The organism is Streptomyces sp. NBC_00448 (assembly GCF_036014115.1).
GTDB lineage: Bacteria > Actinomycetota > Actinomycetes > Streptomycetales > Streptomycetaceae > Actinacidiphila.
Genome location: NZ_CP107913.1, coordinates 915,895 through 1,031,237, shown reverse-complemented (window position 1 = coordinate 1,031,237; position 115,343 = coordinate 915,895). Strand labels below are relative to the sequence as shown.

General features: G+C 73.7%; 87 protein-coding genes and 5 pseudogenes (2 of these 92 only partly in view). 51 read left to right on the top strand and 41 right to left on the bottom strand.

The annotated features are described in order from the left end of the window. The 5 genes in view from iolC to OG370_RS04390 are tightly spaced (each overlapping or abutting the next) and all read left to right on the top strand, a layout consistent with a single transcriptional unit that may run on beyond the window. A protein-coding gene (gene iolC / locus OG370_RS04410) for a 5-dehydro-2-deoxygluconokinase (RefSeq protein WP_328460786.1) crosses the window boundary here: on the top strand, positions 1 to 81 show its 3' end. The gene continues 909 nt to the left of window position 1, outside the view; the window shows 81 of its 990 coding nt (coding positions 910-990); the start codon falls outside the window, past its left edge; its stop codon occupies positions 79 to 81. Beyond that, a complete protein-coding gene (locus OG370_RS04405) occupies positions 81 to 959 on the top strand; it encodes a Cgl0159 family (beta/alpha)8-fold protein (protein WP_328460784.1) in 879 nt (292 codons plus the stop codon). The genes iolC and OG370_RS04405 overlap by 1 nt, the downstream gene beginning before the upstream one ends. Beyond that, positions 956 to 1,909: a 5-deoxy-glucuronate isomerase gene (gene iolB, locus OG370_RS04400; protein WP_328460782.1), complete on the top strand. Its 954-nt coding sequence runs from the start codon at positions 956 to 958 to the stop codon at positions 1,907 to 1,909. Before OG370_RS04405 ends, iolB begins: the two co-directional genes overlap by 4 nt. Next, the gene (gene iolD, locus OG370_RS04395) at positions 1,906 to 3,966 is read left to right on the top strand and encodes a 3D-(3,5/4)-trihydroxycyclohexane-1,2-dione acylhydrolase (decyclizing) (protein ID WP_328460780.1); all 2,061 of its coding nucleotides are present in this window, start codon (positions 1,906 to 1,908) and stop codon (positions 3,964 to 3,966) included. The genes iolB and iolD overlap by 4 nt, the downstream gene beginning before the upstream one ends. After that, positions 3,963 to 5,462 (top strand): CoA-acylating methylmalonate-semialdehyde dehydrogenase, encoded by a 1,500-nt coding sequence (locus OG370_RS04390; RefSeq protein ID WP_328460778.1) that lies wholly within the window; start codon positions 3,963 to 3,965, stop codon positions 5,460 to 5,462. Before iolD ends, OG370_RS04390 begins: the two co-directional genes overlap by 4 nt. 78 nt (positions 5,463 to 5,540) lie before the next feature. Here OG370_RS04390 and hypE read toward each other — a convergent pair whose 3' ends face one another. The 16 genes and pseudogenes from hypE to OG370_RS04315 all read right to left on the bottom strand — a co-directional run bounded on the left by hypE (position 5,541) and on the right by OG370_RS04315 (position 21,870). After that, complete coding sequence (gene hypE / locus OG370_RS04385) at positions 5,541 to 6,530, bottom strand: hydrogenase expression/formation protein HypE (protein ID WP_328473776.1); 990 nt, start codon at positions 6,528 to 6,530, stop codon at positions 5,541 to 5,543. Positions 6,531 to 6,717: 187 nt separating this feature from the next. Further along, the gene (gene hypD / locus OG370_RS04380) at positions 6,718 to 7,842 is read right to left on the bottom strand and encodes a hydrogenase formation protein HypD (protein ID WP_328460776.1); all 1,125 of its coding nucleotides are present in this window, start codon (positions 7,840 to 7,842) and stop codon (positions 6,718 to 6,720) included. 194 nt (positions 7,843 to 8,036) lie between these two features. Then, positions 8,037 to 8,315: pseudogene (locus OG370_RS04375) on the bottom strand (HypC/HybG/HupF family hydrogenase formation chaperone); the annotation flags it as partial. 135 nt (positions 8,316 to 8,450) lie between these two features. After that, the gene (hypF, locus tag OG370_RS04370; protein ID WP_328460774.1) at positions 8,451 to 10,811 is read right to left on the bottom strand and encodes a carbamoyltransferase HypF; all 2,361 of its coding nucleotides are present in this window, start codon (positions 10,809 to 10,811) and stop codon (positions 8,451 to 8,453) included. Next, the gene (gene hypB, locus OG370_RS04365; RefSeq protein WP_328460772.1) at positions 10,808 to 11,635 is read right to left on the bottom strand and encodes a hydrogenase nickel incorporation protein HypB; all 828 of its coding nucleotides are present in this window, start codon (positions 11,633 to 11,635) and stop codon (positions 10,808 to 10,810) included. The genes hypF and hypB overlap by 4 nt, the downstream gene beginning before the upstream one ends. 3 nt (positions 11,636 to 11,638) lie before the next feature. Then, the gene (locus OG370_RS04360) at positions 11,639 to 12,040 is read right to left on the bottom strand and encodes a hydrogenase maturation nickel metallochaperone HypA/HybF (RefSeq protein ID WP_328460770.1); all 402 of its coding nucleotides are present in this window, start codon (positions 12,038 to 12,040) and stop codon (positions 11,639 to 11,641) included. Between the two features lie 183 nt (positions 12,041 to 12,223). Next, entirely contained in the window at positions 12,224 to 12,328 is a 105-nt protein-coding gene (locus OG370_RS41425; RefSeq protein WP_402452137.1) for a DUF6893 family small protein, read from the bottom strand. Beyond that, positions 12,322 to 12,951, bottom strand: coding sequence for a hydrogenase maturation protease (locus OG370_RS04355; RefSeq protein WP_328460768.1), 630 nt, complete (start codon positions 12,949 to 12,951; stop codon positions 12,322 to 12,324). Before OG370_RS04355 ends, OG370_RS41425 begins: the two co-directional genes overlap by 7 nt. Continuing rightward, positions 12,948 to 14,417, bottom strand: a complete 1,470-nt coding sequence (locus OG370_RS04350; protein WP_328460766.1) for a hypothetical protein — start codon at positions 14,415 to 14,417, stop codon at positions 12,948 to 12,950. The genes OG370_RS04355 and OG370_RS04350 overlap by 4 nt, the downstream gene beginning before the upstream one ends. Continuing rightward, on the bottom strand, positions 14,414 to 15,139 hold the full coding sequence (locus tag OG370_RS04345; protein WP_328460764.1) for a DUF6084 family protein: 726 nt from the start codon (positions 15,137 to 15,139) through the stop codon (positions 14,414 to 14,416). Before OG370_RS04345 ends, OG370_RS04350 begins: the two co-directional genes overlap by 4 nt. Beyond that, on the bottom strand, positions 15,136 to 15,825 hold the full coding sequence (locus tag OG370_RS04340; RefSeq protein ID WP_443060844.1) for a DUF5947 family protein: 690 nt from the start codon (positions 15,823 to 15,825) through the stop codon (positions 15,136 to 15,138). The genes OG370_RS04345 and OG370_RS04340 overlap by 4 nt, the downstream gene beginning before the upstream one ends. 77 nt (positions 15,826 to 15,902) lie before the next feature. After that, a complete protein-coding gene (locus OG370_RS04335; RefSeq protein ID WP_328460762.1) occupies positions 15,903 to 16,451 on the bottom strand; it encodes a hypothetical protein in 549 nt (182 codons plus the stop codon). Next, positions 16,448 to 18,235 (bottom strand): nickel-dependent hydrogenase large subunit, encoded by a 1,788-nt coding sequence (locus OG370_RS04330; protein WP_328460760.1) that lies wholly within the window; start codon positions 18,233 to 18,235, stop codon positions 16,448 to 16,450. Before OG370_RS04330 ends, OG370_RS04335 begins: the two co-directional genes overlap by 4 nt. A gap of 139 nt (positions 18,236 to 18,374) precedes the next feature. Then, the gene (locus tag OG370_RS04325; RefSeq protein WP_328460758.1) at positions 18,375 to 19,460 is read right to left on the bottom strand and encodes a hydrogenase expression protein HypE; all 1,086 of its coding nucleotides are present in this window, start codon (positions 19,458 to 19,460) and stop codon (positions 18,375 to 18,377) included. Between the two features lie 697 nt (positions 19,461 to 20,157). Further along, positions 20,158 to 20,766 carry a MerR family transcriptional regulator gene (locus OG370_RS41420; RefSeq protein ID WP_443060612.1) on the bottom strand — a complete coding sequence of 203 codons (609 nt, stop codon included), beginning with the start codon at positions 20,764 to 20,766 and terminating at the stop codon, positions 20,158 to 20,160. Between the two features lie 66 nt (positions 20,767 to 20,832). Continuing rightward, a complete protein-coding gene (locus tag OG370_RS04315) occupies positions 20,833 to 21,870 on the bottom strand; it encodes an MDR family NADP-dependent oxidoreductase (protein WP_328460756.1) in 1,038 nt (345 codons plus the stop codon). A 336-nt stretch (positions 21,871 to 22,206) separates the two neighbouring features. On the opposite strand from OG370_RS04315, the gene OG370_RS04310 reads away from it, so the two are divergent. Continuing rightward, entirely contained in the window at positions 22,207 to 22,890 is a 684-nt protein-coding gene (locus OG370_RS04310) for a helix-turn-helix domain-containing protein (protein ID WP_328460754.1), read from the top strand. 100 nt (positions 22,891 to 22,990) lie between these two features. Beyond that, the gene (locus OG370_RS04305) at positions 22,991 to 23,890 is read left to right on the top strand and encodes a universal stress protein (RefSeq protein WP_328460752.1); all 900 of its coding nucleotides are present in this window, start codon (positions 22,991 to 22,993) and stop codon (positions 23,888 to 23,890) included. A 39-nt stretch (positions 23,891 to 23,929) separates the two neighbouring features. On the opposite strand, the gene OG370_RS04300 is transcribed toward OG370_RS04305, so the two are convergent. After that, positions 23,930 to 24,211, bottom strand: coding sequence for a glutaredoxin domain-containing protein (locus OG370_RS04300; RefSeq protein WP_328460750.1), 282 nt, complete (start codon positions 24,209 to 24,211; stop codon positions 23,930 to 23,932). Between the two features lie 145 nt (positions 24,212 to 24,356). On the opposite strand from OG370_RS04300, the gene OG370_RS04295 reads away from it, so the two are divergent. Next, positions 24,357 to 24,542: a CsbD family protein gene (locus OG370_RS04295; protein WP_328460748.1), complete on the top strand. Its 186-nt coding sequence runs from the start codon at positions 24,357 to 24,359 to the stop codon at positions 24,540 to 24,542. Between the two features lie 197 nt (positions 24,543 to 24,739). After that, positions 24,740 to 25,186, top strand: a complete 447-nt coding sequence (locus OG370_RS04290; protein ID WP_328460746.1) for a GNAT family N-acetyltransferase — start codon at positions 24,740 to 24,742, stop codon at positions 25,184 to 25,186. A gap of 164 nt (positions 25,187 to 25,350) precedes the next feature. On the opposite strand, the gene OG370_RS04285 is transcribed toward OG370_RS04290, so the two are convergent. Next, on the bottom strand, positions 25,351 to 26,145 hold the full coding sequence (locus tag OG370_RS04285; RefSeq protein ID WP_328460744.1) for a transglycosylase SLT domain-containing protein: 795 nt from the start codon (positions 26,143 to 26,145) through the stop codon (positions 25,351 to 25,353). A gap of 613 nt (positions 26,146 to 26,758) precedes the next feature. Between OG370_RS04285 and OG370_RS04280 the strand changes: the two genes are divergently transcribed. Then, positions 26,759 to 27,742, top strand: coding sequence for an LLM class flavin-dependent oxidoreductase (locus OG370_RS04280; protein ID WP_328460743.1), 984 nt, complete (start codon positions 26,759 to 26,761; stop codon positions 27,740 to 27,742). Between the two features lie 47 nt (positions 27,743 to 27,789). Here the strand turns inward: OG370_RS04280 and bla are convergent, their stop codons facing one another. The 6 genes from bla to OG370_RS04250 form a co-directional block, all read right to left on the bottom strand. Further along, on the bottom strand, positions 27,790 to 28,740 hold the full coding sequence (gene bla, locus OG370_RS04275; protein WP_328460741.1) for a class A beta-lactamase: 951 nt from the start codon (positions 28,738 to 28,740) through the stop codon (positions 27,790 to 27,792). Between the two features lie 63 nt (positions 28,741 to 28,803). Continuing rightward, complete coding sequence (lysA, locus tag OG370_RS04270) at positions 28,804 to 30,183, bottom strand: diaminopimelate decarboxylase (RefSeq protein WP_328460739.1); 1,380 nt, start codon at positions 30,181 to 30,183, stop codon at positions 28,804 to 28,806. 11 nt (positions 30,184 to 30,194) lie between these two features. After that, positions 30,195 to 30,611: an SAV_915 family protein gene (locus OG370_RS04265; RefSeq protein ID WP_328460737.1), complete on the bottom strand. Its 417-nt coding sequence runs from the start codon at positions 30,609 to 30,611 to the stop codon at positions 30,195 to 30,197. Between the two features lie 334 nt (positions 30,612 to 30,945). Further along, positions 30,946 to 31,986 (bottom strand): YihY/virulence factor BrkB family protein, encoded by a 1,041-nt coding sequence (locus tag OG370_RS04260; RefSeq protein ID WP_328460735.1) that lies wholly within the window; start codon positions 31,984 to 31,986, stop codon positions 30,946 to 30,948. Positions 31,987 to 32,083: 97 nt separating this feature from the next. After that, the gene (locus OG370_RS04255) at positions 32,084 to 32,437 is read right to left on the bottom strand and encodes a hypothetical protein (protein WP_328460733.1); all 354 of its coding nucleotides are present in this window, start codon (positions 32,435 to 32,437) and stop codon (positions 32,084 to 32,086) included. Then, positions 32,434 to 34,788 (bottom strand): FdhF/YdeP family oxidoreductase, encoded by a 2,355-nt coding sequence (locus tag OG370_RS04250; protein ID WP_328460731.1) that lies wholly within the window; start codon positions 34,786 to 34,788, stop codon positions 32,434 to 32,436. The genes OG370_RS04255 and OG370_RS04250 overlap by 4 nt, the downstream gene beginning before the upstream one ends. A gap of 362 nt (positions 34,789 to 35,150) precedes the next feature. Here OG370_RS04250 and OG370_RS04245 point away from each other — a divergent pair, with 362 nt between their 5' ends. The 4 genes from OG370_RS04245 to OG370_RS04230 all read left to right on the top strand — a co-directional run bounded on the left by OG370_RS04245 (position 35,151) and on the right by OG370_RS04230 (position 39,389). Further along, positions 35,151 to 36,110, top strand: coding sequence for a Clp protease N-terminal domain-containing protein (locus OG370_RS04245; protein ID WP_328460729.1), 960 nt, complete (start codon positions 35,151 to 35,153; stop codon positions 36,108 to 36,110). Positions 36,111 to 36,128: 18 nt separating this feature from the next. After that, the gene (locus OG370_RS04240; protein ID WP_328460727.1) at positions 36,129 to 36,344 is read left to right on the top strand and encodes a hypothetical protein; all 216 of its coding nucleotides are present in this window, start codon (positions 36,129 to 36,131) and stop codon (positions 36,342 to 36,344) included. Positions 36,345 to 36,752: 408 nt separating this feature from the next. Continuing rightward, positions 36,753 to 38,570: an RICIN domain-containing protein gene (locus OG370_RS04235; protein WP_328460724.1), complete on the top strand. Its 1,818-nt coding sequence runs from the start codon at positions 36,753 to 36,755 to the stop codon at positions 38,568 to 38,570. Between the two features lie 87 nt (positions 38,571 to 38,657). Then, positions 38,658 to 39,389, top strand: coding sequence for a hypothetical protein (locus OG370_RS04230; RefSeq protein ID WP_328460722.1), 732 nt, complete (start codon positions 38,658 to 38,660; stop codon positions 39,387 to 39,389). A gap of 73 nt (positions 39,390 to 39,462) precedes the next feature. Here OG370_RS04230 and OG370_RS04225 read toward each other — a convergent pair whose 3' ends face one another. Both OG370_RS04225 and OG370_RS04220 read right to left on the bottom strand, forming a co-directional pair. Continuing rightward, positions 39,463 to 41,496 carry an NPCBM/NEW2 domain-containing protein gene (locus OG370_RS04225; RefSeq protein WP_328460720.1) on the bottom strand — a complete coding sequence of 678 codons (2,034 nt, stop codon included), beginning with the start codon at positions 41,494 to 41,496 and terminating at the stop codon, positions 39,463 to 39,465. A gap of 340 nt (positions 41,497 to 41,836) precedes the next feature. Next, positions 41,837 to 43,009 carry a UDP-N-acetylglucosamine--N-acetylmuramyl-(pentapeptide) pyrophosphoryl-undecaprenol N-acetylglucosamine transferase gene (locus OG370_RS04220; protein WP_328473770.1) on the bottom strand — a complete coding sequence of 391 codons (1,173 nt, stop codon included), beginning with the start codon at positions 43,007 to 43,009 and terminating at the stop codon, positions 41,837 to 41,839. Positions 43,010 to 43,151: 142 nt separating this feature from the next. On the opposite strand from OG370_RS04220, the gene OG370_RS04215 reads away from it, so the two are divergent. Continuing rightward, positions 43,152 to 43,601, top strand: coding sequence for a hypothetical protein (locus OG370_RS04215; protein ID WP_328460718.1), 450 nt, complete (start codon positions 43,152 to 43,154; stop codon positions 43,599 to 43,601). On the opposite strand, the gene OG370_RS04210 is transcribed toward OG370_RS04215, so the two are convergent. Beyond that, positions 43,598 to 45,970, bottom strand: a complete 2,373-nt coding sequence (locus OG370_RS04210) for a right-handed parallel beta-helix repeat-containing protein (protein ID WP_328460716.1) — start codon at positions 45,968 to 45,970, stop codon at positions 43,598 to 43,600. The two genes, OG370_RS04215 and OG370_RS04210, sit on opposite strands and share 4 nt — an antisense overlap. A 448-nt stretch (positions 45,971 to 46,418) precedes the next feature. Between OG370_RS04210 and OG370_RS41415 the strand changes: the two are divergent. The 3 genes and pseudogenes from OG370_RS41415 to OG370_RS04195 all read left to right on the top strand — a co-directional run. Continuing rightward, positions 46,419 to 46,979: pseudogene (locus OG370_RS41415) on the top strand (MFS transporter); the annotation flags it as partial. A gap of 133 nt (positions 46,980 to 47,112) precedes the next feature. After that, positions 47,113 to 47,661 (top strand): annotated as a pseudogene (locus OG370_RS04200) (aldehyde dehydrogenase family protein); the annotation flags it as partial. A gap of 122 nt (positions 47,662 to 47,783) precedes the next feature. After that, positions 47,784 to 48,593 (top strand): FadR/GntR family transcriptional regulator, encoded by an 810-nt coding sequence (locus OG370_RS04195; RefSeq protein WP_328460712.1) that lies wholly within the window; start codon positions 47,784 to 47,786, stop codon positions 48,591 to 48,593. A gap of 85 nt (positions 48,594 to 48,678) precedes the next feature. Here OG370_RS04195 and OG370_RS04190 read toward each other — a convergent pair whose 3' ends face one another. Next, positions 48,679 to 50,439: an IclR family transcriptional regulator domain-containing protein gene (locus tag OG370_RS04190; protein ID WP_328460710.1), complete on the bottom strand. Its 1,761-nt coding sequence runs from the start codon at positions 50,437 to 50,439 to the stop codon at positions 48,679 to 48,681. Positions 50,440 to 50,678: 239 nt separating this feature from the next. On the opposite strand from OG370_RS04190, the gene OG370_RS04185 reads away from it, so the two are divergent. The 13 genes and pseudogenes from OG370_RS04185 to OG370_RS04125 all read left to right on the top strand — a co-directional run bounded on the left by OG370_RS04185 (position 50,679) and on the right by OG370_RS04125 (position 62,495). Further along, positions 50,679 to 51,449, top strand: a complete 771-nt coding sequence (locus tag OG370_RS04185) for a CoA transferase subunit A (protein ID WP_328460704.1) — start codon at positions 50,679 to 50,681, stop codon at positions 51,447 to 51,449. Further along, entirely contained in the window at positions 51,449 to 52,096 is a 648-nt protein-coding gene (locus OG370_RS04180; RefSeq protein WP_328460702.1) for a CoA transferase subunit B, read from the top strand. The genes OG370_RS04185 and OG370_RS04180 overlap by 1 nt, the downstream gene beginning before the upstream one ends. Continuing rightward, positions 52,093 to 53,307: a thiolase family protein gene (locus OG370_RS04175; RefSeq protein ID WP_328460700.1), complete on the top strand. Its 1,215-nt coding sequence runs from the start codon at positions 52,093 to 52,095 to the stop codon at positions 53,305 to 53,307. The genes OG370_RS04180 and OG370_RS04175 overlap by 4 nt, the downstream gene beginning before the upstream one ends. Positions 53,308 to 53,318: 11 nt before the next feature. Beyond that, a complete protein-coding gene (gene pcaH, locus OG370_RS04170; protein ID WP_328460698.1) occupies positions 53,319 to 54,191 on the top strand; it encodes a protocatechuate 3,4-dioxygenase subunit beta in 873 nt (290 codons plus the stop codon). Beyond that, positions 54,191 to 54,772 (top strand): protocatechuate 3,4-dioxygenase subunit alpha, encoded by a 582-nt coding sequence (pcaG, locus tag OG370_RS04165; protein ID WP_328460696.1) that lies wholly within the window; start codon positions 54,191 to 54,193, stop codon positions 54,770 to 54,772. The genes pcaH and pcaG overlap by 1 nt, the downstream gene beginning before the upstream one ends. Before the next feature lie 82 nt (positions 54,773 to 54,854). Then, positions 54,855 to 56,252: a 3-carboxy-cis,cis-muconate cycloisomerase gene (pcaB, locus tag OG370_RS04160; protein WP_328473768.1), complete on the top strand. Its 1,398-nt coding sequence runs from the start codon at positions 54,855 to 54,857 to the stop codon at positions 56,250 to 56,252. Between the two features lie 473 nt (positions 56,253 to 56,725). After that, positions 56,726 to 56,914: pseudogene (locus tag OG370_RS04155) on the top strand (threonine synthase); the annotation flags it as partial. A gap of 185 nt (positions 56,915 to 57,099) precedes the next feature. Next, a complete protein-coding gene (gene pcaDC, locus OG370_RS04150) occupies positions 57,100 to 58,302 on the top strand; it encodes a bifunctional 3-oxoadipate enol-lactonase/4-carboxymuconolactone decarboxylase PcaDC (protein WP_328460694.1) in 1,203 nt (400 codons plus the stop codon). 5 nt (positions 58,303 to 58,307) lie between these two features. Then, complete coding sequence (locus tag OG370_RS04145) at positions 58,308 to 59,495, top strand: 4-hydroxybenzoate 3-monooxygenase (RefSeq protein ID WP_328460692.1); 1,188 nt, start codon at positions 58,308 to 58,310, stop codon at positions 59,493 to 59,495. Positions 59,496 to 59,892: 397 nt separating this feature from the next. Further along, on the top strand, positions 59,893 to 60,741 hold the full coding sequence (locus OG370_RS04140; protein ID WP_328460690.1) for a hypothetical protein: 849 nt from the start codon (positions 59,893 to 59,895) through the stop codon (positions 60,739 to 60,741). 350 nt (positions 60,742 to 61,091) lie between these two features. Next, positions 61,092 to 61,406 (top strand): hypothetical protein, encoded by a 315-nt coding sequence (locus OG370_RS04135; protein ID WP_328460688.1) that lies wholly within the window; start codon positions 61,092 to 61,094, stop codon positions 61,404 to 61,406. Next, positions 61,307 to 61,933 carry a fumarylacetoacetate hydrolase family protein gene (locus OG370_RS04130; protein WP_328460686.1) on the top strand — a complete coding sequence of 209 codons (627 nt, stop codon included), beginning with the start codon at positions 61,307 to 61,309 and terminating at the stop codon, positions 61,931 to 61,933. Before OG370_RS04135 ends, OG370_RS04130 begins: the two co-directional genes overlap by 100 nt. Positions 61,934 to 62,063: 130 nt before the next feature. Further along, on the top strand, positions 62,064 to 62,495 hold the full coding sequence (locus tag OG370_RS04125; RefSeq protein ID WP_328460684.1) for a GlcG/HbpS family heme-binding protein: 432 nt from the start codon (positions 62,064 to 62,066) through the stop codon (positions 62,493 to 62,495). A 138-nt stretch (positions 62,496 to 62,633) separates the two neighbouring features. Here OG370_RS04125 and meaB read toward each other — a convergent pair whose 3' ends face one another. The 6 genes from meaB to OG370_RS04095 all read right to left on the bottom strand — a co-directional run bounded on the left by meaB (position 62,634) and on the right by OG370_RS04095 (position 70,976). Next, positions 62,634 to 63,644 (bottom strand): methylmalonyl Co-A mutase-associated GTPase MeaB, encoded by a 1,011-nt coding sequence (gene meaB, locus OG370_RS04120; RefSeq protein ID WP_328460682.1) that lies wholly within the window; start codon positions 63,642 to 63,644, stop codon positions 62,634 to 62,636. Positions 63,645 to 63,651: 7 nt separating this feature from the next. Continuing rightward, positions 63,652 to 65,910: a methylmalonyl-CoA mutase gene (gene scpA, locus OG370_RS04115; protein WP_328473766.1), complete on the bottom strand. Its 2,259-nt coding sequence runs from the start codon at positions 65,908 to 65,910 to the stop codon at positions 63,652 to 63,654. Further along, positions 65,910 to 67,799 (bottom strand): methylmalonyl-CoA mutase family protein, encoded by a 1,890-nt coding sequence (locus tag OG370_RS04110; protein ID WP_328460680.1) that lies wholly within the window; start codon positions 67,797 to 67,799, stop codon positions 65,910 to 65,912. Before OG370_RS04110 ends, scpA begins: the two co-directional genes overlap by 1 nt. A 400-nt stretch (positions 67,800 to 68,199) precedes the next feature. Further along, a complete protein-coding gene (locus tag OG370_RS04105; RefSeq protein WP_328460678.1) occupies positions 68,200 to 69,060 on the bottom strand; it encodes a M55 family metallopeptidase in 861 nt (286 codons plus the stop codon). A gap of 163 nt (positions 69,061 to 69,223) precedes the next feature. Continuing rightward, positions 69,224 to 69,892, bottom strand: coding sequence for a GntR family transcriptional regulator (locus OG370_RS04100; RefSeq protein ID WP_328460676.1), 669 nt, complete (start codon positions 69,890 to 69,892; stop codon positions 69,224 to 69,226). Between the two features lie 133 nt (positions 69,893 to 70,025). After that, entirely contained in the window at positions 70,026 to 70,976 is a 951-nt protein-coding gene (locus OG370_RS04095; RefSeq protein ID WP_328460674.1) for a catechol 2,3-dioxygenase, read from the bottom strand. 404 nt (positions 70,977 to 71,380) lie between these two features. Here OG370_RS04095 and OG370_RS04090 point away from each other — a divergent pair, with 404 nt between their 5' ends. Continuing rightward, positions 71,381 to 73,000: an MFS transporter gene (locus tag OG370_RS04090; protein WP_328460672.1), complete on the top strand. Its 1,620-nt coding sequence runs from the start codon at positions 71,381 to 71,383 to the stop codon at positions 72,998 to 73,000. Here the strand turns inward: OG370_RS04090 and OG370_RS04085 are convergent. Both OG370_RS04085 and OG370_RS04080 read right to left on the bottom strand, forming a co-directional pair. Continuing rightward, a complete protein-coding gene (locus tag OG370_RS04085; RefSeq protein WP_328460671.1) occupies positions 72,997 to 73,863 on the bottom strand; it encodes an alpha/beta hydrolase in 867 nt (288 codons plus the stop codon). The genes OG370_RS04090 and OG370_RS04085 overlap by 4 nt on opposite strands. A gap of 176 nt (positions 73,864 to 74,039) precedes the next feature. Beyond that, positions 74,040 to 76,229: a hypothetical protein gene (locus tag OG370_RS04080; RefSeq protein WP_328460669.1), complete on the bottom strand. Its 2,190-nt coding sequence runs from the start codon at positions 76,227 to 76,229 to the stop codon at positions 74,040 to 74,042. 198 nt (positions 76,230 to 76,427) lie between these two features. Between OG370_RS04080 and OG370_RS04075 the strand changes: the two genes are divergently transcribed. The 3 genes from OG370_RS04075 to OG370_RS04065 all read left to right on the top strand — a co-directional run bounded on the left by OG370_RS04075 (position 76,428) and on the right by OG370_RS04065 (position 81,915). After that, a complete protein-coding gene (locus tag OG370_RS04075; RefSeq protein WP_328460667.1) occupies positions 76,428 to 77,453 on the top strand; it encodes a LacI family DNA-binding transcriptional regulator in 1,026 nt (341 codons plus the stop codon). 149 nt (positions 77,454 to 77,602) lie between these two features. After that, positions 77,603 to 80,767: a glycoside hydrolase family 2 TIM barrel-domain containing protein gene (locus OG370_RS04070; RefSeq protein ID WP_328460665.1), complete on the top strand. Its 3,165-nt coding sequence runs from the start codon at positions 77,603 to 77,605 to the stop codon at positions 80,765 to 80,767. Between the two features lie 137 nt (positions 80,768 to 80,904). Beyond that, positions 80,905 to 81,915 carry a LacI family DNA-binding transcriptional regulator gene (locus OG370_RS04065; RefSeq protein WP_328460663.1) on the top strand — a complete coding sequence of 337 codons (1,011 nt, stop codon included), beginning with the start codon at positions 80,905 to 80,907 and terminating at the stop codon, positions 81,913 to 81,915. 57 nt (positions 81,916 to 81,972) lie between these two features. On the opposite strand, the gene OG370_RS04060 is transcribed toward OG370_RS04065, so the two are convergent. Further along, positions 81,973 to 82,740: a dienelactone hydrolase family protein gene (locus OG370_RS04060; RefSeq protein ID WP_328460661.1), complete on the bottom strand. Its 768-nt coding sequence runs from the start codon at positions 82,738 to 82,740 to the stop codon at positions 81,973 to 81,975. Between the two features lie 502 nt (positions 82,741 to 83,242). Here OG370_RS04060 and OG370_RS04055 point away from each other — a divergent pair. Beyond that, positions 83,243 to 85,177 carry an ABC transporter ATP-binding protein gene (locus OG370_RS04055; protein ID WP_328460659.1) on the top strand — a complete coding sequence of 645 codons (1,935 nt, stop codon included), beginning with the start codon at positions 83,243 to 83,245 and terminating at the stop codon, positions 85,175 to 85,177. Continuing rightward, on the top strand, positions 85,177 to 87,195 hold the full coding sequence (locus tag OG370_RS04050; RefSeq protein WP_328460657.1) for an ABC transporter ATP-binding protein: 2,019 nt from the start codon (positions 85,177 to 85,179) through the stop codon (positions 87,193 to 87,195). The genes OG370_RS04055 and OG370_RS04050 overlap by 1 nt, the downstream gene beginning before the upstream one ends. Here OG370_RS04050 and OG370_RS04045 read toward each other — a convergent pair. Further along, on the bottom strand, positions 87,078 to 88,001 hold the full coding sequence (locus OG370_RS04045; protein WP_328460655.1) for an SMP-30/gluconolactonase/LRE family protein: 924 nt from the start codon (positions 87,999 to 88,001) through the stop codon (positions 87,078 to 87,080). The genes OG370_RS04050 and OG370_RS04045 overlap by 118 nt on opposite strands. 346 nt (positions 88,002 to 88,347) lie before the next feature. On the opposite strand from OG370_RS04045, the gene OG370_RS04040 reads away from it, so the two are divergent. The 10 genes from OG370_RS04040 to OG370_RS03995 all read left to right on the top strand — a co-directional run bounded on the left by OG370_RS04040 (position 88,348) and on the right by OG370_RS03995 (position 104,894). Beyond that, the gene (locus tag OG370_RS04040) at positions 88,348 to 90,336 is read left to right on the top strand and encodes an alpha-galactosidase (RefSeq protein ID WP_328460653.1); all 1,989 of its coding nucleotides are present in this window, start codon (positions 88,348 to 88,350) and stop codon (positions 90,334 to 90,336) included. Between the two features lie 33 nt (positions 90,337 to 90,369). After that, the gene (locus OG370_RS04035) at positions 90,370 to 93,273 is read left to right on the top strand and encodes a sugar-binding protein (RefSeq protein ID WP_328460651.1); all 2,904 of its coding nucleotides are present in this window, start codon (positions 90,370 to 90,372) and stop codon (positions 93,271 to 93,273) included. Positions 93,274 to 93,358: 85 nt separating this feature from the next. Continuing rightward, entirely contained in the window at positions 93,359 to 94,660 is a 1,302-nt protein-coding gene (locus OG370_RS04030; protein ID WP_328460649.1) for an enolase C-terminal domain-like protein, read from the top strand. A gap of 58 nt (positions 94,661 to 94,718) precedes the next feature. Next, on the top strand, positions 94,719 to 96,065 hold the full coding sequence (locus tag OG370_RS04025; RefSeq protein WP_328460647.1) for an ABC transporter substrate-binding protein: 1,347 nt from the start codon (positions 94,719 to 94,721) through the stop codon (positions 96,063 to 96,065). Positions 96,066 to 96,103: 38 nt separating this feature from the next. Beyond that, positions 96,104 to 97,003 carry a carbohydrate ABC transporter permease gene (locus OG370_RS04020; RefSeq protein ID WP_328460646.1) on the top strand — a complete coding sequence of 300 codons (900 nt, stop codon included), beginning with the start codon at positions 96,104 to 96,106 and terminating at the stop codon, positions 97,001 to 97,003. After that, the gene (locus tag OG370_RS04015) at positions 97,000 to 97,956 is read left to right on the top strand and encodes a carbohydrate ABC transporter permease (protein ID WP_328460644.1); all 957 of its coding nucleotides are present in this window, start codon (positions 97,000 to 97,002) and stop codon (positions 97,954 to 97,956) included. Before OG370_RS04020 ends, OG370_RS04015 begins: the two co-directional genes overlap by 4 nt. Continuing rightward, positions 97,953 to 102,008, top strand: a complete 4,056-nt coding sequence (locus OG370_RS04010; RefSeq protein ID WP_328460642.1) for a fibronectin type III domain-containing protein — start codon at positions 97,953 to 97,955, stop codon at positions 102,006 to 102,008. The genes OG370_RS04015 and OG370_RS04010 overlap by 4 nt, the downstream gene beginning before the upstream one ends. Next, positions 102,002 to 102,922, top strand: a complete 921-nt coding sequence (locus OG370_RS04005; protein WP_328460640.1) for an NAD-dependent epimerase/dehydratase family protein — start codon at positions 102,002 to 102,004, stop codon at positions 102,920 to 102,922. Before OG370_RS04010 ends, OG370_RS04005 begins: the two co-directional genes overlap by 7 nt. Before the next feature lie 101 nt (positions 102,923 to 103,023). After that, the gene (locus OG370_RS04000; RefSeq protein WP_328460638.1) at positions 103,024 to 103,857 is read left to right on the top strand and encodes an SDR family NAD(P)-dependent oxidoreductase; all 834 of its coding nucleotides are present in this window, start codon (positions 103,024 to 103,026) and stop codon (positions 103,855 to 103,857) included. 11 nt (positions 103,858 to 103,868) lie between these two features. Then, on the top strand, positions 103,869 to 104,894 hold the full coding sequence (locus OG370_RS03995; protein ID WP_328460636.1) for a mannonate dehydratase: 1,026 nt from the start codon (positions 103,869 to 103,871) through the stop codon (positions 104,892 to 104,894). Positions 104,895 to 104,948: 54 nt separating this feature from the next. Here the strand turns inward: OG370_RS03995 and OG370_RS03990 are convergent, their stop codons facing one another. Then, on the bottom strand, positions 104,949 to 108,821 hold the full coding sequence (locus OG370_RS03990; protein WP_328460634.1) for a glycosyl hydrolase: 3,873 nt from the start codon (positions 108,819 to 108,821) through the stop codon (positions 104,949 to 104,951). Positions 108,822 to 109,550: 729 nt separating this feature from the next. Here OG370_RS03990 and OG370_RS03985 point away from each other — a divergent pair. Further along, complete coding sequence (locus OG370_RS03985; RefSeq protein WP_328460632.1) at positions 109,551 to 110,045, top strand: inorganic diphosphatase; 495 nt, start codon at positions 109,551 to 109,553, stop codon at positions 110,043 to 110,045. Between the two features lie 54 nt (positions 110,046 to 110,099). Beyond that, a pseudogene (gene eno, locus OG370_RS03980) lies at positions 110,100 to 111,355 on the top strand (phosphopyruvate hydratase). Positions 111,356 to 111,581: 226 nt separating this feature from the next. Here eno and OG370_RS03975 read toward each other — a convergent pair. Both OG370_RS03975 and OG370_RS03970 read right to left on the bottom strand, forming a co-directional pair. After that, positions 111,582 to 112,469, bottom strand: a complete 888-nt coding sequence (locus OG370_RS03975; RefSeq protein WP_328460630.1) for an alpha/beta fold hydrolase — start codon at positions 112,467 to 112,469, stop codon at positions 111,582 to 111,584. 155 nt (positions 112,470 to 112,624) lie between these two features. Beyond that, positions 112,625 to 113,026 (bottom strand): MerR family transcriptional regulator, encoded by a 402-nt coding sequence (locus OG370_RS03970; RefSeq protein WP_328460628.1) that lies wholly within the window; start codon positions 113,024 to 113,026, stop codon positions 112,625 to 112,627. A 575-nt stretch (positions 113,027 to 113,601) separates the two neighbouring features. On the opposite strand from OG370_RS03970, the gene OG370_RS03965 reads away from it, so the two are divergent. Further along, a complete protein-coding gene (locus OG370_RS03965; protein ID WP_328460626.1) occupies positions 113,602 to 115,083 on the top strand; it encodes a SulP family inorganic anion transporter in 1,482 nt (493 codons plus the stop codon). Between the two features lie 151 nt (positions 115,084 to 115,234). Further along, positions 115,235 to 115,343: the 5' portion of a S53 family peptidase gene (locus OG370_RS03960; RefSeq protein WP_328460624.1), read on the top strand. 1,913 nt of this gene lie beyond the right edge of the window; only the first 109 of its 2,022 coding nucleotides appear in the window; its start codon is at positions 115,235 to 115,237; its stop codon lies beyond the right edge, outside the window.

Genomic DNA, 115,343 nt, shown 5'->3' with positions numbered 1-115,343 from the left:
TGCTCCACCGCCATGCCCACGACCGCCGAGGTGGAGGACGCCCTCGCCTCCCGGGCGCGCCCTTCCGAAAGGACGCCTTGATGCACGCCGCACAGCTGACCGAGATCCGGGCCCGCGAGCCCGAACGCATCGGGCACGCGTGGCAGAAGCGCTCCCGGCGCCCCCTGCTCGGCACGGACGGCCGGCTGCTCATCGTGGCCGCCGACCACAGTGCCCGCGGCGCCTTGGGCGTGCGCGACGACGGCCTGGCCATGGCCAGCCGCAGCGACATGCTGGACCGCCTCACCACCGCGCTGTCCCGCCCCGGCGTGGACGGCGTCCTCAGCACCCCCGACCTGCTCGACGACCTGCTGCTCATGGGCGCCCTGGAGGACAAGGTCGTCATCGGCTCGATGAACCGCGGCGGCCTGCAAGGCGCCGCCTTCGAGTTCGACGACCGCTTCACCGCCTACACCCCGCGGGCCATCGCCGAACAGGGCCTGGACGGTGGCAAGACCCTCACCCGGATCTGCCTCGGCGAGCCCGCCACCGTGGCCACGCTGGAGGCGACCGCGGCCGCCGTCACCGAACTGGCGTCCCTCGGCCTGATGGCCATGGTCGAACCGTTCCTGTCGGTCCGTGAGGGAAGCCGCACCCGCAACCTGCTCGACCCCGACAGCGTCATGCGCTCCATCCACATAGCCAGTGGGCTCGGCGCGACCAGCGCCCGCACCTGGCTGAAGCTGCCGGTCGTCGACGAACTCGAACGGGTCCTGGACGCGACCACGCTGCCGACCCTCCTGCTCGGCGGCGACCCGGTGGGCGACCCGCAGGACACCTACGCCTCCTGGCAGGACGCCCTGCGCCTGCCGCAGGTCCGCGGCCTCGTCGTCGGGCGCGCCCTGCTCTACCCGCCGGACGGCGACGTGGCCGCCGCCGTGGACATCGCGGCCGAACTCACCCACGGGAGTGGCCGATGACCGACGAGAACCGCTGGGTGCTGCCCCGCGGCACGGCCGGCGCCGACGGCTGGGAACTGGCCGTCACCGCCGCCCACCCGGGCTGGCAGCACACCGCCCTGCGGGTGGCCGACCTGACCGGGACGGACAGCCGTACGGTCGAGGCCGGCCCCTGGGAGCACATCGTCGTACCGCTGTCCGGCGGCGTCCACGTCACCGCGCACGCTCCGGACGGCCAGGTGCACGAGGCCGAACTCGACGGCCGAGCGGACGTCTTCGCCGGTCCCACCGACGTCGCCTACGTGCCCGCGGGCAGCCGGATCACGGTCCGGGCGGGCGGCGGTGGCGCGGCCCGCGTCGCCGTCGCCGGCGCCCTCGCGCCCGGCGGCGGGTCGCGCGCCTTCCGCCGTATCCCCGCCGCCGACGTACCTGTCGAGCGGCGCGGCGCCGGCAGCGCCTCGCGGGAGGTCCGCAACTTCGGCACCCCCGCGGTGCTGGAGGCCGAGGCGATCATCGCCTGCGAGGTCGTCACCCCGGCGGGCAACTGGAGTTCGTGGCCGCCGCACAAGCACGACGCCGAACGCCCGGGCGAGGAGACCGCCCTGGAGGAGATCTACTACTTCGAGACCCGGTCCGTCGACGACCGCTGCACCGACCCGGTCGGCTACCAGCGGGTGCACGCCTCGGCGGCCGACCGGCCGATCGACGTGCTGGCCGAAGTGCGCACCGGTGACGTCGTCCTGGTGCCCTACGGCTGGCACGGCCCGTCGGCGGCGGCGCCCGACGCCCACCTGTACTACCTGAACGTCATGGCGGGCCCCGGTCCCGAGCGGGCCTGGCTGATCTGCGACGACCCGGCCCACGCGCGGGTACGCGAGACCTGGGCGGACCAGCCGTTCGACCCGCGGCTCCCGCTGGCTCTCCCGGCGACGGAGCCGCCGACACCTCCAGCAGCAGGGAAGGCGCGATGAGTACGGAGCAGGAAGCGACGACGGTGCGGCTGACGGTCGCCCAGGCGACGACCCGGTTCCTCGCCGCCCAGTGGACGGAGCGGGACGGCGTGCGGCGCCGGTTCTTCGCCGGCGTCTTCGGGATCTTCGGCCACGGCAACGTCGCCGGCCTCGGGCAGGCGCTGCTCCAGATGGAGCGGGAGTCCGGCGGCCACTCGCCGCTGCCCTACGTCCTCGCCCGCAACGAGCAGGCGATGGTGCACACCTCGGTCGGCTACGCGCGGCACAAGGACCGCCTGCAGAGCTGGGCCTGCACCGCCTCGATCGGCCCCGGCTCCACCAACATGCTGACCGGCGCGGCCCTGGCGACGATCAACCGCGTCCCGGTGCTGCTGCTGCCCTCCGACACCTTCGCCACCCGGGTCAGCGCGCCCGTCCTCCAGGAGCTGGAGCAGCCGTACGCGGCCGACGTCAGCGTCAACGACGCCTTCCGCCCGCTGTCCCGGTTCTTCGACCGGGTGAGCCGGCCCGAGCAACTGCCGGCCGCGCTGCTCGGCGCGATGCGGGTGCTCACCGACCCCGCCGACACCGGCGCCGCGACGATCTCCCTGCCGCAGGACGTCCAGGCCGAGGCGTACGACTGGCCGTTGGAGCTGTTCGCCCCGCGCACCTGGCACATCGCACGCCCGCCGGCCGAGGCCGCGCTGGTCGCGGCGGCGGCCGACCTGGTGCGCGGCGCCCGGCGGCCGATGGTCGTGGCCGGCGGCGGCGTCCACTACTCCGGCGCGGAGGAGGCGCTGGCCGCCTTCACCGAGGCGACCGGCATCCCCGTCGGCGAGACGCAGGCCGGCAAGGGCTCCCTGCCGCACGGCCACCCGCGGCTGATGGGCGCGGTCGGCTCGACCGGCACCACGGCCGCGAACGCGCTGGCCGCCGGCGCCGACCTGGTGATCGGGGTCGGCACCCGCTGGAGCGACTTCACCACCGCCTCCCGCACCGCCTTCCAGCAGGCCGGCGTGCGGTTCGTGAACATCAACGTGGCCCGACCCGACGCGGTCAAGCACGCGGGCCTGGCCGTCACGGCCGACGCGCGCGAGGCGCTGACCGCGCTGACCGAAGCCCTCGCCGGCCACCGCGTCCCGGACTCCTACGAGCAGGAGCAGGCCGCCTTGTGGGCGGCGTGGGACGCGGAGGTCGAGGCCGCCTACCACCCGGACCCGGCCGTGACCGACCGCCTCGCCGAGGGCGTCCTCACCCAGAGCACCGTGCTGGGCCGCGTCAACGAACTGTCCGACCCGCGCGACGTGGTGCTGTGCGCGGCCGGCTCCATGCCCGGCGACCTGCACAAGCTGTGGCGGGTCCGGGACCGCAAGGGCTACCACGTCGAGTACGGCTACTCCTGCATGGGCTACGAGATCCCCGGTGCGATCGGGGTGCGGCTGGCCGACAGCACCCGGGACGTCTTCGCGATGGTCGGCGACGGCGGCTACCTGATGATGCCGACCGAACTGGCCACCGCCGTCCAGGAACGCGTCAAGATCATCGTGGTCCTCGTGCAGAACAACGGCTTCCACTCCATCGGTTCGCTGTCGGAGTCGCTCGGCTCGCAGCGGTTCGGCACCCAGTACCGCTACCGCGGCGCCGGAGGCGGCCTCGACGGCGCCCACCTGCCGACCGACCTCGCCGCCAACGCCCGCAGCCTCGGCGCCCACGTCATCGAGGTGCACTCCGAGGCCGGGCTGGAGGCCGCCATCGCGGCGGCCAAGGCATGGCCGGCCGACGGCGGTCCCGTCGTCATCCACGTCGAGACCGACCCGCTGGTGCCGGCGCCCGACAGCGCGAGCTGGTGGGACGTGCCGGTCAGCGAGGTCTCGACCCTCGACTCCACCCAGCAGGCGCACCGCGCGTACGTCCGCCACAAGGAGGACCAACGCACGCTCCTCGCCCCGGGCGACGCCACCCCGGCCGCCGACGCCGGCAGCCACCGCGACGACCCCCACGAAGGAGACGCCGCCGGGAACCGACCGGCCGCGACGTCCCGCCCGCACCCCGCACCCCCCGGAAGGAGCCAGCCGTGAGCGACCCGCGGCGCATCACCCACCTCATCGACGGACGCCCGTGGCAGGGCACCGCCGAACGGACCGGCCCGGTCTTCAACCCGGCCACCGGCGAGCAGTCCGGCACCGTCGACCTGGCCTCGGCCGAACTCGTCGGCGCCGCCGTCACCTCCGCCAAGACCGCCTGGCAGCAGTGGCGTTCGACGTCCCTGGCCAAGCGGACCCAGGTGCTCTTCGCCTTCCGCCAGCTCCTGCACGAGCGCAAGGAGGAGATCGCCGCGCTGGTGACCGCCGAGCACGGCAAGGTCCTGGCCGACGCGGTCGGGGAGGTCACCCGCGGCCTGGAGGTGGCCGAGTTCGCCTGCGGCATACCGCACCTGCTCAAGGGCGGCTTCACCGAGAACGCCTCCACCGCGGTCGACGTGCACTCCGTCCGGCAGCCGCTCGGCGTCGTCGCGGTGATCTCGCCGTTCAACTTCCCCGTGATGGTGCCGATGTGGTTCGTGCCCCTCGCGATCGCCTGCGGCAACGCGGTGGTGCTCAAGCCGAGCGAGAAGGACCCGAGCGCGACGCTCGCGATGGCGGCGCTGTGGCAGGAGGCCGGCCTGCCCGACGGCGTGCTCCAGGTCGTCTGCGGCGACAAGGAGGCCGTGGACGCGCTGCTCACCCACGAGGACGTCGCGGCGGTCTCCTTCGTCGGCTCGACGCCCGTCGCGCGGTACGTCTACGAGACGGGCACCGCCCACGGCAAGCGCGTCCAGGCGCTCGGCGGGGCGAAGAACCACATGCTGGTCCTCCCCGACGCCGACCTCGACCTGGCCGCGGACGCCGCCGTCAACGCCGGGTTCGGCTCCGCCGGCGAGCGCTGCATGGCCGTCTCCGCGCTGGTCGCCGTCGAACCGGTCGCCGACGAGCTGGTGGCCAAGATCACCGAACGGATGGGCGGGCTGCGCACGGGCGACGGCACCCGGGGCTGCGACATGGGTCCCCTGGTCACCCGGCAGCACCGCGACAAGGTCGCCTCCTACGTCACCGCGGGAGTCGAGGCCGGCGCGAAGCTCGTCGTGGACGGCAGCACGGGTGAGTTCGACGCCGACGGCGACGGCTTCTTCCTGGCACCGACCCTCTTCGACCACGTCCGCCCGGGCATGCCCGTCTACGACGACGAGATCTTCGGCCCGGTGCTGTCCGTGGTCCGCGTCGCCTCCTACGACGAGGGCCTGCGCCTGATCAACGCCAACCCCTACGGCAACGGCACCTCGATCTTCACCAACGACGGCGGCGCCGCCCGGCGCTTCCAGTACGAGGTGGAGGTCGGCATGGTCGGCGTCAACGTGCCGATCCCCGTCCCGGTGTCGTACTTCTCCTTCGGGGGCTGGAAGAACAGCCTCTTCGGCGACACACACGCCCACGGCACCGAGGGCGTGCACTTCTTCACACGCGGCAAGGTCATCACCTCCCGCTGGCTGGACCCGAGCCACGGCGGCATCAACCTGGGCTTCCCCCAGAACGACTGACCGCCCGGCAGACCGGCGCGGTCCCTCATCCGCTCCCGCGGGCGAGGGACCGCGCCGGCCCGGCGTCGAGGCGTACCGTCAGCAGATCCGCGGCAGTTGCTCGCCGATCGGCAGGTCGACGACCCGGGTGCCGCCGAGGCCGGTCCGCGCCACCACCATCCCGGGGTGGTCGGCCACCGCCTCGCCGATCACGCACGCCCCGGCGCCCAGCGGATGCGCCCGCATCGCCGCGAGGACCGCCTCGGCGTGCTCGCGCGGCACGAAAGCGACCAACTTGCCCTCGTTGGCCACGTACCAGGGGTCGAGGCCCAGAATCGCGCACGCGTTGGCGACCTCCGCGGGCACCGGAACCGCCCGCTCCTGGACCACCACACCGGTGCCGCTCGCCGCCGCGATCTCGTTGAGGGAGGCGGCCAGCCCGCCCCTGGTGGGGTCGCGCAGCACATGCAGATCAGGGGTGACCGCGAGCATGGCGTCGACCAGCCCGCCGAGCGGCGCGCAGTCGCTCTCGATCGACACGCCGAACTCCAGGCCCTCCCGCACGCTCATGATCGCCACGCCGTGCACGCCGACCGGGCCGCTGACGATCACCACGTCGCCGGGCACCACCCGGTCCGGCCGCAGGTCCACCCCGGCCGGGATGAGCCCGATCCCCGCGGTGTTGATGTAGACGCCGTCGCCGTGCCCGGCCTCCACCACCTTGGTGTCCCCGGTGGCGACCTCCACGCCCGCCGCCCGCGCCGCCGCGCCCATCGCCTGCGCGATCCGCGCGAGGACGGGCATCTCGACGCCCTCCTCCAGGATGAACCCGCAGGACAGGTACGCCGCCCGCGCGCCGCTCATCGCCAGGTCGTTGACGGTGCCGTTGACCGCGAGGTCGCCGATGCAGCCGCCGGGGAAGAACAGCGGCCGCACCACGAACGAGTCGGTGGAGAACGCCAGCCGGGCACCGCCGAGCGACACCGCCGCCGCGTCGCCGAGCTGCGCCAGCACCGGGCCGCCGAACGCGGGCGCGAAGACGTGCTCGACGAGTTCCGCCGACATCGCGCCGCCCCCGCCGTGCCCCATCACCACCCGCGGCTGGTCGCGCAGCTGCGCCGGACAGGTCCACGACAGCAGGTCGAGAACGGGGGGTTCGCCGGTCGCGCTGCCGGCGGTGGTCGTGTGTACGGCGGCCGTGGTGGTTCCCGCGGTCGCGCCGCTGTCCGGTGCGGTCGGCTCCGGCACGGACGGGGTGGCCCGCTCTCGGGTGGTCTCAGGCAACGGGGCTCGCCTCCATGCGTGCCGGGGCGGTGTCGAGCCGCCGGTAGAGGTAGTACGCCGCACACGCGCCCTCGCTGGAGACCATCGTGGCGCCCAGCGGATTGCGCGGGGTGCAGGTGGTGCCGAACGCCTCGCACTCGTGCGGCTTGATCAGGCCCTGCAACACCTCGCCGGCCCGGCAGGCGGCCGGCTCCACGGTGCGGATGCCGCTCACGGCGAAGCGGTGCTCGGCGTCGAACTCCCGGTAGCGCGGCGACAGGCGCCACCCGCTGTCCGGGATCACCCCGATCCCGCGCCACGCCCGGTCGCCGACCTCGAAGACGTCCGCGAGCATCGCCTGCGCGGCCGGGTTGCCCTCGTCGCGCACGGCGCGCGGGTAGGCGTTCTCCACCCGGTGCTCGCCGCGTTCGAGCTGCGCCACGGTGCGGCGGACGCCCTCCAGGATGTCCAGCGGCTCGAACCCGGTGACCACGATGGGCACGTGGTGCCGCTCGGCGAGCTCCGGGTACTCCGCGGTGCCCATCACGCTGCACACGTGCCCGGCGGCGAGGAAGCCCTGCACCCGGCAGTCGGGCGAGCGCATGATCGCCTCGATCGCGGGGGGCACCCGCACATGCGACACCAGCATGCTGAAGTTGCGGATGCCGAGCTTGCGGGCCTGGTACACCGTCATCGCGTTCGGCGGCGCGGTCGTCTCGAAGCCGATGCCGAAGAACACCACCTCCTGCCGCGGGTTCTGCCGGGCGATCTTCAGCGCGTCGAGCGGCGAGTACACCACCCGCACGTCGCCGCCCTCGCTGCGCACCCGGAACAGGTCCCGGTCGGTGCCGGGCACCCGCAGCATGTCGCCGAACGAGCAGAAGATCACCCCGGGGCGTGCCGCGATCTCCAGTGCCTTGTCGATCACCTCCAGCGGGGTGACACACACCGGGCAGCCCGGTCCATGGATCAACTCGATCTCGCTGGGCAGCAGCTGGTCGATGCCGTGCCGGATGATGGTGTGCGTCTGGCCGCCGCAGACCTCCATCAGCGCCCACGGCCTGGTCACGGTGGCCGCGATGTCGTCGAGCAGGCGGCGGGCCAGCTCGGGGTCCTGGAACTCCTCGATGTACTTCACTGCTGCCGCGCCTCCCGCGGTGCCGGCCGCCCGTCGGCGTGGCCGGCGGTGTCATGGCCGCTGCCTTGCTGGTGCGAGCCGGTCGGTACGGGCACGCCGCTCGGTGCGGGTGCCGCGTGTGCGCTGGGCGTGCTGGATGTGCCGGATACGCCGGAAGAGCTGGCCACGCCCGGTTCGGCGTCCTCGTCGGCCCACGGCGGGGCGCCGCCGCCCGCGGCCGCCTCCCACGGGTCGCCGAACTCCTCCTGGAGCAGCCCGAGCGTGGCGAACAGCTCCAGCGTCTGCTTCGCGGACTCCTCGTCCAGGCGTTGCAGCGCGAAACCGACGTGCACGATGGCGTACTCGCCGACCTGGAGGTCCGGCAGGTACTCCAAGCACACCTCCTTGACCACGCCGCCGAAGTCGACACTGGCCATCCGGGTGCCGTCCCGGTCCTCGATCTCCAGCACTCTGCCGGGTACCGCCAGGCACATGGGGCTTCTCCTCGCTCAAGGGGGTTCGGTCGGTGGGGAGTTCGGTGAGTCAGGGGAATGCGGTGAGTTCGGTGGGATTGGTGCTTCGACCGGTCCGGGGCCGCGGTGCCGTACGGCGTGTTCGGCCCGCGGCCGTCACGGGGAGGCCGCCACCCGCGCGGCCACCATCAGCTGGCCGAGCGCCAACCCACCGTCGTTGGGCGGTACCTGATGGTGTCTCAGCACGGTGAAGCCGTCCGCGCGCAGCGCCGCGGCACACGCCGACGACAGCAGCACGTTCGCGAACACCCCGCCGGTCAGCGCGACCGTCGTCAGGCCGTGCCGCTCGCGGGCGGCCGCGCACCAGGCGGCCACCAGGCCGGCCACCGCCCGGTGGAAGCGGGCCGCGACGAACGCCGCCGGGCTGCCGGCGCGCACGTCGGCGGCGACCGCGGCGAGCAACGGCCCCGGGTCCGCGACCAGTTCGGCGCCCGCACCCGGATCGCTCTCCGGCCGCAGCGCGAACGCGTACCCGGGCCCGTCGTCGGCCAGGGGCGCGCCCGTGGCCGCGCCCTCCAACTCGACGGCGGCCTGCGCCTCGTAGCCGGCCAGATGGCACACCCCGGCCAGCGAGGCCACCGCGTCGAAGAGCCGGCCCATGCTGGACGTCGGCACGCAGTTCAACCCCAACTCCAACTGCCGTTCCAGCAGCCGCAGTTCGTCAATCGGGCAGGCCGCCGTGCACGGCAGGTCGTCGTCCCAGGGCAGCCCGGCGGCCCGCAGGTGGGCCAGCGCCATCCGGTACGGGCGCCGGACCGTCGCGTCGCCGCCCGGCAGCGGGACGTAGCCGAGCCGCCCGAAGCGGCGGTGGCCGTCGTAGTCGGCGAGCAGCACCTCCCCGCCCCACACCGCGCCGTCGTCGCCGTACCCGGTCCCGTCGAAGGCCACCCCGATCACCGGCCGGGTGCCGTCCAAGCGGTGCTCGGCCATCGCGGCCGCGACATGCGCGTGGTGGTGCTGCACACGTACCAACGGCCTTGCTCCGGCGGCACGTTCGGCCCACTGCCCGGAGCGGTAGCGCGGATGCCGGTCGGCGGCCAGCAGTTCGGGCCGCACCGACGTGATCGACTCCAACTGTCCCTGCGCCCGGACGAAGGCGCGCTGCGTGGCGAGGTCGTCCATGTCGCCGATGTGCGCCGACAGCCACGCCTTGCGGCCCTCGCCGAGGCAGAACGCGTTCTTCAGATCCCCGCCGACGGCCAGCGCGGGCCGCACCGGCACCGGCAGCGCGACCGGCAGCGGGGCGTACCCGCGCGATCGCCGCAGCACCACCGGTTCCCCGTCGCACACCCGCACCACCGAGTCGTCGCACGGCACCTGGATCGGCCGGTCGTGGGTCAACCACGCGTCGGCCAGCGCCGCCAGCCGCTCCCGCGCCTCGGCGTCGCCGGTGACGATCGGCTCCCCGGACACGTTGCCGCTGGTCATCACCAGCAGCCGGGGGCCCGGCGGATCACCCGGCAGCCCCAGCAGCAGATGGTGCAGCGGCGTGTACGGGAGCATCACGCCCAGGTCGGGGCTTCCGGGCGCCACGTCGTCGCAGACCGGCACGCCCGGCCGCCGCCGCAGCAACACCACGGGCCGCAGCGGCCCGGTGAGCAGTTCGGCCTCCAACGCCCCTACGTGCGCCAGCGGTTCGACGCCGGCCAGGTCCCGGGCCATCACCGCGAACGGCTTGCGGCCGCGCGCCTTGCGGGACCGCAGCAGCGCCACCGCGCCCGGGTTCGCCGCGTCGCACGCCAGGTGGTAGCCGCCCAGCCCCTTCACGGCCAGGATCGCCCCGGCGGCCAGCAGCGCACGGGCCTCGGCCACCGGGTCCGCCCCGCCCGACCGGCCCGTCCGGCGGATCAGCCGCAGCCGCGGCCCGCAGTCGTGGCAGGCCACCGGCTGGGCGTGGAAGCGCCGGTCGGCCGGGTCGGTGTACTGCGCCCGGCACGCCCCGCACATCGGGAAACCCGCCATCGTGGTGTGCGCGCGGTCGTACGGCAGGCCGGTGACCACGGTGAAGCGCGGCCCGCAGTTGGTGCAGACGATGAACGGGTGGCGGTATCTGCGGTCGGCGGGGTCGGCCAGTTCGGCCAGGCACTCCGCGCAGGTCGCGATGTCCGGGGAGACCAGGGTGCGGGCCGCGCCGCCGTCCCGGGACGCGGTGATCGCGAACCCGGGCCGGCCGGTCACCGCCAGCGCGCACTGCTCGACGGACTCCACCGCGGCCAGCGGCGGCGCCTCGGCCGCGACCCGCGCGCAGAACGCCGCGACGTCCGCGGCCGGGCCCTCCACCTCCGCGACGACGCCCTCGCCGGTGTTCGTGACGTGGCCGGCCAGCCCCAGCCGGCCCGCCAGCGCGTAGACGAAGGGGCGGAAGCCGACGCCCTGCACGACCCCGCGGACCGTGACCCGGCGGCGGACCACCGGATCGGCCGCCGCCACGGTGCCGTCGGCCGTGGGGGCGGTCATGACCGGGGCCCGCCCGCGGGCTGCGGCCGGCCGGCGGCGGGCGCGAGCGAGCCGAGCGGGTCGCCGTGTTCGTGGGGGTCGCCGTGTTCGTGCGGCTGCGCCGCCTCGTCGTCGCCGTGGTGGTGGCCCGGCAGCGGCTGGGACGCCATGACCGGCGCGTGCACGGGGGCGCCGCCGGCCGCCGCCAGCGCGCGGTCCAGCAGGGCGCCGACGCCGCTGCCGGTGCGGGCGGCGGTCAGCACCACCTCGACCCCCGGGTTGACCTGCTGGACGTTCGCCCGGAACGCGGCCTCGTCGAAGCCGACCGCGTCGGCGATGTCGGTCTTGGTGACGATCACCAGATGCGCGAGCCCGAACGCCGTCGGGTACTTCAGCGGCTTGTCCTCGCCCTCGGTGACGGACGCGAGCACCACCCGCAGCGTCTCCCCGAGGTCGTAGGACGCCGGGCAGACGAGGTTGCCGACGTTCTCCACGAACAGCAGCCGGGTGCCGTCGGGCAGCCAGCCGTCGAGATGGCCGCCGAGCATCCGCGCCTCCAGGTGGCACAGCCCGTCGGTGAGCACCTGCTTGACCGGGGCGCCCGAACGGGCCAGCCGCAGCGCGTCGTTCTCCGTCGCGAGATCCGCGGTGAGCGCGGCGACCGGCACCGCGCGCTCCCGGGCCAGCGCCAACTCCGCCTCCAGCAGCGCGGTCTTGCCGCTGCCGGGGCTGGACAGCAGGTTGACCACGGTGGTGCCGCGGACCGCGAGATCGGCCCGCAACCGCTGCGCGCAGCCGTCGTTCTTGGCGAGTACCGCCTGCTGGAGGTCGATCGCACGGCACATGGTTCAGCGCTCCTCAAGGTGGGGCCGGTGTACGCGGCCCGCGGCGGCGGGTGCCGGCGGGTCGTCCCACCGCACCCCGGCGATCAGCAGTTCGCGCCCGGCCAGCAGTTCGGCGGCCGGCGTGCCACAGGCCGGGCAGCACAGGTCCGGCGGCATCCCGACCGGCCACTGGTCCCCGCACGGCGCGCAGCGGGCCCGGCCGGCCACCGATTCGGTCTCCAGCCGCGCGCCCTCCAGGACCGTGCCGGAACAGGCGAGTTCGAAGCAGAACTGGAGCGAGTCCGGTACGACGCCCGCGAGTTCGCCCACCCGCAGCCGTACGGTCCTGACGGCGGTGGCGCCGGCGGCGAGCGCGGCGTCCTCCACCTGGCCGACGACCGCCAGCGCGATGGACATCTCGTGCATCGTCCTCTTCCCGTCCGGCGGTTCACGGTTCACGGTCGCGGTTCACGAATGACGGTGCGCGGTGCACGTCGTGGGGTGCGCCGCCGGCTTCATTACACGGCGGCGGCCCGGCGGCGCGGTATCGGCGCGCCGCCGGGCCGCCGCGCAAGGACTCGTTCGGTCCAGAGCGCCGTCAACTGCGGTTCACATCGCGCGCATCCGCAGGTAGCGGCGGATGTCGGGCAGGTTCACCGCGAGCAGCGCGCCGAAGGCGGCCGCGGTGCCGGCAAGGGTGATCTTCATCAACATGGTGATGTCTTCCTCTCCTGGATGGCCCCCTGGTCAAGCGATGGGTCCCTCGGTGGGTCATGCGGTGCGGTGTGCGGCCGGTGCGCCGCGTCGTGCCCCGGTGCGGCGCCGCTCTCGTCGAGCAGCCGGCGCACCAGGCGTACGGCCTCGGGTACGGCCGCCTCGACGGGAGGGCTGAGCCCGATGCCCTCCTCGACGTCCGCGGGCTCGCAGCCGACGACGAGGATGCGGCGGGGCGGGGTGCCGCCGGTGCCCGCGCACAGGGTGCCCAGCAGGGCGAGCACCGCGTCCGGGGACATGCGGTGCCCGTCGAGGGGCACCGGCACCGCCTCCGTCCCGGCGGCGCCCGGGCCGCCGCCGGGAAGGCCCGCCTCGATCAGGTAGACGGTGCCGGGCACCCCGCCCCGGGCGGTGGCGTCCACGAGCACGAACGTGTCGTATCCGTCGAGGAGTTGGTACGCCAGGTGGACCCCGCGCACGCCGACGTCGACGGCCTCCACGTGGTCGGGCAGCGGCCCCTCGGCGGTCAGCCGGCGTACGGTCTCCACGCCGAAGCCGTCGTCGCCGAGGAAGATGTTCCCGACCCCGGCGACCAGGGTGCGGGACGTGCGGGCGGTGCTCACGCGTCCTCCAGCGGGGTGACCTCGTCGGGCTGGAAGTACAGGAACCGGCCCTGCTCGCGCCGGATGTCGGCGCCCGGGTCGCCCTCGACGGTGACGGCCAGGTGCACGCCGCCGTCGACGTCGTGCAGCACCGCCTCCACGTGGGCGTCGCAGCCGAGCAGGAAGAGGTCCTGGGCATCGGAGCGGCGAAGCCCCGGGCGCAGCCGCACCCGGCTGCCCGCGCCCACGTCCTTGCCGTCGATCACCACGCGGTCGGTGGCCGGGTCCACGGTGCGGTCGCTCTCCGGGTCCCACCAGGGCTTGCCCGGGTCCATCAGGGCGTCCAGCGAGTCCGGCGAGATGTCCAGGTCGGAGGCCAGGTCGGAGGGCGTGCCGGACGGCGTGGCGGGCCGGGAGGGGGCGGGCGGGCCGGTGATCTCGCGCAGCGACCGCACCGCGCCGTGCAGCCGCTCCAGCACCTCCGGCGGCATCGTGTCGGCGAGGTCGATCACCTCGGCGGCGCGTGCGTCCGTGCCGCGCGCCTCCCGCTTCTCCTGCTCGGTCAGGGCGGAGGTGCGCAACGCCAGGATCTCGTCGATCTCCAGCGCGTCGTAGAGCGCGCCGGGGCTCTCGGGGGCGATGGCCGGGTGGTCCTCCAGGATGATCGGGGCGGACAGCACCACGTCCCGGCCCCCGTCGGCGCCGGCCAGCACCGGCCAGGTGCGCAGGTTCGCGCACCGCGCGGTGGCCTCCTTCGCCCACTCCGGCGGGTCGGCCATCGACAGGAACGACCCCGCGCTCAGGCCGAGCACCAGGTGCGCGGAGACCAGCGCGTGCGGCAGCGCCTCCGCCCGGTCCGCGCCCTGCGGCCCGGGCGCCCAGCCGCCGGTGTTCTCCACCACCGCGGTCAGCCGCCGGACCGCGTACGGCCCGGGCAGGTCCTCCGCGGCCAACCGGACCACCCCGCGCACCTCTTCGCGGCGGCGCAGCAGCAGCCCGACATGCCGCCCGGCCTGGTCGCGGACGTCCTCGGTCTCCTCGCGCGCCGGACGGGAGAAGGCGAACTCCCTTTCCTCGCCGCCGAGTTCGCTCACCGGCACGCTGAACTGGACGCGCTCCTCCACGCCTTCGTCCCAGGGCGTCAACACCCGGTCGGGCAGATCGAGTCGGGGGACCGTCGCATAGGACCCGTCGACGCGGAGTTCCTGGACCACCCGGCGCTGCGCGTGCAGGAACCGCAGTTCCACCAGCAGCGCCGCCTCCGCCCGGGGTTCCATCAGGCACTGGGTGCGCTGGAAGGCGTGCTCGCCGCTGTCGGCTCCCCAGGCGGGCGGCACCAGGACGCCGAACTGCCAGCGCAGCCGGTTCTTCGCCGCCGAGGCGCGGTACGGGTACAGGACGTAGCCCTCGAAGAGCACGGCGTCGGCGACCTTGCGGGCCGCGGCGAAGCGGCTGTCGAAGTCGGCCGGGGGAGCGGAGACGGTCACGTGGCGGTCCTGTCGGGGGAGGGCGGGGCCGGCTCGGCCGGGGTGAACGGGGCGAACGCGGAGGGGCGGGGCAGGTCCGGGCGGGCCCCCTCGGCGGGCCGGTCGGCGGCGAGCAGCGCCCGTACCGTCGCGTCCCAGGACGGCAGTGCCCGCTCGGAGCGGTAGGCGAGCAGGGCGTCCATCGTGTCGCGGGGCAGCCTCAGCCAGCCGCAGCCGGGGAAGTGCTGCTCGACCATCGCCCGCCACACCGCGACCGGCATCCGGAAAGGCGCCTCGCGGTCCCACGGCACCGGCTCCACCTGGTAGCCGCCGGGCCCGGTGAACGCGGTGCCGGAGAAGAGCATCAGCAGCGGCACCTCGCCCTCCTGAAGGGCGTGGAAGTACCGCGTCGCCGCGATGTCCAGGTCGTACGTGCACGGCACCGGCAGGTCGACCTCCGTCTCGCCGGTGAAGCCGGGCACCATCAGCGAGACCTGCGCGAACTGCACCGGCAGCATGCTGCCGCCCCACCGGGACCGCTCGCCGAACAGGTCGGCCAGGCCCTCCGCCTCCGCGTCCGCGTAGCCGCGGCGGGCGGGTTCGATCCGGATCTGGCAGCGCAACGCCATCGCGTGCACCCGCACGCCAGGCGTCGCGGTCAGCCGCAGCCGGTAGACCAGGGTGGGCCCGGCGGCGTACGGGTCGGCGCGCACCGCCTCGCACGAGAACGAGAACTCCGTCACGGCCGCACGCCCCCGGCCGCCGCCCCGGACCCCGGTACGGTCCCCGTTCCCGGCGCGTCCTCCGGTTCGGGCCGTCCCTCCGCGGGCACCGGCCTGGCCCGGCGGGCGACCTCGGCGAAGAACCGCTCCAGGTCCGCGCGCGCCTCCGCGCCCCCGTCGAAGCCCTGCCAGCGCAGCCGCATCCGCCCGACCAGCTCGTAGCAGATGTCGATCGGCACCAGGAAGCACGCGTACCGGCCCTCGGCCCGGCGCACCAGCAGCGCCTCCACGTCGGGTTCGAGCACCTGCGCCAGCCGGCTGCCGGCCAGCACGTCCTGCCAGGTGTCCGGGTCCAGCTCGCTCTCGGTCGCGCCGGCCGGGCTCGGGTACTGCGCCACCAGCCGGTCCAGCGCGGCGTTCCGGAAGAAGAACGCCACCCCGACCGGGATCTGCAGCCGCTCCCAGACGCCGTCGTCCCACACGTGCCCGGGGTCGGCGAGGTACCGGTCGGGTACGGCCCGGAACCGGCCGCCGGCCGCGCCCCGGCTGTCGAAGAGCAGCGCGCACGCCACGCACGCGCAGGCCAGCGCCCGCTTCTCGGTGTCGACCAGGTGCCGGTGGGCGCCCGGCGCCACGTCCACCCCGCACAGCTCGCACCGCTCCGGCCGCTCCCGCTCGGCCCGGGCGGCCGCGGCGAACCGCCGCAGCCCGGTCAGCAGGGGGCCGGAGCCGGTGCCGGAGCCGAGGCCGGGAACCGTGCCCGGGCCCTGGCCGGTCGGTGCGCTCACGACGCCCCCGCCGCTTGCGGCCGCCGGGTGATCTGGAGCAGCACCGGCTCGGCCGCGCCGCCGGGCGACTCGACCTCCACCGCGCGGACCTCGCTCGTGAAGCACGCCAGCGCGTCCTCGACCGACGTACGCAGCGCGTCGCCGTCGTCGCCACCGCCACACCCGCAGCCGCCGGACTCGGCGGCCCGCACCCGCAGCACCCCGGTCGCCGCGTCGAAGCCGATCAGCTCCACCGGCTTGCCCGGCACCCCCGCCAGCGCGCGGGCGATCCGCTCCTCCAGCGGCTCCGGGTGCAGGTCGTGCAGCACGAGCATCGCCGACACCGGCTCGTCGCGCAGCAGCCGCTCCAGCGCCTTCGGCTCGGTCTGCCCGAGCAGCGCCAGCACCCGGGCGAGCCCGGCGCCGTAGAAGTCCATCAGCGCCCGCACAAGCTCCTCGGCCGCCGCGCACGCCGCCCGGTCGCCGGACGCGGCCAGCTTGTCGAGCACCTCCTCGACCCGCCGCCCGGCCAGTTCGGCGTCGGGCGGCGCCACCGCCGCGGTCATCCGCCCATCCCGCTCAGCCCGGTCGGCACGTGCATCTGCTCGACGGTCTTGCCGCCGCCGACGTACATGTGCACCCCGCACGGCAGGCACGGGTCGAAGCTGCGCACCGCCCGCATGATGTCGATGCCCTTGAAGTTCTCCGGAGAGTTCTCCTCGAAGATCGGCGTGTTCTGCACCGCGTCCTCGTACGGGCCCGGCGTGCCGTACGTGTCACGGGTGCTGGCGTTCCACGGGGTCGGCGGGTACGGGTGGTAGTTGGCGATCTTGCCGTCGCGGATCACCATGTGGTGCGACAGCACACCGCGCACCGCCTCGGTGAAGCCGCAGCCCAGACCCTCGTCCGGCACCTCGAACTTCTCCCAGGTCTGGCTGCGCCCGGCCCGCACCTCGGCCAGGCCCTTCTCCGCGAAGTGCAGCGCGACCGCGGCGGCGTACGCCTGGAAGTAGGTGCGGGCGCGGTTGCGCTCCAGCGCGTTGGACCACTTCGGGATCTTCCACTCGAAGCTCGTCTCCGGCTTCGTCATGGTCCGCGGCAGGTTGATCTTCACGCTGTGGCCGGTCGCCTGCACGTAGCCGATGTCGACCAGGCCGGACAGCGCCGTGGACCACAGCCGGGCGATCGGGCCGCCGCCGGTGTCCAGCGCCAGGTGTTCCTTGCCGTCGAACCAGCGCGGCGACATCACCCAGCTGTACTTGTCGTCGAAGTTGCGCTTCTGCGGCTGCGGGATGGTGTGCTGGTTCCACGGGTGCCGCGGGTCGACGGGGTTGCCGAGCGGGTCGTGCGTGACGAACTGCTCCTTGCCCGCCCAGTCCTCGTAGTACGAACTGCCCAGCAGGATGCGGATGCCGAGGTTGATCTCGGTGAGGTCGTTGGTGACGAGCTTGCCGTCCACGATCACGCCCGGGGTGACGAACATCCGCCGGCCCCAGTCGGTCATGTTGCGGTAGGTGAAGTCGCAGTACTCGGGGTCGTTGAGCGCGCCCCAGCAGCCGAGCAGCACCCGGCGCCGGCCGACCTCCTCGTAGCCGGGCAGCGCCTCGTAGAAGAAGTCGAACAGGTCGTCGTGGAGCGGCACCACGCGCTTCATGAACTCGACGTAGCGCATCAGGCGGCTGAGGTAGTCGGTGAACAGCTGCACCGACGCGACGGTGCCGACACCGCCCGGGTAGAGCGTGGAGGGGTGCACATGGCGCCCCTCCATCAGGCAGAACATCTCCCGCGTGTAGCGGCTGACCTGGAGCGCCTCGCGGTAGAACTCGCCCTCGATCGGGTTGAGCGAGCGCATGATGTCCGCGATCGTCTTGTAGCCGTGCTCGCCGGCGTGCGGCGCCTCGGTGCGCTCGGCCAGCTCCAGCACGCCCGGGTTGGTCTCGCGGACCATCCGCTCGCAGTAGTCGACCCCGACCAGGTTCTCCTGGAAGATGTTGTGGTCGAACATGTACTCCGCGGACTCGCCGAGGTTGATGATCCACTCGGCCAGGTGCGGGGGCTTCACGCCGTACGCCATGTTCTGCGCGTACACCGAGCAGGTCGCGTGGTTGTCGCCGCAGATCCCGCAGATCCGGCTGGTGATGAAGTGCGCGTCGCGCGGGTCCTTGCCGCGCATGAAGACGCTGTAGCCGCGGAAGACCGACGAGGTGCTGTAGCACTCGGCGACCTTCTTCTGCTTGAAGTCGATCTTCGTGTGGATGCCCAGGCTGCCCACGATCCGGGTGATCGGGTCCCAGGCCATCTCCACCAGACCGCTGCCGTCGCCGGCCGCCTTCGTCGTCGGTGAACTCATCGTCTCTGCCGTGCCCTTCGTCGTGCGAGTCGTTCAGGGGAGTCGGGGGAACTGGGGGAGCTGGGTGAGCTGCGGGAGCCGGAGCCGGAGCCGGGGGTGCGCGGCGGCCGGCCACCGGCCGCCGCGGGCCGGGCGCCGGTCACCACGGCGGGCGGTAGCCCGTGGTCAACTCCGCCTCGGGGTGCCGCCACTTGGGCTCCTGGTCCACGGTGTGCAGGGTCACCGAGCGCAGCCTGCGGATCACCGAGCCGTACACGCCGCTGAGCGTGCTGGAGACCTTGCCGCCGGGCGGCTCGTCCATGAAGGGCATGAACTTGTCCGGGAAGCCGGGCATCGTGCAGGCGATGCAGATGCCGCCGACGTTCGGGCAGCCGCCGACGCCGTTGATCCAGCCGCGCTTGGGCACGTTGCACTTCACCACCGGACCCCAGCAGCCCAGCTTCACCAGGCACTTGGGGGAGTCGTACGTCGCGGCGAACTGCCCCTGCTCGTAGTAGCCGGCCCGGTCGCAGCCCTCGTGCACGGTCGCGCCGAAGAGCCAGGCGGGCCGCAGCTGGTCGTCCAGCGGGATCATCGGGGCCGAGCCGGCCGCCTGGTGCAGCAGGTACACCAGCGTCTCGGAGAAGTTGTCCGGCTGGATCGGGCAGCCGGGCACGCACACGATCGGGATGCCCGCGTGCGACTTCCAGTCCCAGCCCAGGTAGTCCGGCACGCCCATCGCGCCGGTCGGGTTGCCGGCCATGGCGTGGATGCCGCCGTAGGTGGCGCAGGTGCCGATCGCCACCACGGCCAGGGCCTTCGGGGCGAGCCGGTCGATCCACTCGCTGGTGGTGATCGGCTGGCCGGTCTCCGGGTCGTCGCCGAAGCCGCTCCAGTAGCCCTCGGCCTTGATCGACTCGTTCGGGATCGAGCCCTCGACGACCAGCACGAACGGGTCGATCTCGCCGCGCTCGCCCTTGAAGAACCACTCGATGAAGGTGTCGGCGCCGCCGACCGGGCCGCACTCGAAGTCGATCAGCGGCCAGTGCACCTGGATCTTGGGCAGGCCCGGCAGCACGCTGAGGGCGATCTCCTCGATGCTCGGCTGGGTGGCGGCGGTCAGCGAGACCGAGTCGCCGTCGCAACTGAGCCCCGCGTTGATCCAGAGGATGTGGATCGGTGACTCGTCGCCGGCCGGGTCACTGTCCTGCGAGGTGCCGGCCGGGGCCGGCGACGGTGCGCTCATGGGATTTCCTCCTGCGGGAGGTACGGACGGAACATCGCATGTCAGACACCACCCTGCGGTGTGCCGGAGGGCCACGGGCGATCAGGCGCAGCCATTACGGTGGCGCCCCGGAAAGCCGTCGGCGGCCGGTGGCAGGGTGCGCACCGGTCCTCCTCGGAGCGCGACCCGGCACGGCGTGCCGGACGCGTCACCCGCTCACCCGAGATCCTCCGCCCGACCGCACGCGGCGCCCGTCCGCCGCCGCCGCGCTGTCACACGAAAGCGGACCCGCGAACAGGACCACTTGGCGGGCATGAGGGTGTACGGCCGTGGCCGGCCGAGGAGTTGGGGTCGCCGGCCGGCCGCGGAAGGCGTACGGGACGCGGCGCGTGCGGGCGGGCGGGCGGGTACGAGGCGCGGGGGCCGTACGGGCGCGGGCGGGCGCGGAAGGTGTGCGGCTCGCGCGTGGTGCCGGGTCCGTACGGCGCTCTGCGGGCGTGGCGTGGCGCGGTTCGGGTGCGGGAGCCGCCCGGCTCAGGGGCGGGGCCGTACGGGCAAAGGCGGGCGCGGGCGGGCGCGGAAGGTGTGCGGCTCGCGCGACGGCGGGTCCGTACGGCGCTCTGCGGGCGCGGCGCGGCGCGGCTCGGGTGCGGGAGCCGCCCGGCTCAGGGGCGGGGCGCGGCCTCGGAGGGAGCCGCCCGGCTCGGACGGAGGGCCGTCAGGCGTCGGCGTCCGAGGGCTCCCCGGCGAGCCGCAGGGTCAGCCGTTCGCGCAACTGCGTGAGGCGGTCGATCTCCGCGTCGAGCGCCGCGAGCCTGCGGGCGACCACGCCGCCCGGCTCCGGGACGCAGCGCGGCGCGGGCCGGTCCACCAGCTGGTGCAGCCGGGGCGCCAGCCCGCGCAGGTCCGCCACCGTGAAGCCCGCCGCCAGCAGGTCGCGGATCAGCCGCACCCGGGCGACGTCGCCGGGCCCGTACTGCCGCTGCCCCGACGCCGTACGGCCCGGCGCCGGCAGCAGGCCGCGCTGCTCGTAGAAGCGCAGCGCCCGCGGTGTGGTGCCGGCCGCGGCCGCCGCGTCCCCGATCCGCAGCAGGGCGGGCTCGCCAGGCCGCCGGCCGTCGACGCCGGCCGGGCCGCCCTGGGCGGGGACCGGGTGCGCGGCGGCCTCGACGGCGACCGCGCTTCCGGTCCGGGCGCGGCGGCGCGGGTCCGCGAGCCCGGGCGGCGGCGCGGAGCCGCCGGTCCGCCCGGCGGCCCCGGACCGCGGCTCGACCGTCGTTTCCGCGCCGCCCGCGTACGAGAGCGCGGGAATCCGCCCGGTGCGCATGCGTGACCTCCTGTCCGCCGGGGAGCCGCCCACCGCGGCCCGCCCCCGACCTGCCCCAGCCCTGCCTCAGACGTCCACGACCACCGTGCCGAAATGGCGGCCGCGTACCAAGTCCTCCAACGCCTGGGGCGCCCGTTCGATGCCCGCGACCCGGGTGTGCGGGAAGTCGATGCCGCCCGAGCGCAGCCACGCGCCGAAGCGGGCGGTCCACTCCGGGGCCACGTCCAGGTGCTCCATGCCGGCGTAGCCGCGCACCGACACGCCTCGCAGGATCAGCCGGTAGCTGTCGATGACGGTGGGCGCGGCACCGCCGTCGCCGTCCGCGTCCAGCTGCCCCGACAGGGCCCCGACCAGCGCGAACCGCGCCCCCTTGCGGGCGACGTCCACGGCCGCCGTGAGCTGCTCCCCGCCCACGTTGTCGAGCAGGACGTCCACCCCGTCCGGCGCCGCCTCCGCCAGCCGCTGCGCGAAGGACCCGGGGCCGGCGCCGCGCAGCACCGCCGCGTCGTAGCCCAGCTCGGCGACCAGCCGCTCGGCCTTCTCCGCCGAGCCGGTGGTGCCGATCACCCGCCCGGCGCCCAGCTGCCGCGCGATCTGCCCGGCCAGCGTGCCCACCGCCCCCGCCGCCCCGGTGACCAGCACGGTGTCGCCGGCGCGCACCTCGCCGAGCCGGGTCAGCGCCCCGTAGGCGGTGGAGCCCTGGTTGAGGTACTGGACCGGCTCGGGCAGCGCGCCGTCCTGGTCCAGCCGTACGCACTGGTCCGCGGGCAGCACAGCGTACTCGCGCCAGCCGAGCATGTGCAGCACCGGGGTGCCCGGCCGCAGCGCGCTGCCGTCCGGCGCCGTCACCACCTCCGCGACCGCCGGGCCGAAGAGCGTGTCCCCGGCCCGTAGCGGCGGCATCGGCGTGTCCTGGACCGCGCCGCCCATCAGGGTGCGCAGCGCGGCGAAGACCACGAAGTGGCGGTTGCGCACCAGCACCTCGCCCGGCCCCGGCCGCGGCACCGGCCCCTCCGCCACCGTGAAGTGCCGCGCCTCGGGCAGCCCCTTCGGCACCTCCGCCAACCGCACCTCGCGCGCACCGCCGCCTGCTGCCGTTGCCATCGCCTGATCCTCTCCGTCGTGCTTCGTCCGTGCTTTGTCGTGCTTGCCGGTCCGTCGTCGCGCCCGGTGGGGCCGCCTGGGGGCCGCCGTGCGTCGCTGCGCCGGTACGCCGCCTGCGTCGTGGTGATCGCACGAATCCAACGAGCGCGCCGGAACGCTAACCCCTGACCCGCACGTCAAGGTCAAGCCGCGCGGATTCCCCCGTATGGCGCAAGCCGGGCAAGTGGTCCAGGCTGGTAGTGAGCCCTGGCGCCGGCGTGGCAGGTCCGGGCAAGAGCCGCGGGTGCGGTCCTCCCTCCTGCCGCGCGCCCGTCCCGGCCGGAGGGAGGACCTGGCATGTATGACAACGCCGATCCCGTGACACAGCCCGATCCGCGGGTCCTCGCCCGCCGTGTGGCCGAGCGCCGGCTCCAGTTGGGGCTGAGCGAGGGCGCCCTGGCGACGCAGGCGGGCATGGCGCCGCGCTACCTCCAGCACCTGCTGAGCGCCGGGGTGGACTTCGATCCGGGCGGCTTCGTCCGGATCGCGGGCGCGCTCCACCTGTCCTACGACGACCTGCTCGAAGGGCGCACCGGCGGGCCGCCCGGGCAGGGCGAACCGGCCGCGCACCCGGCCCTGCTCCACCTCACCGAGCTCGAGTGCTGGGACCGGCTCGGCAGCCGTGGTGTGGGCCGGATCGCGCTGCCGGTCGAGCCGAGCCCGGGCGTCTTCCCGGTCAACTACGCGATCGACGCGCAGCCGGCCGACACCCGGTCGATCGTCTACCGCACGGAGCCCGGCAGCGCCGCCGCCCCCGCCGCGGGCGCCGCCGTCTCCTTCGAGGTGGACCGGGTGGACGACCACGTCAGCCAGGGCTGGAGCGTCCTGGTCACCGGCATCGCCGAGCACATCGACGACCCGGTCGTGGCGCACCGCCTCGACGAGCGCCACCCCGCGGAGTCGTGGGCCGGCGACCACCTGCCGCTGTGGGTGCGGATACGCCCGGACCACGTCAGCGGACGGCGGATCGGCACGCTGTGACCCGCCGTCCTCCGGCGCGCCCGAGCCGCCGCGCACCCATGTCCCCTGCCGCGCCGGGTAGGCGAGGGGAGAGAAGGTCGCGCTGAAGGAGGCGGACACGATGCGCCGTACGGTCGCCGTCGGAGTCGACGGCTCCCCCGAGAGTCTGGCCGCCGCGCACTGGGCGGCCCGCGAGGCCGTACGGCGGCGGGTGCCGCTGCGGCTGGTGAACGCCGCAGCCCCGCCGCCCGGCCTGGCCGCCCCCGCCGACCCGCACCCGGCTCCGGTGAACGAGGACTGGTCGCCCTACACCGCCGCCGCCGACCTGCGGCGCGCCCATCCCGCAGCCGAGATCACCGTCGAGCAGGTGGTCGGGCAGGCGCTGCCGGTGCTGTTCGCCGCCGCCGACGAGGCGGCACTGCTGGTGCTGGGCTCGCGCGCGGTGAGCGCCACCGCCGGGTTCCTGCTCGGCTCGGTCCCGCTCACCGTCGTCGGGCAGGCGCCGGTGCCGGTGGTGCTGGTCAGGGCAGAGGGGACGGGCGGGGCATCCGGAGCAGGCGAGGAGTCCGAGGTTTCCGGGTCGGGCGACGGCGGCGGCGACGTCGTGCTCGGCCTGGACCTGGCCCGGCCCAGCGACCACGTCCTGGGGTTCGCCTTCGACGCCGCCGCGCGCCGCTCCGCCACCCTCCGCGTCGTGCACGGCTGGAACGCGCCCCTGCCGTACGGCCTCGGCGCGGCGAACTCCGACCCCGACGCCCGCGCCGCCCTCCAGGCCCACGAGACCGGGGCGCTCGCCGACGCGCTGGCGCCGTGGCGCGAGAAGTACCCGCGCGTCCACGTCATCGGCGAGACCATCGTCGGCGCCGCCGACCGCCACCTGCTCGGCGCCTCGGCGGACGCCGCCCTGCTGGTCATCGGCCGCCGCCCGCGCGGCACCCGGCTGTCGGCCCACCTCGGCTCGACGTCCCACTCGGTGCTGCACCACGCCGTGGTCCCGGTCGCGGTGGTCCCGCACGAGTGAGCGCGGGACCGGGAAGGACGGCGGGGGCCGCGGCGGGGGTCAGCGCCCTTCGGCCAGCAGATGCGGCGCGTGCTCGGCGACGGCCGCGAGCACCTGCTTGCGTGATGGGTTGACCATCGCGTGCCCGGCGACCGTCACCGTCGGCACCGTCTCGTTACCGTCGGCGACCAGTCGTACGAACGCGGCCGCGTCCGGGTCGCGCCAGATGTTCACCGTCCGGTACCGCAGCCGGGTGAAGCGCAGTTGCGTCAGCAGCTTGAGGCAGAAGACGCAGGTGGGCTGGTGGTAGACGACAACGCCGTCGTCGGGATACTCGGCCATGCCGGAAGCCTAGAGGCACCACTCGGTGCGGGTGGCCGTCTCTGCCAACCGGTGACGGGTCCCCGGTAACGCGTCGTTCGCGTCGCCGCCGCGCATACCGGCACGCAACCCGGGCACGCGACCTGCGACGACGAAGGAGTGATCCATGAGTGACAGCGACAAGGCCAAGGCGAAGTCCGACCAGGTCAAGGGCAAGGTGAAGGAATCCGTCGGGCAGGCGGTCGGCGACGAGGAACTCGAAGCCCAGGGCCGGGGCGACCAGGCCAAGGGAGACGTGCGACAGGCGGGCGAGAAGCTCAAGGACGCGGTGAAGCACATCGGCAAGGACTGAGCCTGCCCGTCCCGCCGCGGCGCCCCCGCCCCCACGCCAGGGAGCGGGGGCGCGGGCGTGTGTACGTGTGTACGTATGCCGCACGGGACGCACGCCGGAGCCGGAGCCGGAGCCGGAGCCGGAGCCGGAGCCGGAGGCGGGGAGCGGTGCGGAAAATCGCTGCTCGGATCGGGTACGCGGCTGGCATGCTCAGGGCCATGGCCTTCCGTACCGCGATCGCGCGCGACCTCCCTGACCTGCTGGCTCTTCTGATAGGGGAGGAGGGCGTTGTGGACCCGGGCGGCGTCGAGGTCTCCGACGCCCACGAGCGGGCCTTCGCGGCGATCGAGACCGACGACCGCAACGAGATCGCGGTGCTCGAAGGGGACGACGGGGCGGTGCTCGGCTGCCTCCAGCTCACCTACGTCCCCGGACTGACCCGGGGCGGCCAGGAGCGCGCGCTGATCGAGGCGGTACGCATCCGCGCCGACCTGCGGGGCGCCGGGCTCGGCCGTGAACTGCTGACCTGGGCGATCGAGCGGGCGCGCGCCCGCGGCTGCGGCCTCGTCCAGCTGACCAGCCACGCGCGGCGCGCCGACGCCCACCGCTTCTACGAGTCGCTCGGGTTCGTCCGCAGCCACCACGGGTTCAAGCGAGAGCTGTGACCGCGGCCCGCGCTCCCACGGGCGGCCCGGCGCCCGGCGCGCGGGCAGCTCGAAGGGCGGCGGACCCGGTGGGGTCCGCCGCCCTTCGGAGCGTGCGTGCGTGGAGCGAGCGTGATGCGCGTGCCTGTCGGCGTCGGCGCGTCATCGTCGGTACTGCGTCATCGTCAGTACGCGGAGTTCACGTTGTCCATGGAGCCGTACTTGTCGGCCGCGTAGTTGCAGGCCGCGGTGATGTTGGCGACCGGGTTGTAGATGTTCCAGGACGTGCCGGACACGTGGTAGGCGTTGAAGGTCGGGTTGATCACCTGCAGCAGGCCCTTCGAGGGGATGCCGTTGCGGGCGTTGATGTCCCACAGGTTGATCGCCTTCGGGTTACCGCTCGACTCGCGTATGACGTTGCGGTGGATGCCCTCGTACGTGCCGGGGATGCCCTTCTTGTGCATGATGTCCAGCGACTGGCGAATCCAGCCGTCCAGGTTGTTGGCGTAGGTCTTCGCGGCAGGCTTCGCCTTCGCGGCGGCGGCCTTCTTCGCGGCGGCCTTCTTCGCTGCGGCCTTCTTCGCTGCGGCCTTCTGCGCGGTCGCCTTCTCGGCGGCTGCCTTCTTCACGGCTGCGGCCTTGGCGGCCGCTGCCTTCTGCGCGGTGTCGGTCGCGCTCTTGTCGGCGACCGGGACCAGGTTGACCTTCTGCTGCGCGGCGGCCGGCACGGCCTTCTGCGGGGCGAGGCTGGACAGGGCACTGATCTGCTTCACCGGCTGACCGGCGGAGACGCTGAACCCGGTGGTGGCGTCGCTCGCCGCGGTCGCCGCTCCAGCCCCGGCGGTCGCTTCCACGCCCACGACTGCGAGCAGGACCGCGGCTGCGGCAGTGGTGCCGGCAGCAGTGATCTTGTGCTGCTTCGACAGCCGGTTGAACGAGGAGACGCCGGGGAGCTTCTTGGTGACCGTGGAGAACTGCATTGCGGGTTTACCTCTTCCGTTGGGGACCAGTGAATTGTTAGAGGTCCCGGATTCAACGGTCAAAGGCCCCATCTACGGACAATTCCGTAGTTGGGTTCGGTGCGGGAAAGGCGATCGCGCGTATCCGCATGACGCCGCCGTCGCGTGGCCGGGTCGGGTACTACCGCGCTTAGTTTGTGACCTGGGCCATGCCGAGGGGATCACACAGGAGGCACCCAGCAATCACGGGAGGTACCCGGATATGCGCGCACGGTGAAGAATTCCGGCCCCTTTTCCGGCGGTCGCCCATTACCCGGAGAAACGGCGTTCCGCGCCGCCGTAACAGGGGCTCGGCCCCCGAAGCGCCACCTTCACCGGGCGGGTGCGCGGCGGCCTCGGAGGCCGGGCTCACGGCGGTGGCGAGGGCGCGCCGGCCGGCTCCCCGGCTCCCCTGCTCCCCGGCCGAAGAGGGCCGTTCTTCCGGTTTCGCCGACGCCGGGCGCGGTGGCCTGGGGCGTTGCGCGGACCGCGAGACGCGTTGCGAAACGATCATTGGACACGGGGCGTGTGCTCTCTCCAGGGTGGGAAGCGTCGGCCGGCGAGGCCGCCGCCGGGACTGTGAGGAAGGATCGCCATGGGCGACGAGAGCACCGAGAGCACGGAGCGCGCCGGGACCGAGGGGGAGACCGCGGGGGCGGGCGGGCGCGCCGGCCTGGTCGCCGCGGTGCGCGCGGCGCTCGGACCGGTCGGCGCGGTGCTCCCGGTGTCGTTCACCGGCCTGCCGCCCATCGACGTCCAGCGCGCGGGCGCCGGGCGGCTGGAGCAGGCCGGATACCGCACCGCGTGGACCAACGAGGTGGTCGGCGGCAAGGACGCCCTGGTCCAGGCGTCGATGCTGCTCGCCGCCACCCGGGAGCTGGTGCTCGGCACGAGCATCGCGAACATCTGGGCCCGGTCGCCGCAGACCCTGCACGCGGCCGCGTCCCAACTGGCCGAGGCGTACCCCGGGCGGTTCGTGCTCGGCGTCGGGGGCGGCTACCCGCAGCAGGCGGAGGCCGCCGGCCGCGCCTTCGGCAGCCCGCTGGCCACGATGCGTGACTACCTCGACCGGATGGACGGCCCGACCCAGCCGCCCGCGCCCGCCGCGGACTACCTCCGGATCGTCGGCGCGAACGGGCCGAAGATGCTGGCCCTGGCCGGTGAGGCGTCCGACGGGGCGTTGCCGGTCGGGGTGCCGCCGCAGTACACGGCGTACACCCGGCAGCTGCTCGGCCCGGACAAGCTGCTGGTCGTCGGGATGACCGTGGTGCCGGACCAGGACCGGGAGCGGGCGCGGACGGGGGCCCGGGAGATGGCGGCGGCCCTGCTCGCCCGGCCCTCCTTCGCGGCGATCGCCGCCCAGATCGGCCTCGCGGGACCCGGCGACCGGGAGCCGGACGACGAACTGGTCGACGCGCTCGTCGGCCACGGCGACCCCGACGCGATCGCGGCCACCGCCCGCCGCCACCTCGCCGCCGGCGCGGACCACGTGGTGCTCATGCTCCAGCCCGGCGGGGAGTTCACGGACGGCGTCGCGGCACTGGAGGAGCTGGCGCCGGCCCTGACGGCCCTCGACTGACCCCTGGCGCCCCGGGGCGGTGAGGGCGCGGGGGAGCCGGACGTGGTCTAGCGCCCCAGCGCGGTGAGGGCGGCGGTGGTGGCGTTCGCGATCAGCGGGTCGGCGGACTCGGCGTCGGGGGTGCCGCGGTCGGTCAGCACGCTGATGACGACGGGCGCGCCGTGCGGGGGCCAGAGGACCGCGATGTCGTTGCGGGTGCCGTAGTCCCCGCTGCCCGTCTTGTCGGCGACCTTCCACCCCGAGGGCGCCCCGGCCCGCACGTACGGGCCGCCGGTGGTGTTGCGCACCATCAGGTCGGTGAGCAGCGCGCGGCGGCCGGTCGGCAGCGCGCCGCCGAGCAGCAGGGACCGCAGATCCGTGCCGAGCGCACGGGCGGTGCTGGTGTCGCGGGTGTCCCCGGGCACGGCGTCGTTGAGCGCCGGCTCGGGCCGGTCGACATGGGTGACCGCGTCCCCCATGGCGCGTACCGCCTCCTGCAGCCCGGCGGGGCCGCCGAGCCGGTCGAGCATCAGGTTCTCCGCGGTGTTGTCGCTGTACCGCAGCGCGGCCGCCATGATCGCCCGCAGCGTCATGCCCCTGCCCTGCCCGGCGTGCTTCGACGTGATCGGCGAGTACGGCACCAGGGCCGACGACGGGTACGTGACCACGCGGTCGAGTTCGGCGTCGCCGGCCCGCTTCAGCAGTGTCCCGGCGGCGAGCACCTTGATCGTCGAGCAGTGCGCGAACCGCCGGTCCGCCTGGTACGCGACGCTGCGGCCCGACCCGGTGTCGAGCGCGTACAGGCCGAGGTGGGCGTGGAAGCGGCGCTCCAGCTCCGCGAACGACCGGCGCGCTCCGGCCTCCTGCGCGTCGCCCGCGGAGGAGGTCGCGGCGCCCGAGGGGGCCGCGTGTGCCGCCCGCGGGGTGCCGCCGCTTCCGTCGCCGCACCCCGCGAGGAGCGCGGCGACCGCGGCGAGCACGCCCGCCGCCCGCCAGGTCCGGTGATCCGTGTCGCGCATGCCCACCACTGTGGTCGGGCGCGGGGGCCGGGTCAAAGACGTCACGGCCCCCGCGCCCCCGTGTCACAGCCCGACGTCCCGCAGGCTCATGTCGGCCAGCGACTCCCGGCGTACGAGCACCCGCGCCGCGCCGTCCCTGACCGCGATCACCGGCGGGCGGCCGACCAGGTTGTAGTCCGAGGCCATGGAGAGGTGGTAGGCGCCGGCGGCGGGCACCGCGACGAGGTCGCCCGGGCGGACGTCGCCGGGCAGCGGCACCCGATCGGCGAGGATGTCGCCCGCCTCGCAGTGCCGGCCCACCACCGTGGCCGGGGCCGGCGCCGCGGTGGCGCGGCGCCCGACGAGCCGGGGCGCGTACCGCACCCCGTACAGCGCCGGCCGGGGGTTGTCGCCCATGCCGCCGTCGACGGCCACGAAGGTGCGGCCCGGGGTCCGTTTGACCGACAGCACCCGGTAGACGGCCACCCCGGCCGGGCCGACGATGGCGCGCCCGGGTTCCAGGGTGAGGCGGGGGACGGGCAGCCCCGCCCGCGCGCAGCCGGCCGCGAGTTCGGTACGGACCCGGTCGGCCAGGGCGCGTGGGTCGAGCGGCTGCTCGCCGGGGCGGTAGGCGATGGCGTGGCCGCCGCCGATGTCCAGCCGGCCCAGTTCCAGGCCGTGCCGCCGGTGTATCCGCGCCATCAGCCCGACCATCCGGCGGACCGCGGCGACGTACGGGCCGGCCGCGGGGATCTGCGAGCCGATGTGGCAGTGCAGGCCGACGAGTTCGAGGCGCGGCCGGCCGACGATCCGTTCGACGGCGTGCTGCGCGGAGCCGTCCGTGATCGACAGGCCGAACTTCTGGTCGTCCGTGCCGGTGCGGACCGCGGGGTGGCCGCCGGCCTGGACGCCCGGCGCGACCCGCACCATGACCTGCTGCCGGTCGGTGGGCGGCACGATGGCGGCCAGCCGGGCGATCTCGGACATGCCGTCGAGGACGATCAGCCCGACGCCGAGGCGGACGGCGGTGTGCAGGTCCTCCGGGCTCTTGGCGTTGCCGTGCAGCACGATCCGCTCGGCGGGGACGCCCGCGGCGAAGGCCAGGCCGAGTTCGCCGGCCGAGCACACGTCGAGTCCCAGGCCCTCCTCCGTCACCCACCGGGCGACGGCGCGGCACAGGAACGCCTTCGCCGCGTAGAGGATGTCGGCGTCGGGGAAGGCCGCGCGGTAGGCGCGGCAGCGGTCGCGGACCTCGGCCTCGTCGAGGACGTAGAGCGGGGTGCCGAACCGGTCGGCGGCCTCGACGAGGGAGACCCCGCCGACCGTGATGTCACGATCGCCGCTGCCTTCGTCGCCGGTGCCTTCGCCGCTGGTGGCGGACAGGCGGGTGGAGGCGGGCCACACCGCGGGCGCGGGGGCGCCGGCGGGCGCCGCGGACAGGGTGGCCGGGGGAGAGGCGTGCATGCGGTGCCCCCTCAGCCGATCGCCCGCAGGGCACCGAGGTGCCGCGGGTCCCAGTCGCGCGCCGAGGGCGCGGGAGCGGGCGCGAGCGTGGGAGCAAGTGTGGGCGTGGGCGTGGGTGTCGCGGCCGGGGCATGGGCCGCCGGGGCCGGTGCCGAGAACCGCGGGTCGACGGTCAGGGCCGCGACGCCCAGCGGTTCGGCGAGCGCCCGCAGCGCCGGCGCGGAGAGCCTGATCCAGCTCTGCCCGGCGCCCAGCGCGGCCGACAGCCGCTCCGGGGAGGTGAAGCCGACCGAGGTGCGGGTGCCCAGCGGGGTCCGGAAGAACCGCGCGGTGCAGCCTCCGGGTCCCGGCCGGACGGGGACGAAGAGAGGTCCGGCCGGGAAGGGTTCGCAGGGCTCGGGGTCATCCGGGTGCAAGGTCGCGGCCACAGTTGCCTCCAGGTGCAGTGCGTCGATCGCGTCCGGGCGACGTGCCGTGGACGCCTCGTCGACGCTATGCCCGCCGGCCCGGCGGAACCCCGCCCGCTGACGCGGACTTGACGCCGCGGGCCGCGCCCCTGACGCGACGCTGACGGACCCCCGCGGATCGGACGCGCACCACGTCCCCGCCGGCTCGGGCCGGGGCCGGGCCCCCTCCTCACACGGTCCGGGCGCGGCTTCGACGCCTACGGTCGCAGGCGGTGCCGGATGCCGTCGGCCCTGCCGCGCGGGGCAGCCGTTGCCATGTCGCGGACCCGGTCCGGAACCGCGCGCCGCGGCGCCGTCAGAGCGCGTCGCTGTGGAGCTTGTGGGCGCTGCGCAGCGGCATGTACGGCTCCTGGCCGGCGGGGTGGCCGTCCGCGATGGCGCGCTGCCGGTCGAGTTCGGCGTTGATCTCGGCGCCCAGCAGGATCGCGAGGTTGGACAGCCACAGCCAGACCAGGAAGGTGATGACGGCCCCCAGGCTGCCGTAGACGCGGTCGTAGGAGGCGAAGTGGGCGGCGTACAGCTCGAAGCCGACCGAGGCGACCACCCACACCACGACCGCGACGAGGCCGCCCAGGGTGCCCCAGCGGAAGCGCTGCCGGGCGTTGGGGGCCGCCCAGTACAGCAGCGCGAAGAGCAGGCTGAGCAGGGCCAGCGCCAGGGGCCACCTGCCCCACTGCCACACCGCCGTGGTGGTGTGGCCCGCGCCGAGGTCGGTGCCGACGCGGCCGGCCAGCCTGCCGCTGAGGACGGCCAGCGCGGCGAACACCGCCATCAGCACCAGCACCAGCACGGTGAGGCCGAGCCGCAGCGGGAGGAGGAACGTCAGCGGGCGGCCCTCGGGGACGTCGTAGACGGCGTTCATCGCGCGGATGAACGCGGCGGTGTAGCCGGACGCCGACCACAGCATGGTGAGCAGTCCTACGGTGCCCGCGGCGACGTGCTGCTGCTGGAGGTGGGTGAGCGCGTGGGTGAGCAGGTCGCGGGCGGGGCCGGGGGCGAGGTGGCGGACGTCGCGGATGAGGAGGTTCGTCGCGGAGGGGCCGATCTCGCCGAGCACGGCGATGAACACCAGCAGCGCCGGCACGAGGGACAGCACCGCGTAGTAGGTCATCGCGGCGGCGCGGTCGCCGAGGTTGTCCTCCCGCAGCTCGCCCAGCACCCGGCCCAGCGCCTCCCGCCGGCTGCGGACGTCCAGACCGGTCCGCCCCGACAGGGTCGCCCGTTCCCACAGAGCCGCCCACCGGCCCGGTTCGGCGACTTCCGCAACTTCGGCGACTTCGGCGACTTCCGCCGGCTCGGCGTCCAGGCCGGGCCGGTCCCCCCACGACGAGGTCATGAAACGTGCGCTGCCTTCCTCGCGGTCCCCCCGGCAACGCGCGCGCCAGGACTCCGGGCCGGGCATCCGCACCCGCGAAGTCCCGTTGTCCGGGCGCTCAGACCAGGCGGCAGGGGACTTCCAGGTCCTCCGAGAGGTAGTGGATGGCGCAGACCCGATGGTAGCCGTCGGCGATCACCAGCGGCTGCCCGCGGATCAGCAGTACCGGTGACAGCTTCTCGCCGGTGACCGCCTTCTTCATGTCGTGCGCGACATGCGGGTTCACCGCCGGCAGCAGCTCCAGGCCCGAGGCGCGCAGGATGTCCTTCGCCTTCTTGGAGGTGGTGGTGGCCGCTTGGAGCCGCCGCACGGCCTCCTGGGCCTGCGCGGGCGTGACGAGCAGTTCGAGGAAGTCGACGGCCGCCGGGAAGTCGTGCTCCTCCGGGTCGTTCTTCCAGACCGGATCGGTCATCGTACGGGCTCCGTTCGCGCGTGGCGGTCGATGGTGACCTTGAGGTGCTTCATGATCGGCTGGTCGCTCTGGGTGCTGTGGTCACCGATCGCGCACAGCACGTTCATCTCGGGCATGTAGCCCGCCGCGCAGCCGCGCGGGATGTCGTACGGGATGGCCAGGTAGCCGTCGAGACGGCGGGTGGAGCCGTCCTTGGCGGTGCTGACGATGTCGACCGGGTCGAACTCGGCGAGGCCGCGCTCGCGCATGTCGTCCCGGTTCATGAAGACCAGCGTGCGCAGGTTCCTGATACCCCGGTAGCGGTCGTCGTCGGAGTAGATCGTGGTGTTCCACTGGTCGTGGGAGCGCAGGGTGCCCAGCGCCAGGGTGCCGGGCGCGGGCCGGACGTCGGGCAGCGGTGCGGCCGAGAACTCCGCGCGCCCCGACTCGGTGAGGAAGACCAGCTCCCGGGCGGGCTGCTTGATCCGGAAGCCCAGCGGCAGCCGCACCCGGCGGTTGAAGTCCTCGAAGCCGTCGAGGACTTGGGCCATGGTGTCGCGCACCCGGTCGTAGTCCTCGACGTACCACTCCCACGCGGTGGCGCTGTCCGGCAGAGCGGCGCGGGCCAGGCCGGCGACGATGGCGGACTCGGAGAGCAGGTGCGGCGACGCGGGGCGCTTCATGCCGACCGACAGGTGCACCATGCTCATCGAGTCCTCGACCGACGTGCTCTGCACGCCGCCGGCCTGGTGGTCCTTCTCGGTACGGCCCAGGCACGGCAGGATCAGTGCCTGGCGGCCGTGCACCAGGTGGCTGCGGTTCAGCTTGGTGCTGACCTGGACGGTGAGGTCGCAGCCGCGCAACCCCGCGAAGGTGTACGGGGTGTCGGGCGCGGCCAGGGCGAAGTTGCCGCCCATGCCGACGAAGACCTTGACGTCGCCGCGGTGCATCGCCTCGATGGTGCGGACGGTGTCCAGGCCGTGTGCGCGGGGCGGCTGGATGCCGCAGGCCGCGGCGAGGCGGTCCAGGAACTCGTCGGTGGGGCGGTGGTCGATGCCGCAGGTCCGGTTGCCCTGCACGTTGCTGTGCCCGCGCACCGGCGAGGGCCCGGCGCCCTCCCGCCCCAGGTTCCCGCGCAGCAGGAGGAGGTTGACGATCTCCCGGACGGTGTCTACGCCGTGTTCGTGCTGGGTGACGCCGAGGCACCAGCTGAAGATGCTGCGGTCGGCGTCGCGGTAGACCTGGGCCGCCTTGAGGATGTCGGCGCGCGACAGGCCGCACTGCTCCTCGATCTGGTCCCAGGGGGTCGCCTCGCACAGCGCCCGGTACTCCTCGAAGCCGGTGGTGTGGCGGTCGATGAACTCCGAGTCCAGCGCCTTGGGATCGGACCCGGACTGGGCGAACACCGCCTTGGCCATGCCGCGCAGCAGCGCCATGTCGCCGCCGATGCGCGGCTGGAGGTTCAGGGTGCTGGTCCGGGTGGACTTCATCAGGGCCATGTCCGTGAACTCGTGCGGCACGATGGTGCGAGTGGCGGCCCCCTCCACCAGGGGGTTGATGTGCACGACCTGCGCGCCGCGGCGGTAGGCGTCGGCGAGGGCGGTGAGCATCCGGGGCGCGTTGGAGGCGGCGTTGACGCCCATGATGAACAGCGCGTCCGCGGCCTCCCAGTCCTTCAGGTCCGCGGTTCCCTTGCTGGTGCCCAGCGCGGCCTGCAGCGCGCGGCCGCTGGCCTCGTGGCACATGTTGGAGCAGTCCGGCAGGTTGTTGGTGCCCAGCTCGCGGGCCATCAACTGGTAGAGGAAGGTGGCTTCGTTGCCGAGCCGGCCCGAGGTGTAGTACGCGGCCTGGTTCGGGTCGTCCAACTCCCGCACGGTGCGGCCGAACAGCTCGAAGGCGTCCTTCCAGTGGATCGGGACGTAGTGGTCCGACGCGGGGTCGTAGACCATCGGCTCGGTCAGCCGGCCCTGGTCCTCCAGCGCGAAGTCGCTCCACCGCGACAGCTCCGTCACCGAGTGCGCGGCGAAGAACTCGCGGCCCACCCGCTTGCGGGTCATCTCCCAGGTGACGTGCTTGATGCCGTTCTCGCAGATGTCCAGGTGCAGGCCCTTGACGTCGTCGGGCCAGGCACAGCCGGGACAGTCGAAGCCGCCGTTCTCGTGGTTCATCCGCATGATCGCGCGCGGGCCGTCCACCAGTTCCCGATCGCGCATCAGGACGCGGCTGACGCTGCGGGCCGCGCCCCAGCCGGCGGCCGGGTGGTGGTAGGGGCGGAACGTCGGCGGGTCCTTGGGCGCGGCCCCCACCCGGGGTTCCGGCTGTGGGTCCTCGCCGCCCGCGCCGGCGTCGTTGGAGGGGCTCACGGGGCTCATGGCTGGCATCCTTCCGCCGTCGCGGGCGTCGCAGATCCTCGCCGGGCGCGGCACGGAGTCGTGCCGGGCGCGGCCGGTTCCCGGCGCATTGCACGAAGTTATGCGCGGCCGGCCGTCCACGCCAGGTGACCCGCCACGCGAGTGCGGAGCGTATCCGCGTCCCGCGTTTGCGGGCGGCGCCGATCGGGTGTACCCGGATTCCTTACTTACGCCGAATGGAGTGGGCACGGCGCAATTCCCCTCGGCGTCAGGCATTTTCCCTACGCCGTACGGCAGGGGGGTGGCTCCCGTGTTCCGCCCGGCTTGCGGGCGGCCGGGTATCGCGTTTCAGTGAGGAGTGTCCCTCCATTGGAGGAGTAGCCATGTCGATGTCGTTCGGTCCGGGATTCGGCTCGTCCGATCCCTTCAGCGATCTGCTGAACCGCTTCTTCGGGATGTCGCCCGGCTCGTCGCCGCCGGCGGTGCAGCGGGTCCCGATCGGGAGGCTGCCGAGCGAGTCCGCCCGCGAACTGATCAACTCGGCCGCGCGCAGGGCCGAGGAGGACGACGCCGCGGACCTCGACACCGAGCACCTGCTGCGGGCGGCCACCAAGGTCGATCCGGCGCGGAGCCTGGTCGCCCAGGCGGGGACGGACCCCGACACGCTCGCCCGCAAGATCGCCGAGGCGCTGCCCCGCGGCACCGGCGAGCCGGCCGCCGAACCCGGACTCACCCCGGCTGCCAAGCGCATCCTCAGCGCCGCCTACGCGCACGCGCAGGCGGCCGGGGTGTCCTGCATCGGCCCCGAGCACATCCTCGGCGCGCTGCTGGACGACGCCGACTCCGACGCGGTGCGGCTGCTGCGCTCGCTCGCGTTCGACGTGGACCGGCTGCGCACCGCCTCGGACCGGGCGGCGGGCAGCGCGCAGCCGCCCGCCGGCGGCGGGAAGCCGGCCACGACGCTCGACGAGTACGGGCGGGACCTGACCCATGAGGCCAAGGCGGGCAAGCTCGACCCGGTGGTGGGCCGGGCCGAGGAGATCGAGCAGACCGTGGAGATCCTCTCCCGGCGCTCCAAGAACAACCCCGTCCTGATCAGCGAGCCCGACGTCGGCACGACCGCCCTGGTCGCGCACGGGCACCAGTCGGAGTTCGGCGCCCGCCCGCTGCGGCGCACGATCCAGGCGGAACTCGACAACCGGATCGCGTCCCTGCTGCTCGGCGGCGAGGCGGACCCGGGCGACACCATCGTCGCCGACGTCGAGGACAACTCACTGCACTGCACGGTCCGCCCGAAGCCGGCCGACGCCGGCGACGGCACCGCGGACGACAACGCATCCTGAGAGCGGGGCGAGGCCACCATGGCGCATCACCACAAGTCGAACAAGGCCGTCGAGGGGAACCCGGAGACCGGCCACGGGCGCGGCATGCCCGAACGGCCCGACGAGGCGGAACTCCAGGAGCAGACCGAGGAGGACCGGCGGGAGGTGGGTCTGCCCGCGGACCCCGGCGCCGCACGCACGCGGCCGGAGGAACCCGAGGAGTCCGAGGAGCCTGGGGAGCCCGGTTCCGGCTGACCGGATCGAGTGGAGTACCGGCCGCCCCGGCGGCCTCGGTGGCCCGGCGCGCACACCAGCGCGCCGGGCCACCGGCCGTGCCCGTGGTCGCACGCTCGGGTGTTATCGATGCCAATCACGTTGCCGGGCGCGGTCGTCGGCCGGGCGCGGGCGCCGGGGCCGCGCCATCGCGCGCGCCCGCCGACCGGCGGCGAACGTGGGGGAACGTCGTCAAGTCCCTTGAGCGGCAAGCCGATCGCGGGGGAGCGCAGGCCGCGGGGCCGTAACTTCTGTGTACTCGTGGGGCGGCAGCTCTAGTGTTATCGATGCCAACGGACTAGGGTTCCGGGCAACTTCGCGCACGCCCGCCGTCCGCGCGCGGCCGTCCAGGCCCGCCCGACGGCCCACCCCCCGAGACGAAGGACTGGCATGGCACACCCCCGAAAAAGACTGGCCGTGGCGCTGCTGGCCGCGGCCATGGCCGTGGTCGGCGCCGGCGCGTCAGCCGCCTCGACGGCGACGGCGGCTCCGGCGGCCACCACCGGCTACACGGTCTCCGTCGGGTCGAAGGGCACCTTCGCCTACCCCACCGACACCCCGGCCAGTTCGTACATCGACAAGGACGGCACCTACTACTTCCAGCAGTCCGACGGCGAGTACGGCCCGACCGGGCCGCGGTACTGGGACTTCTTCACCGGCACCGATCTGGAGACCGCGACCCGCTCCAGCGCGATCAGCGACGCGGTGAACCCGGCCAACCCGCAGGACCGCAACAACGACACCACCTGGCGCTGCGACAACAGCCCCACCGGCAAGACGGCCACCAACGCCCCGGCCGGCTCCGGCTACACCCAGCGCAACTTCTGCGACCTGGTGGGCACATGGGTCGACCCGGACACCGGCAACTGGTACGGGCTGGTGCACAACGAGTTCACCCCGCAGCCCTTCGGCGACGGCATCCACTACGACGCGATCGACTACGCGGAGTCCACCGACCAGGGCAGGACGTGGACCATCAAGGGCCACGCGCTGACCTCGCCGTACAGCACCACCCGCGGCGACACCACGGCGTTCCCGCAGCAGAGCTACTACTACGGCGACGGTGACCAGCGGCTGTTCGTCGACACCGCCTCGGGGTACTTCTACGTCTACTACGGCTCCCGCGCGGTGGACAAGAACGGCGGCTGGAAGGCGTTCTACGAGCACGTGGCCCGCGCCCCGATCTCGGCGAAGATGGCGCCCGACTCCTGGCAGAAGTGGTACGACGGCTCCTGGTCGCAGCCCGGCACGGGCGGCAAGGAGAGCAACATCGTGCCGGTCAGCTCGCCCGGTGACACCGGCTACACGGCCCCGTCGGCGGAGTACGACCCGGCCACCCCCGGCACCGTCGAGCAGCAGGTCGCGGCCGGCACCGCGCCGCCCACCTCACCGCTGTTCGTGATGGACGTCTCCTACGACGCCTACCTCGGCCTCTACATCGGCGAGCCGCAGGCGGTCGACCAGAGCGGGAACGCGCCCCAGCAGTTCTACGCCACCGCCGACCTGGCCACGCAGAAGTGGACCCTGCTCGGCGACACCGGCGGGTACACCACCGCGTCGTGGTACCGCTGGATGCTGGACAGCGCCAACAAGACCAGCTCCACCATCGTCGGCAAGACCTTCCGCGCGTACTGCTCCATCGCCTGCGCGGACGGCTCCGACGGGCAGTACGCCGATGTGACGATCGACGCGGCCAAGTCCGCCGCGGCCCCGGTCGTCTCGAACCGGGCCTACACGATCGCGAGCGGCGCCGGACGGGTGCTCACCCAGTCCCGCGGCGCGCACGCCGCCACCGCTCGGCCCGCCGCGGCCCGATCGGCCGCGCAGGCATGGAAGTTCACCGCGAACGGCGACGGCTCCTACCGGATCACCAACGCCGCCACCGGCCAGGCGCTCGGCGTCTCCACCACCTCCACGGCCACCCGCGCCTGGGGGACCAAGCCGACCGTCACCCCGCTCGGCGCCGGCGGACCCACCGTCGGGCAGCAGTGGTTCGTCATCCCCGGCACGTCCGCCCACGGGGCGAAGACCGGCACCTTCCGGCTGGTCAACCGGTACAGCGGCCTGGTACTCGGACTGTCCGCCGACCCCCGGCGCGGCACCGAGACCACCCCGGCCCGCAGTTGGACCGACCACACCGGTAGCGCCGTCGGCGGCAACCGGAGTGCCGCGGAGCAGACCCTCACGCTGACCGCGGCCCGCCGGTAGCACATCAGCACACCCACCCCACCCCCCACCCAGACAAGGGGAACAGACATGGCATCGACAGCGACGACTCTTCGCCGGTGCGCCTTAGTGGGCGCCGCGGCAGCGATGGTGATGGCGGTACCGCAGATGGCGTCGGCCTCGGTCGGCGGCGGCAACGTGGCGGTGAGCTGGTCGATCCCGGGCACCCCCGCGTCCGGGCTGACCAACATCACCTTCCCGTTCACGGTCAACCCCGCGACCGCCCACCAGTCAGGCACCTACTTCGCGCAGCAGTTCGGCTTCACCAACGCCCCCGACGTCGGCTACACCGGCCTGCAGCCGCGTGCCGACAGCGGCGGCCACGAGCGGCTGCACGGCGTCTTCTCCAGCTTCAACGCCGGCACCACCACGTCGGACCCGAACTGCAGCGACGGAGCCGACGGCGGCGCGGGTGTCAGCTGCGCCGTCGAGTTCGACGGGGTGTACGGCCACGAGTACGCGCTCAAGGTGGTCAAGTCCGGCTCCGACACCTGGACCGGGACCGCCACCGACACGGTCACCGGCGTGTCCACGCACATCGGCTCGTACACCCTGCCGGCCGGCAGCGGGAACCTGCAGGGCTCCCAGGGCGGGTTCGTCGAGTACTACGCCGGCATTCCCAGCTGCGCGCAGATGCCCAGGACCGACGCCGTGTTCGGTGGTCCGACCACCACCGACGCGGGCGGTCTGGGCGGCACGTCCAGGGCCGACTACGAGTACAGCGACTGCGTCGGGGAGTCCGGCTACCAGGCCGCCGACGACGGCTCCGGCACGCACATCACCCGCGGCTTCGTCTCGTAGCCGAGCGGTTCCGGAAAAGCCCTGTGGCGGCGACGCGTGAACGCGTCGCCGCCACAGGCGTGCTGAGGGCCGGTCAGGAGCAGGTGACCTGGGCGTCGGCCCAGTCCGCGTGGTCGCTGTCGTTGCCGTCGCCGCCGTCGGTGACGATCAGCTGGACCTGCTGGGCGCCGGTGACGTCGGCGCTGAGCGGCTTGGGTCCGTCGGAGTTCTTCAGCACTCCGCTGTCGGCGACCTGCTTGCCGTCGGCGTTCACCTCGAACTCGACGGTGCCCTTGCCGTTCTTCTCGTCGTCGACGCCGACGGTCGCGGTGACCTTGGAGCAGCCGCCGCCGAGGTAGTAGGTGACGGTGCTCGGCGCGTTGGTGCCCAGTCCCTTGGCGAAGACGGTGCCGCCGATGGTGATCGGGTTGCCGTCGCCGGCCGCGGTCTCACCGTTGCTCTCGTCCTTCTCGACCGGCCCCCACCCGTTGGTGGCGGTGACCCAGTCCAGGTCGCTGAGGTAGCTGGTGCCGGATGGCGGCGGCACCTCGACGGTGACGCTGCCCGCCAGGGGCACGGTGACCTGCTTGCGGCCGAGCGGCTGGTCGTAACTGACCGTGCCGGACAGGGTGTAGGAGCCCGGCTTGGTCCCGGCCGGCACGGTGACCTTCCACGGCGTGCTGAACGTACGGCCCTTGGGCAGCAGCAGGCCGCGGGTGGCGCCGGCGGCCTTCACCGTCCAGCCGGCCGGGCCGTTGAGGGTGACGCCGACCCCGGTGGCGGGCAGCGCGCCGAGGTTGGTGGCGTAGCTGTCGACCGTCGCGCTCTTGCCGGGCTCGATGTGGTCGGGCGCGTGGGAGACGCCGGTGTCGAGCAGCGCCGGGTCGAGCAGGGCGGCCGCGCCGGCGGTGGCGCTGCCGCTCACCCGCAGCAGCACGGTGCCGTGCGCGGGCACGGTCGCGGCCAGGGTGCCGGCGCTGTCGTAGTCGGTGTGGCTCCACAGGTCGCGCACGGCGTAACTGCCGCGCTGCGGCAGGCCGGCGGCCTTGGCGGTGGTGGAGATGTGCTGGGCGGCGTCGGAGGAGTTGAACAGGGCCACGGCCCGGTCGCCGTTCGCCAGCTTCTTGCTCAGGACGTACGCGCCGCCGCTGGAGGAGACCACGGTGGCCGCCGAGCCCAACGGGTCCTGGTTGAGCGCGATGACGTCCTTGTTGCCGAGGATCGCCAGCGTCTCCGGGGTGGCCTTGCGCAGGTCGGTGCCGATGAGCAGCGGCGAGTCCATGACCGACCACAGCGAGAAGTGGCTGCGGTACTCCGTGTCGGTCATCCCGCCGTTGCCGACCTCCAGCATGTCCGGGTCGTTCCAGTGACCCGGTCCCGAGTCGGCGCCCAGCGGCATGTTCGCCTTGGCGATGTTGAGCATGCTCGACCAGGAGTCGTTGATGTCGCCCGTGGTGCGCCAGGAGTTGCCGACGTCGCCGGCCCACTCCCACGGGTTCTGGTCGCCCCACTCGCACAGCGAGTAGACGATCGGGCGGCCGGTCGCCTTGAGCGCGTCGCGCATCGCGGTGTAGCGCTTGACGTAGTCGGCGCGGGTGCCGTCGCTCTGGTTGTTGCAGTTGTCGTACTTGAGGTAGTCCACGCCCCAGTCCGCGAACGACTGCGCGTCGGTGGTCTCGTGGCCGAGGCTGCCCGGGTATCCGGCGCAGGTGGCGGTGCCGGCGTCCTCGTAGATGCCGAGCTTGAGGCCCTTGGAGTGCACGTAGTCGGCGGTGCCCTTGATCCCGTCGGGGAACTTCGCCGGGTCCGGGACGAGCCGTCCGTCGGCGTCGCGGGTGTGCGTCTGCCAGCAGTCGTCGATGTTGACGTAGGTGTAGCCGTCGTCCTTCAGCCCGGAGCTGACCAGGTAGTCGGCGGTCTGCTCGATGAGCTGCTCGCTGACGTTGCAGCCGAAGGCGTTCCAGTCGTTGAAGCCCATCGGCGGCGTCAGCGCGAGGCCGTTGTCGAGTGCGGAGGCGGGCGCCGCGGCGACGGCCACTTCCGCGGTCACGGCCACGGCACCGAGGCCGCCTGCCCACAGCGCGCCGGCGGTCGCACAGGCGATCAGCCTGCGGACGGATCTTGGCATAGAAGTTCCTCTGCTCGCGGTGTCGATGAACCGAACTGAACAGGACCGACCCGGTCGGCCCTTTGAGCGTGCGCAATTGTGCCGATCGTCCGGCTGACGACGGCTGTTGCGCAGACAATTCAACGTAATGAAACAGAGTCGAGCATTTTCTTTCGCGGCCACACCGTAGGAGCCGTGACGCGGCTTTGACAAGAGCCGTGCAGCGGGCAATCAACGCGGCTCCGGCGCGGCGCGGGTGGCGCGCGGGCCGGAAAAACGTAAGGGCCCGGGGAGCACCCGGGCCCGTACGTCGTACGCCTTACGCTGTCTGCCTTAGGTCATATGCCTTACCTGCGTGCCGTCACGAGGACGCCGCCGCGACGGAGAGCAGCACGTCCACGAGGCGGTCCGCCGCGTCGGGACGGCCGTGGGCGCGGGCGCGTTCGGCCATCGCGGCGCGGCGCGCGGGGTCGGTCAGCAGCGGGCCGGCCGCGCCCAGCAGGCGGTCGGCGGTGACCTCGCCGATGAGCGCGACGGCGGCGCCGGACTCCTCCAAGTGCCGTGCGTTGTGCGCCTGTTCATTGCCCGCGGAGGTGGCGAGCGGGATGAAGACGGCCGGCTTGCCGAGGGCGGTCAGCTCCGCGAGGGTGCCGGCGCCGCTGCGGGAGACCACGAGGTCGGCGAGCGCGAGGACGTCGGGGAGTTCGGGGCCGACGAAACCCGTCAGGTGGTAGCGGGCCGTCAACTGCGGGTGCAGCGAGGCCACATGGCGGCGCAGGTCGTCCACGTTGGCCGGGCCGCACTGGTGGATGACGTTCGCCCGCTCCAGCAGCCAGGGCAGCGCGTCGCGCACCACGTCGTTGATCTGCTGCGAGCCCTGCGCGCCGCCGGTGACGTACACCGTGGGCAGGCGCCGGTCGAAGCCGTACAGGTTCAGCGCGTCGATCGCCTTGTCCGGGTGGCCGGAGAGCACCTCGGGGCGGATCGGGTTGCCGGTCACCACCGCGAGGGGGCGCAACTGCTCGGGCAGCAGGGCGAGCGAGGAGTCGGAGGACAGCGCGATCCGGGCGGCGGAGCCGGCCAGTTTGCGGTTGGCCAGGCCCAGCCGCACCGTCTGCTCGTGCAGCACCAGCGGGCGCTTGCACATGCGCGTGGCCAGGCCCGCGGGCACCGCGACGTAGCCGCCGGTGGCGAGCACCACGTCCGGCCGGAACCCGGAGACGATCTTCCGGGCCTGCGCGACACCGAGCGGCACCCGGGCCATGTCCCGCATGTTGGCCGGCGACGCCATCTTCAGCGGGTTGCTGGAGCGGCGGATCTTGCCGGTGACGACCGTGTTGAACGCGATGCCCTCGGCCGGGGCGACCCGCGCCTCCAGCCCCTCCTCGGTGCCGATCCACAGGACGTCGAGCGATCCGCCGCCGGCCGCCAGCCGGGCCTGGAGGGTACGGATCGCGGTGAGCGCGGGATACGTGTGTCCACCGGTGCCGCCTCCGGTGACGATCAGCCGGAAGGAGGACGGGACGGGTGGCATGGCAGAGGCATTGTTCACGCGCGCACACTATCGACTGCGGGCACGCCACGGGCGCCACGGTACGGGCGGGCGGCACGGTACGGGGACGGCGTGCGCGCGTGCGGGCCCCCTTCCGTCCCCCGGCGGCATTACGCTGCCCGGCATGGAAGCGACGCTGATCCTCAACTACCCGGCCCCGATACCGGCCGGACACGAGATCGAGGTGACCGAGTTCGCCGACACGCGGCCGGAGAAGAAGCGCAACAGGTGGTACCCGGCGTGGGACCAGCCCTTCCGGCACCCGGTGATCCTCGACGTCACGACCGGCATCCGGTACATGAACCACATGCACGTCCACCGCGGGGACAACGGCGGCAACAGCTTCGCCCCGAACGACTACCCGCTCGAACCCCGCGCGGACCTCCCGGTCACGCGCGTCTACCGGGCCCGGGTGAAGGCGTGCGCGGTGGTGATGGTGGAAGGGCTCGACCAGCAGCACACGAAGCTCGTCGTCGACGTGCTCGGCCCGGCGGTCCCGGGCGGCCCGGGCGCGAGTGGCCCGAGTGGCGCGGGCGGCCCGAGGGATGAGCCGGAGGACCGCCGCCCCTACTAGCCGGGCTCGCTCTCCCGCTGCTCCTCCTGCTCCTGTTGCCGTGACGGCGGCGGCCAGGGCAGGTCGGCGGGGTCCAGGTGGGTCAGCTCGTCGAGGGTCGGGGCGCCCACTGCGGACAGGCGCTCGGCCTGGTTCTCCATCATCGACTCGAACAGGTTGCGCGCGTCGCGGGCGTTACCGGGGGCGTCCCCGCCGGCCTGCCGCTCGAAGTACGCGAGCAGGTGCCGTCGCACGGCGTCGTCGAGGACGTACCGGGCCCGGGAGGCGGTGAGTTCGACGATGCGCAGCAGCTCGGCCGGGGAGTAGGGCGGGAACTCGATGGTGCGCGAGAAGCGCGAGCTCAGCCCGGGGTTGGCGGCCAGGAACTGCCCCATCTCCGCGGTGTAGCCGGCGACGATCACCACCACGTCGTCTCGGTGGTCCTCCATCAGCTTGACCAGCTCGTCGATGGCCTCCTGCCCGAAGTCGGAGTTGGCGCCGAAGGTGCGCGCCAGGGCGTACGCCTCGTCGATGAACAGCACGCGGCCGCGGGCCGCCAGGAACGCCTCGCGGGTCTTCGGCCCGGTGTGCCCGAGGTACTTGCCGACGAGGTCGCTGCGGACCACCTCGTGGACGGCGCCGTCGGCGAGCACGCCGAGCGAGGCGAGGACGCGGCCGTAGAGGCGGGCGACCGTGGTCTTGCCGGTGCCGGGCGGCCCGGAGAAGACGAGGTGGCGGCTGAGCGGCGGGGTCGGCAGGCCGACGGCGCGCCGCCGCTCGGCCAGCCGGATGATGTTCACCTGGGTGCGCACCTGGCGCTTCACCGGTGCGAGGCCGATGAGTTCGGCGAGCTCGGCCATCGGGTCGCCGGGGTCGCCGGGGCCGGCGGTACGGGCGGGGCCGCCCGGCTCGCCGGTGTCGCCGGAGCCGGCTGCGGCCGCGGGCCTGCCCGCGGCCCCCACAGCCCCCGCCGCCCCCGGCAGCAGAGGGCGCCCGCCCGCGGTGGAGCCGATGACCTCCTGCACGCAGTCGTCCTCGACGGCCAGGTCCCCGCCCGCGTTGCCGGTCAGGACGCTGTCGCGCAGCGTCAGCCGGGCCGTCCCGGTGCCCCGCACGCCCGCCGCGGCGCCGTCGCGCACCGTCAGTTCCGCCGCGTCGAGACGGGCCGACCCGGACAGCAGGACACCGGTGCCGCCGGCGCCCGTGACCTCGCAGTTCCGGGCGGTCAGCCGCGCGTCGCCCGCCAGCGCGACGCCCTCGCGGCGCGGTCCTTCGACGGTGGTGCCGGTGAGCTCCAGCAGCGCCCGGCCCTTCGGCGCGTCCACGCCCTGCCCGCAGCCGGTCAGCAGGCCGTCGGTGATCCGCGCGGACATCGCCTGCCCGACCCGTACGCCCACGTCGGCGCCGGACAGCCGCAGGCCGGTGACCTCGCCGCGCCCCTCCTCCAGCCACAGGCCGATCTCGCCTCCCTGGATCAGCAGGTGACGTGCCGTCAGGACGCCTCCACCGCCGAGGTACAGGCCGTAGCGGACCGCGCCGCGGCTCTCGCAGTCCGTCGCCTCGACCCTGCTGCGGGTGTTCACGGTCAGGGCGCTGACCCGGGCGTCGGCCACCGTCACGCGGGAGAGTTCCACGGTGCTGCCGTCGGTCGCCCACACCCCGCGCTCGCACCGTTCGATCGTGCAGCCGCCGATCTCGGCCCGCGACTGCTGCATCACGTCCACCCCGGACTTGTGGGCGTCGCGTACGACGGTGTCGGTCATGGTGAGCCGGGAGTCGTCGGACACGGCCACCGCCGCGCTGCCGGTGCCGGTCAGGGTGCAGCCGCTGATCCGCACGGTGGCGCTGTCCGCGCGGACGCCGTGGCCCGAGGGGTCGGTGATCGCCCCGCCGGAGATCCGCAGCGAGCCGCCCTCCTTGACCCACACGCCGTTCGTCCGGGAGGCCAGCAGCTCGCAGTCCTTCAGTACCCCCGACACCCCCGTGAGGTACACCGGTCCGGAACGCGCCGTCGACGCGCGCATCGTCACGCCGGTGCCGTGCTCGGCCCGCAGGCTCGCGCCGGTCTTCCCCAGCCCGCGCAGTTCGCAGTTCTCGACGGTCAGGCTGCCGCCGTGGCAGTGCAGCACGGTGCCGGCGTAGTTGGTCAGCGACAGGCCGCGGAAGACCACCGTGCCGGAGCAGGTGGCGGTGGTGCCCTCCGCCGCCACGATGCTGACCGGTCCGCCGACCGCCTCGAACTCGACGTCCCCGGCGACGGTCAGCGCCTCCTGGTACGTCCCGGTCTCGATCAGCACCGACAGCGGGCGATTGCGGGCCCCTTCGAGCGCGGCGCCGATCGATCGGTAGGCGCCGCGCTTGGAGCGCGAGACGTGGACGGTGGCCGGCATGGCGCTCTTCTCGGATGACCCGAGCAGAGCAGATGCCCTTCGGGACCCCTCCCGGCCGCGGCACGAGGCGCGGGAGGGCGCCGCAGCCCGGCGTGACGCGGCGGGATCTGTGCCGGAGATGAGAAGTGCGCGGAAGCGTGCAGGAATCCTTGACGCCTACCTACCTAGAAGCTAGCTTCCTTGGCCATGGCCCGGGTCGCTCGGCCGGGTCCACGACGGGATGCAGAGGACTGTTCAGCGTCAGGGCGTCGCCGCACGCGGACAGGCGGCGCGCCAGTTCACGTCCGTCCACGCCAGTTCACGTCAACTCACCTCCATGTCATCTCCCTTCACTCACGGCGATGCGTGAAAACCCTCGGAACGCGGTGCCCGCGCCTGGCTGACAGCCGAATGCCGACCGGCGGCCGTACGCGTCGAGCCAAGGAACGAACCGAAAGGACAAGAGCCGATGGCAACGACGGCATCAGCGATGACCGCGACAGGGCAACCCGACCCCGGACGGTGGCGGGTCCTGTCGATAGGTCTCGTCGGCGCGTTCATGGTCATGTTCGACACGAGCATGATGAACGCGATCCTCCCGACCATGCAGACCGCCCTGCACATGTCGCCGACCCAGGTGACCTGGGCGACCGCCGGATTCTCGCTGGCCGGCGCGGTGACCCTGGTGCCCGCCGGGCGGCTGGGCGACGACTTCGGCCGGCGGCGGATGTTCGTCATCGGCATGGTGCTCTTCCTGCTGGCCTCGCTGTCCTGCGCGCTGGCACCGAACGGCAGTTGGCTGGTCGGTTCCCGCTTCGCCATGGGGGTGGCCGGCAGCATCGTGATCCCGCAGGTCATCGGGCTGATGCAGCAGATGTTCAGCGGCAAGGGCCGCAGCAAGGCGTTCGGCGTGTACGCCGCGATCGTGGCCATGTCCACCGCGTGGGGTCCGCTGATCGCGGGGCAGACCGTCGACGGCTTCGGCCACCACGACGGATGGCGCTACGTCTTCCTGCTGGGCATGCCGATCAGCCTGGTCGCCCTCGTCCTCGGCTACCGGCGGCTGCCGCAGACCCCGCACAAGGGCGCGGGCCACGGCCGGGTCGACCTCGGCGGGATGGCGCTGCTGGGCCTGGCGCTCGTCGCGATCGTGCTGCCGCACCGAGCGGCTGGTGGCGAAGGCCGAGCAACTGCCGGTCGGGGACCCGGCCAAGGACCCGGTCGCGCTGGGCCCGGTGATCGACGCGGGCCAGCGCGACAAGATCCACCGGATGGTGCGGGCGAGCGTCGAGGGCGGAGCCGCGGTGGCGGCCGGCGGCACCTACGAGGACCTCTTCTACCGCCCGACGGTCCTGACCGGCGTCACGGACTCCTCGCCCGCCTACGCCGAGGAGGTCTTCGGCCCGGTCGCGCCCATCCGCGTCTTCGGGGACGTGGACGAGGCGGTGTCCCTGGCGACGGACGGCCCCTACGGGTTGTCGCTGGGCATCCTCACCCGCGACGTGATGCGCGGCCTGGCCCTGGCCGAGCGCATCCCCACCGGCCTGGTCCACATCAACGACCAGACCGTCAACGACGAGGCGGTCGCGCCCTTCGGCGGCGTCGCGGGCTCCGGCACCGGCGCCCGGTTCGGGGGCGCGGCCAACATCGACGCGTTCACCGAGACGCGGTGGATCACGCTGCGGGGCGACGCGGCGCGGTACCCCTTCTGAGCCGGCCGCCGAAAGGGCCCGGCGGGAGCGGGACTTGACCGCCGGGCCACCCGCGGGGCGATGTGCCCTGTTAGCCTTGACATCAAGCTCACAGGATGATTGGCGCCGCGGAGAGGCCAAGGATGACCATGAACCAGCCCGGCAAGATCTACCGGAAGCGGGTCGCCGACCAGATCCTGGAAGACCTCCGCGGGCAGATCCTCAGCGGGGCGCTGCCGCACGGCGCGAAACTCCCGTCCGAGCGCGACCTCGCCGCGCAGTACGGCGTCAGCGGCCCGACCATCCGCGAGGCGATCCGGGTGCTCACGGCGATGGGCCTGGTCTCGTCCAGGAACGGCAGCGGCAGCACCGTGACGGCGCAGAGCGACACGCTCATCGCCGTGTCCATCGCGGCGGTCGTGCAGTTCGGCAACATGAACGCCCGCGACGTCTTCGGGCTGCTCGCCGTGCTCAACACCTACGCGGTCCGGCTCGCGGCCGAGCGCGCCACCGACGAGGAGGTCGCCCGGCTGCGGGAAGCCGCCGAGCGCGCGGCGGACCTGGACGCCGACAGCGTCGAGGAGGCGGCGGCCAAGCTCAAGAACTACTTCCACGCGCTGGCCGAACTCTCCCACCACCCGCTGCTGATCTCGCTGTGCCGCTTCATCACCGAGGTGCAGATCGGGCTGGCCGTCGAGATGTCGGGCGGGAAGCTCGAACGGATCGCGGGCACGCTGCACCGGGCCAGGATGGACATCGTGGAGGCGGTGGAGCGGCGCGACGCGGACGCCGCGGCGGAGCTGGTGGAGGAGTACCACCAGCGGGTGGTGGACCGTATCCAGAAGTCCCGGCGCGGCGACGAGATGACCTCCTCCGACCCGCGGTTCTCCCAGCTGATGGCGTCCTTGCTGACCAGCGGCGCGGCGCTCGGCGGGGAGCCGGAGGAGAGGTGACCCGCGGGCGGATCGGGGGCGGACCGCTGCCTCGGGCGTGAGCCCTCGTTCCCGCGCGTGAGCCCTCGTTCCCGCGCGTGAGCCCTCACTCCCGGGCGAGCCGCCCGTAGCGCCCGGCGACGCGCAGGTCTGCCGTGATCCGCTCCGCCGCCTGCCGCAGCGGCGGCAGCAGGTCGGTCCTGGCCTGCTCGGCGCTGCCGCCGGCGGCGTGCATGGAGACGTTCACCGCGGCCACGACGCGCCCGGCGCGGTCGTGCACGGGTACCGCGATCGACCGCAGGCCCTCCTCCAACTCCTCGTCCACGAGCGCGTACCGGTCCCGTGCGACCAGGTCGAGGACGGTCGCGAGCCGGTCCGCCGAGGTGACGGTGTGCCGGGTGAGCGGCTTGAGGTCCGCGCCCGCCAGCCGCCGCGCCCGCTCGGCCGCGGGCAGCCCGGACAGCAGCACCCGGCCCATCGAGGTGTCGTACGCGGGGAAGCGGGTGCCGACCGTGATGTTGACGCTCATGATCCGCACCGTGGGGACGCGGGCGACGTACTGGATGTCGTCGCCGGACAGGACGGCCATCGACGCGGACTCGCGGACCTGCTCGACGAGCGCGACCAGGTGCGGCTGGGCGATCTGGGGGAGGGCGAGGTGGGACAGGTGCGCGAAGCCCAGTTCCAGGACGCGCGGGGTCGGCCGGAAGAGCCGTCCGTCGTGGGCGACGTAGCCGAGGTGCTCCAGGGTGATCAGTGAGCGCCGGGCGGTGGCCCGGGCCAGGCCGGTGGCCTCGGCGACGGCGGTCAGCGGCAGCGCGGCGCGGGGGCCGCGGTCGAAGGCGGTCAGTACGGTGAGCCCGCGCGCCAGGGACTCCACGAACTCCGGGCCCAGTTCCTGCTTGGAGGCGCGGGTCCAGGCGGCCGGGGCCGGGCTGTAGGGGGCCGGGCCGTCCGGCGGGGGAGCGGCGGGCGCGGCAGGTCCGCCGCGAACGGCCTGTTCGGCCGGTTCGGCGGGCCCACCCGCCTCGGCACCTTCGCCGGCCTCGGCCGTACCGGACAGCGCGGCCTCCATCGCGGCGACCGTCGTACGCAACCGGGGCAGCACCGCCTCGCCCAGCGACCGCGCGCTGTGCCGGCTGGTGTGGCTGACCACGCTCACGGCGCACACCGCGCGGCCGCTCCCGTCCCGTACCGGCATCGCGATCGCGACCAGGCCGGGCTCGATCAGCTGGTCGTCCACCGACCAGCCCTGCCGGAAAGCGTCGGCGGCGCGCCGGTCGAAGGAACCGGCCGCGTCGGCGCCGGGGTACGGCGGCACCGCGGGGAAGCGGCTGCCGGCCGGGTCGGCGGCGCGGCCCCGGCGCCACCGCTCCCAGTCCGCGCCGGTCCACTCGGCGGCGAACAGCGCGCCCGGCGCGCCGCACTCCGCGGGGAGCAGGTCGCCGATCCGGAAGACCAGCGACATGGCCCGGCGCCGGGTGGCCTGGGCGACGAAGCGCACCCCGTCCCGGTCGGGGACGGCGAGGGACACCGACTCGTCGAGCCGGTCGGCGAGGGCGTCGGCGAGCGGGCCGAGCCGGTCCGGCAGCCCGCAGGCCGACAGGTAGGCGTTGCCCAGTTCCATCAGGCGCGGGACGAGGACCGCGTCCCGGCCCTCGACACGCAGGTATCCGGTCCTGGCGAGGGTGCTGACCACCCGGTCGACGGTGGAGCGGGCCAGGCCGGTGTCCCGGACCAGGTCGCCCACCGAGCGCCGACCGTCGGCCGCGCCGAGCACGCGGAGCACCGCGAGCCCGCGGATCAGCGGGCCGACGGCCTCCGCGGGTGGCGGAGCCGGCTCGGCGGTGGCGGTGGGACGGGGCATCTGCAGGCTCCACGGGGAGGTCGGGACGGGGGTCGGGACGGTACGGGCGGGACGGGTGCCGGGGGGAGTTCGCGGCGCGGGTCTCCTGGCACGAGGCCGCACAAAGCCGCACCAAGCCGGACCGGACCGCACCAAGCCGCGCCAAGCCGTTGACAGGGCGGACCCTTCGGATCACACTCGGGCGTCAAATTGGATGAACTTAAGTTCACCTGGCGAACAGGCTACTGGGGAGCGCGCGGATGGACAAGGTGGTCGCCTCGGCCGACGAGGCCGTGTCCGACGTCGAGGACGGAGCGTCGCTCGCGGTCGGCGGCTTCGGTCTCAGCGGCGTCCCGAACACGCTGATCGCGGCCGTGCACGCCAAGGGCGTCGGCGGCCTGAGCGTGGTGTCCAACAACTGCGGCGCCATGGACTCCGGCCTCGCCGTACTGCTCGCCGCCGGCCGGATCACCGCCGTCACCGCCAGCTACATCGGCGGCAACAAGGAGTTCGCCCGCCAGTACCTCGGCGGCGAGCTGGAGTTGGAGCTGATCCCGCAGGGCACGCTCGCCGAGCGGCTGCGCGCCGGCGGCTGCGGCATACCCGCCTTCTTCACCCCGGCCGGCGTCGGCACCCAGGTCGCCGACGGCGGCCTGCCCTGGCGCTACGACGGCCACGGCGGCGTCGCGCTGGCCTCCCCGCCCAAGGAGGTGCGCGAGTTCGACGGCACCGCCTACGTCCTGGAGCGCGCCATCATCACCGACTTCGCCCTCGTCCGGGCCGCCAAGGGCGACCGGCACGGCAACCTGGTCTTCAACAAGTCCAGCCGCAACTTCAACCCGCTCGCCGCCATGGCCGGCCGGATCACCGTCGCCGAGGTCGAGGAGCTGGTCGAACCCGGCGAGATCGACCCGGACCACGTCCATCTGCCCGGCATCTTCGTCCAGCGCGTGGTGGCGCTCACCCGCGCGCAGGCCGCCGACAAGAAGATCGAGAAGGTCACCGTCACGCCCGGGCAGGTGCGGGTCTGATGCCGTGGACGCGAGACGAGATGGCCGCCCGGGCCGCCCGGGAGCTGCGCGACGGCGAGTACGTCAACCTCGGCATCGGCCTGCCCACCCTGATCCCCAACCACCTCCCCGACGGCGTCCACGTGGTGCTGGAGTCGGAGAACGGCATCCTCGGCACCGGGCCGTTCCCGTACGAGGACGAGCTGGACCCCGACCTGATCAACGCCGGCAAGGAGACGGTGACGGTGCTGCCCGGCGCCTCCTTCTTCGACTCGGCGCTGTCCTTCGGCATGATCCGCGGCGGCCACATCGACGCCGCGGTGCTCGGTGCCATGCAGGTCTCCGTGACCGGCGACCTCGCCAACTGGGCCATCCCCGGCAAGCTGGTCACCGGCATCGGCGGCGCCATGGACCTGGTGCACGGCGCCCGCCGGGTCATCGTCACCATGACCCACACCGCCAGGGACGGCAGCCCCAAGATCCTGGACCGCTGCGCACTGCCGCTCACCGGCCGGGCCTGCGTCGACCGGATCATCACCGACCTGGGCGTCCTGGACGTCACCGACGACGGCCTGCTGCTGGTCGAGACCGCGCCCGGCGCCACCGTCGAGGAGATCGAGCGGAAGACGGCCGCCGCGATCCGGATCGCCGAAGGGATCACCCGATGAGCACCCTCCCGCGTGACGTCTACGTCGTGGACGCCGTCCGCACCCCCGTCGGCCGGTACGGCGGCGCGCTGGCGGCGGTCCGCCCCGACGACCTGGCCGCGCACGCCATCCGCGAACTGCTGGCGCGCACCCCCGCACTCGACCCGGCCCTGATCGGCGACGTCTACCTCGGCAACGCCAACGGCGCGGGCGAGGAGAACCGCAACGTCGGCCGGATGGCCGGGCTGCTGGCCGGGCTCCCGGTCACCGTCCCCGGCGTCACCGTCAACCGGCTGTGCGCCTCCGGCCTCGAAGCCGTCGTCCAGGCCGCCCGCGCCGTCGCGCTCGGCGCCCTGTCCATCGCGGTGGCCGGCGGCGTGGAGTCGATGAGCCGCGCGCCCTACGTCCTGCCGAAGAGCGACCGGCCCTTCCCCGCGGCCCACACCGAGCTGTACTCCACCACCCTCGGCTGGCGCATGGTCAACCCGCGGATGGACCCGCAGTGGACGGTGCCGCTCGGCGAGAGCGCCGAACTGATCGCCGACAAGCACGAGATCAGCCGCGAGGAGCAGGACGCGTTCGCCCTCGCCTCCCACCGCAAGGCCACCCGGGCCGGGCAGCAGGGCCTGTTCGACGACGAGACGGTCCCGGTGCCCGTACCGCGGCGCAAGGGCGCACCGGTCGTCGTCGACCGCGACGAGTCCGTGCGGGCGGACGCCTCGGCGGAGGCGATGGCCGCGCTCACGCCGTCCTTCCGCGCCGAGGACGGCACCGTCACCGCCGGCAACGCCTCCCCGCTCGACGACGGCGCCGCCGCCCTGCTCCTCGTCGCCGAGGACGGGCTCAAGGCCACCGGCCGCGAGCCGCTCGCCCGTATCCGCGCCACCGGCGTCTCCGCCGTGGCGCCGCACTACTTCGGCCTCGCCCCCGTCGAAGCGGTCAACCGCGCGCTGGCCCGCGCCGGCCGGACCTTCGACGACCTCACCACGCTGGAGCTCAACGAAGCCTTCGCCGCCCAGGTGCTCGGCTGCGTCGCCGAATGGCCCGCGTTGGACCCGGCGATCCTCAACCCGCGCGGTGGCGCCCTCGCGATCGGCCACCCGCTGGGCGCCTCGGGCGCCCGGCTCGCCGGGTCCGTCGCCCACCAGTTGAAGGCGGCGGGCTCCGGCACCGGCGTGGCCGCCCTCTGTATCGGCGTCGGCCAGGGCCTCGCCCTCGTCCTGGAAAGGTAGGAGCGTCCCGCATGCCCACCCCGCCCACCTCCCTCACCCCGTCCGGTCCGTCCGCCCCGCCCGCGCCCGGCGCGGTTCCCCCCGGGTCCGCCCCGCCGACCCCGCCGACCCCGCCCAACCCCCTCACGCAGCACGACATCAGCGCCGAAATAGCCGCCGAGCAGCAGGCGTACGCGACCCGCCGCGCGGCCGGCGCCCCCGCCGAGCACCACCCCGACCGCGGCTACGCCCCCTACCGCAGCAGCGCCCTGCGCCACCCCCGGCAGCCGCTCGTCTCCGTGGGCGGCGACCCCGAGGCCGTCGAGCTGACCGGCCCCGTCTTCGGCGCCACCGACCTCACCGCCCTCGACCACGACCTCACCCGGCAGCACCACGGCGAGCCGCTCGGCGAGCGCATCACGGTCACCGGTCGGGTCCTCGACCGCGAAGGACGCCCGGTCCGCGGCCAGCTCGTCGAGATCTGGCAGGCCAACGCCTCCGGCCGCTACGCCCACCAGCGCGACGACCACCCCGCCCCGCTCGACCCCCACTTCACCGGCGTCGGCCGCACCCTGACCGGCGACGACGGCGGCTACACGTTCGTCACCGTCAAACCCGGCGCCTACCCCTGGCGCAACCACCGTGGCGCCTGGCGCCCGGCGCACATCCACTTCTCGCTGTTCGGCACCGCGTTCACCCAACGCCTGGTCACCCAGATGTACTTCCCCGGCGACCCGCTCTTCGACTACGACCCGATCCTGCAGTCCGTCACCGACGAGTCCGCGCGGGCCCGGCTGGTCGCCGCCTACGACCACGACCTGTCCACCCCCGAATGGTCGCTCGGCTACCGTTGGGACATCGTCCTCGACGGTCCGGCCGCCACCTGGATCGAGGAGGGCCGCTGATGTCCCTCGCCCCCACCCCCTCGCAGACCGTCGGGCCGTTCTACGGCTACGCCCTGCCCTTCGCCAAGGGCGGCGACATCGCGCCCACCGGCCACCCCGACACCCTCACCGTCCACGGCCGGGTCCACGACGGCGCCGGACAGCCCGTGCCCGACGCCCTCCTGGAGATCTGGCAGCCCGCCCCCGACGGCTCCCGCACCGGCGCGCCCGGCTCGCTGCGCCGGGACCCCGTCGACGGCCGGGTGATCGGCCGCGACGGCGTGGTCTTCACCGGCTTCGGCCGGGTCACCACCGACGCCGACGGCCGCTACGCGATCCGTACGCTGCCGCCGGGCGGGGTGCCGTACCTGGCGCTCATCGTCTTCGCCCGCGGCCTGCTGCACCACCTGCACACGCGGGTCTACCTGCCCGGGCGCACCGACGTGGAGGCCGACCCGCTGCTCGCCGCGCTGAGCCCGGCCCGCCGCGCCACGCTGCTGGCCACCCCCGACGAGGGCGCGGCGCCGGGCGTCCTGCGGTTCGACATCCGTCTGCAGTCCGACGGCGTGCACGAGGAGACGGTCTTCCTTGCCTTCGACTGATCCCACTCCTCCCACTGATCCCACCGATCCCACTGGACCCGAGCCTTGGCGCGAACCCGCCGACGCCGCCGAGGACTTCGGCCTGCTCGCCCCAGGGCGGGCCGGGTCCGCGGCCGAGGCCGCCACGGGCGACGCCGCGTACGTGCGCGCCATGCTCGACGCCGAGGCCGCGCTCACCCGCGCCCAGGCCGCGCTGGGGCTGGCCCCGGCGTCGGCGGCGGCCGCGGTCACGGCGGCCGCCGCGGTGACCGGCCGCTACGACGTACGCGACCTGGCGCTGCGTTCCCGCGCCGGCGGCAACCCGGTCATCCCGCTGGTCGCGAACCTGACGGCCGCCACCGCCGAACTCGACCCGGCCGCAGGCGAGTTCGTCCACCGCGGCGCGACCAGCCAGGACATCCTGGACACGGCCACGATGCTGGTCGCCTCCCGCACGCTGGCGACGGTGCTGGCCGACCTGGGCCGCGCGGCCGGCGCGCTGGCCCGGCTCGCCGCCGAGCACCGCGACACGCCACTGCCCGGCCGCACCCTGACCCAGCACGCCGTCCCCACCACGTTCGGGCTGAAGGCGGCCGGCTGGCGGTCTCTGCTGCTTGCCGGACGCGACCGGCTCGCGGCCGTACAGAACTCGCTGCCCGCTCAACTCGGCGGTGCGGCAGGGACGTTGGCCGCCTTCGCGGCGTTCGCCGGGGCCGACGACGGCAGCGCGCGGGACGGGGCCGGCGCGCACGACAGTGACAGCGCGCGCGACGGCGACATCGGCCTGCGGCTGCTCGCCGGGTATGCCGCCGAGACCGGCCTCGCCGAGCCCGCGCTGCCCTGGCACACACTCCGCACCCCCGTCGCGGACCTCGCCGGTGCGCTGGCCTTCGCGGCCGGCGCCCTCGGCAAGGTCGCGGCCGACGTGCTGGTGCTGTCCAGGACCGAGATCGGCGAGCTGTCCGAAGGCAGCGGCGGGGGCTCCTCCGCCATGCCGCACAAGGCCAACCCCGTACGCGCCACCCTCATCGCGGCCGCCGCCCGCCAGGTCCCCGCGCTCGCCGCCGTCCTGTTCGGCTCGCTCGCCGGCGAGGACGAACGCCCCGCCGGCGCCTGGCACGCCGAGTGGCAGCCGCTGCGCGAGGCGCTGCGCCTCGTCGGCGGCGCCGCCCGCGACGCCGTCGAACTCGTCGAGGACCTGCGGGTCCACCCGCACCGGATGCGCGCGAACCTCGACGCGACGGACGGCCTCATCGCCACCGAGCACCTTGCCGCCGCACTCACTGCCCTGATCGGCCGCGGTGAGGCGCGATCCCTCCTCGACCGCGCCGTCCGCCGCGCGGTCGAGGAGGACGTCGAACTCGAGGACGCCCTGCGCGCGGACCCGGCCCTCGCTGCCGCGCTGACCCCCCAGCGCCTGCGTCACCTCCTCGACCCCGTCACCTACCTGGGCTCCGCCCCCGCCCTGGTCGACCGCGCGCTGCGCCCCACCCGACCGTGAGCAGGCGCGCGCGGCGGACGCAGTGCCGACCGGCCGGGCGTGGGGCCGGGCCGGGTGGGGGAAGTCCCTCCCCCTGGCCTGACGGCCGTGAGGCGCCCCCGGGTCCGCGGCGCCTGGCACGCGCACTCTCCCCCTGCCTTCGGCGGGTGGGGGCACCTCCGGCGAAGCCAGGGGGAGCGGCCCCGGCGTTGTCGGAGGCGCCCGAGCACGCCCGGTACGAGGGCGATCTCTCCCTGGCCTGGCGTCCGGGAGGCGCCCCCACCGCCTTGCGATGCGGGGGTGCCCCCAGGCCGAAGGCCGTGGTGGAGCACCGGACACCGCGAACCAGGCCGGCCTTTCCGGCCACGTCACCAGTGCGATCCACCGCTGGAGCGGGCCGGCAGGTTCCCCGTGGGGGTCGGTTGGGGGGTGGTGTTGTCCGGTTGGTCGGGGGTGTGGCTCTGCTGGTCGGAGGGGTGGGCCTGGTGGGCGTGGTGAGGGTCCGCGGCCAGGGCGCCCAGGACGCCGGAGTACCCGCACCGTTGGGACCGGCCGCCGCGCTGTCCTGCCGGGAGTGCGGCACCCGCTACCCGCTGAGCCCGGCCTTCGCCTGCCTGGAGTGTTTCGGGCCGCTCGAAGTGGCCTACGACCTGCCGACCGGCGACCCCGAGGCGTTGCGCGCGCGGAGACCGGCGCGCGGTGGGGGTCGGCCGGCTGCTGCCGGTCCGGCCGACCGGGGGAATGGCCCGAACGACGGGCGGCGCGGGTCGGAGGGAGCGTACCGCCGGCCGCGCTCGCGCCCGACCCTACGAAGAAGCAGGCGCCGCCGGCCCGTCGGCGGCGTCACCGAGCGGCCTGAGGAGAACGTATGACGAACCTGTTGCACCACCGGGTGGACGGCGCCGGCGGCGCGCCGCCGCTCCTCCTCGGCCCGTCCCTCGGCACGTCGCTCGCGGTGTGGGACGCCCAGGTCCCGGCGCTGGCGCGTACGCATCGGGTGATCCGCTACGACCTGCCCGGGCACGGCCGTTCGCCGGCGCGGCTGCCCGCGAGCGGCGCCACTGTCGCCGACCTCGGGCGCATGGTGTTGGAACTCGCCGACAGCCTCGGGGTGGAGGGCTTCGCGTACGGCGGGGTGTCGCTCGGGGGCGCGGTCGGCACGTGGCTCGCGGTGCACCACGCCGAGCGGGTCCGCAGCCTCGCGCTGGTGTGCACGTCGGCGCGGTTCGGCGAGCCGTCCGGCTGGCGGGAGCGCGCTGCGCTGGTACGGGCGGAGGGCACCGGGCCGGTCGCCGACACCGCCGTGCACCGGTGGTTCACCCCGGCGTTCGCCGGCGCGCCGGCCGCGGCGGCGCTGGTGGCCGACGCGCGGGCCGCGGACCCGGAGGCGTACGCGGCCTGCTGCGACGCGCTGGCCGCCTTCGACCTGCGCGCGGAGCTGGCGGGCATCACCGTACCGACCTGCGTGATCGCCGGCCGGGACGACCCGGCGACGCCACCCGCGCACGCGCGCGAGCTGGCCGACGGGATCGCCGGGGCGAGCCTGACCGAGGTCGGTCACGCGGCCCACCTGGCGAACGTCGAACGGCCCGGGCCCGTACTGGCCGCGCTGACCGCGCACTTGGCGGACGGGCCGGACGGCGGTGCCTCCGGTGGGCTCTCCGACGGCCCCTCCGACGACACCTCCCGGCACGCGGCGGGGATGGCGGTGCGCCGGGCCGTGCTGGGCGACGCGCACGTCGACCGGGCGGCGACCCGCAGCACCGACTTCACCGCGCCGTTCCAGGACCTCATCACCCGCTACGCGTGGGGCGAGATCTGGACCCGCCCGGGCCTGAGCCGCAAGACCCGCAGTTGCGTCACCCTCACCGCGCTGGTCGCGCGCGGCCACCACGACGAACTGGCCATGCACGTGCGCGCGGCCCTCCGCAACGGCCTGACCCCCGACGAGATCCAGGAAGTCCTGCTCCAGTCGGCCGTGTACTGCGGGGTGCCCGCGGCCAACTCCGCCTTCGCCATCGCCAACCGGGTCCTCGAAGAGGACCGGGCCGAAGAAGAAGAGGGGCACTGATCCTCATGCACACCCCCAACCACACCACCGTCGGCATCATCGGCGGCGGCCCGGCGGGGCTGCTCCTCGCCCGGCTGCTGCACCGTTCCGGCGTCGAGTGCGTGGTCCTGGAGAGCCGCGACCGCGACTATGTCGAGCAGCGCCAACGCGCCGGCATCCTCGAACAGTCCACGGTGGACGTGCTGCGGTCCTCCGGCGCCGGCGAGCGGCTCGACCGCGAGGCCCTCGTCCACGACGGCATCGAGCTGCGCTGGGACCGCAGGTCGCACCGCATCGACTTCCCGTCCCTCACCGGCGGCCGCCGGGTCTGGGTCTACGCCCAGACCGAGGTCTGCAAGGACCTGATCGCCCTCCAACTGGAGGACGGCGCCCCGCTGCTCTTCGAGGCCCACGTGCGGGCGGTCGAGGGCGCCGACACCGACCGGCCGGTGGTCCACTACACGCACGAGGGCCAGGACAGGACCCTCACCTGCGACTACGTGGTGGGTTGCGACGGCTTCCACGGCGTCACCCGCGACGCGGTGCCGGAGCGCGTCCGGCGCACCTACGAACGCGTCTACCCCTACTCCTGGTTCGGGGTCCTCGCCGACGTGCCGCCGTCCAGCGACGAACTGGTCTACGCCCACTCGCCGCGTGGCTTCGCGCTGCTGAGCATGCGCTCGCCGACCGTCAGCCGGCTCTACCTCCAGGTCCCCAACGGCACCGATCCCGCCGGCTGGACCGACGAGCGGATCTGGGACGAGCTGGACGCGCGCTTCGCGGTGGACGGCGGCTGGACGCTGAAGCGCGGGCCCATCACCTCCAAGGGGGTGCTGCCGATGCGCAGCTTCGTCTCGGAGCCGATGAGCCACGGCCGGGTCTTCCTGGCCGGCGACGCCGCGCACATCGTGCCGCCCACCGGCGCCAAGGGGCTCAACCTCGCGGCGGCCGACGTGATCGTGCTGGCCAGGGCGTTCGCCGAGCTGAAGGAGGCCGGCTCCACCGCGGGGCTGGAGGCGTACTCGGCGACCTGCCTGCGGCGGGTCTGGCGGGCCGAGCACTTCTCCTCCTTCATGACCGGCACGCTGCACACCGACCCGGCGCAGGGTCCGTTCGAGACCCGGCTCCAGATCTCCCAGCTCGACCGGATCGCGGCGTCCCCGCACGCGGCCGCCGAACTCGCCGAGAACTACGCGGGGTTGCCGATCGGCTGACCCGGCGGCTGCACGCGGCTTTCGTTCCGACCCGCCTTCGCCCCGCTCCGCTCTCGTCCCAACCCGCCGCCGGCCGCGGCGCGTCGCCGGTCGCCCGCTGACGGCTGCCCGCCGTTACCGCCGTGCCGCCGTACCCGCCTGTCCCGGCGGGTACGGCGGCTTCTTTGCGTCCCGGGGCGCGGTGGGCCGGCGCGCCGCTCCGCACAGGATGCGGCGAAAGACGTCGCCTACCTTGACACCAAGCTACTAAGAAGGTTGTGTGGATCGCGACGCCAGGACGCCCTCGGCGGGACGTGCCGTTCACGGGACCGCCGGTTCGTGCGTCCACGCCGGCCGCACGAGCCGGCCACCCCACCCCGGCCGCACACGGGCTCACACCGGACACCGGAGGACAGCGATGAAGATCGCGCCGTACGACGAGAACGCGTACAAGATGGACCACCCCAGAGGGACGGTCTCGTTCAACTACCTGCTGATGGGGGACCGCGGCAAGCCGCTGGAGAACTACCGCTACATCCTCGGCCGGCAGGAAGCCGACTTCCGCATGCCCCGGCACTGCCACACCTTCGAGCAGATCCGCCTGCCGATCGTCGGCGACATGAACCTGGGCGAGCAGGGGATTCTGCGCGAGGGCGAGGTCGGCTACTTCCCCGAGGGGCAGACCTACGGGCCGCAGGACGACCCGCTCGGCGACCCGAAGCAGCTCCAGCTGGTGCTCCAGTTCGGCGGCGCCTCCGCGCTCGGCATGGGGGCCGGCCGCGGCCGCGGCCCGGACAACAAGGAGGCGCGGGCCGAGCGGCGCGAGCGCCGGCCGACGAAGTTCCCGCGGCCGCGCTACAACGGCGTGGTGATCAGCAACCCCGCGCACTTCAACTGGGTGCCGGTGGCCGGGGCGACCGGGGTCGAGCGCAAGCACATCGGCACGTACACCGAGCGGCGTTTCTGGATCGAGTTCCTCAAGATCGAGGCCGGCGCCGAGTGGATCTGCGCGCGCGAGGAGGCGCGCCGGCTGACCGTGGTGCTCTCCGGCGCGGGCACCGTCGAGGACACCGAGATCGGCCGGCTCGGCGCGGTCGAGGCCGACTCGGGGGAGAAGGCGCGCTACGTCGCGACCTCGGAGCTGCTGCTCTTCACGGTGGGCCTGCCGCCGATCCACGTGCCGGCCGTGCCCTCCGACCAGTTCGACCTCGTCACGACCGACGGCGGGATCAGGTTCGAGAACTCCCGGGACGCCGACGCCGGTTGAGCCCGGCGCGTTCGCGGCCGGGTGCGCCGGCGACTCCGGCTCCGGCAGCTGGGCGATTGGCGGTCGGCGGGCGGTTGGCGGTTGGCGGTCGGCGGCTCGGGGCGCGCGGGCGGACCCGGGCCGCGCCCCGCCCGGTCGCCCCTCCGCCAGCCCGCCCGAACGCCCGGTCGCACCGCTCCCGTTCCTCCCGCACGCCCCCTCATCCGCACCCACGGAAAGCACCCCAGATCCCCGTGAAAATAGCCTCCCGGCGGACGCCCCTCGGCGACCGGCTCTGCTTCCCCGACGTCGTTCCGGGTCAACTTGTCGATTTCCAGGCCGTGTTCGTCCGTCGGCTGGAGGCCGGTGGTGTGCATCGGGACGACGCCCTGGCCCGGGCCCGCCTCGCCGTCGCCGGCGACCTGCTCGCGCTGCTGCGGGCGGACCCTCAACTCACCTCCGTCCGCGAGGTGTTCGAGTGGGCGGTCGGCCATGCCGGCGGCGGCGACCTGGACGAGGACTGCCTGTGGTCCGACGAATCCGCCCGGCTCGGACCGCCGATCGGCCGGCCGCGACCATCTGGTGCATGCTCGCCAACTACCCCCGAGAGCGGCCCGGCGCCGCCGGACCGGCACCGTCCGGTACGGCACCCGCGCCGGCCCGACGGAGCCCGCAGGGTTGCCTGAAGGCCGTCGGCGCGCTGGCCGGGCCGCACGACGACCTGCGGTACCCGGCGATCTGCGCGAAGGTCGACCCGGAGATGGAGCTGGGCGTCGTCATCGGTTCCCGCGCGCGCCACCTCACCCCCGAGAACGCGATGCGGGCGGTGGCCGGCTACGTCGGCTTCTGCGACGTCGGCTCGCGGGACGTCTCCGAGCGGGACGGCAACCGGATGGACCGCGGCAAGGGCTTCGACACGTTCGGGATCGCCGGCCCCTGGTTCGTCACCGCGGACGAGATCCCCGACCCGCACCGGCTGAGCATCCGCTCCTGGGTCAACGGCGAGCCGCGGCAGGACGGCAGCACGGCCGAGATGCTCCACTCCGTTCCCGACCAGCTGGCCCGGCTCACCGAGGCCCTCACCCTCGTGCCCGGTGACCTGCTCTCGACCGGAACACCCCTGGGCCACCCCCTCGTCAAGCCCGGCGACGTGGTCCGCGGCGAGATCGAGGGGCTCGGCGTCATCGAGACCGCGGTCGTCGCCGACGGCTGAGGGCCCCCGCCACCCGCCCCGCGGCGCACACCGCCCCCGACCGTACGACCGCACCCGACCGTACGACCGCACCGGTCGCGATCGACGCGACGAACCCGAACCCGACGAACCCGTACAAGGAGTCACCGACATGGCATACCTGACCCTGGCCCAGGCATCCGAGATCGTGGATGCCGCACTCGGCCACGCACGCGAGCTGGGGCTGCGGCCGCTGACCATCACCGTGCTCGACCCGGGCGGTCACCCGCAGGTGGTCAAGCGGGAGGACGGCGCGGGCATCCTGCGCCCGCAGATCGCGCACGCCAAGGCGTGGGGCTGCCTCGGCACCGGCTCGGGCGGTGCCACGGGAGCGCGGCACGCGACGCGCGACCCCGCGTTCTTCGCCGCGCTCGCGGCGATCTCCGAGGGCCGCATCGCCTCCTCCCGGGGCGGGGTGCTGATCCGGGACGAGGACGGCGCGCTGCTCGGCTCGGTGGGCGTCAGCGGCGAGCGGCCGGAGAACGACGAGGCCGTCGCGGTCTTCGGCGTGCAGACGGCCGGGCTGGTGGCCGACGCGGGCTGAGCGCGGCCCGTGCGGGCGGCCCGGACCGGCGGGAGGTCCCGGCCGCCGCCATACCGTTCCGAGCCGAACCACCCCTCGCCGTAAGCCCGTTGACCCCCCCGCTGCTGTGCTCAGCCTGGGAGCGCCGGGTCGGGTGGGTCAGCGATCAGGGGTGGGCGGCGGGGCCGGGGTGTGGCCGTCGAAGACGTTCAGCAGGCGCTCGGCGGCGGCCGCGGCCGTCATCGTGCCGGCCCGGACCTGCTCCTCGAGGCCGGGGGCCAGCGCCTGGACGCCCGGGTGGCCGTGCAGCCGGCCGAGCAGCTCGTCGTCGGCCATGGCCCACGCCCAGTCCACCTGCTGGTCGCGGCGCTTGGCCGCCAGCCGGCCGCCGGCCTCCAGCAGTGCGCGGTGCTGCTCCAGCCGCTCCCACACGGTGTCGAGCCCGGTGGACTCGCGGGCGCTGCAACTGAGCACCGGCGGCGTCCAGTTGGCGTCCGCGGGGTGCATCAGGCGCAGCGCGCCGGCCAGTTCGCGGGCGGCGCCGCGCGCGTCGCGCTCGTGCGGCCCGTCGGCCTTGTTGACCGCGATCACGTCGGCCAGCTCCAGCACGCCCTTCTTGATGCCCTGGAGCTGGTCGCCGGTGCGGGCGAGCGTGAGCAGCAGGAAGGAGTCCACCATCCTGGCCACGGCCGTCTCCGACTGGCCGACGCCGACGGTCTCCACCAGCACCACGTCGTATCCGGCGGCCTCCATCACCACCATGGACTCCCGGGTGGCCTTCGCGACGCCGCCCAGCGTGCCCGCGCTCGGCGACGGCCGCACGAACGCCGCCGGGTCCACCGCCAGCCGCTCCATCCGGGTCTTGTCGCCGAGGATGGAGCCGCCGGTCCGGGTCGAGGAGGGGTCCACCGCCAGCACCGCGACCCGGTGCCCGAGCGAGGTGAGCATCGTCCCGAACGCGTCGATGAAGGTGGACTTGCCCACGCCCGGCACCCCGCTGACGCCGATCCGCCGGGCCCCGCCGCTGTACGGCAGCAGTTCCGTCAGCAGCCGCTGCGCCAGCACCCGGTGCTCGGCGCGGGTGGACTCCACCAGCGTGATCGCCCGTGCGACGAACGCCCGCCGGCCGTCCAGCACGCCCTTCGCGTAACCCTCGACATCCCTGAGCATGCCGCGGCTACAACTCCCCGTGTCCCAGGGCCGCGCCGAGGCGGGCCACCAGATCGCGCGCCGCGTCGGGGATCACCGTGCCCGGCGGGAAGACCGCCGTGGCACCCGCCTCGTGGAGCGCGGCGATGTCCTGCGGCGGGATGACACCGCCCACCACGATCATGATGTCCTCCCGCCCCTCGGCGGCCAGTTCCTCCCGCAGCGCCGGCACCAGGGTGAGGTGCCCGGCGGCCAGCGAGGACACGCCGACGATGTGCACGTCGGCCTCCACCGCCTGCCGCGCCACCTCGGCGGGGGTCTGGAACAGCGGGCCGACGTCCACGTCGAAGCCGAGGTCGGCGAAGGCGGTGGCGATCACCTTCTGGCCGCGGTCGTGCCCGTCCTGCCCCATCTTGGCGACGAGGATGCGCGGGCGGCGCCCCTCCGCCTTCTCGAACCGCTCGACCAGGTCCCGGGTGCCCTGCACGGTGGGGGACTGGCCGGCCTCGTTGCGGTACACACCCGTGATCGTACGGATCTGGCCCGCGTGCCGCCCGTAGACCTGCTCCAGGGCGTCGGAGATCTCGCCGACCGTCGCCTTGGCACGGGCCGCGTCCACCGCGAGCGCCAGCAGGTTGCCGTCGAGGTCGGCGCCCGGCGCGCGCCCGGCCGCCGCGGTCAGCGCCCGCAGCGCGTCCTGGCAGGCGGCCTCGTCGCGCTCCTCGCGCAGCCGCCGCAGCTTGGCGACCTGCTGGGCGCGCACCGAGGAGTTGTCGACCGACCGGACGTCGATCTGCTCGTCGGTCTCCACCCGGTACTTGTTGACGCCGATGACCGGCTGTCGGCCGGAGTCGATCCGCGCCTGCGTGCGGGCCGCGGCCTCCTCCACCCGCAGCTTCGGGATGCCCGCGTCGATGGCCTGGGCCATGCCGCCGGCCGCCTCGACCTCCTGGATGTGCTGCCAGGCTCGTCCGGCCAGGTCGTGCGTGAGCCGCTCGACGTACGCGCTGCCGCCCCACGGGTCGATCACCCGGCAGGTGCCCGACTCCTGCTGGAGCAGCAGTTGGGTGTTGCGGGCGATCCGCGCGGAGAAGTCCGTCGGCAGGGCGAGCGCCTCGTCGAGCGCGTTGGTGTGCAGGGACTGGGTGTGGCCCTGGGTGGCGGCCATCGCCTCCACGCAGGTGCGGGTGACGTTGTTGAAGACGTCCTGCGCGGTCAGAGACCAGCCGGAGGTCTGCGAATGGGTGCGCAGCGACAGCGACTTGGGGTTCTTCGGGTCGAACTGCCGGACCAGCCGGGCCCACAGCAGCCGGGCCGCGCGCAACTTCGCGATCTCCATGAAGAAGTTCATGCCGATGGCCCAGAAGAACGACAGCCGCGGCGCGAAGGCGTCCACGTCGAGCCCCGCGGCCTGACCCGCCCGCAGGTACTCCACGCCGTCGGCCAGCGTGTAGGCCAGCTCCAGGTCGGCCGTCGCCCCGGCCTCCTGGATGTGGTAGCCGGAGATGGAGATCGAGTTGTAGCGCGGCATCTTCCGCGAGGTGTACGCGAAGATGTCGGAGATGATCCGCATCGACGGCCGCGGCGGGTAGATGTAGGTGTTGCGGACCATGAACTCCTTGAGGATGTCGTTCTGGATGGTGCCGGCCAGCTTCTCCGGCGGCACCCCCTGCTCCTCGGCGGCCACGATGTAGAGGGCGAGCACGGGCAGCACCGCGCCGTTCATCGTCATCGACACGGTCATCCGGTCCAGCGGGATGCCGTCGAAGAGCTGCCGCATGTCGTAGATCGAGTCGATCGCCACGCCCGCCATGCCGACGTCGCCGGTGACCCGCGGGTGGTCGCTGTCGTAGCCGCGGTGCGTGGGCAGGTCGAAGGCGACCGACAGGCCCTTCTGGCCGGCCGCGAGGTTGCGCCGGTAGAAGGCGTTGGACTCCTCGGCGGTGGAGAAGCCGGCGTACTGCCGGATCGTCCAGGGCTGGTTGACGTACATCGTCGGGTACGGGCCGCGCAGGTAGGGCGCGATGCCCGGGTAGGTGCCCAGCGAGGTCAGGCCCTCCAGGTCGGCGCCGGTGTAGAGCGGCTTGACCCCGATGCCCTCCGGGGTCTCCCACACCAGGTCGGAGTCGCCGCCGCCGGCGGCCTCCTTCACCGCCGCGCGCCACTGCTCCTCGGTGGTCTGCGCGGGGGCGCCCGGCCCGAGCGGGATCTGTGAGAAGTCCGGGATCTGTGAGAAGTCCGGGATCTGTGAGAAGTCCGGCGTCTGCGAGAAGTCCGGGGTCTGCATCACGCCGCCACTCCCGCACGGTCGAGGACGGAGGTCAGGACGGCGACGGCGTCGCAGCCCAGGAAGAGGTGGGCGTCGGCGCCCGGGCCGGCGGCGGGCTTCCCCGCCAGGCCGATCCAGCGCGCCCCGGCCGAGCGGAGCGCCGCCAGCACCGGCTCGGCCTGCTCGGCGTAGAGCGCGTCGCTGGAGCACAGGCAGGCGAGTTCCGCACCGCTGGCGGCGAACGCCGCGGCGACGCTGTCGGCGTCGACGGTCACCGGGTCGTGCACCGGCTCGACACCGCCGGCCTGGAACAGGTTCGCCGCGAAGGAGACCCGCCCGGTGTGCACCGACGGCGGTCCGAGCGCGGCCAGGAAGACCCTCGGTCGCTTCCCGGTGCTCGCCAGGTGGGCGTCGGAGCGGGCGCGCAGTTGTTCGTACGCCTCGTCGCGGCGGACCTGCGGAAGGGCGCGGGCAAGGCCCTGCGGCAGGTCCCGCGACGGCGTGTCCGCCGTGCCGGGTGCGGCCTGGGCCGGGTCGGGCTCGCGCACCACGGGCCGCTCGGCCAGGTGCGGGAACTCGCTGACGCCGGTCACCGGTTCGCGGCGGGTGGCCAGCGCGCGCTTGCGGGCCTGCCAGGTGGCCGCGATGCGCTCGCCGGCGAGCCCTGAGGACAGCGCCTTCTCCTGGCCGCCGGCCGCCTCCAGCTCCTGGAAGAACTCCCAGGCGCTGTGGGCGAGTTCGTCGGTCAGCCGCTCCACGTACCAGGACCCGCCGGCGGGGTCGGCGACCCGGCCCAGGTGGGACTCCTCCAGCAGGATCGTGGAGGTGTTGCGGGCGATCCTGCGGGCGAACGCGTCGGGCAGGCCGAGCGCTTCGTCGAAGGGGAGCACGGTCACCGCGTCGGCGCCGCCCACCCCGGCGCCCAGGCAGGCGAGGGTGGTGCGCAGCATGTTCACGTACGGGTCGCGCCGGGTCATCATCACCGTCGAGGTGACGGCGTGCTGCCGCTGGCCGCCCGCCGCCGGCGCGCCGGCCACCTCCGTGACCCTGGCCCAGGTCCGGCGGGCCGCGCGCAGCTTGGCGATGGTGAGGAACTGGTCGGCGGTGGCCGCGTACCGGAACTCCAGCTGCCCGCAGGCGGTGTCGGCGTCCAGCCCGGCGGCGATGAGCGTACGCAGGTAGGCCACGCCGGTGGCGAGCGAGGCGCCCAGTTCCTGCGCGGCCGACGCCCCGGCCTCGTGGTACGGCAGCGCGTCCACGGTCAGGGCCCGCAGGTGCGGATACCGCTCGGCGGTCCGCGCGGCCAGCGCCACCGCGTCGTCGTATCCGGGGGCCGCGCCGGTCCGGGCGGCCAGGCCGAGCGGGTCCGCGCCGAGGTTGCCGCGGGCCTGGCCGGCGTCGACGCCCTCCCGCTCGAAGAGGTTCAGCAACTCCTCGGCGGCGGCGCCGGTTTCGGCGCCGGCCTCCAGCACGATCGGGGCCAGGTCGAGGTAGACGCCCGCCAGTGCCTGCCCGAGATCTGCCACCGGCAGGCCCGCGCCGCCGACCGCCAGCCACACCGAGGTGACGCCGTTCTCCAGGTCGGCCAGCACCGCCTCGTTGGCCGCGGCGGCCTGCGGCGACCGGTGCCGCTGGCGTACGTCCCAGCCGCCGAGCGGCCGGCTGCCGCGCACATACGGTGCGAAGCCCGGCAGGCCGGGATCGGGCGAGGTGTCGTCGGCGGTGTAGAGCGGGTGCACGGTGAGACCGCCGGCCAGCTCGGTCGACAGCGCCTGCTCGGCCTCCTCGCCGGAGACCTCGCGACCCGACTTGCGCAGCACACCTGCCACGAGCGCTTGCCACTGTTCGCGCGTGGCGTGCGGAAACACGTCGGGTTCTGAGACCCCGTCGTCCGGCAGAACTGTCATGGCACCGATGCTAGGGAAGCCACCGGCCCGATGTCTGCCTCGCGAGTTGAACAGCTACCGCCTCGTAGCGTGACATCGCCCACTCGCACGGGCCTGGCCGCCCGGCCCGACGTGCGGTTTCGCCGGGCCGGGCGAGTGACGCCCGCGCGGCGGGGGACCGGCGGGGCCGCGGAGACTGGGGAAATGCCGGGCGGTTCCGTCGCTGTGAGGTTCGGAACGGTTTGACGGCGCGGGGTGCCCGGGCGCCCCGTACGAGGGTGACCTCTCCCTGGCGTGGCGGCTGGGAGCGGACCGACCGTCCCGCTCACCGGGACCCCCACGCCGACGGCCCGGGGGAGCATCGGGCGCCGCGCACCAGGCGGACCGTTCCGGTGCGGGCACTGGCGGTCCGCCGGCGGGGTCAGCAGTAAGGCGCCTGGTTGGTGAGGGCGGTCGCCACGCGCGTCCACACCCCGAAGAGCCGGTAGAGCTGGGGGAGCGGTCCGGAGACGCGGACCGTCCGGTCGTCGGCGGAGGTGACACCCGGGATACCGAGCAGCGTGGCGGCGACCGACGCGGACTGCCAGCGGACGGTGAGGGTGGCCGGGGCGTGGCCGGCGGCGGGTTCGGCGGGTTCGGGGGCGGGTTCGGTGGCGGCGGCGCGCCGGGCGGTGAGGGTGGTGGCGACCGCGGTCTCGATGGCCAGGCGGGCCTCGGCGACCGGGGACAGCTCGGCGGCGAACCGTCCGGCCGCTTGCTTGACGGCGACACAGGTGACCGCGGGGTCCCACCCGGCCGTCTCGGCGCAGGCCGTGTCGTCGCCGGAGAGCATCACCACCGGGACGCCGAGTGCCGCCGCGGTGGCGTGCGCCAGCCCGATCTCGCCGACCGGCCGGTCGTCGAGCCACATGTCCTCGATCTCGTGGCCCATGAAGCTGTGGCTCATCACGCCCAGCGCGCCGGCGCGGGAGTGGTAACCGACGCAGAGCGCCGCGTCATGGCCCGCGTCGAGCCCTTCGAGCATGCCCATGGCCTTGGGCCGGCCGCGGACCAGGCGCGCGGCCGGGTGCAGCAGTTCGGGGAGCAGATTGCGCATCGGCCCGTGCGCGTCGTTGACCGTGACCGCGGTGGCGCCGGCCGACAGGGCGCCGCGGACGGCCGCGTTGACGTCCTCGGTCATCATCACCCGGCCGCGTTCGTAGTCCCGGCCGCCGGGCTGTACGTCGTCGGCGTCGACGAGCCCGGTGACGCCTTCCATGTCGGCACTGATGTAGATCCGCAAAGCTGCACACTCCCTGGTGGTCGATCACTTGCTCGGACGCAGGGAGGGTGTGCCGCGGTTCGGGCCGGCGGCGATCTTCGTGCGTCCGGCGGGGCCGGCGGCGTGCGTGACGCCCGTCCGCCCGTCCGCTCTTCCGGGTGCGGATGCCGAAACGCGTGCGGGGTCAGCGGGGCTTCTCCAGCGCGGGCAGCGCTTCGACGACGGAACGCAGATGGGCGCGCATCGCCGCCTCGGCGGCGTCCGGGTCGGCCGCGCACACCGCGTCGATGACGGCGAGGTGCTGGGGCAGCGACACCTGCGGGCGGCCCGGGTGCATGGCCAGCCGGAACTGGCGGCGCACGTTCTGCCCGTGCAGGCGCTCCAGCACCGCGCAGGCGGTGTGCTGGCCGCTCATGGCCAGCACGCGGGCGTGCAGCCGGCGGTTGAGGTCGGAGTAGCCGAGCACGTCACCGGAGGCCACCGCCGCCTGCATCCGGGCGCCGAGGTCGCGCAGCGCCTCGCGGTCGTCGTCGGTGACGCGCTCCGCGGCCTTGGCCGCGCACAGGCCCTCCAGGGCCATCCGCACCTCGGTGATCTCGACGGCCTCGTCGAGCGACACGGCGCGGACCCGGGCACCGCGGTTCTGGATGCGCTCGACCAGCCCCTCGGTGGCCAGTTGGGCGAGCGCGTTGCGCACGCTCGCCCGGCTGGCGCCGAACTGCTCGGACAGCTCGGCCTCCACGAGGCGCTGGTTGGGGGCGAAGTCCCCGGCGGTGACGGCCTCGCGGATCGCGTCGGCGACCTTCGACCCGGCCGGGTCCGCCGCTGCGGCCGTCCGCGCGGTCACAGCCATGACCGGTACCCCGTTCCTCACATTGGTGACAATATTGTTTCCCGCATCGTAGCGGGTCCGGGTCCGGGTCCGGGTCCGGGTCCGGGTCCGGGTCCGGGCCCGGGTGCCGCCGGCGGTCGGGCGCCCGCGGTTGCTACGGCTCCACCGGCGGGGTGCCGTGGGTGTGGAAGGACTCGATGGTCTTCAGCCCCCACGCCTGGCCCTTGGCCCGCTCCGCCTCGGTCCAGGTGACGGTCCTCCAGTCCGGCGCCAGCACCAGGCGGGCGACCGGGTTGCACAACTCCACCCGGTTGCCGCCGGGTTCGTAGACGTAGAGGAAGAACGTCTGCTGGATGGCGTGCTTGTGCGGGCCGGTCTCGATGAAGACGCCGTTGTCCAGGAAGATGTCCGCCGCGCGCAGGATGTCCTCGCGGGTGTCGGTGGCGAAGGCGATGTGGTGCAGCCGGCCGCGGCTGCCGGTCCGGTCGCGGGTGTAGACGACGTCGTAGGACTTGTTGGTGAAGGTCAGCCAGCGTCCGGCGATGACCCCGCTGTCGAGGCGGATCTGCTCGGTGGCGTGGGCGCCGAGCACGTCCTGCACGAACTCCGTGGCCCCTTCGACCTCGGCGGCGAGGAAGTTGACGTGGTCCAGCCGCCGCACCGACACCCCGCGGGCGGGGTACGCCTGGGCCTGGTTCTTCAGCGCGGGCGCCGACTCCGGGGGAGCCTGGTACCACTCGCTCTCCCAGTACACCTCCAGTTCGTGGCCGTCCGGGTCCCGGAAGACGTACGTCGGTCCGAGCCCGGGGTCGCCGTCGCGCCAGCCGATGCCGAGACCGGCCGCCTCGATCGCCTTCACCCGGCGGTCGAGGGCTTCCGGTCCCGCGGCGCGCAGCCCGGTACGGCGGATGCCGGAGGTGTGGTGGGCGGTGAGCTTCAGCGAGTGGTGCTCGTAGTCGTCCCAGGTGCGCAGGTAGACCGAGTCGCCCTCGGTGCCGTTCTCGGTCAGCCCCATCACCCGGATGAAGAAGTCGAGGCTCTCCTCGGGCCGGGGGGTGAGCAGTTCGACGTGGGCGAGGTGGGCGATCTCGTGTGCGGGGGCCACGGTCGGGGTCCTTTGTTCGGGGGTGGGACGGGGTCCTGGCAGCGAAGTCCGTTACGTCGCAAGGGAGTTAGGGGCTTCGCGGACGCGGAGGCGTTCAGGCGGCGGCGCGGGGGAAAGCCGTGCCGCCGACGAGCTTGCGTGCGGTGCGCACCCCTCGGGGCCGGCGCACACAGGTCGTGCACAGCTGCCTTCTCCCCTCTTGGATCGTCGCCGCGGCCGGAGGATCGTTGCCAGGGGCCGGGAAATCGCTGCCGTGCAGGGCGGGTTCGGCGTGACCCTATGGGCGCCCCACAAAATCGTCAACAATCTCAGTCGCAACTCTTGCGCCAAAATCAGCGCGAGTTTACGGTCCGTTGACGCGGCGAACGCGCGGTCCGCCCCCACAGGAGTGAGTGAAGGACGCGATGACCACAGCGACAGGGCAGCACGCCTCCGGTGACGCTGACGGCGACGGCGACGGCGACGGTGAGGGCGGCGGTGCCGGCACGGGCAGCGCACTGAGAACGGGAACGATCGTCGCGGCGCTCTTCGCCGTGTGCCTCGCCCAGATCGGCCTGGCCATGCCGGCCACCCTCAACGGCACCTTCCAGGAGGTCTTCGAGCCGAGCAGCTCCCAACTGACCTGGATCTCCGACTGCTCCCTGCTGCCGATCACGGTCCTCGAACTGACCTGCGGGGTGCTGGGCGACCTCTTCGGCCGCAAGCGGCTGCTGCTGGGCGGCGCCGCGATGCTCGCGCTGGGCGAGGCGATATCGGCCGCCGCCCACGGCATCGGCGTGATGTGGACCGGCCAGATCATCGCGGGCATCGGCTGCGCGGCCCTGTTCCCCACCACCCTCGCCATGCTCGTGGCCGGCGAACGCACCCCCGCCCAGCGGGCGAGGATGATCGCGCTGTGGGCCGCGATCCTGTCCACCGGCAACTTCCTGGCCCCGCTGCTCGGCGGCATCACCGCCACCTACCTGCAATGGCGCTGGGCGTTCCTCGTCGTCGTGGTGCTCGCCCTCGGCGACGCGGTGATCACCTACCTCGCCGCGCAGGACTCCCGCTCGCCCGCGGGCCGTTCACTCGACCCGCTCGGCCAGACCACGGTCGGACTCGGCCTGTGCGCGCTGCTGTTCGGCGTCATCCAGGGCGCCTCGGACGGCTGGGGCAGCGGCACGGTGGTCGGCGCGTTCGCGCTGTCCGCCGTGTGCCTCGCGGCGTTCGTCGTCGTCGAACTGCGGGTGCGCGACCCGCTGCTGCGCCTCGACCTGTTCCGCTCCCGCACCTTCGCGCTCGCCTCCGCCGTCACCGTGGTCGGCATGTTCGCCTTCCTCGGCACCGCCTACTCCATCAGCCTGCGGATGGGCCCGATCCAGGGCCAGAGCTCGATGCGCACCGCGGTGGCCTTCCTGCTGCTGAGCGGGCTGACCATCTTCCTGCTGCCGCTCACCCACCGGTTGATGGCCGTACTGGTGCCGCGCTGGGTGCTGGGCCTGGGCTTCCTGCTCATGGCGGTGGGCGACTTCCTCGCCGGACGGATGCCGATCACCGACAGCGCGCTGCCCTCCCTGATCGTGCCGATGGGCCTGGTCGGCGTCGGCTTCAGCTTCGCGGTGTCCGCGGTGACCGCGACCGCCGTCGAGACCGTGCCGCACCGCCTGGCCGGCATGGCCAGTGCCACCACCAGCATGCTGCGCGACTTCGGCTTCACCCTCGGCCCCGCGGTGATCGGCGCGGTGGCGACCGCGAACGCCGTCCACCACTTCAGCGGCTCGCTGGCCGCCTCCACGCTCGGCGCCGCCGACCAGGCCAAGGCCCACGGCATCCTCTCCTCGGGCGGCCCGGTCGCCGTGCTGCACGCCGACCCGCCGGCGTCCGGCCTCGCCTTCAAGGCACTCGGGCACGCCTACGCCCTCGGCTTCGAGGTCTGCGCGGTCGCCGCGCTGGCCTGCTGCCTGGTGACGGCGCTCCTGCTGCGCCCCGCGCGGCAACCGGACACGCCGCCGCTCGCCGCACCGGCCGCACCCGCGGCGATCTAGCGGCGCAGGGACGTGTCGTCGGTTGCCCGGTCCGCGTGCTCCGCGCACCCCGTGGTCAGCCACCGCGCGGTCACCTCGATCGCCGCCGACTCGTGCGCGGGGGCGTGGAAGCCGTGGTCCGCGCCCGGCAGGGCGTGGAACTGCCAGCCGGGGAGCGTCCCGGCGACCTGCCGGGCGATGTCGTAGGAGACGTAGCTGTCCCGGTCGCCGTGGACCACCAGCGCGGGCGGGCCACTTGCGGCGTACGACTCGATCGGGCGGTGGCACGCCATCTCCGCGAACAGCACCCGGCCCAGCGGGAAGCGGCCGCCCAGCGGCAACTCCCCGGTCTCGGCGAGGCTCTTCATCGGCCCGGGACCGAAGTTCGCCAGGCCCCACGCCAGTTCGGGTGCGAGGAAGGTCCGCCGCAGATCGAGGACCGGGTTCCACAGCACCAGCCGGGCCAGTCGCGGGCCCAGCCACGGCATCGACAGCCCGGTGGCGACGGCACCGAAGCTCGCCGCCACCACGGCAGTCGGACCCCCGAACTCCCGTGCCGCGTACGCCGCGACCGCCTCCAGGTCGAGCATCTCCCCGGCGATCGTGACCCCTTGGGGGCTGCCGCCGCTGGCGCCGTGCCCGCGGAAGCTGAACCGTACGGCGGTCAGGCCCTCGTCGGCCAGCCGCTCCGCCAGCCGGACGAAGGCCCCGCCCTCGTCCAGGTCCGCGGAGATGCCGTGCACCAGCAGCACCGTGCCCCGGGCACCGGACCGGCCGGACCCGTCGGGCGCGTCGGACCCGTCGGACGTGGGGCGGTGCACGGCGGTGTCCAGCTCGATCCCGTCCGGTGCGACCACCCGCACCCGCTCCACGTCGTCCGTCACGGAACTCCCCGCCTCCTGGGCTCGGTTGCTTGTCTGCGGTGCGCGCGCCGCGCCGTACGACCTCATCGCGCCGAGACCGTAAGGCGTCGGGCACGTCCCCACCTCGGCGAGCCCCGCGCCCCGGAAGCGGCGCCAGTGCGGGCGGGCTTCCGGGACACGGGCTCGCGGCCCGCAGGCTACGGCGTCCAGCGGTAGAGCAGCACCTTGTTGTAGAGGTCGTCCTCGACCTGGACCAGGTAGTCGCCGTCGGAGCGCTTGGTCGCGGAGATGCCGTACGGCACGTCCACCCACCCCGACCGGTCGGGCGTGCCGATGATGGAGCCGGCCTGCCAGGTCCCCACCGGGCTGGCGTCGGACGCCTTCCACACCCACACCTGGCCGCGGGTCTCGATGCCGGCCGCGAAGATGTAGTCGCCCGCGAAGGCCAGGCTCACCATCGTCACCACGATGGTCGCGTCGGTGTCCCAGGGCAGCAGCAGGGTCCAGGTCGGCGTGGTGTTGCCGGTGCTCCACTTGTCGTAGCGCACCAGGACCTTGCCGCACTCCTTCCAGTGCGCGTTGTCGAACGGCTGGTCAGGGGTGTACCCGACCATGTACATCACGTCGGTGGCCACGTCGTAGTGCAGCCGCCGGACGACGCTGAACGGAGCCGGGAGCGCGATCGTCTCCATGCTCTCGTAGGTGTAGATCGGGTTCTTCTGGGCGTCGAAGCCCTGCAAGGGGTAGCGGCGCAGGTTGCGGTCGCCGCCCTCCCAGATGTCGCCGCGGTCGTCGACGTACCACACCCAGCAGTTGCTGGGGGAGCTGGTGCCGTCGCCCGGCTGGAGGAACTCCCCTGCCTCGAAGGCCCCGTTGCCGCTCAGGTCGCGCCAGATCCACTGGCCGGTCGCCGGCTGGTTCGGCGGCCAGGTCGGGTCGTCGCCGTTCCAGCGCGCCTTGAAGATGGCGCTGGACGGCTTGGCGATCTCCCCGTCCATGCGGTAGATGAGCAGATGCCCGCAGTACATGCCGGTGACGTACATGTACAAGGAGCCGTTCAGGCGCTTGAGGAACGGCGAGGTGGCGGAGTGGGTGTGGCCGGTCAGGAACAGCCGTGGGTCCTGGGGGTACTTGACGGAGTCCAGGGTGTAGCTGCGCCAGGTCGAGTCGCCGCCGGGCGCCTTGCCGTAGTCGACGCTGTAGTGGCACTGCTTGGTGTAGATCTCCACGCCGTCGGAGGCCGGGTCGAAGTCGGCGGCGTCCACGAACGCGCTGCCCTGCAACTGCCAGACCACCGCACCGGTGGGCGAGAACTTCCGCAGCCAGACGCCGAATTCGAACATCGCCACGTAGACGTTGCCGGCCGAGTCGCCGCCGACGCCGACGATCCCGAAGAGCTTGTCCGGCGTGACCCGGCCGGGCGTGCCCGCGCCGATGCCGCCGGCCTGCCCGAGGCTGCGGGCCAGTGACGGCGTCCCGGACAGGTTGGTGTACGTGTGCACCTGGCGCAGCGGGCCGTTGTCGCCGACCAGCAGGTCCCCGTTGACGTCCACTGCCAGCGAGGTCGGTATCCAGTCGGCGGACGGTCCGCTGATCGTCCCGCCCAGCGCGGCACCGGCGTTGGAGAAGTGCAGGATCTGCGCCGGCTTCGTGGAGTCGACGTGCCAGAAGTGGCCGTCGTTGGTGTCGCGGGTGATGTTCGCGACCACCCAGATGTCCCCGTTGGCGGCGATCGTCACCGAGCCGGGCTGGTTGACGCTCCAGGAGTGCTGCACCGCGCCGGTGGCGGCGTCGAAGACCAGGACCTTGTTGTTGGTGCGGTCGGTGGCCACCACCTGGGTGTCGGAGGCCGCCGCCGCAGCCGGCGGGCTGCCGACGGCGTACGTCTGCGAGGTGACGGTGCCGTCCAGGCCGAACCGGGTCAGGCCGTTGCCCACGCTGAGGTACGCGTAGGAGCTGTTGACCGCCACCGCGTCGCCGTTCGCGCCGTGGCAGTTGCCGATGAGACGGCCGTCCTTGTAGATGCCGGCGTAGTCGCCGCCCTCGTCCCAGAAACTGACGGTGTAGACGGCGCCGTCGGCGGTGACGGCGATGTTGAAGACGAAGTCCTGCACCCACTCGGTGGCGCCGGAGAAGGTGTTCCCGGTCCAGGAGGTGACGACGTTGGTGAGGGTGGTGTCCAGGGACGCGGCCGGCCGTGCCTTGGCCAGGCTGCCTTTGGCGGTGGTGGCCGTGGCGGCGGAGGCCGAGCCGCCGGCGGCGGCCGGGATCGCCAGGGCCGTGCCCGCGACGATCGCGGCGTTCCGTCCGTAGGTCAGCAGTTGACGGCGGCTGACGGCACCGGTGCGAGGCGCGGGTGGAGTCTGTGCGGGTTCCTGCTCGCTCATGAAAAGGGGTCCTTCGTCGTGGGGGCGGCACTGTGGGGCCGGCCGGGAGTCGATCGAGTGACCGTTCACTTGACGGGACGCCAAGCTAGGTCCCCCCGCACCCCGCGTCAATGGCCCGGACCTCTTCCGCTGAGACGCGTGCGCGCTTAGGATGCGTCACATTGTCAAGTGAACGGTCACTGAGAAACGAGGTCCCGCGTGTCCGACCGGCCGACCCTGCGGACCGTCGCGGCGGAGGCGGGCGTCTCCCACCAGACGGTGTCCCGGGTGATCAACGGCGACCCCACGGTCACCGAGACGATCCGCGACCGGGTGCACTCCGCGATGCGCGTGCTCGACTACCGGCCCAGCGCCGGGGCACGCGCCCTCGCGAGCGGACGTACCGAGGTCGTCGGCGTGGTCCTCCCGCACAACCCCGGCTTCGCCTTCTCCAACGACCACCTCATCCGCCTGGTCCAGGGCGCGGACCAGGAACTCACCACGCGTGGCTACGGGTTGCTGCTGTCCACCCGCGAGGTGCCCGACGACCCGGCGTCGGCCTACCGGCGCTTCGTGCAGCGCCGCCAGGTCGACGGGCTGCTGGTGGAGGCCGGGGCCGGCGGCGAGTCGCTCAACGCCCTGCGCTCCGCCGGGTATCCGACGGTGGTGATCGGCTACACCGCCGAGGACCTCACCTGCGTCCACCCCGACGACGAAGGCGGCGCCTACGCGGTGACCCAGCACCTGCTGGCCCTCGGCCACCGCCGGATCGCGGTGGTCGACGGCCCGCGGGAGAACGGGCTCGCGATGGCCGCGCGGCTGCGCGGGCTGCACCGCGCGTTCGCCGACGCGCACCGCCCCGTCCCCGAAGACCTCATGGAGCAGGGCGACTTCACCGCCGGCTCCGGCTACGCCGCGGCGGAACGGCTGCTGGCCCGGGCCGACCCGCCCACCGCGATCTTCGCCTTCAACGACGGCATGGCGCTGGGCGCGCTGCGCCGGCTGCGCGAGGGCGGGCACGCCCTGCCCGGCGACGTGTCGGTGGCCGGGTTCGACGACACGGAGGCCGCGGACCTCGTCGACCCCTCGCTGACCAGCGTCAGCCTGCACAGCGTGGACGTGGGCCGGCGCGCCGCGCAGATCCTGCTCGACCTGCTCGACGGACGGCCCCCGGCGCAGCGCGAGAACGTCATGCCCAGCACCCTCAAGGTCCGCGCGTCCACGGCGCCACCGGCCGCAGGATGACCCCCCGTCGGACCTGACGGGACCGACCCGACCCGATCCGTTCCGACCTGACGCGAACCGAGCAGATCCGCTCCGACGTGACGCGGCCTGACCAGATCCGACCTGACGCGACCCGAACCGCTCATCCCCCGGAAAGGACCGTCGTACCGATGGACCACGCCCAGAGCCGGACCCACCACCCGGACGACTGCGCCTACGTCGAGGACGTCTCGCCCGGCAACGGCCGGCTGCGGCCCCGCGCCTCGTTCGACTCCGACGCGCCCGCGATCGACCTGGACGGCCGGTGGAGTTTCCGGCTCGCCGCCGGACTCCACGACCTCACGCCCGGGTTCGAGGACCCGTCCTTCGCGCCCGAGCCCGACGCTGTGTCCGACCCGTCCGGCGCCGTGTCCGAGCCCGACGCCGGCGGCTGGACCGGCATATCGGTGCCCTCGTGCTGGCAGATGGACGGCGTCCCCGGCCCCGGCCGCTTCGGCACCCCCGCCTACACCAACGTCACCTTCCCGATCCCGGTCGACCCGCCGCGGGTGCCCGACGAGAACCCGACCGGCGAGTACCGCAGGGAGTTCGAGGTCGCGGAGGGCTTCGTCGGCGGAGGAGCGGTGGTCCTGCGCTTCGAGGGCGTGGACTCCTGCTTCGCGGTCTGGCTCAACGGGCAGCCGCTCGGCGACGGCAAGGGCAGCCGGCTGCCGACCGAGTTCGACGTCACCGAGGTGCTGCGCCCCGGCCGCAACGTCCTGGCCCTCCGGGTCCACCAGTGGTCCTCCGCCACCTACCTGGAGGACCAGGACATGTGGTGGCTGTCGGGGATCTTCCGCTCGGTACGGCTGCTGGCCCGGCCGGCCGGCGGCATCACCGACTTCTTCGTGCACGCCGACTACGACCACCGCAACGGCGCCGGCACCCTGCGGATCGACGTCGCGGGCGGCGCCCGCCTGAGCGTGCCCGAACTCGGCATCGCCGGCGCCGACCCCGCCGGGCCGTACACCCTGCCGGCCGTTGAGCCCTGGAGCGCCGAGCAACCGCGCCTGTACGAAGGCGAGTTGGCGACGGCGACCGAACGGGTGCCGCTGCGCATCGGGTTCCGCCGGATCGCGGTGGAGGACGGCGTGCTGACGGCCAACGGCACCCCGCTGCTGCTCAGCGGGGTCAACCGGCACGAGTGGGACCCGGTCACCGGCCGCACCCTGACCCGCGAGACGATGGTCGCCGACGTGCTGCTGATGAAGCGGCACAACATCAACGCCGTACGGACCAGCCACTATCCGCCGGAGTCGGCCTTCCTCGACCTCTGCGACGAGTACGGCCTGTGGGTGGTCGACGAGTGCGACCTGGAGACCCACGGCTTCTCCGAGAACGGCTGGCGGCGCAACCCCAGCGACGACCCGGCCTGGCGCCCCGCGCTGCTCGACCGCGCCGAGCGGATGGTCGAGCGGGACAAGAACCACCCCAGCGTGGTGATCTGGTCGCTCGGCAACGAGTCGGGCGTCGGCGCGAACCTCGTGGCGATGTCCGAGTGGATCAGGGACCGCGACCCGGACCGGCTCATCCACTACGAGGGCGACTGGGACGACTGCGCCTTCACCGACCTGTACTCGGCGATGTACGCCGACTACCCGGTGGTGGCGGCGATCGGGGCGGGGCAGGAGCCGCGCACCGGCGACCCGGCCAACGACGCCCGGCGGCGCGCGATGCCGTTCCTGCTGTGCGAGTACGCCCACGCGATGGGCAACGGCCCCGGCGGACTGCGCCAGTACCAGGAGCTGTTCGAGCTGCACCCGCGGCTGGCCGGCGGCTTCGTGTGGGAGTGGATCGACCACGGCGTCGCCCAGCGCAGCCCCGAGGGCACCCTGTACCACGCCTACGGCGGGGACTTCGGCGAGCCGGTGCACGACGGCAACTTCGTCGCCGACGGCCTGCTCTTCCCCGACCGCACGCCCTCGCCCGGCCTGCTGGAGTACGCCAAGGTGATCGAGCCGGTCCGGATCACCGCCCGCGCGGACGGCGGCGGCATCGACGTACGCAACCTGCACCACACGCGCGACACCGGCTACCTGCGGTGGACCTGGCTGCTCGAAGTGGACGGCGAGCAGGCCGGGGAGGGGGAGTGGGAGGTGGCCGTGACCGGCCCCGGCGAGAGCGGCCGGGCGGACTGGCCGGAGGACCTGGTCAAGGCGCTCGACGCGGCAGGACCGGGCGAGCGCTGGCTGACCGTGAGCGCCCAACTCGACGCGGACGAGCGGTGGGCCGCGGCCGGGCACACCGTCGCCTGGGCGCAGCTCGCCCCGGCCGGCTCTCCGGTCGCCGGCGGCTCCCCGGCCGCCGGTGCGGCCCCGCACACCGGGGAGCCCGGCGAACGCGCCCCGCGCACCTGGTCGCCGCGGCCCGCGGCGCCGCACCTCCCCGCGGCGCACGCGGACACCGCGGACACGGCGGACACCGCGACGACGACGCCGGTGGTACGGCGCCGGGGCGCCACCGTCACCCTGGGCGCCGGCGAGTTCGACGCCGTCACCGGCACCCTGATCCGCCTCGGCGACCTGGAACTCGACGGGCCCCGCGTCGACCTGTGGCGGGCCCCGATCGACAACGACCGCCGCTCGCCGCTGCTGGCGGCATGGCAGCGCGCCGGGCTGCACCGGCTGCGGCACAAGGTCCTGGGCATCGAGGCCGGCGACGCGACCCTGACGGTGCGCACCACGATCGTCCCGGCCGGCCTGGACATGGCGCTGCTCGCCGACTACCACTGGAGCACCGCCCCCGGGAACCGGCTCGTGCTCACCGTCGACACCGCGCCGACCGCGCCCTGGCCGGTCCCGCTGCCCCGGCTCGGCGTCGCGTTGAGCCTGCCGGGCGCGCTCGACCGGGTGGACTGGTTCGGCCTCGGACCCGGCGAGTCCTACCGGGACAGCGAGGAGGCCGTCCGGGTGGGGCGGTACGCGAGCTCCGTCGCCGGGTTGCAGACGCCGTACCTGTACCCGCAGGAGAACGGCAACCGGCGCCATGTGCGACGGGCCCGGCTCACCGCGGGCGCGGGTCAACCGGCCGTGCCGGGGCTGGAGATCACCGGCAGCCCCTGGTTCGACCTGACCGCGAAGCCCTGGTCCACCGCGGAGCTGGCGGCCGCCGCGCACACCTCGGAGCTGCGGCCCGACGGCCGGACGCACCTCAACCTGGACCTCGAACACCACGGACTCGGCAGCGCTTCGTGCGGTCCCGCGCTCCAGCCGCGGCACGAACTGGCCGCGCTCCCGGCCCGTTTCAGGCTCGGATTCGGACCGGTCGGGACGGAGGCGGGCGATGGCGTAGGGTGACACCCGCGATGTGGACGGATGTATGATCGGGCGGCGAGACAACGTTGGCCCATCTCTCGGCGCCACGTCGCCGAGGGGAACATCACGTGAGTACACCGAGCCCGAGCCCGAGTGCGGCCGCCCCGCGGCGACCGACGATGACCGATGTCGCCCGGGAGGCCGACGTCAGTCTCAAGACCGTCTCCCGCGTGGTCAACGGCGTGTCCACCGTCGATCCGGAGATGGCCGCACGGGTCCGGGCGGCGGTGGCGCGGCTCGGCTTCCGGCGCAACGGCATGGCCCGGGACCTGCGCACCCGCAGCACCTCCGCCACCGTCGGCCTGCTCATCGAGGACCTGGCCAACCCGTTCTACGCGGGCATCGCCGCCGCCGCGGCGCAGTGCGCCCTGGAGAACGACACCCTGCTGATCACCGCGAGTTCGGAGGAGGACGCCGACCGGGAGCGCAGGCTCCTGCTGCAGATGTGCGAGCGGCGCGTCGACGGGTTGCTGGTGGTACCCGCCGGCAGCACCGCCGACCACGTCTACCTGCGCTCCGAGATCGAGATGGGCACGCCCGCGGTGTTCCTGGACCGGCCGCCCACCAACGTGCGCGCGGACACGGTGCTGATCGACAACGCGGCGGGCGCGCGCTCCGCGATCGAGTACCTGACCGCCCAGGGGCACGAGCGGATCGGCGTCGTGTCGGACTGGCTGAGCATCCATCCGATGTCCGCGCGGCTGTCGGCCGCCGAGGCCGCGCTCGAGCGGGCCGGCGCGCCGTACCGGCCCGACCTGATCCGGTTCGGCCTGCACACCGTGCCGGACACCGAGGCCGCGGTCGAGGAGATGCTCACCGGGCCGCAGCCGCCGACCGCCCTGTTCGCGCTCAACAACCGCCTGACGCTGGGCGTGCTGGGCGCGCTGAACCGGCTCGGGCGGGAGGCCGCCGTGGTCGGCTTCGACGACTTCGAGACCGCGGGACTGATGGCCCACCCGCTGACCGTGGTGTCCTACGACGCCCGCGCCATGGGCCGGATCGGCGCGGAACTGCTCTTCCAGCGGATCGCGGGCGACACGTCGCGGCCCAGGACCGTGGTCGTCCCCACCACCCTGGTGGAGCACGGCGGGGCGCACCGCCGCGCGCCCGGCACCCCGGCGGGGGAGTGACCCCCGGCCGGGCCCGACGGCCCGACCGGGGAAGCGCACCCCCCCATCCGGCCACCGTCAGCCGGTGGCTTCCCGGCCGGGGCCTCGGCTGCCGGCCAGGGCCCGGTCGAGGAGGGGCAGCAGCCGGTCCCAATGCCGTTGCAGCGCCGCCGGGTCGAAGGAGTCGGTGTCGGACATGGTGAAGCCGTGGACGGTGCCGGGGTAGATCTCCGAGGTGTAGGCGACACCCGCGGCGTCCAGGGCCTGGTTCAGCTCGCCGAGGGCCTCGGGCGTCAAGTCGCCCTCGGCGTGGCCGAGGTGGACCTGGGCGGTGAGCCCGGCGAGCCCGTCGGCGCTCACGGGGCCGTGGAACACGGCGACGGCGGCCACCTGGCCGGGGTGGGCCGCGGCGGTGCGCATCGCCAGCAGACCGCCGATGCAGTAGCCGGTCACGGCGACCGGTCCGGCGCCGACCTCGGGCTGGGCGGCGAGGAACCCGAGGTAGGCGTCGGCGTCGCTCAGCACACGCTCGGTGGTGTGCGCCTGGATCAAGGGCATCACCTGCGCGAAGACCGCGGGTCGGGCCTCTTCCCCGATGTACTCGGGCAGTTCGATCACCGGTGCCGGACCGTGCCGGTAGAAGGAGTTGGGGACGAGTACGTAGTACCCGTGCCCGGCCAGTTCGCGGGCCATCTCCCGCAGCACGGGCCGGATGCCGAAGCCGTCGGCGTACATCAGCACCCCGGGGTGCCGGTCGCCGCCCTCGGGGAAGGCGGCGAAAGCGTCGGCCCGGCCGTCCGGGGTGGGAACCTGCACGGTCCTGGTCTGTACCGGTTGGGTGGGCATGACTTCTCCTGTCGTGGTGGACGTGTCGAGCGGTGGTCAACACGACAGGAGGCGGAGCCCGCGCGGCGGCGCCGCGTTCTCTTTCCCGCGGCGGGCCGGCAGCGGCCCGGACGGCGCTCAGAGGAGCGCCGGGGCATCAATCCGTGTGTGGCGCGAGGCCGTCCCGGTAGTCATCGCCGCACACCGTAGCCCACCGGACAGGATCGGTGCCAACCCCTCGGTCCGGTCCAGCCGGCTCACCCGGTCCACCTGGTCCACCGAGCTGTTCGCGAGAACGATCCCGGTCGGTCCGAGGGCTGCGGTATGGTGCTCGGCGCCGCCGAGTGATCGGCGCTGACCGCCGCTGAGTGATCGCCGCACAGGAGTGAAGGGGGTGTTGTCGATGGCCACCGTCTCCGGGTCCCGCATGCACGCGGGCGTGGAACACGCCGTCCAAGTCACCCCGCTCACCGGTTGATCCGCCTGGTGGCGCGCCGGTGGGCTCTCCTGTCAGGAGACCCCTGTGCACGAGCACACACCTGTCATCTCCGTTCCCGCGGCCGGGAGTTCGACCGCGCGGTCCTTGAAGAAGCTGCGGCCGTACCTGTGGCCGCGCCGCTGGAAGCTGTGCACCGTATCCGCCCTGGCCGCGCTGGCGTCCCTGCTGGCGCTCGCGATGCCGCAGGTCCTCAAGTGGATCGTCGACGGGCCCGTGGCGCGGCGCGATCCGCGCGGAGTGGCGCTCGGGGGGCTGGCCCTGCTGCTCCTGGGCGCTGCCGAGGCTTCGCTCTTCGGCGTCCGGCGCCGGCTGGCGGCCACCCCGCTCGCCGACATCGAGGCGCGGATGCGGGCCGACCTGCACCGGCACGCGCAGCGGCTGCCGCTCGCCGTCCACGACGGTTGGAGCAGCGGGCAGTTGCTGTCGCGGGGGACCTCGGACCCCCAGGTCATCCACATGTTCGTCGCCGGGCCGCTGACGTTCCTGCCCGTGCACGCCGCCACGCTCGCCGTCGGGGCCGCGATCCTGGTCTCCCAGCAGTGGCTGCTCGCGCTCATCGTGCTGGCGCCCGTTCCCCTGCTGGTCATCGAGTCCTACCGGTTCGAGTCCAGGTACGCGGACGTCACCCGCCGGGCCCTGGACCTGTCGGGCGATCTGACGACCGCGGTACTGGAGTCGGTGACCGGCATCCGCGTGATCAAGGGCTTCCGCCGCGGCGAGGACCGGATCGCCCGATTCCGCGAGCAGGTCCGGCAGGTGCGGGAAGCCGAGCTGGACAAGGCGCGGCTGCTGGGCGGGCTGTCGGCGGTCACCACCGTGCTGCCGGGACTGGCGACCGTGGCCGCCCTGGCGACGGGTGCGGTCCAGGCGGCGGACGGGCAGCTGTCGATCGGATCGCTGCTGGCCTTCCTGGGAACGGTGGCCGCGCTGCGGCCGGCCGTCGAGGGGGCGGGCGGACTGCTGGCCGGGTGCCATGACGCGGCGGCAGCGGCCGACCGGTACTTCGAGGTGCTCGCCCGGCCGATGACGGATGAGCCGGACCCGGGGGCCGGTGAACCGGACGTGGTGGCCGGCGAATCGGGCCCGGTGGCGGCAGAAGGCGGGGCCCGCGGCGACCGGACCACCTGGACCTCCAGCACCACCGTGGCCGGCTCCGACCCCGGCCCCGACGCGACGCCCCGGTCACCGGGGGCACGGCGCCCCGCCGAACTCGCCTTCGCCCGGGTGCACTTCCGCTACCCCGACGCCCCCGCCGGCGATCCGCCCGCGCTGCGGGAGGTCACGTTGCGCGTCGCACCCGGTGAGACGCTGGCCGTGGTCGGGGCCACCGGAAGCGGCACGTCGACGCTCGCCGCCTTGGCCGCACGCCTGTACGACCCGGTGGCGGGCCGGATCACCCTGGACGGCGTCGACCTCACCCGTATTCCCCGCGCCGAACTGCGATCCGCGGTCGCCGTCGCCTTCGACGAGCCGGTGCTGTTCACCGGGACCGTCATGGACAACGTCCTCATGGGCGCGGAAGCCGGCGCCGACGAGATCGACGAGGCTCTACGGGCCGCGGGTGTCGACGAGTTCGCGCACCGCCTCGCCGACGGCGCCCGCACGCGCGTCGGGGAGGGCGGCATGTCACTGTCGGGTGGACAGCGGCAACGGATCGCCCTCGCGCGGATCATGGTCCGCCGGCCCCGGCTCGCGGTGCTCGACGATCCGCTCTCCGCGCTGGACCTGCACACCGAGGCCCGGGTCCAGGAGGCCCTGCGCGAGGTGCTGGCCTCGACGACCGCGGTGGTGATCGCGCACCGGCTCTCCACCGTGCTGATGGCCGACCGGGTCGCTCTGCTGGAAGGCGGGCGGGTCACCGCTGCCGGCACGCACGAAGAACTGTTGGCCGACAGCCCGGCGTACGCGGCACTGATGACCCCGATCGATGTCGCCGCTCACGGGCAGGGGGGAGCCTGATGCGCCGGTCGGCCCGTACCTCGACGCCCGTGCTGCCGGCGGCCCGGCCCGACGCTCCGACCGGGGAAGTCGATGAAACCGGGGCGCCGCGGCCGTGCGCGGCTGCCGCCCACGCCGACCGTCAGCGGGCGGACCCGCTGGAGGCGGCCCCGCCGAGGGGCGCGGCCCGGCGGCTGCTGCGCTCGGTGCTGGGACCCGGCGCCCGGCGGCTGTGGCTCGCCGCACTGGTCGTCCTGCTCCAGCAGGCGGCCGCGCTGTCCGGGCCGGTGGCCGTCGCCGTCACGATCGACCGGGCGATCCCCGCGCTGCGGGCCGGCGACGCACGGCCCCTGGTCGCCGTGGCCGCCGGCTACGCGGGCTGCGTCCTGGCGGCGGGTCTGCTCCAGCGCACGTTCATCCGGCTCTCCGTCCAGGTGGGGCAGCACGCGGTCGCCGAACTCCGGCTACGGCTGTTCGCCCATCTCCAGGCGCAGAGCGTGGAGTTCCACGACACGCACGCGTCCGGCACGCTGGCCTCCCGCGCGTCGGGCGACGTCGAGGCCGTCCGCTCGCTCTTCGACAGCGGGATCGACCAGATCGTCACCGCGGCGGTGTCCCTGGTCTACATCTCCTCGATCCTGCTGGTGCTCGACTGGCGGCTCGGCTGCGCCGCGGTGGCCGCGATGGCCCCGATCCACTGGACCATGCGGTCCTTCCGGCGGCGCTCGCTCCAGGTGTACCAGCGCCGTTCGGGCGCGGCCGCTGCGGCGTCCGCCGACATGAGCGAGTCCTTCGCCGGCATCCGCACGGTGCAGGCGTTCCGTCTCGAACGCGCCAACGAGCGCCGGTTCGCGCGCCTCAACCAGCGGCACCGGAACGAGAACCGGCAGGCCGAACGGGAGATGGCGCGCTATGTGACCTCCTCGCGCCTGGTCGCCAACACCGCCGTTGCCGGTCTGGTGCTGTGGGGCGGATACCGTGTCGCGTCCGGCGCGATGGAACTCGGCAGCTACGCCGGTGTCGTGCTGTACCTGCGGGACCTCTACGACAAGCCGCTCCGGCTGGGCGGCGTCCTGGACGCCTATCAGTCGGCCACGGCTTCGCTGGGCAAGATCGCGGTGCTGCTGGCGACCGAACCGACGGTCGTCGAGCCCGCTCGCCCCGCTCTTCTGCCCGCGCCCGCCCGCCATCCCGGCGGACGGCGGGTGAGGTACGAGGATGTCACCTTCGCCTACCGCGACGGGCCCGACGTGCTGCGCGGCTTCGCTCTCGACATCCCCGCAGGCCAGACGGTCGCCCTGATCGGCCCCTCCGGCGGCGGGAAGTCCACGCTGGCCGGGTTGCTGGCGCGGGTGCACGATCCGACCGGTGGCCGGGTGCTCCTCGACGGGATCGATCTGCGCTCCCTCGCGGCGGGCGACCTGCGCAACGGCGTGGTCATGGTCCCCCAGGAGGGTTTCCTCTTCTCCGGCACCATCGCCGAGAACATCGCCTTCGCGCGCCCCGAGGCCACCTTCGACGAGATCCGGCACGCCGCCGAAGCGATCGGCGCCCATCCGTTCATCGCGGCGCTGCACGACGGATATCGGACCGAAGTCGGCGGGCGCGGCGGCCGCTTGTCGTCCGGTGAGCGGCAACTGATCTCCCTGGCAAGGGTGCTGCTGGTGGACCCGTCCGTCATCGTGCTGGACGAGGCCACTTCGGTCATCGACATCCCGAGCGAACGCGCGGTGCACACCGCCATGCGCACGGTGTTCCAGGGGCGGACAGCGCTCGTCATCGCCCACCGGATGTCGACGATCCGGATCGCCGACCGCGTGCTGGTGCTGTCCGGCGGCCGGATCGTCGACGACCGCACCCCGGCCGAACTCGCCGCGCAGTACGGCCCTTCACCCCGGGATCTGCCGTCCGGCCGGGTCGCTCACCCCGCGAACGTGCCCACCGCGACCCCGCGGAAGGCCGTTCCCGGCAGCGCGAACACCGACCCCGCGAGCGGTTCCGCCCCAGGTCGCAGCCCGTCGGACGCCGAGGTGACGTAGAGCGTGCCGTCCGGCCCGAACGCGCAGGACGACGGCTGAGAGACGGGCAGCCGCAGGACCGCCAGGAGGCGGCCGCGCGGGTCGTGGCGGCGTACCTCGCCCGCGCCCCAGGCCGCGATCCACAGGCAGCCGTCCTCGTCGACGCACAGGCCGTCCGGCATGCCGTCGCGGCGGTCGTGGCGCAGCAGTTCGCGGACCGGCCCGAGCCGGCCGGCGGCCGGGTCGTACGGCGCGGTGAGCACCACGCGGCGCACGCTGTCGGCCAGGTAGAACCGGCTGCCGTCCGGGCTCCAGCCCAGGCCGTTGGGCAGGTCGAGGCCGCGCAGCGCGGTGCGCACCCCGCCGTCGGGGTCCCAGCAGTGCAACGCGCCGCCGCCGGCGGGGAATCCGAGCGTGGTGCTGCCGGCCCAGAAGCGGCCGGCCGGGTCGCACTTGGCGTCGTTCATCCGCCGGTCCGGCTCGGGCAGCAGCGGGTGGACGACGGTCAGGGCGGGGCCGTCGCCTGCCGCGCCGATCACCCCCAACCCCGCGCCCACCGCGGCGACATACCCGCCGCGGTCCCGTACCGCGACCGCTCCCAGGCTCATGCCGACCCGGGCCACCACGGACGCGGAGCCCGGCGCTGACCTGTCCGCCGACCCGGACGCGGAACCCCCGGTGGCGAGCGGGGTCCGCGACAGCACCCCGGCCGGAATGTCCACCCAGAGCAGTTCGTTGGTCCGCGGGTCGATCACCGGACCCTCGCCGACGACGGCGTGGCCGCGCACGAAGATCTCCGGGGCGGGCAGAAAAGAGGCTGGTGACACGGGTGTCCTCCGGTGGGGGCGAAGAGATTTCTCGGTAACTCGGGTGAAAACCCTAGGCAACGTTGTCTCGGATGGCTATGGTTCAGCACGACCGAACGCGAGGGACGACCGGGACGGGACATCAGCCCCGAACCTCCTTCCTCCGTGCGGTGGTTGACGATTCGACAGGTGTCATGACTCATCTGACCAGGCACGAAGACCTCAACTACTGGTGAGCGCACGGCTCGTGCCGTGACGTGTGCCCGTTGCGATCCCTGAAGTGTCCCCTGTGATCCCCGCTGTCCGGGATCTCAGCCAACGTTGTCTCAGTTGGTCGGGTGCGACCCGACCGTGGAGGGGAGTGGTGATGGCCGAGTTCGCCGATCCGGCGCGACTGTGGGTCGACGGCGACGCGCTGCGCGTGCGGGGCGCCGTGGTCAGCCTGCTGACGGACGGCGCGCGGCTGGGCATCGAGGACGCCGGGGCGCAGGAGGCCGGGACACAGGGCGCCGAGAGCGCGACGGTGCTGCACCTCCGCGCCGAGACGGCCGCAACGACCGTGCTGCGCCTGGACGTTCCGCTCGGGGACGCCTCGGGCTACTGGCACCCCGGGGCCGGCTGGGACCGCCACCTGGTGGCGGACTGGGCCAACCCGTGGCGCACCGTCGGCCTCGTCGACTCCGCGCCGCTGGGCTGCCTTTACGACGCGGCCGGCCGCACGCTGCTGGCCTTCGGCTCCGACCGGCTCGCGGCCACCACCCGGCTCCGGTTCGGCGTCGGCGAGGAGGCGGGCCGCTTCGGCGTCTGGCTCGCGATGGACCTGCGGGCGGGCGAGTCCTGCCGGATACGCCTCCAGGCGCCGGGCCGCCCCTGGGCGGAGTCCGTACGGGCCCTGACCCGCGCCCTGCCCGACGTCGGCGCGCTGCCCACCCCCGACGCGGCCCGCACCCCCGCGTACTCCACCTGGTACGCGATGCACCGCCAGGTGACCGCCGCGGGGGTCGAGGCCGAGGCCGAGCGGGCCGCGGCGGCCGGCTGCGGGGTGCTGCTGCTGGACGACGGCTGGCAGCTCCACGCGGAGGGCGCCGGCTACTCCGGCAGCGGTGACTGGCACCCGGACCCGGCGAAGTTCCCGGACTTCGCCGCGCACGTGAAGACCGTGCAGGGCATGGGGCTGCGCTACGTGGCGTGGATCGCCCCGCTGCTCATCGGCGAACGCACCGCCGCCCACCGGGAGATGGCCGAGGTCGCGCCGCACGCGATCGAGCGGCTCGGCTGCCGGGTGCTGGACCCGCGCCGGCCGGCGGCGCGGCGGTTCGCCGTCGACTCCTGCGTCGAGCTGGTCCGCCGCTACGGGCTCGACGGACTCAAGATCGACTTCCTGGACTTCGCGACGGCCTACGCGGGCCGGGACGGTGAGAGGGCCGGCCGCGATGACGGCGCCGGTGCCGGCGGTGGTGCCTCCACGGACGCCGGCACCGGCGTCGCCACCGATGCCGGCACCGATCCCGGCACGGAACCCGACGTCGCCACCGGCACCGCCACCGATCCCGATGCCGAAGCCGGCACCAGCGCCGAACCCGGCACCGATGTCGGCCTGGCCATGCGGCAGTTGCTCACCGAACTGCGGGACCGGCTGCGCGAGCTGCGCGGCGACGACCTGCTCGTCGAACTCCGGCAGCCGTACACCGGACCCGGCATGCACGGCTTCGGCAACCTGCTGCGGGCCGCCGACTGCCCGGCCGACGCCACCGCCAACCGCGTCCGCACCCTGGACGTCGGGGTGCTCGCCGGGACCGCCGCCGTCCACTCCGACATGCTCATGTGGGACCCCGGCGCCACGGCGCGGGCGGCGGCCAGGCAACTGCACTCCGCGCTGTTCGCCACCCCGCAGATCTCCGTCGAGCTGGCCGGACTGTCCACGGAGCACCATGCGATGACCGTGTTCTGGCTCGGGTTCTGGCGGACCCACCGCGACGTCCTCACCCGGGGCGAGATCCGGACCGGACGCCCCGACCTGCTCCACCAGACGGTCACCGCGAGCCTGGGCCGGCGCGCCGTCATCGCCTTCTACGCCGAGCACCGCGTCGCCCCGGTCCGCCTGGCCGGCCGCAGCGAGGTGGCCCTGGTCAACTCCACCGCTACCGCCCATGTGGCCCTGGACGTCGAGGGCCCGGGCGTCCGGGTCCGGCTCGACACCTTCGACGCCTGCGGCAGGCCCGCCGGTTCGGGCCCGCGCACGCTCGGCCCCGGGCTCACCCGGATCGCCGTTCCCCCCTCCGGCCTGTGCGTCGTCACGCCGGAGCCACCGCAGTCACCCCAGTCATCGCACTCACCTGACCCATCCCCGCGCTGAAGAACCGAAGACGAAGACGGAAGAGGACCGACCGTGACCGACAGCCACGCCAGATCCGACCGCAGCACCCCGGCAGCGCCGGCCCCCGCAGAGATCTCCCGACGCAAGGTCATGGGCTACGGCGCCGCCACCGTGGCGGGCGCCGCGGCCGCCAATGCCCTGGACTGGGGCCTCGCGCCGGCCGCCGGCGCCGCCACGCCCGAGGGCGCGGCCACGCCCGCCGCCGCGGTGCCGGTGGTCGCCGCCGCGTTCTCCGACCCGACCGGCCTCTACCCGGTGCAGGGCGACACCCCGGCCCGTCCCGCCCTCCAGGTCGTGTTCAACCCGACGGCGGCGCTCAGCGGTTCGGTGGCCTGGTCGGTGTCCGCCCGTACCGGGGCCGCGCTGCGCAGCGGGACCACCGCGTTCACCGCGCCGGCCGGCACCGAGACCACCACCAGCGTCGCGCTGGGCGCCCTGGACCCCGACTTCTACGCGGTCACCGTCACCGTCACCGACTCGGCGTCGAACCAGTTGCTCGCCCAGACCCTCGGCCTCGGCGTGATCCGCCCGACCGTCGCGGACCGCCGGCCCGACTCGCCGTTCGGGATGGGCATCCGGTCGGAGTCCTCGCCGGTCGTCACCAAGCAGATCGCCCAGCGGATCGGCGTGAAGTGGACGCGCGGCATCGTCGCCGTCCAACCGGACACCGTCTCGCCGTCGCCGGGCGTGTTCTGGGGGCAGGCCGAGATCGACGCCGCCCGCGCCGAGGTCCAGGAGTGGAACCGCTACGGCATCGAGGCCCTCGGCAGCATCAACTACAACATGTCGTGGAACGTCGAGCCGGGCCCGGACGGCAAGCCGGTGCTGCTCTACCAGAACCGGCCCAAGGACATGGCCGCGCACGCCGACATGGTCTACCACTCCATCGCGCCGATGCAGGACCTGGTGCAGAACTGGGAGCTGTGGAACGAGCCGTGGGTGCACGGCTGGACCTGGATGACCGGCGACGCCCAGGACTACCGCGACATGTGCAAGCTGATCTGGGACCGGGTCAAGCCGGACTTCCCGCAGGTCAACCTGATCGGCGGCGGATCGGTCACGTACAACCGCGACATCGTGTACGCGCAGGGCTCGAAGGACACCGGCTACATCGACGGCTCGGTGAACCACGCCTACGGCTACCCCGACCCGACCCAGTACGCGATGACCAAGACCCAGATCAAGATGGACCGGCTGTGGTCGCGCACCAAGGGCCGCGGCGGGCAGTGGCAGACCGAACTGGGCAACGCCGAGTTCAACTTCACCGACGTGCCGGCCGGCCAGGCGCCCTACGGGGTGGCCCGTACGGTGGCGCCGACGTACCTGCTGCACTTGCTCGCCGGCGCCGAGGAGGGCTCGCCGGTCCGGGCCTTCTGGTTCTCGCTGTCCTACGACAAGCCGTACTCCGGCGACGACTTCGACATCTACGACATCGCGACCAGGACCCCCAAGCCCGCGGTGGTCGCCTACGCCACCATGACGGGCCTGCTGGAGGACGCCCGGATGGAGGGCGAGCTCTACCCGGACGCCAAGTCCACCTGGGGTTTCCTGTTCCGCGGCACCGACGGCAAGGGCCGGGCCGCCGTCTACTCCGACCAGCTCTTCGACGGCACCGAGGAGCACCAGAGCGCCGGCTGGACCGGCACGCTCACCCTGGACGGCGCGCGCGGCATCCGCGTCTACGACTACCTCGGCCGCCGGCTCGCCGACGGCCACTCCTCGCGCGTCACCCTCCCGCTGAACCCCTGGGAGGTCCTGTACTTCGACAGCGACCTGAGCCCCGCGGCGCTCAAGGCCGTACTGACCCGCGGCGCGAGCTTCGACTACAGCACCCCGGTGAAGGTCAGCCTGCTGTCCTTCACCAAGCCGCTGGACGCCACCAGCACCGTCGAGGTGCGGGTGGAGAACGTCTCGCCGCAGAAGCTCGGCGCGCGGGTGCGGATCACCCCGCCGTCCGGCTGGCGGGTGGCGGCACCGGTGTCACCGGTGGTCGAACTCGCCCCCGGGCAGGCGAAGACGCTGTCCTTCCCCGTCACGGCGTTCCAGGTCGACAGCCGGAACGCGTACACCGTCGGCTACGAGGTGACGGTGCCGCAGCGGCCCGGCCTGCGCCAGACCGGCACCCAGGACGTCCAGGTCGCCTACCTGCCGTTCCGGTCGATCACCGTCGGGGGCAGCGCCAGCCAGTGGAACGGCGTCCTGCCGGTGACGATGACCAGCACCACCGCGGCCGGCGACACCAAGAACTACGCGTTCCAGGCCGCCTGGGACCACAGCTTCCTGTACGTCAGGGCCGTGATCGAGGACGACGTCCAGCTGTCCAACGCGCCCTTCCCGGCCAACGAGTACCTCTTCCCGTTCAAGGCGGACAGCATCCAGTTGGCCTTCGACGCCCTGGCGGACAAGACCGAGGACCTGCTCGCGGGCGACGCGCACTACGAGAAGTGCCTGCGGTCGATCTCCCACCTGTACGTGGCGACCCTGGCCACCGGCGGCGTCTCGGAACTGCACCGCCAGCTCGCGCCCGGCACCAACTACCAGACCTACTACCCGACCAACGCGGTGCTCCCGACCCCGCTGGGCCCGCTCGACGCCAAGCCCGACAGCGGCGCCGAGGGCCGGGTGCTGGTCTCCCGGGACGACACGGGCAAGCAGACCCGGTACGAGGTCGCGCTCGCCTGGAGCCAGCTGCCCGAACTGGCCGCCGCGGTAAGGGCCGCGCGCCCCGGCACCGTCACCCCGGCGACGTTCGCGGTCCAGGTGACCGACGCGGGCACCGGCGGCCACGGCGCCACCTACTCGACCACCACCGCGGAGCCCCCGACCTCGGGCTGCTACAACTTCGCGCCGTTCTGGGGCACCGGCGCCCAGTTCGCCGGCGGGCGCGTGGACACCCGCTGGGGCATCGGCCGCTGAGCCGCACCCCCGACGTGACACCGCACCCCGCCGCCTCCCCAGGCCGGCACCTTCCGACAGCACCTCCAGAACCAGGAGCATTCGCGTGAGCGACCACGCAGCCGATGCCGGCGCACTCCCGCCGGCGCCCGAGCCGGTCGAGCCGCCGTGGGCACAGCCGTCCGGCGTCCGCATCACCGGCGTCCGGACGATCCTGACCGCGCCGGCCGGCACCACGCTCGTCGTGGTGCGCGTCGACACCAGCGAGCCCGGCCTGTACGGACTCGGCTGCGCCACCTTCACCCAGCGCGCGGCGGCCGTGGCCACCGCCGTCGACGAGTACCTGGCCCCGCAGCTGATCGGCCGCGACCCGGCCGACATCACCGACATCGCGTCGACCCTGCACGTGAGCGGCTACTGGCGGTCGGGGCCGGTGCTCAACAACGCGCTGTCCGGGGTGGACATGGCGCTGTGGGACATCAAGGGCAAGCAGGCCGGACTGCCGGTGTGGCAGCTGCTCGGCGGCCGCTGCCGTACCGCGGTGCCGCTGTACGCGCACGCCGCCGGGCGGGACCCGCAGGAGGTCACCGACGAGGTGCTGGCGCTGATGGCGGAGGGCTACCGGCACGTGCGCTGCCAGGTCGCGGTGCCGGGCGCGGGCACCTACGGGGCGCCGGCCGCCGCCGCGGCGGCCGGCGCCCACCGCCCGCTCACCGCCGACGCCTGGGACCCGGCGGCCTACCGGCGCACGGTCCGCGGGCTGTTCGCGCACCTGCGCGAGCACGTCGGCCCCGAGGTCGAGCTGATCCACGACGTGCACGAGCGGGTGCACCCCACCGACGCCGTGCGGATCGCGGCGGACCTGGAGCCGTACGACCTGTTCTACCTGGAGGACCCGGTCGCGCCGGAGGACATCGAGTGGCTGCGGATACTGCGCGGCCGGTCGGTGACACCGATCGCCATCGGCGAGCTGTTCACCAACCCCGCGGAGTACCGCCCGGTCGTCCAGGAGCGGCTGTGCGACTTCATCCGCGTGCACGTCTCGGCCATCGGCGGCATCACCCCCGCCTGGCGGCTGGCGAACGCCTGCGAGCTGTTCGGCGTGCGCACCGCCTGGCACGGGCCGGGCGACGTCTCGCCGATCGGGCACGCCGCCAACCTCGCGCTCGACATGGCCGCGCCCAACTTCGGCATCCAGGAGCAGCACCTGTTCGGCGCCGCCGCGCGGGAGGTGTTCCCCGGGTGCCCCGAGATCCGTGACGGGCACCTGTGGCCGAGCGACCGGCCGGGGCTCGGCGTCGACCTCGACGAGCGACTGGCCGCCAAGTACCCGCCGCGGCCCGCCGCGCTGCCCGGCCAGGCGTGGAAGCCGCCGCGGCGGGCCGACGGCGCCCTCCAGCGCCCCTGACCCGGACGTCCGTCACCCCCGCCGGTCACCCCCGTACCTCTTCCAAGGAGCCACCCTCATGAGACCCCGCATCACCGTCACCCTGCTCGCGGCGACCGCGTGCCTGTCCATCGGCCTCACCGGCTGCAGTTCCTCCTCGTCCGGCGGCGGGAGCGCGAAGACCACGCTGACGGTCGCCGAGTGGACCAACCCCGGCGCCATCCAGTTCACCGAGGAGCTGAACGCCAAGTTCGAGAAGGCCCACCCCGGGGTGAAGGTCAAGATCCAGCAGGCGCCGACCGCCAACGGCGCCTGGGGCCAGCTGTGGAACAGCCTGCTGCAGTCCAAGTCCGTCGACGTGCTGGGCCTGGCCGCGCCGACCCAGGCGGGCTTCGCCCCCAGCTACACCAGCCTCAAGCCCGCCGGGGCCGCCGCGCTCATCCAGGCCGGACAACTGGTGGACCTGAAGAACCAGCCGTTCATGAAGAACTACAGCGCCACCGACCAGGCCGCCGCCGTCGGGCACAACGGCGGCGTCTACGGCGTGATGGCCGCGCAGTACGCCGCGGCCGGGGCGATCTGGTACAAGAAGGACCTGCTCGCGAAGTACGGCATGACCGTGCCGACGACGTTCCAGGAGTTCGTCGACGACTGCGCGAAGCTCAAGAAGAAGGGCATCACCCCGATCTTCGTGTCCGGCAAGGACGGCATGCAGGGCGGCGTGTGGCAGGGCGTCGAGAACCAGATGCTCATGCAGGGCAAGCCCGCGTCGGACTCGGTGAAGGTCTCCAACGACCGCGCCGACGCGTTCTGGAAGGGCACCCAGTCCTGGACCGACCCGGTCTACAAGGAGTCCTCCGCGCGCTACGAGCAGGTCATGAAGTACATCGAGCCGAACGCGTCGGGCGTCGCCCAGCTGACCGCGCCCGGCGTCTGGGCGGCGCGCGCCAGTGACTACCCCTTCCTGCTGGACGGTTCCTGGGACGGGGCGGTCATCCAGAAGGCCAACCCCAACCTCAAGCTCGGGTTCTTCACCATGCCGGGCACCGACACCGCCTCGGCCAACCGCGTGTCGCTGCGCCCGGACCTCACCTGGATGGTCCCGACCAGCGCGAAGCACAAGGATCTGGCCATGGAGTGGCTGTCGATGTTCTCCCAGCCGGAGAACTACCAGGAGTGGCTGAAGCTGACCGGTTCGGTCTCCACCCAGCCGGCGGTGAAGAACACCGGCCTGGACTGGACGGACTGGCTCAACAGCCACATGGACGGCGCGTTCCAGCAGCTCGCCAACCCCTGGGTGCCCGCGGGCGCGCCCCTGGACGCGGCCGGCCCGGACTTCTACAAGCTGAAGCCGATCGGCAGCGACAGCGTCGACACCATCCTCAACCGCTCGGCCAACGCGTACCGCAAGTCGGTCAAGGGCTGACGACCGACCCTGAGCACAACTGAGAGAGGAGGCGCGGCGTGGCACGCTGTCCCTTCGGAACCCAACGGACGCGGCGGTTCATCCCCTGGGCCAGCATCGCGATACCGGGAGCCGGTTGGCTGCTGTTCGGGCTCTACCCGTCACTGGCCACCATCATCTACTCGTTCACCCGGTACTCCGGACTCCCCGGCACGCCGCTCAACTTCTGCGGGATGTGCAACTACCACACGGCCTTCACCTCGCTGCTGCCGCAGCTGTGGAGCGCGGTACGGGTCACGCTGATCTACGTGGTCGGCGTGACCGTACTGCAGAACGTGATCGGCCTCGGCCTTGCCATGCTGCTGAACCGGGGCGGTCGCTCGTACACGTTCTACCGTGCGCTGATCTTCATGCCGCAGATCTTCTCGGTCACGGTGGTCGGTGCGGTCTTCTCGCTCATGCTCGACCCCTACTCGGGTCCGGCGGAGAAGATCGTGCACGGCCTGTTCGGCATCAACTCCGCCTTCCTCGGGTCGAGTTCGCTGGCGCTGCCGCTGGTGATGCTGGTGAACGTGTGGATGTTCTCCGGGTACTCGATGCTCATCTACATCGCCGGGCTGCGGAACATCCCGCGCTCGGTGTACGAGGCCGCGGCCATGGACGGCGCCGGGCGCTTCCGGGTGTTCCGGCACGTGACGTGGCCGCTGCTGGCCTCGGCCACCACCGTCAACGTCTTCCTCACCACCATGGCCACGCTGGGCGAGTACGCCCTGGTGCTGGTCCTGACCGGTGGCAACTTCGGCACCAAGACCCTGGGGCTGTACATGTTCCAAGCCGCCTTCGGCAGCGACAGCCAGCTCGGCTACGGCTCGATGCTGGCGATGCTCCAGTTCGTGCTGACGATCGTGATCGGCGGCGGCCTGCTGTACGTGCTGCGCCGGCGGGAGGTGGCGCTGTGACGACGCTCCAGGTGTCCCAGGCACCCGAGGCCCCCGACGCTCCGCGCACCCCCTCCCCGTTGCTGCGCGGGCTGCTGTCCCGGCAGCGGACCAAGTCGGCGGGGGTGAACCTGCTCTGCTTCGCCATCGCCGCCGGGCTGTTCGCCCTGCCGCTGGTGTACGTCCTGCTCCAGGCGTTCAAGACGTACACCGGATTCCTGCAGAACCCCACCGGCACGCCCCACCCGTGGACCACCGAGAGTTTCTCGGCGGCCTGGCACCAGGGGCACTTCGGCCGGGAGATGGTCAACAGCCTGGTCTACGCGGCCGTCCCCGACGCCATCACGCTCGTCCTCGGCGTCTTCCTCGCCTTCCCCATCTCCCGCGGCTACTTCAAGTACTCCAACGGGCTCTACACGTTCTTCATCTTCTCCGGCTTCCTGCCCGGCGGCCTGATCCCGCTGTTCATCGAGGCCCGCACGCTCCACCTGTACAACAGCATGGCCGGCTACCTGATCCTGACCAGCCTGTCCGGCGCCGGGTTCTTCTTCTTCGTCGGCTACATCAAGGGCATCCCGCGCGAGATCGACGAGGCGGCGGCGCTGGACGGCTGCGGCTACATCCGGTTCATCTTCACGATCATCATGCCGCAGATGAAACCGGCCCTGGCCACCTTCGGGATCTTCGGCTTCGTGCACGCCTGGAACAACCTGATCCTGCCGCTGGTGATGCTCTCCGACTCCGCGCTGTGGCCGGTCACCCGAGGGCTCTACTCGTTCTTCGGCGAGTACTCGCAGAACTGGCCGCTCATCGCGGCCGGCACGTTCATCGTGGCCGCGCCGATCATGCTGCTGTTCATCCTGCTCCAGCGTTACCTCGTCGAAGGCGTCGCGGGCGGTGCGTCGTTCGGCACCCAGGGCGTCGCGCCCGGCGCGTCCGGCGCCGGGGGCGCCGAGATGGGAGGCGGCGCGTGACGGCCCCCGTCACCGACTGGCCGGCCGGCGGCTCGGAAGTGCGGTTCCTGCTCCAGGACCCGCTCGCCCACCCGGAGTTCGCCTGGCCGAGGACCCTGCTGCACTATCCGGTGCGGTGGGTGGCGCCCGCGGTGCGCGCCGACGAGCTCCGGCTGCTCGACGAGAGCGGCACGCCGATCCCGTTCCAGCTGGCGGAGGTCACCGGGGCGGGCCCCGCGGCCGGGGGCGCCGACGCGCCCCTGGCGGCGGCCACCGTCTGCTTCTTCGCCGACCTCGCGCCCGGCGCGCGCCACGTGTTCACCCTGCGCGCGGACGCGACGGCGACGGCGGCCGGACCCGACCGGCCGGTCACCGTCACCCCGGCCGAGGACGGTGACGGTGACGGAATCGTGGTGGACGCCGGCCCCCTGCGGGTCCTGCTGCCCTCCGCCGGCCGGTACGCCGGCCCGGACCTGCCCGGCCCGATCCGCCGGCTCGACCGCGGGCAGGGCTGGGTGGGCGACTCGGTCCTGCACCCCGGCGCCGAGCGCCTCGCACACCTCGACGTCCACCAGGTGGAGCACGGCCCGCTGTTCGCCACCCACCGGCTGGACTACCGCTTCACCGGCGGCGCGCGGTACACCGCGACCGTACGCGTCCTGCACGGCTGCGACTTCGTCGAACTCGCCGAGGAGGCCACCGGGTTCGACACGGAGGGCGCCGCGTGGGAGCTGCACTGGGAGGGATGCGCGCCCACCCACCGGTTCTCCTCGGCCTGGCCGTTCTCGCAGGACCCGCGCGACCACGCCGACCCCACGTCACCGGAGGTCTACCACTGGCTCGGCATCGACGAGCCGATCGTGGTCGGCGACAGCGGCGAGGACCCGTCGTTCTCCGGACCGGGCGGCCGGGAGCGGCCGCGGGAGCGGATGGCCTTCACCGTCGGCCCCTACGCGCCGAGCTACGCCTGGGGCGTCCGGCCGCACGCGACGTTCTGGGACCGGGTCGGCGGGGACGCGATGGGCGTGTTCATCCGCGACCACGCCCGTTGGGAGGACCACGAGTACGCCGGCTGGGCCTCCGCGGACACTCTCCAGATCCGCTTCCGCCACGACGGGGTGCTGCACTGGACCTGGCCGCTGCGCACCGGCACGCGCAGCACCGGCATCGCCTTCTACCACCACGCACGCGACCTGGAAGTGCTGCGCGGCCGGCGGGCGATGACGTACCAGTCCACCTACGTGCGCCACCTGCACCACTGGCAGGGCACCCTCAGCCTCGACCGGGTCAAGGACTGGCGCCTGACCTACCACGGCAAGCGCCCCGAACCCCTCTGCACGGAAGGCGAGTTCGACACCCCCGAGCAGTTCGTGGACGCGCTGCTGTACGGCAGCGAGGGCCCACGGCTGATCGCGAACGGCGTGAACGAACTCGCCGGCTACCTCAACATCGGCCAACGCCCGCTCTACGACCGGCTGCTGGACGGCTACGACCGGTTCGCCGACCGGCTCGACGCCGGGCAGCGCGCACGCGTCGACGCCCTGCTGCTGCTGACCGGGTACGTCTCGGCGGGCGAGGAGATCGGCCCGCTGCGGCGGATGATGGGCGGGCACCCCAACTTCCTCGCCGACGGCAAGGCCGCGCTGGCCTGTCTGGCGTGGCTCTTCCCCGAGCACGAGGCCGCGGGGGAGTGGCTGGACCAGTTCGAGAAGTTCTGCGAGCTGTCCGGCGTCTTCCACACCCGCCCGGCACTGCCCTCCCGCCACGCCCGCCCCGGCCGCTGGACCGAGAGCCTGTCCACGTACGTCTGGGCCTTCCTGCGGCCCGCCGCCCAGGGCAACTTCCTGGGCCGGCAGGCCGACGGGCGCAATCGGATGGCCACCCCGGAGTTCGCCGCCCTCGGCGACTGGCTGGTCCACGCGCTCAGCGCGCCGATCGACGTCACCGGGACCGGCGAGCTTCGCCGGCTGCATCCCGCGCAGGGGGCGCACGCGTACTGGCCGCGCCGCCCTCCCATCGAGATGCGGCTGCTCGGCGAGGCGCTGCACCGCTACCGCCCGCTGGTCGCCGAGCACCTGATGTGGGGCAGCGACCCCACCGCCCGGCGGCTGGACAGCCCGCCGGACGCGCCCGACCCGTGGCACGTCACGGTCCGCTCGGCGGGCGAGCGCGGCACCAACCCGCGGCTGCGCAGCGCGAAGTACACCGGGTACGGCGTCACGCTGCGCGCCGGCGTGGACCGCCCGGACGAGGTCGCGGTCTTCCTCCAGCAGGTCGACCGCGGGCCCAACTACCGCTGGGGGATCGCCGACGACAACGGCAACGGCCACCTCTACTACTACGCCGCCGGCCGCTCCTACAGCGGCCACGGCCCCGAGGACGCCGGCGACCGCCGGGTGCCCGACGCGACCTTCGCCACCTCCTGCGCGGTGTGGAGGGACGGCGCCTTCCGCGGGATCGGCAACCACACGCTGGACCGCCCGATGTACGACCTCGGCGGCGCGCAGTACGCCGAGATCACCTCCGACCCCGGCAGCCCGATCGGCGAGCTCTACCTCGGCCGCAGCGTCCTGCTGGTCGGCGGCGACTACCTGGTCACCTACGACGCCTTCGCGCCGGGCCAGCGGATGGTGTGGACGTGGTCGGTGCCGACCGCGGCCAACGGCCATGACGCCAACAGCTACGGCCACCTCGCCGACGCGATGCCGTTCATCCATGTGGTGCGCGGGGTGCGCGAGGACGGCGCGCTCGACGGCACGTTCGCCACGGACGGCACCCGCGGGGTGCGACTGGAGGGCAGGGCCGACGGGTCGAACGGCAACACGCTCGCCGTCGTCAGCCACCGCGACGACCTGACCGTGGCCCCCGCGAGCAGCACCCCGTGGGGCGCGAAGGTCCGTACCCCGCACAGCGTCGACCACGTCTTCCGCCACCAGGCGGCGACGCACTACGAACCGAAGGCGGTCGACTTCGCCGGCGAGGGGCTGCGCTTCACCGGCACCGCCGGCGTGATCCGGCTGTTCGACGACGGCGGTCGCGAACTGGCGCTCTTCCACGGCAGCGCCGTCGGCACCGCGGACGTGCTGCTGACCACCGAGGACCCGGACCTGGGCATCAGCCTGCGCTACCGCGACCCCCGCGAGCTCCGCGGCAGCTACGACGCGCCCGGCGACAGCGCGGTGACCTTGCACCTGCTCGGCGGGCGCCCCGCCGGGGCCGCGTTCCACGTCGACGGCGCGGAACTGGCCCCGCTCGCGTCCTCGCACGACGACATCCTGCGGGTCGCGCTGCCCGCCGGCCGGCACCAGTGGGAGCTGACCGCCCGGCGGCCCGAGCCGATGCCGCCGCGGATCGTGCGGACCACGACCGTCCCCGGCGGCGCGGTGGTGCACTTCGCGCCGGTCGCGGGCGCGGACACGTATCTGCTCGAAGTCAGCGAGGACGGCGGCACGACCTGGACGGCGGCCGGGCACACCGTCACCGGCCCGGGCGCGCTGGCCGGGCTGGCCGACGGCACCAAGTACCACGTCCGGGTCACCGCCCGGAACGCCGACCGCAGCGGCGCCCCGGGCGCCGACTACCCGCTGCACGCCACCAGCCGGGCCCCCGACCCGCCGGACGGCCTGACGCTCCGGCTCGGCGCCGGCACGGTCACCGCCACCTGGGGCGAGGTGCTCGGCGCGGCCCGCTACCGGCTCTACCGGCGCCGCAAGGGCGACACCGACTTCCGGGAGATCTTCGCGGGCCTGGCCTTCGAGTTCGTCGACCAGGTGCCCGGGACGGTGCCGGCCACCGGCGACCCGGGCGAGGCCGTACCCGGTGGCACGCCGGTCCACGAGTACGCGGTCGCGGCCGAGAACGGCAACGGCCTCGGCCCCATGTCGCCCGCCACGGACACCGATCCCGGCAGCTGGCGGCACTGGTACCCGCCGGTGGAGCTCGCCTTCCGGCGCCACCACAGCTACCTCCGGCCGCCGTACCTGCCCGCCTCGGCGACCCCGGCGCCGTACGACGAGCAGCGGCCGCCGGCCCGGCTGCCGGACGCCGCCGACCCGGTGGAGCAGGCGTGGTGACCCGGCAGCGCGTCCTGGTCACCGGCGCGGCCGGCCGGATCGGGCGGGCGCTGCGCCCGCGGCTGGCCCGGCCCGGCCGCGTCCTGCGGCTGCTGGACATCGCGGAGATCGCGCCGCCGGAAGCCGGCGAGGACGTGGAGGTCGTCCGGGCCTCCTTCACCGACCCCGAGGCGATCGACGCCGCGTGCCGGGCCGTCGACGCGGTGGTGCACCTGGGCGGGCTCGCCGGGGAGGAACCCTGGGAGCGGATCAGGGAGGTCAACATCGACGGCACGCAACGGGTGCTGGAAGCCGCCTGCCGCCACGGCGTGCCGCGGGTGGTGCTCGCCTCCAGCATCCATGCCGTCGGGTTCCGCACCCGCGACGACCCGGCCCGGCGCGGCGATGCCGGCGGTGCCGGTGACGTGGGTGATGCCGTCGGCTTCGGTGCGGGCGATCACGCTGCCGCCGCACGCCGCGAAGCGGTCCGCGCCGACCTGCCCGCGGACATCACGCCGCGCCCGGACACGTACTACGGCGTCGGGAAGGCCGCGCTGGAGGCGCTCGGCGCGCTGCACCACAGCAGGTACGGAGTCGACGTCTCCTGCCTGCGGATCGGGGCGTTCCGGCCGGTGCCGCGCGCGCCGGAGGACCTGGCGGTGTGGCTGTCGCCGGACGACGCGGCCCGGCTGGTCGAGTCCTGCCTGCGGGCGGAGCCGGCCGGATACCGGGTGCTGTGGGGCATCTCCCGCAACACCCGCCGGTGGTGGTCCCTGTCGGAAGGGGAGGCGATCGGCTACCGCCCCCGGGACGACGCCGAGGACCATCTGGCCGCCGTCCTGGACTCCGGAGCGTTCGGCCCGGCGGACCTCGATCCGTCGGCGGCCCGCAACTTCCGGGTCGGTGGCAACTTCTGCACCATGCCGCTCGGTTGAGGGCAGAAGGATCGGTCGTGGGGCTGTACGGGCCGTCCGGGTGGCGAACAACGTTGTCATCAGGGGCACTTGGCCGGGAATCTGACTGGGAGAGGGAACGCATGGGTGAGGAACACGCCGGTCGTGTCGCGCTGGTGACCGGGGGATCGAGCGGCATCGGCCGGGCCGCCGCGGAGTTGCTGGCCACGTCCGGCGCCGCGGTGGCGGTCAGTGCCCTGGACGCGGCGGGCACACACGAGACCGTCGAGGCGATCACCGCGGCCGGCGGCCGGGCGGTGCCGCTCGTCGCCGACGTCTGCGACCCCGCCGCGGTCGCCGAGGCGGTGCGGCGGACCGTGCACGCCTTCGGCGGCCTGGACGTCCTGGTGACGTCGGCGGGCATCCAGCGGTACGGCACCGTGGCCGACACCGACGACAAGACCTGGGACGAGGTGTTCGCGGTCAACGTCAAAGGGGTGTTCCTGGCCGCGCGCGCCGCGCTGCCGCACCTGCGGCGCAGCGCCGGGGGCGGCGCGGTGGTGGTGGTGTCCTCGGTGCAGGGACGCGCCACGCAGTCCAACGTCGCCGCGTACGCGGCGGCCAAGGGCGCGCTCAACGCGCTGGTGCGCTCCATGGCCGTGGACGAGGCCCCGAACGGGGTACGGGTCAACGCGGTCTGCCCCGGCTCCGTCGACACCCCGATGCTGCGGCGCTCGGCCGAACTGTTCACCGACGGCAGCGCGGGCGCGGTGACCCGGCTGCTCGACGACTGGGGCCGCGACCATCCGCTCGGCCGGATCGCGCGGCCGCGGGAGGTCGCCGAGGTGATCGCCTTCCTGGCCGGCGCCCGCGCCGCGTTCGTCACCGGCGTGGACGTGCCCGTGGACGGCGGGCTGCTGGCCAAGCTCGCCGTCGCCCTGCCGCGGGACACCGCCGGACCCGCCATGGGAGGCTGACCGTCATGGTGATGCGTATCGCTCTCGGGCACATAGACGCCTACGACGACCGGATCGGCACCTTCGCGCGCCAACTGGGCCTCGGCAGCCTCCAGTTCCACGCGCCGAAGGACCTGCCCGGCACCGACGGACATTGGAGCACGGCCGAACTCGCCGCCCTGCGCGGCCGCTGCGAGGAGGCGGGGCTGCGGATCGAGGGGCTGGAGAACGTGCCCGCCGCGCACTTCTTCAAGATCCAGCGCGGGCTGCCGGGCCGGGACGAGCAGATCGAGGGCTTCTGCCGGACCCTGCGCAACATGGCCGCGACCGGCTACGACCTGCTCGGCTACAACTGGCTGCCGACCTACGTGTGGCGCACCACGATGGACGCCCCCGGCCGCGGCGGCGCCGCCGTGACCGGCTTCGACCTCGACCTGGCCCCGGCCGGCAACGCCCTGGCCGGCTACAAGCTCACCCCCGAGGAGCCGATCACCGAGCCGATCACCGCCGAGCAGTCCTGGGCCCACCACCAGTACTTCCTGGACGCGGTCCTGCCGGTCGCCGAGGCCGAGGGCGTACGGCTCGCCCTGCACCCCGACGACCCGCCGGTCGACGAGCCGCTGGGCGGCGCGACCCGCATCTTCACCTCGCCCGCGGCGCTCGCCGAGGCGTGGCGGCGCAGCGGCGGCAGCCCCGCCTGGGGGCTGGACTTGTGTCTGGGCACCGTCTCGGAGATGGCCGGCCAGGCGGCCGCGGAGGAGATCATCCGCGCGATGGGCCCGGCCGGCAAGATCTTCTACGTCCACTTCCGGGATGTGCAGGGCACCGTCCCCCGCTTCGCCGAGTGCTTCCTCGGCGAGGGCAATCTGGACGTGCCCGGGGTCTTCGGCCTGCTGGACGAGGTCGGCTTCGACGGGTTCGTGATCGACGACCACGTCCCCGCCCTGGTCGGCGACCCCGGCACCTGGGCGGACACCTCCGCGGACGCGTACATCAGCCGCGGCCGGTCGTACGCGATCGGCTACCTCCAGGGGGTGCTGGACGCCGTCCGGCGGTGAGCCCGCGGGGACCGCGCCGGTCCGGGCGCCGGACCGCCCGGACCGACGGTCGGGTCATCCGGTGGTGACGGCGGCCCGGCCGTACGGCGTGAGGACCACGGGGCCGAGCAGGCCGTTGCCGGTGCGGGTCCGGCCGCTCGCGCCGGTGCCGGGGGCGACCCGGACGGCGTTGACCAGCGGGGTGGCGACATGCACGGTGAGGGTGTTGTCCCCGCTCCTCAGCGCGTTGCCGAGGTCGATCCGGGACGGGTCGGCGAAGTCCACCGGTGGCAGCGCCGTGCCGTTGACGGTGACCTCGGCGGTGTCGGTGACGCGGCCGAGGTCGAGGAAGGCGTGCCGGCCGCCGGTCCAACCCGGCGGCAGGGTCAGGTGGGTGGTGTAGTCGGCGGTGCCGGCGACGTCCTGGAGGTCGACGGGGTGGCCGGCCGCCTTGGTGACGGCGGTCCAGGCGGGCAGCGCGCCGGTGCCCGGGTCGGCGCTGACGGCGATCGGGCCGATCGTGGTGTGGGCGGTGTCGCCGGGCGCGCCGGTCCGGCCCGGGGTCCAACTGTCCACGGTCAGCTGCCAGTTCGCGAGGGTGCTGGCCGCCGGCACGTCGGTGATGGCGGTGCCGGCCGTACGGCCGTCGGACAGCGTGGTGCGGAACGTGCCCGGGCGGCTCGACTCGATCGCCAGGCCTCCGCCGGCGTCGAAGACCGCCCGGTCGGCGGTCGTGGCGGTGGCGGCGACCGGGCCGGGACCGGTGCCGAACTTCCCGGTGTCGGTGCTCACGGCGACCACCGTGGCGTCGTGGGCGCCGAGCCGCACGTCGAGCGTGACCGCGCCGCCGGACGCGGCGTACTGCGCGAGCGGGGTGACGGCCCCGGTCCACGTGTTCAGCGCGTAGGGCGTCCCCTTGCCGGTGAGGGTGAGGCGCTGGTCCACCGCCCGGGCCGAGTTGTTGTACAGGTAGTAGTACTGCGTGGCGCCGTCGTCGCGGCGGACGTCCAGGAGGGCGCCGCTGGTGGGGTCGCCGGTGTGCGCGGCGGCCGGGGTGATGCCCAGGCGCGCCAGCGCGCCGGGCACGGCCGCCTCCGCATCCACCCGCACCACATGGTGCCCGGCCGCCTTCGCGGTCGCGCCGTCCTCGCCGGCCAGGGCGTAGAGGGCGTTCCAGTCCGCCTGGACGCTCCGGTCGGCCGGGCCGGCGTCGTATCCGGGGGTGGCCATCGCCGCCGGCGCGGCCGGGCCGATGACGACCACGGGCAGGCCCGCCCGGGCGAGCGCGAGGATCTGGGTGGCGTCGGCGGCCTTCAGCGACCGGGGGTCGTCGAGGACCAGGGCGTGGTAGTCCGACGCCCCGGGGAAGAGCACGCCGTCGCGGTAGTCCTTCGACGCGTCGGTGAGGAAGGCGGAGTCCGCGTAGCCGTAGGTGTAGCCGGCCGCCGCCATTGCCGAGGTGTTCTTGACGACGCTCGCCGGGTCGTCGTACGCCTGACCCGCCAGGCCCACGTTCTGGTAGTAGACGCCGACGTCGTAACTGGGCCTGCCCTGGCGCAGCACCAGGGACATGCGGGCGATGTCGTCGTTGAGCGCCCGGGCGTCGCGCCACTGCGGCATCCGCGGGCCCCACGCCTCGGAGAAGCTGGTGTTGCCGCCGTAGCTGAAGCCGGGCCAGACCGACCCGGCGCCCGAGCCGGCCGGGGCGGTCGGGTAGGGCATGCCGTGCCAGACGATCTGGTTGTCGCCGCCGGCCATGTCGACGTAGACCTCGCTGGTCAGGTTCTGCGCGGCGGTGGTGGCCCAGACCTGCGTCTTGATCGCGCAGCACTCGCCGGACACGATGGTCGCGCCGGTGCGGTCGGCGCCCGCCGCGATGACCTTGAAGTCCTGGTCGGGGTTCTTGCCGTTGAACTCGAAGCCCTCGCCCTCGGGGATGCCGACGTGCGTGTCTGCCTCGGCGGCGTCGATCGGGGCGCCGTACGCCTGCGCCCTGACGGTCAGGCCGTTGGCCTCGGCCCAGCTCTCCAGCGCGGTCAGGTAGCGGTTGCCGTACAGGTCGCTGAAGGTCTGTTCGTAGTCCCTGACCATGCGGGCGCTCTGGCCGTCGCTGTAGGTGAACGCGACCGGGTGGCCGCTCACCCGGCGGGCGTCGAAGCCGGCCAGCGCGGGCAGCGCCTGGTCGACGGAGTAGCCGCGCGACTGCCGGAACCGGTCGGGGAAGTCCCAGGTCCAGGTGAGCTCGTCGGACAGCTCCAGCGAGTCCTCGAAGATCGCCGGGGTGCCGGCGGTGCGGGCGGTCCGCGCGATGGCGTCCTTGACCGCCGGGTCGGCGAGGATGTTCCGGTCCCAGAAGTCGGTGAGGGCGGTCGCGCCGTCCGCCGACAGGTGGTCCAGGACGTACGCGGAACCGGTCGGCGAGACGTTGGTCGCGGCCTGGCCGTCGGCGGTCTGGTAGAAGTCCAGCACCACCCACGGACGGCCGTTGCCCTGCGGGAACGTGTAGCTCAACCCGCCCCGGGCGTCGAGCTTCCCGGTGACGTCGGTCACCGAGGAGCGGTCCAGGGAGACCGGCGCGGTGGAGGCGTCGCAGGCAGTGGCACACTGCGCGACCTCGACCGCGACGAGTTCCTCCGCGGCGGTGTCCACCGCCCGCTCGCCGACGGCGTGCGCGGCTCCCACCGGGGTGACCGTGACGCCGGTGCCGGGTGCGACGATCCGCTCGCCCGCCGCGTGGGCGTGTGCCAGGGCGGTGGTGAAGGTGAGGTCCTGCCCGGCGTCGCTCACCGCGGCACCGGGCGGGTGCGCGGCGCCCAGCGCGGTGCGGACGGTGACCTGCCTGGTGGCCGGATCGACGGCCGACACCCGCGCGGACTCGACGGCGGCGCCCGGGTCCACGGTGAGGGTGTCGCCGGCCTCGATCCCGGCGACGGAGGACAGCACGAGCGTGGTCGCGCCGGCCGTGGTCGCGGCCGACAGCGTGGTGCTGCCGGCCGTGCCGCCCGCTGATCTGATCGTCGCGGTGTCCTGGTCGGCGCCCGACCCGATCGTCACGGTCACGCCCGCGACCAGATTGGTGTCGGTGGTCGCCGTCACCACCCTGGTCGCGCCCGCACCGGTGGCGCCGGCGAGGGTGGTGCACGGGGAGGAGGTGCCCACCTTCCGCACGGTCACCACGTCGGTCCCGGTGGCGGTAGCCGTCCCGGTGGCGCCGGCCGGGCCGAGCGCGATCCGGTCCCCGGCGGCGAGGTTCCGCGTCGAGTCGAGCAGGACCGTGCCGGCGCCCGCGGCGACCCGGCCGCACAGCGTCCTGATCACCGACGGCGGCGGCACGAGCGTGGCCGGCAGGGCGCCCGCCCGGGTGCTGCCGGGCGCGTCGAACTCCCGCCCGTAGAGGACCTGCTGGGCCACCTGCGGCTGGTTGAGGCCGGCGACGCTCGGCACGGTCGGCGGCCACCTCGGGCCGGCGGCGAGGTCCAGGATCAGCCCGTCCTTCGCCGCCTCCGTCTCCATCACCTGCACCCGGTGCGACCACAGGGCGGTGCCGTAGCCGTACGTCGACAGGTACGGCTCGCTGCTGTGCAGGGTGCTTCCGGGGGCGTTGGGGGCCGGGAAGGCCGTCACCTCCGCGCCGCCGGCGCCGGCCGCGGCGATCTGCCCGAGCTGGGACCGCAGTTCGGCGTCCGACTCGTCGGCGACCGGCAGCCACCAGCGGTACTTCGGCCGGTCCACCGCCGGCGGGTTCGCGAACGAGGCTGCGGTGAGCACGGGGTTGGGCTCCTTCACCCGGGGCGCGGCACCGGCCGTGGCGGCGCCCTCGCCCGTAACCGTGGCCGTGGCCGTGGCCGTGCTCGCCGTCGTCGCGGAGGCGAGCAGCGCGGCCGCCATGGCCAGTGCCGCCCAGGAACCGCGCCGGGTCCGGTGCCCGCTGCCTCGTGGTCTGGTCACTGCGCCTCCGGACGTGTGGACGCGATCCGGACCGACCGACGTCAGAACGCCCTTTGTATCCGGCGGATTCGCGGGAGAAAAGCACGACACGTCCGTGTTCGTGGTGAGATGTCGGTGGGTGGCCGCCGTCCACCTGACCGGCCGTCACGGCGGCGCCGCGCGGGGCGGGTGGCCACGCCGACCGCGTGCGGGACCGAGGCGCGGAGTGTGGGAAGCGAGGGCGCGTGGGCACGGGGGTGAACTGCGGTGGTGGGTCGGGGCTCGATCGGCCGCTGTCGAGTGGTGAGCGAGGGTGCGCGGGGCGTGTTCGACACTGTGGGCGCCGACGTGGGCGTACGGGCCGGCGGCGCCGCTCGACTCGGCGGGCGGCATGATCCATGGGATACTCGGATCAGCGCACGGACGAGGCGCACGCCAACGGTGTGCCGCGGTGCGTGCCGGTGATGGGGCTCACCAAAACCGCGGCTCTCCGCCGCTGACGGTCCCTGGTCGATGCATCGATCAGGAGGCGCCGTGCCCGTATCCGTACTTCCCCCGCCGATGGCGACGCGCCGCAGCGCCCGTCGTGCTCCGGTCCCGCAGCCGCGCCCTTCCCCGGCCGGGCGGGCACGCCACCGCCCGTACGCCCTCGGTCGCCCCCCGTACCTGGCCGCGGCGCGCGCCCGTGAGCGGTCCAGACCGCCGGTCCTGACCATCGGAGGGGTCCGACCACCGGACGAGGAGGACGTCGTGGAATTCGATGTGACCGTGGAGATCCCGCAGGGTTCGCGGAACAAGTACGAGATGGACCACGAGAAGCACCGCATCCGGCTGGACCGGACGCTGTTCACCGCCACCCGCTATCCGGCCGACTACGGCTACATCGACGGAACGCTGGGCCGGGACGGCGACCCGCTGGACGCGCTCGTGATCGTCGGCGAGCCCACGTATCCGGGGTGCGTCATCAACTGCCGTGCGGTCTGCGTGTTCAGGATGAGCGACGAGAGGGGCCCGGACGAGAAGGTGCTGTGCGTGCCCGCCCGCGACCCGCGGTACGCGCACCTGCAGGACATCGGCGACGTACCGCGGTACGACCTGCTGGAGATCACCCACTTCTTCGAGGTCTACAAGGACCTCGAACCCGGCAAGTCCGTCGAGGGCTCGCACTGGGACGGCAAGGACGCGGCGTACGCCGAGATCGACGCGTCCCGCGAGCGCGCCGCCCACGCCCGGGCCCGGACCTGACCGCCGCGGACCGATCGGCCCGACGACGCCCTGCGCCCCGAGAACGGACCAGCCATGACTTTGCGCATCTCCGAGTTGCACGCGGTCGAGATCCTGGACTCGCGGGCTCGCCCGACGCTCGCGGTGACCCTGGCCACCGCGGACGGGACGCGGGTGCGGGCGGGGGTGTCCTCGGGTGCTTCCACCGGCAGCCGTGAGGCGGTGGAGTTGCGTGACGGTGATCCGGCGCGGTTCGGTGGGCAGGGCGTGTCGAGGGCGGTGGCGCAGGTCAACGGTGAGATCGCGGAGGCGCTGGCCGGGCGGGACTTCGGGGCGGCCGCCGACGTCGACGCCGCGCTGATCGACCTGGACGGGACGCCGACCAAGTCGCGGTTGGGTGCCAACGCGATCATCGGTGTCTCGATGGCGGCGGCTCGTGCGGAGGCCGCGGCGCGGGGTGCGGAGTTGTGGGAGTCGCTGTCGGCGGTGGCTCACACGCCGCCCCGGCTTCCGGTGCCGCACTTCAACGTCGTCAACGGCGGCGCCCATGCGGCGAACGCCCTGGATTTCCAGGAGTTCATGCTCGCCCCGCTCGGCGCGCCCAGCCTCGCCGAGGCGGTACGGGCCGGCGCCGAGGTGTATGGCCGGCTCAAGGCGCGGCCGGCCATGCGACCGGGCTCGGTGACGAGGGCGGTTTCGCGCCCGCCATCGACAGCCCGGAGGAGGTGCTGGGCCTGCTGGTCGAGGCGATCGAGGACGCCGGGTACACGGCGGGCCGGGAGGGTGTGGCGATCGCCCTGGACCCGGCGGCGAGCGAGTTCTGGCACGAGGACCACTATGTGGTGGCCGGAGAGCGGCTCTCCTCCGATGAGTTGATCGACCGGTACGAGGAGGTCGTCGGGCGGTTCCCGGTCCGGAGCATCGAGGACGGGCTCGCCGAGGGGGACTGGGACGGCTGGGTCCGGCTGACGGCGCGGCTGGGCGAGAAGGTCCAGATCATGGGCGACGACATCTTCGTCACCAACCCGGCGATCATCACCGAGGCGATCGACCGGAAGGTCGGCAACTCCGCGCTGATCAAGGTCAACCAGATCGGCACCGTCACCGAGACCCTGGAGGCGATGCGGATCTGCCGTGACGCGGGCTACACCCGGATGGTCTCGCACCGCTCGGGGGAGACGGAGGACACGTTCATCGCCGATCTCGTGGTGGGTACGGGTGCCGGTCAGCTCAAGTCGGGTGCGCCGGCGAGGGGTGAGCGGGTGGCGAAGTACAACCGGCTGCTCGAACTCGCCGACATCCAGCCGGAGTTGCCGTACGGCCTGGCCTGAGCCGGAATCCGTGGGGGGCGGGGACCTGCGGGGTCCGGCGGCTTCCGGAGCAGCCGGCGATGTTCGAGCCGATCCCGCTGGACTCGTTCGAGATCCTTGCGGGCGTGGCAGTCTCCACGGGTGAGGCGATCCCCGCGGTGTGACGGCCCGCGGCCGGCCGAACCGGCCCCGGGGGTACGGCCGGAGGGACCGTCGGCGGGGCGACCGCGGATCGTCGGCGGGCCGGCTACGCCGCGCGGCCGGCCGCCTCGGCGAGGTGGCCGGCTACGATCCGGGCCCCGGACTCGCCCAGCAGCAGCGAGTAGTGGTTCTCGTCGGGCACGAAACACACGTCCACGCCCTCGCCGGCCAGCCCGCTGGAGGCGATCACCTCCGGCGGGTACAGGCCCACCGGCTCGTCCCGCAACCCGCGCTCGGCCCACAACAAGGTGGCGGGGAGGGTCAGTTCGTGGATCGCGGCGAAGACCTCGGGGTTGCGTAGTTGGTCCCTGCCGTCCTCCCGGACCGCCGCCGCCCGGCACGCCGAGCGCAGGTGCGGCTCCTCGCCGGTCAGGTCGCGCTCCAGGTACCGGGCCAGCGGCGGCCCGCCGAGCCGGTCGAAGGCCGGATGCCCGGCCCAGAACCGGTGGTAGGCCGCCCGGTCGGCGAACTCCATGTCCAGCCTGGCCATCGCCGGGCCGAGCACCGCGTGCAGCATCGCGTCGACGTCCGCCCCCTCCGGCACCGGGACGCCCAACCCGCCGTCCACGAGGACCAGTTCGCTGTAGCGCCCCGGGTCGCGGCGGGCCGCGGCGCACGCGGCGAACCCGCCCATCGAGTGGCCGGCCAGCACCGCCCGCCCGATCCCGAAGCGGTCGAGCACCGCCACCAGGTCCTCGGCGTGCCGCGCCATGCCGTACGGGCCCGGCACGTCCCGGCTGTGCCCGCGCCCGCGCAGGTCGGGGGCGATCACCTCCACGTCGCCGAGCGCCTCGGCGACCAGCGCCCAGGACAGCCCGTTGCCGGAGATGCCGTGTGCGGCGAGCACGACGCCCGCGCCCGGCCGGCCCGGCCATCGCCGTACCGCCAGCCGCCCGCCCGCCACCTCGACAGCCGTGTCCTCCCACGCCCGCATGCGCGACACCCGCTTCCCGCCGTCCGATACGGCCCGAGCAGGATCAGGATAAGGACCGCGGGGCCGCACGTCATGGGCGCGGCGCACACCGCGCGCACGCCCCCCACGCGCCGGACGGCCGTATCCGGCGGGCCGGGGCATCCAGGGGCGGGTGCTCAGGGGCGGGCGCCCTGCTCCAGCCGGGTGCGGAGGGTGGCGGCGAACTCCTCGGCCCGGGCCAACTGGACCCGCAGGTCCTGGATCTTCGTCGCGGCGGTCTGCTCGTACGCCCTGACGCGTTCGAGCAGGGCTTCGCGCTCGGCGGCGGAGGGGGCCGGGGTGTCCAGGCGGTCGGTGGCCGCCAGCAGGTCGCGCATCTCCTCCAGGGTGAAGCCGAGCGGCTTCATCCGGCGGATGACCATCAGGCGGGCGACGTCGGCTTCGGTGTAGAGGCGGAAGCCGCCCTGGGACCGGGCGGAGGGGGTGACCAGGCCGGTCTCCTCGTAGTGCCGGATGGTCCGCAGGGACAGCTCGGTCCGTTCGGCCACCTCGCCGATCTGCATGTGCCTGCTGTCCACGACCGTGGTCCCGGCCCCTTCTCTTCCTTGGGTTCTCTTCCCTGGCACGTCACGCCGACGTCACGTCTTGCGAGCCGATCGCCAGCCATCTCTACCCTAACGTTAGGGTAGAGTTGCCGACGGTGAGGGCGGCCCGCGCCGCTCCCCACCAGTGTGCGGGCTTCCGTGCCCGCGCGCTGCCATGTCGGGGCCGACGACGCCCCCGCCGAACCCGCGAGCAGGAGAGACGAGGCGTGCGCATGTCCCAGCCGCTCGCTGCCGCCTGCTGTCCGCCGTGAGGCCATGAGGCCGCCCGCGCGCTGAGCCGGTCGGCCTCCGTACGCCCGGCCCGACGCCGGGCACCCCCTCGTCCCCCGCGGCCCCCTCGCCGCATGCCGGCCCGCTGCCGAACTCCCCCCGGCCGCACGCCACTTCCCCGACCTCCGCCCGCCCCGACGGGCGATCCGCGCACCGCCGCCTCGGCCCCGCGCGTCCTCCTCGCGCGGCCGCGACCGGCCGCGCCCGAGCCCGACAGGCACCCGGTCTTGCTGACATCGCCGTCGCCCCTCCCGCCGCCTCCGCCCTCGCCTTCGAACGTGCCCGTGCGCCCGCGCGGCCTGCCCCGGCCGCCCTGGCTGTCCCCGAACGTCTTCCGGGTGGAGGTGCTGGCCGGCCTGGTGGTCGGACTGGCGCTGATCCCCGAGGCGATCTCGTTCTCCGTGATCGCCGGTGTGGACCCCAAGGTCGGGCTCTTCGCGGCCTGCACGATGGCGATGGTCATCGCGTTCGTCGGCGGGCGGCCGGCGATGATCTCCGCCTCCACCGGCGCCGTCGCGCTGGTCGTGGCACCGGTCGTCCGCCACCACGGGCTCGGCTACCTCATCGCGACGGTGATCCTGGCCGGCGTCTTCCAGATCGTGCTGGGCTCGCTCGGGGTGGCCAAGCTGATGCGGTTCGTGCCGCGTTCGGTGATGGTGGGCTTCGTCAACGCGCTGGGCATCCTGCTGTTCACCGCACAGATCCCCAACCTCCATGACGTGCCCTGGGCGGTGTATCCGCTGGTCGTCGCGGGGCTGGCGATGATGGTGTTCTTCCCGCGCCTGACGAAGGCGGTGCCCGCGCCGCTGGTGTCCATCGTGATCCTGACGGTGGTCACGGTGGCGGCGGGGATCTCGGTGCCGACGGTCGGCGACAAGGGCAGGCTGCCGTCGTCGCTGCCTGCGCCGGGGCTGCCGGACGTACCGTTCGACCCGCACACGCTGACCGTGATCGCGCCCTACGCGCTGGCGATGGCACTGGTCGGCCTGATGGAGACGCTGATGACCGCCAAGCTCGTGGACGACATCACCGACACCCCCTCCAACAAGACCCGCGAGTCCATCGGGCAGGGCGTCGCCAACATCGTCACCGGGCTCTTCGGCGGTATGGGCGGCTGCGCGATGATCGGCCAGACCATGATCAACGTCAAGAACGGCGCCCGGACCCGGCTGTCCACGTTCCTGGCGGGGTTCTTCCTGCTGATCCTGTGCATCGTCCTCGGGCCGGTGGTCTCCCGCATCCCGATGGCCGCGCTGGTCGCGGTGATGGTGCTGGTGTCGGTCGGCACCTTCGACTGGCACTCCGTCAGGCCCGCCACGCTGAAGCGGATGCCGATCGGCGAGACCACCGTGATGGTCGTCACCGTCGCCGTGGTCGTGGCCACCGGCAACCTGTCGATCGGTGTCGTGGTCGGCACGGTCCTCGCCATGGTGATCTTCGCCCGCCGGGTCGCCCGACTCACCGACGTCACCGCGGTCGTCGACCCCGACGGGGCGAGCGTCGTCTACGCCGTCACCGGCCAGCTCTTCTTCGCCTCCGCCAACGACCTGGTGGCCCGGTTCGACTACGCCGGCGACCCCGACCGGGTCGTCATCGACCTCAGCGGTGCCCGCGTCTGGGACGCCTCCTCCGTCGCGGCCCTGGACGCGATCACCACCAGGTACGCGGGCCGCGGCAAGGCCGTGGAGATCGTCGGGCTCGACGAGCACAGCGCCCGGATGCACGGCGACCTCAGCGGCGCGCTCACCGGCGGCCACTGATCCCCTCCCGCCGCGCCGGCGGGGAGACGTGTACGGCCGACCGGGTCGCGACCGCCGGCCTGCCGCAACCGGGGGCGGCCGGGGTGCGTTGTACACAGAGCGGGGGCGGAGGCCGCCGGGGCAGGTGTGGTTGCGGAGGAGTGGGAGACCGATGGGACGAGTGCGCCGGCGTGAGCGGGGAACGGCAACGGCCGCGACCGGCAGCGGTGGTCGTGGCGCGGCGCGTGCCGTGGCCGCCTGCCTTGCCGTGATGGCCGCGG

Coding starts and splice junctions, on each gene's coding strand:
- OG370_RS04405 (WP_328460784.1), top strand. CDS start 81: ATGCACGCCGCACAGCTGACCGAGATCCGGGCCCGCGAGCCCGAACGC.
- iolB (WP_328460782.1), top strand. CDS start 956: ATGACCGACGAGAACCGCTGGGTGCTGCCCCGCGGCACGGCCGGCGCC.
- iolD (WP_328460780.1), top strand. CDS start 1,906: ATGAGTACGGAGCAGGAAGCGACGACGGTGCGGCTGACGGTCGCCCAG.
- hypE (WP_328473776.1), bottom strand. CDS start 6,530: ATGGGGCACGGCGGGGGCGGCGCGATGTCGGCGGAACTCGTCGAGCAC.
- hypF (WP_328460774.1), bottom strand. CDS start 10,811: ATGACCGCCCCCACGGCCGACGGCACCGTGGCGGCGGCCGATCCGGTG.
- hypB (WP_328460772.1), bottom strand. CDS start 11,635: ATGTGCCGTGCGATCGACCTCCAGCAGGCGGTACTCGCCAAGAACGAC.
- OG370_RS04360 (WP_328460770.1), bottom strand. CDS start 12,040: ATGCACGAGATGTCCATCGCGCTGGCGGTCGTCGGCCAGGTGGAGGAC.
- OG370_RS41425 (WP_402452137.1), bottom strand. CDS start 12,328: ATGTTGATGAAGATCACCCTTGCCGGCACCGCGGCCGCCTTCGGCGCG.
- OG370_RS04335 (WP_328460762.1), bottom strand. CDS start 16,451: ATGACCGCGGCGGTGGCGCCGCCCGACGCCGAACTGGCCGGGCGGCGG.
- OG370_RS04330 (WP_328460760.1), bottom strand. CDS start 18,235: ATGAGTTCACCGACGACGAAGGCGGCCGGCGACGGCAGCGGTCTGGTG.
- OG370_RS04325 (WP_328460758.1), bottom strand. CDS start 19,460: ATGAGCGCACCGTCGCCGGCCCCGGCCGGCACCTCGCAGGACAGTGAC.
- OG370_RS41420 (WP_443060612.1), bottom strand. CDS start 20,766: ATGCGCACCGGGCGGATTCCCGCGCTCTCGTACGCGGGCGGCGCGGAA.
- OG370_RS04315 (WP_328460756.1), bottom strand. CDS start 21,870: ATGGCAACGGCAGCAGGCGGCGGTGCGCGCGAGGTGCGGTTGGCGGAG.
- OG370_RS04310 (WP_328460754.1), top strand. CDS start 22,207: ATGTATGACAACGCCGATCCCGTGACACAGCCCGATCCGCGGGTCCTC.
- OG370_RS04305 (WP_328460752.1), top strand. CDS start 22,991: ATGCGCCGTACGGTCGCCGTCGGAGTCGACGGCTCCCCCGAGAGTCTG.
- OG370_RS04300 (WP_328460750.1), bottom strand. CDS start 24,211: ATGGCCGAGTATCCCGACGACGGCGTTGTCGTCTACCACCAGCCCACC.
- OG370_RS04295 (WP_328460748.1), top strand. CDS start 24,357: ATGAGTGACAGCGACAAGGCCAAGGCGAAGTCCGACCAGGTCAAGGGC.
- OG370_RS04290 (WP_328460746.1), top strand. CDS start 24,740: ATGGCCTTCCGTACCGCGATCGCGCGCGACCTCCCTGACCTGCTGGCT.
- OG370_RS04285 (WP_328460744.1), bottom strand. CDS start 26,145: ATGCAGTTCTCCACGGTCACCAAGAAGCTCCCCGGCGTCTCCTCGTTC.
- OG370_RS04280 (WP_328460743.1), top strand. CDS start 26,759: ATGGGCGACGAGAGCACCGAGAGCACGGAGCGCGCCGGGACCGAGGGG.
- bla (WP_328460741.1), bottom strand. CDS start 28,740: ATGCGCGACACGGATCACCGGACCTGGCGGGCGGCGGGCGTGCTCGCC.
- lysA (WP_328460739.1), bottom strand. CDS start 30,183: ATGCACGCCTCTCCCCCGGCCACCCTGTCCGCGGCGCCCGCCGGCGCC.
- OG370_RS04260 (WP_328460735.1), bottom strand. CDS start 31,986: ATGACCTCGTCGTGGGGGGACCGGCCCGGCCTGGACGCCGAGCCGGCG.
- OG370_RS04255 (WP_328460733.1), bottom strand. CDS start 32,437: ATGACCGATCCGGTCTGGAAGAACGACCCGGAGGAGCACGACTTCCCG.
- OG370_RS04250 (WP_328460731.1), bottom strand. CDS start 34,788: ATGAGCCCCGTGAGCCCCTCCAACGACGCCGGCGCGGGCGGCGAGGAC.
- OG370_RS04245 (WP_328460729.1), top strand. CDS start 35,151: ATGTCGATGTCGTTCGGTCCGGGATTCGGCTCGTCCGATCCCTTCAGC.
- OG370_RS04240 (WP_328460727.1), top strand. CDS start 36,129: ATGGCGCATCACCACAAGTCGAACAAGGCCGTCGAGGGGAACCCGGAG.
- OG370_RS04235 (WP_328460724.1), top strand. CDS start 36,753: ATGGCACACCCCCGAAAAAGACTGGCCGTGGCGCTGCTGGCCGCGGCC.
- OG370_RS04225 (WP_328460720.1), bottom strand. CDS start 41,496: ATGCCAAGATCCGTCCGCAGGCTGATCGCCTGTGCGACCGCCGGCGCG.
- OG370_RS04220 (WP_328473770.1), bottom strand. CDS start 43,009: ATGCCACCCGTCCCGTCCTCCTTCCGGCTGATCGTCACCGGAGGCGGC.
- OG370_RS04215 (WP_328460718.1), top strand. CDS start 43,152: ATGGAAGCGACGCTGATCCTCAACTACCCGGCCCCGATACCGGCCGGA.
- OG370_RS04210 (WP_328460716.1), bottom strand. CDS start 45,970: ATGCCGGCCACCGTCCACGTCTCGCGCTCCAAGCGCGGCGCCTACCGA.
- OG370_RS04195 (WP_328460712.1), top strand. CDS start 47,784: ATGACCATGAACCAGCCCGGCAAGATCTACCGGAAGCGGGTCGCCGAC.
- OG370_RS04190 (WP_328460710.1), bottom strand. CDS start 50,439: ATGCCCCGTCCCACCGCCACCGCCGAGCCGGCTCCGCCACCCGCGGAG.
- OG370_RS04185 (WP_328460704.1), top strand. CDS start 50,679: ATGGACAAGGTGGTCGCCTCGGCCGACGAGGCCGTGTCCGACGTCGAG.
- OG370_RS04180 (WP_328460702.1), top strand. CDS start 51,449: ATGCCGTGGACGCGAGACGAGATGGCCGCCCGGGCCGCCCGGGAGCTG.
- OG370_RS04175 (WP_328460700.1), top strand. CDS start 52,093: ATGAGCACCCTCCCGCGTGACGTCTACGTCGTGGACGCCGTCCGCACC.
- pcaH (WP_328460698.1), top strand. CDS start 53,319: ATGCCCACCCCGCCCACCTCCCTCACCCCGTCCGGTCCGTCCGCCCCG.
- pcaG (WP_328460696.1), top strand. CDS start 54,191: ATGTCCCTCGCCCCCACCCCCTCGCAGACCGTCGGGCCGTTCTACGGC.
- pcaDC (WP_328460694.1), top strand. CDS start 57,100: ATGACGAACCTGTTGCACCACCGGGTGGACGGCGCCGGCGGCGCGCCG.
- OG370_RS04145 (WP_328460692.1), top strand. CDS start 58,308: ATGCACACCCCCAACCACACCACCGTCGGCATCATCGGCGGCGGCCCG.
- OG370_RS04140 (WP_328460690.1), top strand. CDS start 59,893: ATGAAGATCGCGCCGTACGACGAGAACGCGTACAAGATGGACCACCCC.
- OG370_RS04130 (WP_328460686.1), top strand. CDS start 61,307: ATGCTCGCCAACTACCCCCGAGAGCGGCCCGGCGCCGCCGGACCGGCA.
- OG370_RS04125 (WP_328460684.1), top strand. CDS start 62,064: ATGGCATACCTGACCCTGGCCCAGGCATCCGAGATCGTGGATGCCGCA.
- meaB (WP_328460682.1), bottom strand. CDS start 63,644: ATGCTCAGGGATGTCGAGGGTTACGCGAAGGGCGTGCTGGACGGCCGG.
- scpA (WP_328473766.1), bottom strand. CDS start 65,910: ATGCAGACCCCGGACTTCTCGCAGACGCCGGACTTCTCACAGATCCCG.
- OG370_RS04110 (WP_328460680.1), bottom strand. CDS start 67,799: ATGACAGTTCTGCCGGACGACGGGGTCTCAGAACCCGACGTGTTTCCG.
- OG370_RS04100 (WP_328460676.1), bottom strand. CDS start 69,892: ATGGCTGTGACCGCGCGGACGGCCGCAGCGGCGGACCCGGCCGGGTCG.
- OG370_RS04090 (WP_328460672.1), top strand. CDS start 71,381: ATGACCACAGCGACAGGGCAGCACGCCTCCGGTGACGCTGACGGCGAC.
- OG370_RS04080 (WP_328460669.1), bottom strand. CDS start 76,229: ATGAGCGAGCAGGAACCCGCACAGACTCCACCCGCGCCTCGCACCGGT.
- OG370_RS04070 (WP_328460665.1), top strand. CDS start 77,603: ATGGACCACGCCCAGAGCCGGACCCACCACCCGGACGACTGCGCCTAC.
- OG370_RS04065 (WP_328460663.1), top strand. CDS start 80,905: ATGACCGATGTCGCCCGGGAGGCCGACGTCAGTCTCAAGACCGTCTCC.
- OG370_RS04060 (WP_328460661.1), bottom strand. CDS start 82,740: ATGCCCACCCAACCGGTACAGACCAGGACCGTGCAGGTTCCCACCCCG.
- OG370_RS04050 (WP_328460657.1), top strand. CDS start 85,177: ATGCGCCGGTCGGCCCGTACCTCGACGCCCGTGCTGCCGGCGGCCCGG.
- OG370_RS04040 (WP_328460653.1), top strand. CDS start 88,348: ATGGCCGAGTTCGCCGATCCGGCGCGACTGTGGGTCGACGGCGACGCG.
- OG370_RS04025 (WP_328460647.1), top strand. CDS start 94,719: ATGAGACCCCGCATCACCGTCACCCTGCTCGCGGCGACCGCGTGCCTG.
- OG370_RS04000 (WP_328460638.1), top strand. CDS start 103,024: ATGGGTGAGGAACACGCCGGTCGTGTCGCGCTGGTGACCGGGGGATCG.
- OG370_RS03995 (WP_328460636.1), top strand. CDS start 103,869: ATGCGTATCGCTCTCGGGCACATAGACGCCTACGACGACCGGATCGGC.
- OG370_RS03975 (WP_328460630.1), bottom strand. CDS start 112,469: ATGCGGGCGTGGGAGGACACGGCTGTCGAGGTGGCGGGCGGGCGGCTG.